This window comes from Streptococcus sp. CCH5-D3 (assembly GCF_001556435.1).
Lineage (GTDB): Bacteria > Bacillota > Bacilli > Lactobacillales > Streptococcaceae > Streptococcus.
The window spans coordinates 57,672-157,404 of the sequence record NZ_LSIW01000133.1 but is presented as its reverse complement, the minus strand read 5'-3'; the positions used below and the strand labels follow the sequence as shown (position 1 = coordinate 157,404).

The following is a 99,733-nucleotide window of genomic DNA, read 5'->3' as shown; positions in this document are numbered from 1 at the left end:
AGAAATAATGATGTTAGGGTCTTTAATTCCGATTAATTCTGTGGTATTCTTAATAGGTCTCATAAGTTCTTCCTAATGGTAGTTTCGTCGCTTTTCATTATAGTTCTTATGGGACTTTTTGTGTATACTCAAAAAGCTCTATAATCTCTATAGTGGTTTTACCCACTACAGAAATTATAGAGCCGTAATCAGATAAGATCAGCTTTGGCTGGTCTTTTTTTAACCATTTGTAGGCTAAAACTCTCCATTAATGATTTCTTGTAGCTTAATTTACGAACTTTTATTCTAAACGTTTCGGACGGGCTAGTTGGGTTTTGTGGCTCTTTAATTTAGGGATGATTGTTGCTATAATTAGTTCAAGCATAGGAGGATGAATCATGATTGGACCTGTGGAAATGGGTGCTTTGTTGAAAAAAATTCGTTTATCAAAGAATTTGACATTGAAAGAACTTGCTAGTGATTATTTATCAGTATCTTTCTTATCAAAATTTGAACGTGGAGAATCTGATATCTCATTATCTAGATTTTTTCTTTTGTTAGATAAATTGGATGTCAGTATTGAAGAGTTCTATGGTATTTTATCTCAAGATAATCCGACTCATACTGAAAAGTTATTAGAAAGTGCTAGTAAGGCTTATTATCAAAACGATAGTTTATCGTTACAGAAGTACGCTGGAGAAGAGCGTCGTAAATTTGAGCTCACACAAGACAAATCATTTCTCTATAACAGTATTATGCTAGAATCTTTTTTGGCAAGTGTTTCAAATAAAGAGGTTGATGAAAATAAGGTAAGGGAATTAACAGACTATCTTTTTAGCATTGAACAATGGGGAAAAAGAGAGTTAATCATATTAGGAAATAGTATGTCGTTTATTTCCACCCAGACACTTAATGTTTTGACCAAGGAGATTGTGTATAGAACTAGACTTTTTGGAAATAGCGACTCAAATCAAAGAATCCGAATTAGTCTTCTTATTAATGCAGCTTATGAATTTTTACGACGTGATGAACTAGATTCAGCGAAATACTATTTAGATTTAGTCAATGATAGTGGAATTCCTGAGGTCCTCTTATATGAAAGACATGAGTTGATATTTGTAATGGGGTCTTACTTGATAAAGTCGGGTGAAGTTGCTGAAGGGAGAAATCTAATTGAGGGGTGTTTAGAAACTCTTAGGACTTTAGGTGCGGAAAAGTTATTGCTTGCTAAGGAATCAGAGTATCAAGAGTTGTTAAATTCCACTATATGACAATTTTATAGAGTGAGTTAAAAAATAGAATAAACTAAGACCATAGTACGACATCACTATGGTTTTTAATTTTCAATGGATATATGGTATTCCAATGTCTTCAATTTATCCAACTGATTATATACCAAGGTGATTTAGATTGTGAGGAAATCTATGAGAACCTATATTCTTAAATACAAGTATGACAATTTAGTTCATATCCTACTGTTAGCACTGAATGCTGCTATTTTCGTGAGTGCCTCGGTAACCTTAGCTTTAATGACGAATCAGCTGGTATCTAAGCGAATCCAATCTTTTTTAGCTCTCTTAGGTCTAGAGGTAGGTCTTTACATTATTTATTTAGTTTTGAATTATATTATTGCGGTACATCAAACAAAATTAATCCAAAAAATGACTTTGTCTATTCGTCAGTCTTATCTTAGTAAAATTATTCACCATTCTTTTAGTGAATTTAGAAAGAGTGATATTGGAGAGCATCTCTCAGTATTAAATAATGATATCCAATTGATTGAATCAAATGGCTTTTCAAGTATTTATACTCTTTGTTCAACAGTATTCACCACTTTGTTTTCAATTATCGCCTTATTAAGTTATGATGTAAGGATTGTTCTGCTAGCCATTTTTTTAACTTTGTGTCTGACTTATCTTCCCAAACCATTTACCAATAAAATGCAGAAATCAATGGAGATATTTTCCAAAGCGAATGAGGAGCTTGTTTCTGGAATAAGCGATCAGTTATATGGATATGCGGATGTTTATTACGCTAGTCGTAAACAGATATTTCTTAGACAAGTGAGGTCCATTGTTGAGAAATATATTGTACAAAAAATTATTTTTACAAAAAGAAAGACTAGCACTGAGACGCTGATGGCTTTATTTTCAGTTATCGCCCAGATGTTGATACTTCTTCTAACTGGCTTGTTAATTATTTTTGGAAATATTACTGTTGGAACCATTACCTCAGTAGGACAGATATCAGGTAATATTTTTAACTCTCTATCCACCATTAATCAGCTGCAAGTGACCATTAAGTCTGTCAATCCTATCTTAAAAAAATTTCACGATTTTCCAGAGGGTCCAAAGACTTGTATAGCGACAATTCAGGATGTTCATTTTGAGAATGTAAGTTATCATTTTGGAGAGAAGGCTATTTTTGAGGGATTCACCCAAACCTTTAAAAAAGGAGGCAAGTATGCTATTACTGGATGCTCAGGTAGTGGGAAGTCAACCCTGCTTAATATATTCCTAGGCAATCTTAAAGATTACGAGGGAACAATCTTGTTTGGAAAATTGGAGTCAAAAGAGATTGATGAGAACTCAATCGTGTCTAAATGTGCCTATGTTGGGAGTCAAACTCATATCTATAATGATACCTTGAGGAACAATCTAACTCTTTGGAATGAAGTTATTACTGATACGCAGATCAAGGAAGTTCTTGAAAGAGTTAATCTTTTATCTTTCTTAAGTCGTATAGATGAGCAAGTAAGCGACGGTAGCTTTTCGGAGGGTCAAAAACAAAGAATAGGCCTGATAAGAGCGTTTTTAAAAGGAAGTTCTGTTGTGATTTTTGATGAAGCCACTGCAAATCTTGACCATAATAATGCTACTCGTATTGAGCACCTTTTATTAAGTGATCCTAATATCACTTATATCACGGTTACCCACCATCTTATAAAGGGAAATGAACCATATTTTGATAAGATTATTCGTTTGGGAGAGGGGACTGAGTAAATGTTTCATATGATAAATGCTTAGGATTTATTTCAATTTTACTAACGGCAGTCAAAGTGCTATAATGTAAGGGATTGTGAATTTAGCAAGCTTTGCTATTTTCAAAAAAGAAAAAACAAATCAGAGATACAAATCTCTTAGAAGAGGTGAATCCCATGGGACGTAAATGGGCTAATATCGTTGCTAAGAAAACTGCTAAAGATGGTGCAAACTCTAAGGTTTACGCTAAGTTTGGTGTCGAAATTTATGTGGCTGCTAAACAAGGTGAACCAGATCCAGAATCAAACTCAGCTTTGAAATTTGTTTTGGAGCGTGCTAAACAAGCGCAAGTGCCAAAACACGTTATTGATAAGGCCATTGATAAGGCTAAAGGTAACACTGATGAAACTTTCGTTGAAGGACGTTATGAAGGTTTTGGACCAAATGGTTCTATGATTATCGTAGATACTTTGACTTCAAACGTTAACCGTACAGCTGCTAACGTACGTACTGCCTTTGGTAAAAACGGTGGTAACATGGGTGCTTCAGGTTCTGTTTCATACATGTTTGATAAAAAAGGTGTTATCGTTTTTGCAGGTGAAGATGCAGACGCAATCTTTGAACAATTGCTTGAAGCAGATGTAGAAGTTGAAGATGTAGAAGCAGAAGATGGTACTATCACTGTTTATACTGAGCCAACAGATCTTCACAAAGCTTTGGAAGCTCTCCGTGCTAACGGACAAGAAGAGTTCCAAGTGACTGAACTTGAAATGATTCCACAAACTGAGGTTACTCTTGAAGGTGAAGACCTTGAAGTTTTCGAAGGACTTATTGATGCGCTTGAAGCAGACGATGATGTTCAAAAGGTATATCACAACGTAGCAGATATGTAATCTCATTCAGCACTTTCCGTCATAAGGAAAGTGTTTTTATGTGGTCTGTCTAAGGATTTGTCTTGCTTGTCCTGACTTAATCTGATATAGTAGTAGCCAAGTGAATTATTGGAGGAATACGAAATATGAATATGATGCTAGTTTTGGCCATTTATGTGGTCGCAATTGTTGCTTATGTGGCTTTCAGCCGTCGTCGCCAAGCAAAGGCCCAGGAAGATCGTTTTGCAGGTCTTGCTAAGGGTGCTGAAGTTGAAACAATTGGTGGTTTGATTGCTGTTGTTGATGAGATTGATAAAGAGAATAACCGTATCGTTTTGGATGCAGAAGGTGTCTTCTTGACCTTTGATTTGAGTCGTTCAATCATGAAAGTGATTACGCCAGCACCAACTACAGAGACAGCAGAAACAACTAAAAAGACAATTATTGAAGAAGATTCAGCAATTGAGTCTTCTGATGAAAACTAAGATGTGTATTTGAGACTAGGTTAAATCCTGGTCTTTTTGCGTTTTCTAATCTTATCGGTATTAAAAGCTGTTCAGAACCCCTGAAAATGTGGTAAAATAAAGGGTAAACTATATTTAGAGGATATTCCATGTTTAAATTTAGAAAAAAATCTCATCAAGAGGTTCTAGTCAATATTCCCAACCATATTGGCATTATTATGGATGGAAATGGCCGTTGGGCTAAAAAACGTCTACAACCACGTGTGATGGGGCATAAGGCTGGGATGGATGCCTTGCAAAAGGTAACTATCGAAGCGTCACAACTTGGAGTTAAGGTATTGACAGTCTATGCCTTCTCAACTGAAAACTGGTCACGCCCACAGGATGAAGTGAAATTCATCATGAATTTGCCAGTTGAATTTTTTAACAAGTATGTACCAGAATTAGATAAAAACAATGTTCGTATTTTAACTATTGGGGATAATAGTCGTCTACCTAAGGAAACCTTAGATGCTCTTGAAAAAGCAGTTGAGCAGACGAAACATAATTCTGGTTTGGTACTCAATTTTGCACTTAACTATGGTGGCCGTGCGGAGATTGTATCTGCAGTTCAAGCGATTGCTAAAGAAGTTGAAGCAGGCAAACTCTCTCTTGAAGCTATTGATGAAGATCTTATTGCTAAGCATTTGATGACAGACAAGTTGCCTTACCTCTATCGTGATCCGGATTTGATTATCCGTACAAGTGGTGAGCTTCGTCTTAGTAATTTCTTGCCTTGGCAATCGGCCTATAGTGAGTTTTACTTCACGGATGTTTTCTGGCCAGACTTTGACCAGAAAGGTTTACGTCAAGCTATCTCTGACTACAATAAACGTCACCGTCGCTTTGGTGGTGTCTAGAAAGGACCTCTCATGCAAGAACGTTTAATTGGTGGGGGTGTGGCAGCAGCCATTTTCCTCCCATTGCTCTTTATCGGTGGTCTTCCTTTCCAACTTTTAGTTGGAGCTATGGCCATGGTTGCGGTGTCTGAGATGCTTCGTATGAAGCACTTGGAGATTTTCTCTATCGAGGGTATTTTATCAATGGTGGCAGCCTTTATCTTGGCTGTTCCGATTGACCAGTATTTTATCAGCCTTCCAACAAATGCTAGTGTGACAGGATTTGCTGTTATTTCATTTTTGATTCTAGCAGGAACTGTCCTTAATAGCGACCACTATTCTTTTGATGATGCAGCTTATCCCATTGCTTCAGCCTTTTATGTTGGTTTTGGTTTCCAAAATCTTATTGCGGCACGTATGGATAGCTGGGAAAAAGTTCTTTTTGCCCTTTTTATTGTTTGGGCAACAGATATTGGTGCCTACCTCTTTGGTCGTCAATTTGGTCAGAACAAGCTATTGTCAAAAGTATCACCAAACAAGACTATTGAAGGTAGTGTCGGTGGTATCTTATCAGCAATCATTGTAGCCCTTATCTTTGGTTTGATCAACCACGGAGTTTATGCTCCTCACAGCTTCTTCTGGTTGCTTATCTGTACTATTCTCTTTAGTATCTTTGGTCAATTTGGTGATTTGGTAGAATCAGCTATTAAACGCCACTTTGGCGTTAAAGACTCAGGCAATCTCATTCCTGGGCATGGTGGTATTTTGGACCGTTGTGATAGCTGGATCTTTGTTTTCCCAATCATGCACTTCCTAGGACTTTTTTAAGAGTGGAGGTGTCTAGATGAAAGCTATTATTACCTTTTTACTGATTTTCTGTGTGATTGTCGTCTTCCATGAGTTTGGTCATTTCTTTTTCGCCAAACGCTCAGGAATTTTGGTTCGTGAATTTGCCATTGGTATGGGACCGAAAATTTTTGCACATACAGGTAAGGATGGTACCGTTTATACTATCCGTATCCTCCCTTTGGGTGGTTATGTCCGTATGGCTGGTTGGGGTGAAGATACAACTGAGATTAAAACAGGTAGCCCTGCCAGTCTAACGATTGGATCAGATGGTAAGGTAAGACGTATCAACCTTTCGGATCGCCAGGTTGACCAGACGGCTTTGCCTATGAACGTCACTGCCTATGATTTGGAAAATAAGTTAACCATTACAGGCCTAGTCCTAGATGAGACCAAGACCTATGAGGTTGACCATGATGCCACTATCGTTGAGGAGGATGGTACAGAACTTCGTATCGCTCCTAAGGATGTCCAATATCAAAATGCTAGCATTTGGGGACGCTTAATTACCAACTTTGCTGGTCCTATGAATAACTTCATTCTTGGGGTGCTTGTCTTTATTATCTTAGCCTTTGTTCAAGGTGGTGTTCAAGACACATCGACCAACCGTATCCAGGTGGCTGATGGTGGTGCTGCTCAGGTAGCAGGCTTGAAAAATGGTGATGCCATCGAGGCCATCAATAAGGACAAGGTTACTGATTGGGACAGCTTGAAGGAAGCATTGACAGAGAATACTCAAAAATTCTCCAAAGTTGACAGCCTTTCTGTGACGGTTAAGAGAAGTAACGGTCAGGAAGAAACGATCTCTGTTAAACCTAAGGAGAGTCAAGGTAGCTACTTTTTGGGTGTTTCTCCTGCCTTAAAAACAGGTCTAAAAGATAAGATTTTTGGTGGTTTCCAAATGGCTTGGGAGGGGGCCTTCAAAATTCTCGTGGCACTTAAAGGGCTTATCACCAACTTTAGTTTGAATAAACTTGGTGGACCAGTTGCCATGTTCCAGATGTCTGCCCAGGCTTCAGAAAGTGGCTTGATTTCCATTCTTAACCTTATGGGGATGCTCTCAATTAACTTGGGAATTTTCAATCTTATCCCAATTCCAGCCCTTGACGGTGGAAAAATTGTTATGAATATTATTGAAGCCATTCGTCGTAAACCACTTAATCAAGAAATTGAAAGCTATATTACACTTGCAGGTGTTGCTATCATGGTTGTTCTTATGATTGCAGTCACTTGGAATGATATTATGCGTGCTTTCTTTTAATTAGAAACAAAGAAACGAAAGGAAGTCTAAGGGACTTGACCCAAGGGCCAGCCTCCTTAGTATGTAAATGATGAAACAAAGTAAAATGTTGATTCCAACACTTCGTGAAATGCCAAGTGATGCTCAAGTTATCAGTCATGCCCTTATGGTACGTGCGGGTTACGTGCGTCAGGTTTCTGCTGGTATTTATGCTTATATGCCATTGGCAAATCGTGCTATCGAGAAATTCAAAACCATCATGCGTGAGGAGTTTGAAAAGATCGGTGCGGTTGAAATGTTGGCGCCAGCGCTTTTGACAGCAGATTTGTGGCGTGAGTCAGGCCGTTATGAAACTTACGGTGAAGACCTCTATAAATTGAAAAACCGTGATAAATCTGACTTTATCCTCGGTCCAACTCACGAAGAAACGTTTACAGCCTTGGTTCGTGATGCGGTTAAATCATACAAACAATTACCACTTAATCTCTACCAAATCCAATCAAAATACCGTGATGAAAAACGTCCTCGTAACGGTCTTCTTCGTACACGTGAATTTATCATGAAGGATGCTTATAGTTTCCACCAAAACTATGAAGATTTGGATGTAACTTATGAAGACTACCGTAAAGCTTACGAGGCTATCTTTACACGTGCTGGCCTTGAATTTAAGGGAATCATCGGTGATGGTGGTGCCATGGGTGGTAAGGATTCTCAAGAATTCATGGCGGTCACTCCTGAGCGTACAGATCTCAACCGTTGGGTAGTTCTTGACAAGTCAATTGCTTCATTGGATGAGATTCCAGAAGATGTCATGGAAGAAATCAAGAAAGAATTGACATCATGGTTGGTATCTGGTGAAGATACAATTGCCTACTCTACAGAGTCAAGCTATGCAGCTAACCTTGAGATGGCAACAAACGCCTACACACCAGCGACTAAGGTTGTGACTCAAGAAGAAGTGGCTCGTGTTGAAACACCAGATTGCAAGTCAATTGATGAAGTTGCTGCTTTCTTGAATGTTCCAGAAGAACAAACCATCAAGACTTTACTTTTCATCGCTGATGATGAACCAGTAGTGGCTCTTCTCGTCGGTAATGATCAGGTTAACGATGTGAAGTTGAAAAACTACCTTGCTGCTGATTTCCTCGAACCAGCTACGGAAGATGAAGCACGTCAAGTCTTTGGTGCTAACTTCGGTTCCCTTGGTCCAGTTAACCTTCCTGAAAATGTTCGTATCGTTGCGGACCGTAAGGTTCAAGATGTGGCTAATGCGGTCGTTGGAGCTAATGAAGATGGTTACCACTTGACAGGGGTTAACCCAGAGCGCGACTTCAAGGCAGAATACGTGGATATTCGTGAAGTTAAAGAGGGTGAAATTTCACCAGATGGTCAAGGTGTCCTTCAGTTTGCGCGTGGTATCGAGATTGGTCATATCTTTAAACTTGGGACACGTTACTCTGAAAGTATGGGTGCTAATGTTCTTGATGAAAATGGCCGTGCTGTTCCAATTATCATGGGATGTTACGGTATCGGTGTTAGCCGTATCTTGTCAGCTGTAATCGAACAACATGCACGTCTCTTTGTTAACAAGACACCAAAAGGTCAGTACCGCTATGCATGGGGAATTAACTTCCCTAAAGAATTGGCTCCGTATGATGTTCACTTGATTACAGTTAACACTAAGGATGAAGAAGCCAATGCTTTGACAGAACGTTTAGAAGCTGCTCTTATGGCTGAAGGCTATGATGTCTTGACAGATGATCGTAATGAGCGTGTTGGTTCTAAATTCTCAGACAGTGACCTCATTGGACTTCCAATCCGTGTGACAGTTGGTAAAAAAGCTAGCGAAGGTGTTGTCGAAGTTAAAATCAAGGCAACTGGTGATACTATTGAAGTTAATGCCGATAACTTGATTGAAACACTTGCTATCTTAACAACAGAACAAGATGCTTAAGATTAAAAAATCTTTTCTTGCTGGAGCAGGAAGAGATTTTTCTTTTGCAGTGACAATGATAAATTGAGAGAAAAGAGAGTAAATTCCAATTTGACAGAATTGTCTAAATAGTGTAAACTTAAAACTATCATAACTACGGAGGCATCACATGCTTAATAAAGCGACCCATTTGGGAAATCTTAAAGCTTTTTATTACTTTAGTTTCTTTAGATAGGACGTTTGTGTTTCAGGATACAAGCGTCAGTCAGTTTGTATCTATGAAGCTAAAGCATTTTGTGATGGATTAGCCGATTAGATGAATAGGTCTAACCGGTGACATAAGCTAGCCTATGCTAGTCAAGATGCAGAAAACCAGTTGGGCCTGTCCTAACTGGTTTTTTCATACCGTGGTCTATTTTTAGTTTTCTTTTGACCTTTAGATGTCTAAAAAATGGTGAATTCTAGCCAACTTTTTATAAGGTCAAAAGGTGATGGTCTTTGGACGACGGACTTTAGGATCTGATGAAGCGATGTAAGGTCTAATTCGTTTTCTTTTGACCCTATCGTCTCGGAAAAAGCATAAAAGAAAATTGGAAATAGATAGAATAAAAAATAGAGGTATACAAGATGAAGAAATTCTTGGTCAGTATGATGGCTATTATCACAGCTGTCCTCTTGGTAGCATGTTCCAATGCTTCTAATAAAGATTTGGTTCACGTCGGTGTGCTCCAATATGTGGAACATCCTTCCTTGTCAGCGACACGTAAAGGGTTCATTGAAGAACTCAAAGAGGAAGGTTATGTTGACGGTAATAACATCAAAATTGATTATCAGAATGCACAAGGGGATCAGTCTAACTTGCAGACGATTTCTCAGTCGCTTATTGAAGATAACGATCTTATGTTGGCTATCGCAACCCCAGCAGCCCAGTCTTTGAGTAGTTTGACAAAGGACAAGCCAATTCTCTTTACAGCTGTCACAGATCCAGTCTCAGCTAAACTGGTTAAGTCTATGGACAATGTTGGAGGAAATGTGACAGGGACAAGTGACATGTCCCCTATCAACAAACAAGTTGAGTTGTTGAAAAAGGTCCTTCCAAACACTAAAAAAGTTGGGATTATGTACACGACCAGCGAGCGTAACTCAGAAGTTCAGGTTGAAGAAGCCAAGAAATACTTCAAGGAAGCTGGTATCGAAACGGTTATCAAGGGGATTTCATCAACCAATGATATCCAAGACACAGCCAAGAGCTTGATGAGTCAGACCGAAGTGATTTTCATCCCAACTGATAATACTATTGTTAGTGCTATTAATACCTTGGTAGATCTTTCTAAAGAGACTAAGGTTCCAGTTGTTGGTAGTGACGCTGGTAGTGTAGAAAAAGGTGTCCTATTCACTTATGGAACCAACTATGAAGCGCTTGGACGTCAAACAGGTAAGTTGGCAGGCCGTGTTCTCCGAGGTGAGAAGGTCAAGGATGTCGATGCCGAGTATCCTAAAACCCTAAATGTTGTGGTTAACCATGACATGGCTAAAGAACTTGGTATTGATGTTTCTAGCATTAGTGACGAGGAATCTAAAGCATCAACACAAGATGACAAACCAATTGCTAAAAAAGATAAGGGTGTCATTAAGCTTAAGGTCAATAAGTCTTCTAAAAAAGGATTTTCAAATGTGGTGCTAACAGCCATTTCTCAGGGGCTTCTCTGGGCTATTATGGCAATTGGGGTCTTCATTACCTTCCGTATTTTGGACCTTGCTGATTTGACAGCTGAGGGGGCCTTCCCTCTTGGTGCTGCTACGACAACTATCATGATTATCCGTGGGATCAACCCAATCTTTGCGACTCTAGGTGGTTTTGTAGCTGGTATGCTTGCTGGAGCTGTGTCTGGCTTTATGCATACGAAAATGAAGATACCAGCACTCTTAACGGGGATTATTACCTTAACAGGGCTCTATTCAGTTAACCTTTTGGTTCTTGGCAGTGCCAATGTCTCTCTTTCAGGCCACAACACGCTGGTGACTATGGTGATGGATCTTGGTCTATCTAAGCTGAATGGTGTGATTCTATTAGGACTGATTTTTGTTAGTCTGGTAGTACTTATGTTGGTTGTTCTCCTTAATACACAGGTTGGACTTGCTCTTCGTGCAACAGGTGATAACCTTGCCATGGGTGAAGCTAATGGTATCAAGGTTGACCGTATGAAGATTCTTGGCTACATGATTTCCAATGGTTTGATTGCCCTATCAGGTGCCCTCCTAGCTCAAAACAATGGCTATGCGGATATGAATATGGGTACTGGTACAATCGTAAATGGCTTGGCTGCAATCATCTTGGCTGAGGTTATCGTCAAGTATCTACCACTTGGCAAACGCCTCTGGTCAATTGTCGTAGGAGCTGTTCTCTACCGTTTGGTCTTGGTTATTATCCTTGCCATGAACGTTGATGCTCAAATGTTGAAATTGGCTTCAGCCATCTTGCTTGCTATCATCCTTTATGTGCCAGAAGTACGACAAAAACTGAAAATCAGACCTAACAAATCCTTGACTCCAGGAGGTGACAAGTAATGGCTTTACTTAGTTTACAACAGATTCATAAAACCTTTGAAAAAGGCACGGTCAATGAAAATCACGTCCTTCGTGGTTTGGATCTCGACATTGAACAGGGAGATTTTATCTCTGTTATTGGGGGAAATGGTGCTGGTAAATCAACCTTGATGAATTCAATTGCTGGTGTTCTTAGCATTGATGAGGGGGATATCTTGTTGGAGGGGCAATCTATTAAGAAAGCATCTGTAGATGAGCGCTCTAAAGACATTAGTCGTGTTTTCCAAGATCCTCGAATGGGGACAGCGACAAACCTTTCTATCGAAGAAAATATGGCGATTGCCTATCGTCGTGGTAAGAAACGTAGCTTCTTTAAAAAGTCTATCACTGAAAGCGAGCGTCAAGTCTTCAAGGAAGCCTTGGTAGATCTTGGTCTTGGTCTTGAGAATCGTATGAAGACTGATGCTAATTTCTTGTCAGGTGGACAACGTCAGGCTTTAACACTTGCTATGGCAACTTTGGTTCGTCCAAAAATCTTGCTTTTGGATGAACACACAGCAGCCCTAGATCCTAAGACAAGCGATATGGTCATGAATCTGACACGTAAGATTGTTGAAGAACAAGAATTGACAACCCTTATGATTACCCATAATATGGAACATGCTATCGAATATGGGAACCGTCTAGTCATGCTCTATCATGGTAAAATCGTCGTCGATGTGCGAGGTGAGGAAAAGAAAAACCTCACAGTTGCAGAACTTATGGACCTCTTCCACAAAAATAGTGGACAAGTCCTCAATGACGATGCCTTGGTGCTCGGTTAATAAACAAAAAAAGAAACTATCCAAAGTTCAGATTTTGGGTAGTTTTTTCTTGACTATTTTTGACCAAGTGCTAAAATAAATATATGGATTAGCACTCATAGTTTATGAGTGCTAAAAATAACGTTTCACACGTTACTAATAACAAATAACATTTGGAGGTAATTGGTATGGCATTGAAACCATTGGGCGATCGTATCGTTGTCCGTTTTGAAGAAACAGAAGAAAAAACAGCTAGTGGCTTTGTATTGGCAGGAGCCAGTCATGAAGCTACAAAAACTGCTGAGGTTTTGGCAGTAGGTGAAGGAATCCGTACTCTTACTGGTGAATTGATTGCACCTAGTGTTGCAGCAGGCGATAAAGTTCTTGTTGAAAATGGTGCAGGTGTCAATGTTAAAGACGGAGATGATTCCGTTTCAATTATCCGTGAAGCAGATATTTTAGCAGTCCTAGCTTAGGTCTATGCTAATCAGAAATAAAGTAAGATAAAGAAGGAGTAACTATGGCAAAAGATATTAAATTTTCATCAGATGCACGCGCAGCAATGGTCCGTGGTGTTGATACTTTGGCTGATACAGTTAAGGTAACGCTTGGTCCTAAAGGTCGTAACGTGGTTTTGGAAAAAGCTTTTGGCTCACCTCTTATCACTAATGATGGTGTGACAATTGCTAAAGAAATTGAACTCGAAGATCACTTTGAAAATATGGGTGCTAAGCTTGTCAGCGAAGTGGCTTCAAAAACGAATGATATTGCCGGTGACGGAACAACTACAGCCACTGTTTTGACACAAGCTATTGTCCGTGAAGGTCTCAAAAATGTAACGGCTGGTGCTAATCCAATCGGTATCCGTCGTGGGATTGAAGCAGCTGTAGCTACAGCTGTGGAAGAGCTTAAAGCCATTGCTCAACCAGTTGCTAATAAGGAAGCTATTGCCCAAGTCGCAGCGGTTTCATCACGTTCTGAAAAAGTTGGTGAATACATTTCAGAAGCTATGGAACGCGTTGGTAATGACGGTGTTATCACTATTGAAGAGTCTCGTGGTATGGAGACTGAACTCGAAGTGGTTGAAGGTATGCAGTTTGACCGTGGTTATCTTTCTCAGTACATGGTTACTGATAATGAAAAAATGGTCGCTGACCTTGAAAATCCATTTATCCTTGTGACTGACAAGAAAATTTCAAATATTCAGGATGTCCTTCCACTCTTGGAAGAAGTGCTTAAGACAAGTCGTCCACTCTTGATCATTGCTGATGATGTGGATGGTGAAGCTCTTCCTACACTTGTTCTTAACAAGATTCGTGGAACTTTCAATGTTGTTGCTGTTAAGGCGCCTGGCTTTGGTGACCGTCGTAAAGCGATGTTGGAAGACATTGCCGTATTGACAGGAGCGACTGTTATTACTGAGGATCTTGGTCTTGAACTTAAGGATGCAACTATGGCAGCACTCGGTCAAGCTTCGAAAGTAACTGTGGATAAAGATAGCACAGTTATCGTTGAAGGTGCAGGAAGCGCAGAAGCAATTGCTAACCGTGTTAACCTTATCAAGTCTCAATTGGAAACAACAACATCTGAGTTTGACCGTGAAAAACTTCAAGAACGTTTGGCTAAATTGTCAGGTGGGGTTGCAGTTGTTAAGGTTGGTGCGGCCACTGAAACAGCCCTTAAAGAAATGAAACTTCGTATCGAAGATGCCCTTAACGCTACTCGTGCCGCTGTTGAAGAAGGTATCGTAGCAGGTGGGGGTACAGCTCTTGTTAACGTCATTGCTAAGGTTGCTGAACTTGATCTTGAAGGTGACGACGCTACAGGACGTAACATTGTCCTCCGTGCCTTGGAAGAACCAGTTCGCCAAATTGCTTATAACGCTGGTTATGAAGGTTCAGTTATCATCGATAAATTGAAGAACAGTCCAGTTGGTACAGGCTTTAACGCTGCTAACGGTGAATGGGTAGATATGGTTGAAGCAGGAATTATTGACCCTGTTAAGGTCACACGTTCTGCCCTCCAAAATGCCGCTTCTGTAGCTAGTCTTATCTTGACAACTGAAGCAGTTGTTGCCAACAAACCTGAACCAGAAACTCCAGCAGCACCAGCTATGGATCCAGGAATGATGGGCTACTAAGAGTTTAAAAAAGCAAAAGAAAAAACCTAGGAAAAGTCGAGAAACTTTTTCTGGGTTTTCTTTTTTTCAATTATTTGTTGTTAATTACTGAAAAGGGTTAAATGTATCAGAACTTCCTTGTTGACCTGCCATTTGCATCATCATTTGTTGTTGTCTAATGCGTTCTGCTTCCTTATTCGTATTGATAGAAACAGCAAGAAGGATGATCCAACCGATGAATGTCCAGCCTAGAAGAAAGGATAGGATAAAGATTGGCCATTTTTTATCTGTTTTATTTAGAAGAGCTGGTAATATAAGAAGTACTACCAAGGGGAAATTAATGATGACGGAGAGAAGAGCCGTGATCAATCCGGCACTAAGATCATCACTGGCAATTCCCAAGAGTATCATTCCAAGAGCCCAGAGGATAGCTGGGATGGAAGCGACGGCTAACATGATGAAGTTTGTTTGGGTTTTCTTGTCTTGTTTCTTCCAAGTATCATTTAGATTTTTGCTTGCTTGTTGGAAAGTTTCACCAGTTTGATTCGCAAATTGGTTAACAGTCTGACTGGCATTTTCTACAACAGGTTTAACTTGTTCCTGGAAGGTCTTTGATTGATTTTCTTGAGCTAGGTTAGTTGCTTGGAAAGTCTCTTCTTCATCTGCTGTAGAGTTAGTGAGTGGCTCTTCAGCAACATCATAGCTGTCAACATTTTTTTCGGCAGTTTCTACCACTTCTGTTGATGGTGCAGATTCTGCTGGTTCAACAACTTCTGAATCTTGCTTAGTTTCTACAGTCTCTTTTTGTGAGACAGTTTCTGTTACTTCGACAGTTTGTTTGGGAGTTTCTCGGACAAACTCGCCTTTCTGAGCTGCTTCAGCCATTTCTTGAATACTTGGATTACGACCATTAACTGCTTGGAAAAAATCGATCCAATCTTGTTGCTTCATGTGTATAACCTCCAGATATCTTGATTAAAAAATGTTGATAATTACAATTATAGCAATAGTGTAAGGGGATCGCAATGGGAGTCTTTACTTTATTTCCTTATAATCTTCTTATCACTAAAGATGGGAAAGAGAAAGAAATAGGTTAGGACATAGACCACTAGAGGATATATCAGTGGATTATAGTCCCAGGCTCCTTGCCAATCTAGGTGTAAGAGTCTAACACTAGCGCGTGTTAGGCCTGTGCTCCAAGCTTTAAGGCCAAATGGTCTTAGGATTAAACTGAGTGGTGTTGGAAGATGCAAAAGGTAGACTCCATAAACTGCCACTAAAACTAAGAGATATAATCTAAAAAAACGCTGGTGGTAGGCCCACAAGCGTGTAAAATAGTTTTTCATTAGCCAATAACTGCAAAGAGTTTTTGAGCGTTTGATTGGCGAGTAGCATCCATGATGAGGAATAAGTCAACAATTGACCAGATACCACATCCACCACACGTCAAAAGTTTACCAACACCGAGACCAATTTGTCCTAACAAAAAGCGGTCAATTCCAAGAGTCCCACCTAGAAGTGAAATAATCAACAACATTGTTGGATCTTGGAAGCTGATTGAGTAAAGCATTGAAAGTTGTTGCTCAGGAAGTGCTTCAAGACGTTGACGGATGTACTGAACTTGTTCTGTTGGGAAATACTTGGCGTTAATGGTTATCCATTGATCGACTGGATTCATAAATTAAATACCCCTCAAATTTTAAATGATATGTAAAGGATAACATATTGTAAAGGGAGATTCAAGGCGGTCAAGGCTTTTGAAGTCAATAAAAGTAACTTATTTGCAAGCTTCCACTGTGTCATAACTAGAGGATCATTAGGATAATCCTTTCGCACTATGCTTGAGAATGAGCCTACTTCTATTATTTGTGATTTCTCAACCCTTGTTCAAAACTGTCTGAGCTCGCCTTAACAGTGATTTTGTCGAGTGTTAAGGGATGGGTGAAACTAAGGGTGTGAGCGTGGAGCATGAGTCGAGATGCGGGGCGGTGGCTATAAAGAGGGTCCCCCAGAATGGCATGCCCATGGTGGGCCAGATGCACACGAATTTGGTGGGTCCGACCGGTTTTTAGTTGACAGTTGACCAGACTAGCTCCTTTGAAGGCTTTGAGGCGCGTGATGGTTGTATAGGCAACCTGCCCTTTTCTAGGATCAACCACTCGTTTTCTACGGTCATGGCGGTCGCGTCCAATCTTGTCTTTGTACACAGTCTCCTTGGTCTGAAATTTACCTTCAGCCAAAGCCCAGTATTGACGCTGAATCTTCTTATCTTCCAAGAGTCTATTGAGAATTGGCAGGATAAACGGATTTTTTGCGAAGAGTACAGCCCCACTAGTTTCCATGTCTAGTCGATGAACGACGTAACAGGTTTGCCCACAATAGGCCGAAACATGGTTAAGTAGAGCAATTTCTGTGGGTTCATTACCATGTGTTTTCATTCCTTCAGGTTTATTGACCACGATGAGATGCTGATCTTCATAGAGAGGTTCTACTAAACTGGCATTTCCCATAGGGATAATTTTTTCAGGGTAGTCCTCTGTATCAAAGGTCAGGCTAATCTTATCACCTTTTTCAACAGGACTCTGCCAATTAATAGTCTCTCCATTGATGAGGACGTGCTTTTTCGTGCGTAGGAAATGACGAATCTTACGAGGAATGAGGAGCTTAGTTTCGAGCAAGTCTTTGACGGTTGTTACAGGATAGGGATTGATAATTTCTACGTGTAAAGTCATGGTTTCATTATATCATGAACGTTTAAAAGAGGACAGAATCTGTAAAAACTTGGTATAATAGGGTTATGACATTTTTTGATAATCTAAAAAACAAACTTTTTAAAGAAGAAAATAGCGGAAAGGGCAAGGATTCCCAGCCTGCTGAAAAATCGAAGAATTTACAAAATAAGATAAAGGGACTCTTTGCTAAGAAACCTGATGAGGTTGAACAAGCCGTTGAAGACTTAGATATGTCTCAGGAAAGTCAAGAGACGTCACGTTATCAACGTTCTAAGCAAAAGAAACCTATTGATACGACCCAACCTTTAGGTAAGGTTCAGGCGTTCTTGAGCAAGTTTACACTTTCGCCAAGAAATCCTATTCGTCGTTTCTGGCGTCGTTATCATATTGGTAAAATTCTCTTTATCTTGGTAGCAGTGCTAGTTCTGACAGTAGGTTCCTACCTTTTCTATATTGCCAAGACGACCAATGTTTCAGATCTTCAAGATGCCTTGAAAGCAACTACGGTTATCTATGACAAAGAAGGCAATCAAGCTGGTTCTTTGTCAGGGCAAAAAGGGACCTATGTGGAGCTGGATGCCATTAGTGATAGCCTGGAGAATGCTGTTATTGCAACTGAGGACCGTACCTTCTATGAAAATAGCGGGGTTAACGTCAAGCGATTCCTCTTGGCCATTGTATCTATGGGACGCTTTGGTGGTGGCTCGACCATTACCCAACAGTTGGCTAAAAATGCCTTCTTAACACAAGAACAGACAGTCACTCGTAAGGCCAAGGAATTCTTCCTCTCTTTGGAATTAACCAAGAAATACAGCAAGCAAGAAATCCTTACCATGTACCTCAATAATGCCTACTTCGGAAATGGGGTTTGGGGTGTTGAAGATGCTAGTCAAAAATACTTCGGGACAAGTGCTGCCAATCTAACCGTTGATGAAGCAGCGACCCTCGCTGGTATGCTTAAGGGACCTGAAATTTACAACCCAATTGATAATATCAAAAATGCGACCAACCGTAGAAACACTGTCCTCGCCAACATGGTTGATGACAAGAAGTTGAGTCAGGCAGACGCCGACAGTGCGGCTGGAGTTGATATGGCTAGTCGTCTGGATGATACCTATCAAGGGACTGGCGATGACTACAAGTATCCGTCTTACTTTGATGCCGTCATTGAAGAAGCTACGAAAACTTATGGCTTGAGTGAGGATGAAATCGTTAAAAATGGCTACAAAATCTACACAGAGATGGATGCCAACTCACAAGCTAACATGCAGCAAACCTACGAAAATACCTATCTCTTCCCTACATCAGAAAGTGATGGTAGTACAGCTCAGTCAGCTAGTGTGGCACTTGATCCAACAACTGGAGCTGTCCGCGGTCTGGTAGGTCGTGTAGGTGGTACCAGTGATACAACCTTCCGTAACTTTAACTATGCAACTCAAGGGAAGCGTAGTCCTGGTTCAACTATCAAACCTTTAGTGGTCTATGCACCAGCTCTGGCTTCAGGATGGAGCATCAATAAGGATCTTCCGAATAAACCAATCGACTATAATGGCTATACCCCAACCAACTACGGTGGTGTTGAGACAGAGGATGTGCCCATGTATCAAGCTTTGGCCAACTCCTACAATATCCCAGCAGTTTACCTCTTTAATCAAATCGGTATTCAAAAAGGGATCAGTTACGGTCAAAAATTCGGTCTCAACTTTGACAATGTTCCAGAAGAACTGGGAATTTCACTTGGTGGTGGTGTGACAGCTAGTCCTCTTCAAATGGCTCAGGCTTATGCGACCTTTGCTAATGGTGGTGAGATGAACACGGCTTATTTCATCACTAAAATTGAAAATGCCAGTGGTGACATTATTGCTACCCATAGTAAGAAGTCTAAACGTGTTATCAGCCAGTCAGTAGCTAACCAGATGACCAGCATGATGCTTGGTACCTTCTCAAATGGTTCTGCTGTGAATGCCAACTACACAGGTTATACTATGGCAGGTAAGACAGGTACTGTTCAGGCTGAATTTAACAAGGATTTGACTAGTGACCAGTGGGTGATTGGTTATACTCCTGATGTGGTTATGACGACCTGGATCGGTTTTGATAAGACTGACGAGAGTCACTACCTAACAGGGGCTAGCTCGGGAACAGCTTCGACGATTTTCAGCTACATCGCTGCGGATGTTTTGCCAAATACACCAGGTACTGAGTTTACCGTTGAAAATGCCTATGCAGCTGATGGTCAAACACTAGACTATACGGCAGATCCAAATGACTCGCGCAATAGCAGTAACAAGTCATGGACAGACAAGGCATCAGACGTTGTGAATGACGTTAAAGATCAGGCAAGCAGCCTTTGGGATAAGATTACAGACTCCTTCTCAGGTCTATTCAGATAGCTTGTCAATTGCATTTAAAAGTGGTAAGATAAAAAGAACGGAGGCGTTATGGCACAGAAAAAAGCAAGCCTAGCGTGTGCTGAATGTGGGAGCCGAAACTACTCAATTAATGTGAGTAGCACTCCCAAACCAACACGACTAGAAGTTAACAAATTTTGTAAACATTGTAAAAAATACACCTTGCATAAGGAAACAAGATAGGAGACACCGTGAGACAAACTGGAAGTATTTTCAAAGTCTTGAAAGACACGACTTGGCCAGACCGTAAACAACGCTGGCATGATTTTATTTCAGTTCTTGAGTATACTGCGTTCTTCACTGTCATCATCTATGCGTTTGATGAATTGTTGAGTCGCGCTATGTCAGCACTGATTAACTTTTTCTAAAGAAAACACAAAAAGAGTGGGAATGCCTGCTCTTTTTTGTTATAATAAATGCAGATAAAAGCGAGAACGAGGGCCACCAGGCTTTTTTATTACGCTTTGAATTAAACCATAGACATTCATTGACATTTAACACTCGCATCTAGAAGATAGCTAGCCAAAGGTGTTTAAATGTCATTTAGAAAAAAGAAAGGAATCCTAAAATGCTAGATTCATTCGACAAGGGCTGGTTCGTCCTTCAAACCTATTCAGGATACGAAAACAAAGTTAAAGAAAACCTTTTGCAACGTGCCCAAACTTATAACATGCTTGAAAATATCTTGCGTGTTGAAATCCCAACTCAAACGGTCAATGTTGAGAAAAACGGTAAAGTTAAAGAAGTGGAAGAAAACCGCTTCCCTGGTTACGTTCTTGTTGAGATGGTAATGACAGACGAAGCCTGGTTCGTTGTCCGTAATACTCCGAACGTTACTGGTTTCGTTGGTTCTCACGGTAACCGTTCTAAACCAACACCACTTTTGGAAGAAGAAATCCGTCAAATCTTGATTTCAATGGGTCAAACCGTTGATGTCTTTGATACTAATATCAAGGTTGGTGACGTGGTTCAAATCATCGATGGTGCCTTTATGGGTCAAGAAGGCCGTGTTGTAGAAATTGAAAACAACAAGGTTAAAATCATGATTAACATGTTTGGTTCTGAAACAGCTGCTGAACTTGAACTTTACCAAATCGCTGAACTTTAAGATAGATAAAAAGAGGTTGGGCTAAGAGACTTCAACCTTGGAAGACTATCTCATTAAACTTGAGGGAGAGGCTAGAAGCTAGATTTCTGAAATTTAGTTCTGTGTCACTCCCTTTTTTCTAACGGATGATGATGAATTACAAACGATTTTACGATAGGATTAGCGCTCCTTTGCGTTCTTACGCTAAGGTTTTAGAAGGGTTGAACAAGCTTATAACTAGGACTTTTTACCTGCTTTTCCCTATATTTCTTATTTGGGTATGGCTAAGGAATGGTTGGTTTGTTCTCTCTACGACAGTGCTTATTATGGGAGGAGGCTTTTTCCTTCTTTCTCTTGGTCGTAGCCTCTATAATCGACCGCGTCCATACCAGACCTGGGCTATTCAACCCCTTATTAAGAAGGACAGTCTGGGTAAGTCCTTTCCCAGTCGGCATGTTTTCTCAGCGACTGTCATTGCTATGTTGGCACTGACGCTTAACCCCTGGCTAGGTGGGGCTATGCTTTTTCTGGCGGGCGCTCTAGCTCTTCTGCGCGTGCTAGGTGGTGTCCACTATCCTAGTGATGTTTTGGCAGGCTATGCCATTGGGATTCTTGTAGGTCTCCTTCTTTATCTTTAGAAAATTTGGGTCTTCTTCGAGAGAGGAAGGCTTTTTTCGTTGAAAAAGGAAAGGCACCTCTAGGGCACCTTTCCTTTTGTTCTAAAATTCGAGTTGGCAATTAAAGGCTGTTCCCACCATTAGATATTAGCTTAGTTTAGGACATGTTCTGTAATGGCTTGAGCGACTCCATGCTCATCATTTGAAGCCGTTACTAAGTTTGCAGTTTCCTTAACCCCTTCAGGTGCATTGCCCATAGCAATTCCTAGGCCAGCTAGAGCTAGCATAGGACTATCGTTGAAGTTATCTCCGATAGTCATGACTTGTTCAAGAGGAAGGTCATAATATTTGGCAAGCTCAAGGAGAGCATGTTCTTTAGAAACATGTTTGGCAGTGACTTCAAGGTAGTTATCTTTAGATAAGTAGAAGGCTGTCTGTGGAAAATCCATGCTTAGGAGTTTTTGGTGGAGGTCCTGGATAACTTCAGGCTCATCAATCAACAATAGCTTGTGGATAGGTGGTTCTGAGTCTGAGACCGTGTCTTGCAGTTCCTTAATGATAGGAGATTCACCCGTAATACTTCCTTCTAGCTGAGACCATTTGTCTAGTTCGTTGGTGATCCAGTCCTTGCCAGAGTAGATATTCACAGAGACACTTGGATAATCTGTGGATAAGTAGTTAAGAAGTTCTTGGATTTCAGCTTTATCCACAGGGTGTTGTATGATAGTACGATCCCCCTCAAGTACTAAGGCACCGTTGTAGCAAGCGATGGGATTGTCATGAAGTCCCAGTTTATGAGCAATTGGTTGCATCCCTAGTGGAGAACGGGCAGAAGCTAAAACAAAGGGAATATTTGCCTTTTCAAGCTCTGGCATTACCTCAATCAGTTGCTCATCCACCTGGTGGTTACTAGTGAGAATAGTGCCATCAATGTCACTGATAATCAAACGAATATTACTCATAATCGCTATCCTTTCCATCGTATAAAATCGTTACTTTATCTTTAAGAGACTCGACCAAATCAGGATCAGGTTCTTTATCTGTAATCCAGTAGTCAAAGTCTTCAATTTTGCTCAAGATATATTTGGAGTGCTTTTCATATTTATCAGATTCAGCAATAAGAATCTTGGTTCTAGCAGCTTGCATGGCCAGTTGTTTGACAGCAACGTCTTCTTCATCTTCATAGCTGACCACTCCTTGACTGAGACTAGCCGCTCCGAAGAAGGCTAAGTCAAACTGTAGATGTTGCAAGAGCTGAGTTTCGTGAAGCGAATAGTAGAAGCGGTTTTTGCTGTAAAATCTTCCTCCCAAGAGATGAAAGTCGATTCCTTCTTTGCCACTTAGGACCAAGGCATTATCCAAAGAGTGGGAGTAGACAGTTACGCTCTTAGTCAATTTTTGTGAAACTTCAAGCATCAAGGTAGAGACATCGAAGAAGAGAAGAGATTGGTCTTTGACAAAGCTAAGCGCTAGGTCTGCCATTTTTTTCTTGTCTTCAGTGAGTCCTTTCTGACGTTCCTGGAAGCCAAGAACAGTGGTATTTTTAACTGGAAGAATGCCACCATGGGTACGCTGAGCCAGATTCCTCTGGCTGAGGCAGTCGAAATCTCTTCTGACGGTATCTTTGGAAACACCCAATGCGTCAACCATTTCCTTGACAGAAAGGCTTCCTCGCTCTTCCAAGAGTGTTAATATTTTCTCTAATCGTTGTTCCTGATACATGTGTCACCTTCTTTCTGATACTAGTATAGCATCTTTTTGCTTTTTTGCAACACAAAAACGCAAAAAAACTTAAAAAGAATGAAAAAGATGCAAAATAGACTTAGGTGAATTTGCCTTTTAAAGTTCCTTTATCATCTTTAAAAATCCTTCAAAAATGCTATAATAGAAGCATTACGAATATTGGAGAGAAACCATGAGTTTTTACAATCATAAAGAAATCGAGCCTAAGTGGCAAAAATACTGGGCTGACAATCACACTTTTGAGACAGGAACAGATGCCTCAAAACCTAAGTTTTATGCGCTTGACATGTTCCCTTATCCATCTGGAGCGGGTCTTCACGTAGGACACCCAGAAGGCTACACAGCGACTGATATCCTTAGCCGTTTCAAACGTGCGCAAGGTTACAATGTCCTTCACCCAATGGGATGGGATGCCTTTGGCTTGCCTGCAGAGCAATACGCTATGGATACAGGAAATGACCCAGCGGAATTCACAGCAGAAAACATTGCCAACTTCAAACGCCAAATCAATGCGCTTGGCTTCTCTTACGACTGGGACCGTGAAGTCAATACTACAGATCCGAACTACTACAAGTGGACGCAATGGATCTTCACCAAGCTTTACGAAAAAGGTTTGGCTTATGAAGCAGAAGTGCCAGTAAACTGGGTTGAAGAATTGGGAACAGCTATCGCCAACGAAGAAGTTCTTCCAGATGGAACATCTGAGCGTGGTGGCTATCCAGTTGTCCGCAAACCAATGCGCCAATGGATGCTCAAAATCACTGCCTATGCTGAGCGCTTGCTCAATGACTTGGATGACCTTGACTGGCCAGAGTCTATCAAGGACATGCAACGCAACTGGATTGGTAAATCAACTGGTGCCAATGTCACTTTCAAAGTAAAAGGTACTGACAAGGAATTCACCGTCTTTACGACTCGTCCAGATACTCTTTTTGGTGCGACCTTCACTGTTTTGGCGCCAGAGCATGACTTGGTAGATGCCATTACAACACCTGAACAAGCTGAGGCTGTAGCTGACTACAAACACCAAGCCAGCCTTAAATCAGACTTGGCTCGTACAGACCTTGCTAAGGAAAAAACAGGGGTTTGGACTGGTGCTTATGCCGTCAACCCTGTCAATGGGAAAGAAATCCCAATCTGGATTGCGGACTATGTTCTTGCTAGCTACGGAACAGGTGCTGTTATGGCTGTACCTGCCCACGATGAGCGTGACTGGGAATTTGCAAAACAGTTTGACCTTCCAATCGTTGAAGTCTTGGAAGGTGGGAACGTTGAAGAGGCTGCTTACACAGAAGATGGCCTTCACGTCAACTCTGACTTCTTGAACGGTCTCAACAAAGAAGAAGCGATTGCTAAAATCGTGGCTTGGTTGGAAGAAAAAGGCTTTGGTCAAGAAAAGATCACTTACCGTCTTCGTGACTGGCTCTTTAGCCGTCAACGTTACTGGGGTGAACCAATCCCAATTATTCATTGGGAAGATGGTACTTCGACAGCTGTTCCAGAAAGTGAACTCCCACTTGTCTTGCCAGTAACCAAGGACATCCGCCCTTCAGGTACTGGTGAAAGCCCATTGGCTAACTTGACAGACTGGCTTGAAGTGACTCGTGAGGATGGTGTCAAAGGTCGTCGTGAGACGAATACGATGCCACAATGGGCAGGTTCAAGCTGGTACTACCTCCGCTATATCGATCCACACAACACAGAGAAATTGGCTGACGAGGACCTTCTCAAACAATGGTTGCCAGTCGATATTTATGTGGGTGGTGCTGAACACGCCGTACTCCACTTGCTTTACGCTCGTTTCTGGCACAAATTCCTCTATGACCTTGGTGTTGTACCTACTAAGGAGCCATTCCAAAAACTCTTCAACCAAGGAATGATCTTGGGAACAAGTTACCGTGATCACCGTGGAGCTCTTGTGGCAACTGACAAGGTTGAAAAACGTGACGGTTCCTTCTTCCATGTGGAAACAGGGGAAGAGTTGGAGCAAGCACCAGCCAAGATGTCTAAATCCCTCAAGAACGTTGTCAACCCAGACGATGTGGTGGAACAATACGGTGCTGATACCCTTCGTGTCTATGAAATGTTCATGGGACCACTCGATGCTTCAATCGCTTGGTCTGAAGAAGGTTTGGAAGGAAGCCGTAAATTCCTAGACCGTGTTTACCGTTTGATTACAAGTAAAGAGATTGTTGCGGAAAACAATGGCGCTCTTGACAAGGTTTATAACGAAACTGTTAAATCTGTTACTGAGCAAATCGAGTCTATGAAATTCAACACAGCCATTGCTCAGCTCATGGTCTTTGTTAATGCTGCCAATAAGGAAGATAAACTCTATGTGGATTACGCCAAAGGCTTTATCCAATTGATTGCCCCATTTGCGCCTCACTTGGCGGAAGAACTCTGGCAAACAGTCGCAGAAACAGGTGAGTCTATCTCTTATGTAGCTTGGCCAACATGGGATGAAAGCAAATTGGTTGAAGACGAAATCGAAATCGTCGTTCAAATCAAAGGTAAAGTCCGTGCCAAACTCATGGTTGCTAAAGACCTTTCACGTGAAGAGTTGCAAGAAGTCGCTCTTGCTAATGAAAAAGTCAAAGCAGAGATTGATGGCAAGGAAATCGTGAAAGTGATTGCGGTACCTAATAAACTCGTTAATATTGTTGTAAAATAAAAATAAATCCTTTGGAGCTTAGCTCTGGAGGATTTTTTTAGGCTCAGCTTGACAAGAAATAGTAGTTTTGTTAATGTTGTTAACAAAAAGAGGGACACTATGAATAAGAAAGAACTGCATAAGTTTAATAATCGTTTTAACAGTTTTGTTTTAGCATTTGAACAGTTGAAAAAAGATCAACATCGGAACAGTATTGATAAATCAATCACTATTAATGAAGTCCATTTGATTGACCTAATAGGTCGGAATCAGCCTGTGAATTTAGTGAAATTATCTGAGTTACTTGAAGTCTCTAGGAGTGCCATTACTCAGAGTGTTAGACGTTTAACCAAGAAAGATCTCGTTTCTTTTGAATTTGCACCAGATAATGAAAAAAATAAATATCTGATATTATCCCAAAAAGGGGTTGACGTTTTTAATATCCATAAAGAGCAGCAAGAACATATTGAGACAGCCATTTTTTCAGTTTTAAGAAACTATAGTGAGGAGGATCTTCAAATGGTTATGAAATTGATGGATGATGTTGAAAAGGTATGGCAAGAATTACCGTGGTAAAAATCACGGTAATTTTAAAACTATATTGTTAATTGTATTAACAAAAAAGAGGAAGATATGAATATAAAAATTGAACTGATCTCAGAGTCTGATTTAGCAGACGAATCTTTTAATATTGTCATCGATGGCTTAAAACCAAGAGAAATATATCGAGTCGAAATGTTTCTATCCGATTATTATTGTATCAATGCTCCCATGCTTTTAGCTCATGATGTTTTATGGAAATCAGCAGCGACTTTTGTATCAGATAAGAATGGTATTATTGATATTTCACAAACTCCATCTTGTTCTGGCTCTTATGAAGATATTGCAACAATGGGGTTATTCTTTAATGCCAAACCTTTGACCAATAGGAAAAAGAAACTTCCAAACTCTCTTTCTAAAATTCCCTTATTAGATCACTTTTTTGTGGAAATCAAAATTATACAAGGTAATACTGTCGTCGCAGAGAGAACTTTCACAAGACATTACATGAGTTCGCAAATTAGTCATCAAGATATTTACGGGAAACATTTTCAAGGGAGACTCTTTTATGATAAAAAGGCAATGAAAGCACCAGCATTGATTATTGTGAGCGGTAGTGAAGGAAGGATTGAAAAGGCACAGAATATAGCTCAGCTTTTATCTTCTAGAGGTTATATTTGCCTAGCAGTTGCCTACTTTGGTTTAGAGGGGTTGCCAAAACATTTGGAACGTATTCCTTTAGAGTGCCTTGTGGAAGCAAAGTATTATCTACGTCAGCATCCTCAAGTAGATAGTGAAAAAATTGGACTCTATGGACGTTCTAAGGGAGCAGAGTTAGTTTTAGCTGAGGAGAGCATTTTTAATGACGTTCAATGTTTGGTACTAAATTCACCCTCTGATGTGGTATATGAAGGGATAAAAGGAAAATGGAACTCTCATACTTCTTCTTGGACGCATTTGCAAAAAGAACTTCCTTATCAAAAGTTTCGACTTAGAGATTATCTGTTCAGCAAACTTTTAAAAAAATCCTTCCCTAAAGATTGCTCTGCTAGGATAGATATTGGTCAAATGTATTCACCAATCTTACTGCTCGGAAGTACTGTTGATGAAATATGGGATGCCTCGTCAGCAATTGATGATATTGTCTCACATTATAAAGGACACCACATTACATTTAAAAAATATCATGAAACAGGTCACATGTTGACAGTGGCTTATCAACCCAATCATCGCTATCGAAAAGATTGGCGTTTACTGATGAAAGAGAGTAAGGATTCTTGGTTGGCTACAATTCATTTTTTTGATAGGCATTTGAAGAAGCGATAACATAAGATTATAAATATGCTATAATAGTCCCAACTAAGATAAAAACACAGTTCTGGTTGGTAGTCCAGACGTAGGCAAGCCTATCAGTAACCTTCCTCCTTGGTTGTCCATTCTTAGGGATAGATTTAAGGAGGTGCTGTCGTGGAAACAATTTCAATTGGATTGACAGTTTATTTTGAAGATGGTTTTTGGCATGGTTTGTTCGAACAAGTGTATCGAGAAACTTATAAAGTTTGTCGTGTGACATTTGGTCAGGAGCCAAAAGATGATGAAATTCTAGAGATTTTACAGACTCAGTTTACTCAGTTATCTTTTAGTCCAGAAGCTATAGTTAAGCAACATGTAAAAATCAAGAATCCTAAACGATTACAGCGAGCTGTGAAGAAACAAGTAAAGCAGAAAGTTTCTTCTAAGTCGAAAGAACTATTGCAGTTGCAGTATGAGGCAAGGAAAAAGATTTCAAAACATCAATCTAGTGTCCAAAAACAATTGTTCAAACAAGAGAAATTTGAACGCAAACAGCAAAAACGAAGAGACAAGCATAAAGGACATTAATGTGTTTCTCTTTATAGAAACAGCTCTTTTCTAAATAGAAAGGAGCTGTTTTACTAGTATTGAAGAATAGATTTCAACTATTTCCTAATCTAGTGACTTATCATCAAAAGTTTTACTGATGATAGTTTCAAATTCTGGACAATACTTACTTGCCTCAAATTCAATGATTTCATATTGAGCAATCTCATTTTGATAGAATGGATCGTGTGTAATGATTTTTTGAACAGCTTCTTTATTTTTAGCTCTCACGAGAATGATACCACCGGTTCTTGGATTTTTCCTTCCAGATGCAATAAAAAGACCTTTTGTATAATACTGATTTAAAAAATCTATGTGTTTTTCTAAGTATTTTTCAACTGCATCAAGGGGCTTAATATAGGTAAGATTTACAATAAACATAAGTGACTCCTTTAAAATGAATGATAAATAGATTATAATACTCTACAAACAAATTGAATAGTAGGCACATTTTTGTAAGGAGAAAAAATGTTAACAAATAAAAACTGGAATTGCAGTATGTCTCGGGTCTTAGATGTGGTTGGTGGGAAATGGAGAATGAATATATTATGGGTTATAAACAAGCATAAGAAAGTTCGTTTCAATCAATTGAGAAGAGAAGTTGAAGGGATTACAACTATCAGTTTGACACGTGGACTAGATGTTTTAATAGAGAACCAATTGGTTGAGAAATATGATTTTGAAACTATGCCACTCCATACAGAATATGGGCTGACAGAAAAAGGCAAGTCACTGATGCCGATTTTAAAGGACTTGAATCAATGGGGAAAAGAATGGCTGCAATAAATTTTCTCCTCATTTTAATCTCTTCCGTATCGCCACTTAGCTCTTCATTTTGACCACTTATCCCCCAAAGCCGTTTTTTAAACGGCTTTTTTGCTAGACTGGTTCTATCAAAAGGAGAGAGAACATGATATTACAAGCTAAAAACATAAGCAAACGGTATGGGAACCACCTTGCTGTTGATAATATTCAATTACAATTTAAAAGAGGGACCTTCAATGCAATTCTAGGACCAAATGGGGCGGGGAAATCAACGACGATTTCCATGTTGATTGGTTTGAAACAGCCAACGAAAGGTGAAATCATCTACGAACCAGGTACTAAAATTGGTGTGGTCTTCCAAACCAGTGTTTTAGATGAGATGCTGACGGTTAGGGAAAATCTGACCATTCGTGCGAAACAGTATAAAGGCTTAAAACCCGATCGTGTGTCTGATCTTATTGATCGGCTAGGCCTATCAGCTTTCCAAAAACAGAAATATGGGACTCTTTCAGGTGGCCAAAAGCGTCGGGTTGACATTGCGCGTGCCCTGCTCTCACAACCAGATATTCTTTTCTTAGACGAACCAACGACAGGTTTAGACATTCAAACCCGGAAGTCTATTTGGGATTTGCTCTATCAATTGCAGAGAGAAGAGGGGATGACCGTTGTACTGACCACGCATTATCTTGACGAAGCAGATGAAGCTGATCAGATTTATATTGTGGACCATGGGAAAGTGATCGCTCAGGGATCGGCATTAGATATTAAGAGCCAGTATGCAAGAAACATCTTGAAGATTCGTTTCAAGGAGATGCAGCAGATAGAAAGTCTTAAAACTTCGGGAATGTCAGTGGAGCGACAGGGACCATTAGAGTATGTTTTTCAACCTGAGAGTGAAAGGCAAGCCATTGATTACCTGGCGCAAGTTGGAGATAGAATAGCCCATTTTGAGTTTCGTCCAGGGACCATGGATGATGCCTTTATTGCACTTACAGGAAGGGAGGTTCGCTAATGATAGCCTTACTAAAGCGAAATTTTCTATTGTACTTCAGGAATCGTTCAGGAGTTTTCTTCTCTCTGTTGGGTGCCTTGATTTCCTTTATTCTTTATATTATTTTTCTTCAAAAAAATCTAACAGATGCTTGGGCTCAGCTCCCCAATAGTGGCCCTTTGTTAAATAATTGGTTGATGAGTGGGACGCTAGCTGTGACAGGGATTACGACGAGTCTGGCTGCCCTAACTCAGTTGGTAAAGGACCGTGAACATCAAGTAGATAAGGATCTTTATTTATCGAATCAAGGGAAGTGGCGGTTACCATTTTCGTATCTAGCGAGTGCAATCATCATTTCTTTTGCCATGCAGGTCCTTATGTATGTGCTGATGTGTGGCTATTTTAGAGAAGTTCCAAAATTATCCATACTACCCGAACTTCTCCTCATTATGCTGCTTAGTAGCGTGCTTTCTAGCTTAGTGAATGCCATTTTTGTTTACTTTTTCCAATCCGTAGACAGTCTTGGAAAGTTTGCGACCATAGTGGGGACAGCTTCTGGTTTTTTGGTAGGAACTTATGTACCTTTGGGCGTTCTACCTGATTTTGCACAACTACTAATGAAATGTACTCCAGCAACTTATATTGCTGCACTTTATCGGCAAGTCCTCATGAAAGAAACATTAAGTGAGACCTTTAAAGGTCAAGATAACCTTCTTCAAGAGTTTCGAGAAAAAATGGGCATTCAGCTCAAGTGGCAAGGTTTGTTGACAAAGGAAAATACTTACCTTATAGTGTTAGGAGGTATTCTTCTAGCAAGTATTCTTTGGATTGTTTTAGTGAAAAGAACTAGCCAGAAAAAATAAGTGAGAGTTGGAATAGGAATGAAACTTCGTTTTGAAGAAAAATCAGATATTTCGGCAAAGGATCCCTGTGTGGTCATCCAAGCAGAGCGATTGTCTGATCAAGCACGAGAGGTAATGGATTATCTCGAACAATTTTCAGTTGTAAATCAAGTGGTGATTCCTATTAAAACGGATGATCATTTGGTTATGGTAAAAATTGATGACATTATCCTAGCTGAGATTGATAAGAATGTGTTAACGATTTATACCGTAAACAATACCTATACGATGAGAGAGACACTGACAAACTTTCAGCATCGCATCAATCGTCGAAGTTTTTTACAGATATCACGTCATGCTGTTATGAATATAGACCATTTGGAGTCCCTATCAGATAGTTTTTCTGGCAATATGATGGCTAAAATGACAGGTGGAGTGAAGTCCAGTGTCAGCCGAAAATATGTCAAATCCTTGATGGATTATTTAGGGGTGTAGGAGGAACCAATGAAACGTTTAATTGCTTATTTTGTATCCGGCGTGAGAACGGGATCGTTCTTTTACCTTGCACTCCTTTTACTTGGTCAATTATTTCCGCAGCTTATCTATCCCAAAGTTAGTGTTGGGAATATTTTAGCCCTCTTTATGATGAGTGGTTTGATGGGAATGCTCTCGTGGATTTTGGAAGAGCTTGACCGCATGTCGTACAGACTTAGAGTAATCTTGCATTTCTTGTTGACGGCGATTGTACTTACACTGACTTGCCTACTATCAGGCTGGTATGAGGCTTTAACGAACCCTGCTATCTGGATTGTTTTCATTTCCGTTTATAGTATTATCTGGCTTTATCTCATTTGGCAAATGCATATGAGAACACAGCGTATTAATCAAGCTTTACTACATCGTCGAAGCCAGAAAAAGAAAGAAAAGTAATAAATTATAGTAAACTTCAAAAATACTCTTTTTCCTCTTGACCCTCACGCCACGTCATAGCCTATACTCTTAATCAGAGAGGAGTTCTAATGAAATCTGTAAAAGAAGTGAGCCAACTATCAGGTGTCAGTGTGCGCACCCTTCATTATTATGACGAAATTGATTTGCTGAAACCATCAGTTGTTGCTGAAAATGGTTGCCGTTACTATAATCGCGATGCGGTTGTCCGTTTGCAGGAAATATTGCTTTACCGTGAGTTAGACTTTCCTCTCAAAAAAATTAAGGAAATCGTAGGTCAACCAGGTTATGACAAAGTTCAAGCGCTTAGGGATCAGATTAAGCTCTTAGAGCTGAAAAAGTCCCGGTTGGAAGCCGTCATAGCTCATGCCAAGGCCTTACAAATGGAGGAAGAAGAAATGTCATTTGAAGCATTTGATCAAAAAGCTGTAGAAGCCTTTCAGGAAGAAGCTCAGGCTAGATGGGGCCAGACAGAAGCTTATCAAGCTTTTGCGGCTAAGGGAGAGGAGTCCTTCCCTGAAGTTACCAAAGAGATGACTGCAATCATGTCTACCTTTGGACAGCTCAAGGAGTCTAATCCTGGTGACAATAGTGTTCAGGAGCAAGTAAAGGTGTTACATGACTATATTAGTCAGCATTTTTATCCATGTGACCAAACGGTATTAGCTGGTCTCGGTCAGATGTATCAAACAGATAATCGCTTTTCTAGTTTTATTGATAAAGTTGGAGGAGCAGGGACTGCCACTTTTCTCGCAGAAGCTATTCGTATTTATTGTCAATAAACTAAAGCCAAAGTCTTAGGGACTTTGGCTTTTTTCATGCCATAGTGACATTTATGTCACTATTTTTATAATCATTTAATGCTTATAATTAATGTATCGTTTTAGAAGGCGATTAGTTAACTGTTTCTGCTATTTTGCTTGAAATTTTCTTGCAGATAATCAGATATAAACTAATTAAATTCTAACTTAAATCAAATTTACGGAGGAAATCATGTCCATTTTAACCATCGACCACATCTCAAAGTACTATAATCTCGACGGTACGAACCAAGAGCGCGCTTTGAACGATGTTACACTTGAGATTGCACCAGGAAAGATTACTGCTATCTACGGTCCATCTGGCTGTGGTAAGACCAGTCTGCTTAGTATTATTAGTGGCTTGGATAGTCAGTATCAAGGAAATCTTTATTTCAAAAATCAAAACATGAGAGATTTTTCAGAGCGTGACTTGACCTATTTTAGAAAGGCTCACATTGGCTTCGTCTTTCAAAATTTCAATCTTATCTCTCATCAATCAGTCCTTGAAAATGTCAAGATGCCTCTTTACGTTAAAAATATGACTGATAAAGAGATGGCCGAGATTGCGGAAAGGGAGCTTAGCCGTCTTGGAATCGGAGACTTTATCAAGAAAAATGTTAAGCAGCTTTCTGGTGGGCAAAAACAACGTGTGGCCATTGCCCGTGCCCTAGTCAATAATCCAGAAATGATTGTGGCTGATGAACCGACAGGTTCTCTTGATTCTCAGTCTCAGGAAAATGTTCTCGACATTTTTAAAGAGCTAGCCGAGGCAGGTAAAACTGTGATTATCGTAACCCATAACCCTGAAGTGGCGGATTATGCGGATGTTGTCATTAAAATGAAGGATGGTGAAGTCGTTGAAACAATCGAAAAATAAGGGGTTGACCCTCAAGAACAAGCTCAAATTGTCATTGAACAACTTTATGGAACGTAAGTGGCGTAATCTTTTGATTGCGACGGCAACTTCCATTGGTTTTATCGGTGTCCTAATTTCCTTTGGTTTGGGAAATGCTATTGTTGGTATGATTAATGACAGTACCGATGGTGGCAACATTCCATCCCAAATTCAGATCAGTCTTAGTGCTAAATCAGCAGCCAGAGGGGTTCTAAATGCGGATGATGAGAAGTTTATTCGTAATCAGATTAAGAGTGATGACATTAAGTATTTGGAGAGTCCCTTTGGAATGAATATGGCAAGTCTTACCCTTGATGGCAAGACCATGGATTTCAGTAAGGACCTTCCTAACTATTCTCAGGTTATCAGTCTTTACAAGAACACAAAAATCTCTACATCTCGCAATGATAAGGATAAAATTTCAGCTGGGAAACCTTTTAAATCTGAAGATGAAAATGGCTTAACCCTTCCGATGAGTTTTGTCAAACGCTACAACCAAGAAACAGGGAAGAAGCTCAAGGCTAAAGACTTTATCGGTAAAGAAATTTCAGCTCAGATTGTTGAAAATACTGCTGAGGGAACTAAAGTAGCGGATATCAAGACTAAGATTGTCCGTATTGTTGATGACAGCGAGGATGCTGAAGAGAGCAATAGCTATATGCCAGCTAAACAATTGGAAGAATTGCTCAAAGAAAATGGCTTTACCAAAACAGTCTCTTACATGCTTTTGGAGCTCAAAGATCCAGCCAAGACTAAGGAAGTCACTAAAAAATTGCAGAAAAACAAGAAGTATCTGGTTCTTTCACAGCAGGCTATTCTAGATGTCATTATTAAATTCATCCGTGTGATTCAGGCCCTCTTGATTATCCTTTCGTCACAAGCTATCCTAGTTTCAGCTGTCATGATTGGAATTATCATCTATATTAACATCATGCAACGCTCAAAAGAGATTGGTGTTATGAAGGCCGTCGGTTACCTTAATCGTGACGTGAAAGCTATCTTTGTTTATGAGGCACTTTGGATTACGGGTATCTCACTAGCTCTTGCCCTCCTTGTATCGCAGGGAATTGGAAGCTTGGCCAACATGATTGTTTCACATCTCTACCCAAGTGTCAGCAAGGTGTTTGACCTAAATCTGCCCTCAATTCTCATCATGTTTGGCTTCTCACTCTTGATGGGCTATGTGTCAGCCTACCTTCCAGCCCGTAAAATCAGTAAAATGGATCCTGTCGAGTCCCTAAGATATGAATAGAAATGAAGAGTAGTCTCCCTAGGCTACTCTTTTTTTGTTAAAACAAGCATTAGAAAATTCAGAAAATCCAAACAATAATTAACTTTCTGAAAAGTGGAGACAATTGCTCAAAAATGCTATAATAGTCAGCATATACAGGCTATTAATAACAAAAAAAGAAGTACCTATTCGATAGGAGGAATTCCATGTATAAAGATGACAGTTTAACCTTGCACACTGACTTGTATCAAATCAATATGATGCAGGTTTACTTTAACCAAGGTATTCACAATAAAAAGGCCGTTTTCGAAGTTTATTTCCGTCAACTTCCGTTTAAAAATGGCTTTGCTGTATTCGCAGGTCTGGAGCGTATTGTCAACTATCTTGAAAATCTGACCTTCTCAGAAACTGATATTGCTTATCTAAAAGATTTAGGTTATCCTGAGGATTTTCTGGACTATCTAGCCAACCTAAAACTCGAGTTGACTATCAATTCGGCCCTTGAGGGTGATTTGGTATTTGCTAATGAACCGATTTTCCAAGTGGAAGGTCCCTTGGCTCAGTGTCAGCTAGTAGAGACTGCCTTGCTAAATATCCTCAATTACCAGATTCTGATTGCTACTAAGGCAGCTCGTATTCGTTCTGTCATTGAGGATGCTCCTCTGTTAGAATTTGGGACACGTCGTGCACAAGAGATGGATGCAGCAATCTGGGGAACGCGTGCAGCCGTGATTGGTGGTGCTGATGCAACGTCAAATGTACGTGCCGGTAAGATTTTTGGCATCCCAGTTTCTGGTACACATGCCCATGCTCTTGTTCAAGCTTATGGTAACGATTATGATGCCTTTAAAGCCTATGCATCTACTCATAAGGACTGTGTATTCCTTGTAGATACCTATGACACCCTTAAGATTGGTGTACCGAATGCTATCCGTGTCGCTAAAGAGCTCGGTGATAAGATTAATTTCTTGGGTGTTCGTCTTGATTCAGGTGACTTGGCTTATCTATCGAAGCAGGTCCGTAAGCAACTGGATGCAGCCGGTTTCCCTGATGCTAAGATCTATGCTTCAAACGACCTAGATGAAAATACTATCCTCAACTTGAAGATGCAGAAGGCCAAGATTGATGTCTGGGGAGTGGGTACTAAGCTTATCACTGCCTATGATCAACCAGCCTTGGGTGCTGTCTACAAGATTGTCTCAATGGAAGATGATCAAGGAGTCATGCATGATACTATCAAGTTGTCCAACAATGCTGAGAAGGTATCGACACCAGGTAAGAAGCAAGTGTGGCGTATTACGAGTCGTGCTAAGGGCAAATCAGAAGGTGACTATATCACTTTCGCAGACACGGATGTTAATGCTCTAGAAGAAATTAATATGTTCCACCCAACATACACCTACATTAATAAGACTGTTCGTGATTTTGATGCAGTGCCACTCTTGGTCCCAATCTACGACAAGGGGCAACTAATCTATGAGTTACCAAGTCTTGATGAAATCAAGGCTTATGCGACTAAGGAATTGGATGAACTTTGGAATGAGTACAAGCGCGTGCTTAACCCTCAAGATTATCCAGTTGACTTGGCTAAAGATGTTTGGGATAACAAGATGACCTTGATTGATAATGTCCGTAAGAAAGCCCATGACTTGTCAGAGTAAAAGGAGAAATTATGACTTTGCAAGAAACTATTATTGCTCAACTAGGGGTGACACCTAACATTGATCCAAAAGAAGAAATTCGAAAATCTGTTGATTTTTTGAAGGCTTATATGCTCAAACATCCTTTCCTTAAGTCTTATGTTTTAGGGATTTCCGGAGGTCAAGATTCTACCTTAGCTGGCCGTCTAGCCCAACTTGCCGTTGAAGAGCTTCGTGCAGAGACAGGGAAAGACTATCAGTTTATTGCCATTCGCTTGCCTTATGGAGTGCAGGCAGACGAGGATGATGCCCAACATGCCCTTGCTTTTATCAAGCCAGATGTGAGTCTTGCGGTTAACATTAAGGAAGCTGTTGATGGTCAGGTTGCTGAACTTGCCAAGGCAGGCGTAACCGTTTCTGACTTTAACAAGGGAAATATTAAGGCCCGTCAACGTATGATTACCCAATACGCGGTTGCTGGTGAAAATAGTGGTGCAGTCATTGGTACGGACCATGCTGCTGAAAATCTTACTGGCTTCTTCACAAAATTTGGCGATGGTGGTGCGGATATTTTGCCGCTCTTTCGTCTAAATAAGCGTCAAGGAGCAGCTCTGCTTGCAGAACTTGGTGCGGACAAGGCCCTTTATGAAAAAGTGCCAACAGCGGACTTGGAAGAGGACAAACCAGGAATTGCTGATGAAGTGGCACTTGGCGTGACCTATCGTGAAATTGATGACTACCTTGAAGGTAAGGAAGTCTCAGCCAAAGCTCAGGAAACTATTGAGACTTGGTGGCGTAAAGGTCAACACAAACGTCACTTGCCAATCACTATTTTTGATGAGTTTTGGAAATAAGAGGAGAAATGAATTATGATCAAAGCTTATATTGATTTTTGGAAACGTGCCTTTGACTTTAGCGGACGTTCGACTCGTCCAGACTACTGGTGGGCTTACTTGGTTAATGTCATTATTATCACTATTCTTACTGTTTTTTGTGTTCTTATTCCTTTCTTCAGTAATGTTGACCTTAGTGATCCAGCTCTGTTGAATAATCAGACTGAACTGCAAAAAATAATTATTACCTATGCTTGGCCACTAATGCTTTTTAGCTTAATTGAACTTATCCCTCAATTGTCTCTACAAATCCGTCGTTTAAGAGATGCAGGCTTTCATCCGGCTTGGGTACTTCTAAGTTATATAGGGCTTGTACCAATCTTGGCTATCTTCTCATTGATTGGAAGCATTGTCCTCCTTATCATGTCTTGTCAACCAACGAAACTAGCACCTGAAACGCAGTTTGATAAAGTTGAATAAGATTGTCGTACCCCTAGGTTTAACCTAGGGTTATTTTTAAATTGAATTTTCAGAAATTAGTGATAAAATAGAGAAGAATAAGGCTTAAAAGGAGGAATCTTATGACTTCACTATCAACAGATTTCACAGATAAACTATTTGCAGACTATGAGGCCAATGCCAAATACAGTGCTATCGAAAATGCTGTAACTCACAATGGCTTGCTCAAATCCATCGAAACACGTCAATCAGAAGTTGAAAACGACCATGTTTTCTCAATTGATTTGACTAAAGATGAGGTGTCTAACCAGAAAGCTTCAGGACGTTGTTGGATGTTTGCGGCACTAAATACTTTCCGTCACAAATTAATCTCAGACTTTAAATTGGAAAGTTTCGAACTTTCTCAAGCTCACACTTTCTTCTGGGACAAGTATGAAAAATCAAACTGGTTCTTGGAACAAATCATTGCTACAGCAGATCAAGAGATTGGCAGTCGTAAGGTTAAATTCCTTTTGGATACCCCTCAACAAGATGGTGGACAATGGGATATGGTCGTATCACTTTTTGAAAAATACGGTGTTGTACCAAAATCAGTTTATCCAGAATCTGTAGCTTCAAGCAATAGTCGTGAGCTTAATCAATACCTCAATAAGCTTCTTCGTCAAGATGCTCAAATCTTGCGTGATTTGATTGCTGGAGGTGCTGATCAAGCTGCTGTTCAGGCCAAGAAGGAAGAACTTCTTCAAGAAATTTTCAATTATCTTGCTATGACTCTTGGTTTACCACCACGTCAGTTTGATTTTGCCTACCGAGATAAGGATGACAACTATCAATCTGAGAAAAATATCACACCACAAGCATTCTTTGAAAAATATGTGGGTCTCAAACTCAGTGACTATGTGTCAGTTATCAACGCTCCAACAGCTGATAAACCTTACGGAAAATCTTATACTGTTGAGATGTTGGGTAATGTTGTAGGTGCACCAAGTGTTCGTTATATCAACCTCCCAATGGACCGTTTCAAAGAGCTTGCTATTGCACAGATGAAGTCTGGAGAAACTGTTTGGTTTGGTTCAGATGTTGGTCAAGTTTCAGACCGTCAAAAAGGTATTCTTGCAACTAATGTTTATGACTTTACAGCTAGCATGGATATTAACTTGACTCAAGATAAGGCAGGACGTTTGGACTACAGTGAATCTCTCATGACTCATGCCATGGTATTGACTGGGGTTGATTTGGATGCCGATGGCAAACCTGTTAAATGGAAGGTTGAAAACTCTTGGGGAGACAAGGTTGGACAAAAAGGTTACTTTGTCGCTTCTGATGCCTGGATGGATGAATACACTTATCAAATCGTTGTCCGCAAAGACTTCCTTACAGCTGAAGAATTAGCAGCCTATGAAGCAGAGCCACAAGTACTTGCCCCTTGGGACCCAATGGGAGCCCTTGCTTCAAAATAAGATAATACATGAAAACACTGGAAATTTTCCAGTGTTTTTTATAGTTTCTTTAAAATTTATCGGTAAAAAAAGAGTTATCCAATCGGATAACCCTTTTTATTTCTTATTCTTCTGCTGTAGTAGTGTTTGAATTTGAATGTTCAGAGCCGTTAGAGGCCGATGTCGATGGATTTGTTGAAGCATCAGGTCCATACTGTTGACTATCTTGTGAACTTGATGAGTCACTGCTTTGGCTGGAGTCCGAACTTGATGATGAGCTAGATGTTCCTAGTGATCCTGTGTAGACATTTGATGTTGAAGAACCAGTAAGGAAGACATAACTACCATTGTTATAAACACCACTAGGCATTTCAAAATCTTCAGAACCCGCACCATACATCTGGTTAAGGTAGCTACTTGTTACACCGTAGATTTGTTTAGCGATATCAAGGTCTGAACCATAAAGTGGTGTTTTACGGTTTTTGTAACCTGTCCAAATCGCCATTGCATACTTAGTATTGTAACCAACGAAAGTTTCATCCGGAACCATAAGGTCAGCATAGACACCACTTTCTTTTTGTACTTTATAGTACTCATCGTCACCGTAGTTAGATGTACCAGTCTTACCAGCATTGATTGTACCAGGAACATAAGCTTCAGTTGCTGTACCACCTGTCAATACTTGTTTCAACATACTTGACATCATGTAGGCTGTTTGCGGTGACATGGCTTCGACACCTTTAGAATCAAATGATTTAGTTGAACCATCTTCAAATTTGATTGATTTAATGTAAGATGGTTTATAGTAAGTACCACCATTTGCAAAGGCTGCATAAGCTGCGGCCATCTTCTCACTTGATGCACCATACTTAGAATCTGATGATGATGTTGAAGATGAGATGGCATTTGAGTAGTACATTTCTGGATACTCGATACCCAAATCCTTCAAGAAGGATTGAGCATATTCCAAACCGGCAGCTTGGAGAGCTTTAACGGCTGTAACGTTACGTGATTGTTGAAGTGCATAAGTTAATGAAATGCTTCCGTAATACTTACGGTCCCAGTTGTAAACTGGTGTTGAAGAACCTGGGAAATTGTAAGGATTATCGTAAACAGTCGTACCAGTGTTTGTATAAACACCTTTTTCAATAGCAGGAGCATAGTCAGTGATTGGTTTCATTGTAGAACCCCAGTCACGGTCTGTTTGAACAGCTTGGTTGGTACCAAGTGCGATGTTTTCGTCTTGGTGACGTGAGCCCAATTGGGCAACGACACGACCATTAGTAACATCAATAATAGTAGAAGCAACTTGGAGACTATCGTTTGGATAGTATACGTAGTCGTTAGTATTATAGACGTTCCAGATATATTTTTGAATATCTGGATTAAGGTTAGTGTAGACGTCGAGACCTGCTGAGTAAATATCAGCGTTGGCATCGGTAGATACCTGTTCAATAACTTGTTTGATGTAGTTATCTAAGTATGGCTCATAGCTAGCTTTCTTCGTAAGTGGAAGAAGGCCATCTGATACATCAGTTGCTTTAGCTTGCTCGTACTCTTCTTTAGAAATATTCTTGTCTTCATACATTTCGTCAAGAACAGTGTTACGACGTTCTTTGGCAGCATCTGGATTAGCATAAGGGTCATATTGTGTTGGTGCTTGTGGAATACCAGCAAGAAGAGCTGCTTGGGCAACAGAGAGGTCGCTCAAGTCCTTACCAAAGTAAGATTTAGCTGCAGTCTTCATACCGTAGTAACCATTACCCATATAAACCTTATTAATATAGAAGGTCAAGATTTCTTGTTTAGTGAATTGACGCTCCATTTGGAGTGACAACCAGATTTCTTGTGACTTACGTTTAAGGGTTTGGTCAGAAGTGTTAGTTGAGAAGTAAGCCAACTTAATCAACTGTTGGTCGAGCGTAGACCCCCCTTGGGTGCTGCTACGACGAAGGTTGTTAACAGCTGCCCCCATGATACGGTAGACGTCAATCCCACGGTGAGTGAAGAAACGTTTATCCTCGATAGAGGTGATGGCATTAACTAGAGTTGTTGGAATTTCATCTGTTGATGCACTCTCACGTTTCTCAGCTCCCAAGTCGGCAACAAGACTACCATTAGCGTCGTAAATCTTACTTGAGTTTGTTGATTGCAGTTTGTTCTCGGTAAGTTTAGGAACACTGCTAACATAGTAGGCAAAGAGGCTACCACCAGCGATGACACAGACTACAAAGAAAGTAAGCAGTCCAATAAATCCGTATTTTGCAATACGCCAGCCCAAACTTTGGTCTGAAGCGGCAGAGCGTTTTCCTTTGCCATAGCGAGAAGAATCTGAACGCTTGACCTTGATGTTTTTAGCACGTTTAGTCAAACCGTTAAGTGATTCTTTAAAGTTGCTGAAATTAAATTTAGCCATTATGTGTTACCACCTAATAATTTTTCAATGATTTCTAAGTAAGGAACTTGAGGATAAGCTGCTTCTGCAATTGCATAGCCTCTTTTTTTGATATAATCAAGAGGCATTGATTTCGTCCCTTTATCAATCTGATAAAAAGCGATTAAGTCTTTGGCAGGCAGAAGGTAGGTTTCCTTAAGCGTCGAGAAGTGAAGTAGCACGAAGCAGATCCCATCTTGACTGATGACCTGAGACATGTGCTCAATTTGATGCGCATGAAAGTTTTTCATAGGCATGGATGTCTTTTGTCGTGTCTCTTTGGCTTCAAAATCAATGTAGTATCCTTTGTAAACGCCGGAGTAGTCGGTAGTAGAAGCTTGTCTAAAGTAAGCTTCTACAATCTTTGCCCGTGAGCGTTTGGGATAATCGACTTTGACAATTTGAACAGGGGTAGGTTTTTTATGAATAACGGCTAAACCACGCGACAAATAGTAATCATTAGTCGCGTTAATAGCAGATTCAAAGCTCATCCCCCGATTGGCAAAGTCAACTCTATTTGATTTTTTAGGACGTACTTGTGCTATCTTACGAGATATCTGATGGGGATAGTTTACCATTTCTTTCCCTTCTTCTTTATAAGATATGCATAAAGACTATTTCATTATACCATAAAATGAATGAGGAAAACAACAAATGACATCACTACTGGTAACTGGCTATAAGAGCTTTGAACTCGGTATTTTTAAAGACAAGGACCCTAAAGTAACCATTATCAAGAAAGCAATCAAACGTGATTTGAAGCGTTTCTTGGATGATGGTGTGGATTGGATGATTTTTACTGGGAACCTCGGTTTTGAATTTTGGGCACTAGAAGTAGCCAAAGAACTTCAAAAAGACTATCCTTTGAAGTTAGCGACCCTCTTCCCTTTTGAAACGCATGGTCAGAATTGGAATGAAGCGAATCAAACAAAACTAGCAGCCTTTAAGCAGGTTGATTTTGTCAAGTATAGCTTTCCCGCTTACCAATCTCCAGCGCAGTTTAAACATTTTAATCAGTTTCTCATTGACAATACAGATCAGGCTTATTTATTTTATGAACCTGAAAATGAAACAAATCTGAAATATTTTTACGGTATGATGTTAGAAGCAAGGGGTTATCCCGTATCTAGACTGACTTTTGATGACCTCAATGAAGTCATGTCGGAATAGGATATAATTGAATTTTAAACTTGCATTTTTATCTTTTTTTCTGTATCATAAAAACATTAGACAGTAAAGTATTAGTAAGTTAGATAAGACAAGTATTGGAGAATAAAAATGGCTAAGATTAATTTAACGCCCAAGAAAATCTACGAACAAGAATTTAAAACAAGCATGCGTGGATACGATAAAAAAGAAGTTGATGAGTTTCTAGACGATGTAATCAAAGATTACGGTGTCTATATTGCTCTAGTTAAGGAATTGCAAGAAGAAAATGCAAAACTGAAGGCTAAGACTTCATCAGCTCCTGCTAGTCGCCCAGCATACGCAAGTGCGACAAGTGAGCCATCACGTGCGAATGCCAATGTTGCTTCGGCTTCAAACTATGATATCTTAAAACGTATCAGTCGTTTGGAGAAAGAGGTCTTTGGAAAACAAATCGTCGAATAAAACTGGTTTGTGCAATTTTTGGATAATCGCATGGTTGCTAGTCTTCCATGAGGAAAGTCCATGCTAGCACTGGCTGTGATGCCAGTAGTGTTTGTGCTAGGTGAATTAATAAGCCTAGGGACTTGATTTTCAAGTTACGGCGAGTGAACTGGCTAAGTCTTTGGATAGGTTTTAGTAGCTCTGAAAGTGCCACAGTGACGGAGTTTTTAGGGAAACCTAAAAAGTGGAACGCGGTAAACCCCTCAAGCTAGCAACCCAAACTTTGGTAGGGGCATGGGATGGCTGGAAACGAACGGACCATCCTGACTGCTTTGCAGTAGACAGATGATTATCGAAGGAAGTGGTACCTAGTCACTTCTGGAACAAAACATGGCTTATAGAAAATTGCATATAGGTGAGGCTGGGACACATGTCTCAGCCTTCTTTTAGCAAGAATTCTCTCTTTTATATTTAAAGAAAAGAGTGGGTAATAAGCTATCGGTTAAGAAAGTTTGTACTCGTAACAATGAGATAAAAGGATGACAATGAAAGAAATATTTACATTAGTAGCAACTGCAGCAGCAGGTCTTGAGGCTGTGGTTGGACGTGAATTGCGTGAGTTAGGTTATGACACGCAGGTTGAAAATGGTAAGGTGCGTTTCCAAGGTGGTGTTCGTGCAATTGCTGAAACTAACCTTTGGTTGAGGGCAGCAGATCGTATCAAGATTGTAGTGGGTGAATTTCCAGCACGTACCTTTGAGGAACTCTTTCAGGGAGTTTTTGCCTTGGACTGGGAAAACTATCTTCCACTAGGTGCAAAGTTTCCGATTTCAAAAGCTAAATGCGTTAAATCAAAGCTTCACAACGAGCCTTCTGTTCAGGCGATTTCAAAAAAAGCCGTCGTTAAGAAACTACAGAAGTATTTCCACCGTCCAGAAGGAGTACCTCTTCAAGAAACGGGTGCAGAATTTAAGATTGAAGTCTCAATTTTAAAGGATAAGGCTACGGTTTTGATTGATACCACTGGTGCTAGTCTCTTTAAGCGTGGTTACCGTACGGATAAAGGTGGGGCACCGATTAAGGAAAATATGGCGGCTGCTATCCTGGAACTTAGTAACTGGTATCCGGATAAACCGTTGATTGACCCGACTTGTGGTTCAGGGACCTTCTGTATTGAGGCTGCAATGATTGGTATGAACATTGCACCAGGATTTAATCGTGATTTTGCCTTTGAAGCCTGGAATTGGGTGGACAAGGATTTGGTACAATCGGTACGCGATGAAGCAGATAGTAAGGCAAATTATGATATTGAACTAGATATTATGGGTTGTGATATTGATGGCCGTATGGTTGAGATCGCAAAAGCCAATGCTCGTGAGGCTGGTCTTGAAGATGTTATTAAATTGAAACAAATGCGTTTACAGGACTTGAAAACAGATAAAATCAATGGTGTCATTATTTCAAACCCTCCTTATGGTGAGCGTTTGTTGGATGACAAGGCTGTGGATATCTTGTATAATGAAATGGGTCAAACTTTTGCGCCACTTAAAACTTGGAGCAAGTTTATCTTGACCAGCGATGAACAATTTGAAAGCAAATACGGTATGAAAGCCGATAAAAAACGTAAGCTTTATAACGGGACACTCCGTGTTGATTTGTATCAATATTTTGGTGAGCGTGTTCGCCGTTCTGAGGCTAGAAAGGTAAATTAAACGTGTCAGAAGATAAAACACAAAATGGCTATGAAGGTAGCCAAGAGCTAGATTTCCAAGATGCCAAGGAAATGACAGTCGGTGAGGCTGTCCGCAAAGAAGCTGAGATTAATGCTGGTGTAACAGAAACAGATAGCATTTTGGATAAGTATATCAAGCAACACCGCGAAGAAGTTGCCTCACAAAAATTTTCAAAGAAAATTGAAGCTGATGGCGACACATCACCTTTGGATGCTTTTATTCAAAAGCAACGTCAGGAGTTTGCGGATTCAGGTTTGATTGGTCAATCAATGGCTAATGAGTCAATCAACTCAACAGTAGCTACTGAAGAAGTAACACCAGTCACATTTGGTTTTGGTGCTACAGATAACAAGGTTGATGAAACTCAATCTCATATTGACAAGCAGTTGCCGAATGCTCCTGTTGAACCTGAGGTTATTGCAGAACCAGAAAGTCAAAGTTCTGAAGTCATCATTACGTCAACGAATGCTGATCGTTTCATCACGTCAGAAACAGAAAAATTTGACCTGGGTGATGCACTAGCAGATTCAGCTACTTCAACTAATCAGCCAGCGCCAGCCTATAACGATGCATTGGTAGATAATATTGATGATAACAATCCTTTGATTGCTAACATCGATGATCCAGAACCACAAAATCCTGTTGTTGCCAATGTTGACGATACTGAGCCGCAAGCTTCAAAACCATTGTTGGATGATGTTGCTATCTCAGACACTATCGATTTGGCGGCTATTGCCTCAACAGTGGCAGGGGTAACTGGAGCAAAAGCTGACGAAGAAAAGACAACACCAAAAGTGTCTATGGCAGTTAATCGCCCATCTGCAGAAGACAGAATCTCTTCAGAGTCTATTTCACCATCGCATAAGAGTGCCTTTGATGGTGATATTCCAGTTTACCGTCGTAAAGGTGTTGTTATCGGTGCTCTAGCAGTTCTTGCTTTAGCTATTATTGGTGGTAGCTATGCTCTTTATAAAGGAACACATAGCCAATCGGCAAAAACAACAAGCACAGCTTCTTCAGCAGTGACGTCAACATCAAGCAAGGACACGGCAGCTGCTGATAATAAGGCCTTCGAAGAAATGTATAAGAATTTCTTCACAGATGATGAGCAAACAAAACTCGCTAATGATCAATTTGGTAAGCTATCAGATTTGGAAAAACTGCTCAAGAAATTGGAGAAAACCAAGTATTATGATGCAGCTAAGAAAAAATATGATAACTTGAAGAAACAAATTGAAGCTGTACAAAAGATTAACAGTCAGTTTGAGTCAGATGCTCTGGTAGATGGTAGCTATAATGCCTCTATCGCTGTTAAATCCGATGCCAACTTTAATAATCTGCCAGAAAGTGTAACAACAACTGGAAATGCGAGTCTTGATAGCACTATCCAAGAAGCGATTAAGGGTGGTAAGACTCAGCTTGAAGAAAAAGCTAAGGCTGCGAGCGCAACATCTGCAGCGACAGCTGCTGATAGCGCCAATACTGCTAGTCCTGCTGCACCTTCAGGTGATAACACGTCTGGAGCAGCTTCTACTGGTGGTGGTGCGGCTGCATCAAATACATCTGGAGCGCAAAATGGAGCAGCTAACTCAGCAGGTTCAACAGGTTCAGCTGGTGCGACTGGAGGAACTACTGGTGGCTCAGCTGCAGCTTCAACAGTTGTAACACGCGGAATCACAAATTATAACCCATCAATCCTTCAACGTGACCGCTCACGTGTGCCTTATAATGCAAACGTAGTAGCAGATACAAGTAACCCAGCTTGGACTTGGGCTGATGGTGTTCTTGATAAGATTATTGAAACATCACACTCACGTGGTTACTTCTCAGGAGATAACTTCATCCTTGAACCAGTTAACATCATCAATGGTAATGGTTACTACAACTTGTACCTTCCAGATGGAACTTACCTCTTCAGTATCAACTGTAAGACAGGTTATTATGTTGGTAATGGTTCAGGTCACTCAGATAAACTTGATTATTAATAATAATCTGCGACACTCCCTAGGGAGTGTTTTTTGTTTTATCTTGGTGAAGGCCTAGTTTATAAGGATTTTGTGCTATAATAGAGGGATAAGATAGGGGTGAATACTATGGCAAAATTGATGCCGGGTAGAGTCCGTAATGAGGGTATTGAACTTTTTGAAAAGGATCTCATTACCATTCATCAGGTCTCAGAAACTCAGTTGGATACAACAGTTGACCAACATCATTTAATTTATGCACTCAATGATTCTGAAATCACGTGTGACTGTGATTATTTCGCTCAAAAAGGCTATTGTCCCCATTTGGCAGCGGTTGAGTATTATCTAAAAAATGATAAAGAAGGCCAGCGTCTCTTGGCAGAACTGGAAGAGGAACAAGAATCCTCTCAAGGCCAAGAGCGAGGTCACTCTTTTGGTGGTTTATTTTTAGAAGGGCTTTCCCTGAATGAAGATGATACCGTTAGATATAGCTTGATGGTAGAGGGAGAGGAATCTACCTTTGGTTCAGAGATTTGGTGGAGTATACGTTTACGTCGCTTACCAGATGAACGTTCTTATGTTATTCGAGATATTCCTGCCTTTCTCAAACTTGTAGAGGCTGAGGGTTATTATCAGATAGGTAAGAACTACTATGAACCCCTATCACTTATTCAATTTGACCAGGCTTCACAAGAATTTTTAGACTTTCTAGGACGGATGATTCCAGATGAAGCCAAGACTAATTTAGATTTTATTTTACCGAATAATGCACGTCACCTTTGTCTCCCTTACGGTTTTTTTGAAGAAGGTTTGAGACGGATGCAAGATTTGGATGGCTTTAGGTTTGAATGGGAAGGAGCCGAATATCGCCAACTTTTGGTCGAGGATTTGACTGCTGATGCTCAGCTCTTCTCGTTTGATATTTGTGTCGAGCCCAAGATGATTGAATTGACTGTCGCTGAGAAGAATAGTCAGGCCTTTTTTAATAATCGTATTCTCTTTTATCAAGGTGTTTTTTATCGTCTGAATCGAAAACAACAAAAACTTTTGGTTGGTTTACGCTCTCTTCCAATCGGAAGCGATTTGAATAAGCATGTCAGCTTTAATCTTGATGAACAAGCCATCTTGGCTGCTAGTCTTTTTGATTTTAGGACTATGGGACCAGTTAAAGCTCCTAAAGCCTTTAATATCAAGGATTTTACACCGAGATTTCACTTTGATCTGAAAGGTGACAGTGAGGTTATACTTACATTAGCCTTTGATTTTGATGGTTTCCTAGTCCATAATCGACAAGAGTTGAGTCATTTAGGATTTACGAGTAACTATCGTCATGAGCAGGCTGTTTTCCGTTTGATGGCTAAGCATGAATTCACCCCTGATTTTCAGTCATCTAAACGATTAATTAGCAGTCAAGAGCTCTATGATTTCTTTACGAATACTCTACCAGAATTTGAAAATACAGGGACGGTTCTGATTGGGCAGGAGTTGCGTGACTTACGGGTTGAACAGAGTCCGCAGGTTCAGGTAGAGCGTCAGGGGAATTTATTAGATATTTCCTTTGATTTTTCAAGTCTTGACGATGAAGATGTGGATCATGCTTTAGCAGCTTTGATGAAAAGTTCGCCCTATTTTATCAATCGTAGTGGTCAGTTGATTGTTTTTGACGAAGCGACGCATCGTATTAGTGAGAGTCTCAAAACTCTAAGAGCTCGATATTCAGGGCAAGGTCACCTAGAACTAAATCAATTGACTGCCTATCAATTAATGGAGGCTCTTTCAGAAAGTGATTCTGTTCGATTTTCAAAAGATTTCCAACTCTTAACGCAACATTTGAGTAAACCAGAGACCTTTGATTTGCCAACTTATAAGGTAGAAGCTGACCTTCGTCCCTATCAGGAAAAGGGTGTTCAGTGGCTATCTATGTTGCATCACTATGGTTTTGGCGGTATCTTGGCCGATGATATGGGGTTGGGGAAAACTTTGCAAACTATTGCCTATCTCTCTGCACATTTAGAAGAAGGACAACGAGTTTTGGTTTTGTCACCATCAAGCCTGATTTACAATTGGCAGGATGAGTTTAAAAAGTTTGCCCCTCAGTTAGATGTAGCGGTTTCTTATGGACTCAAGCCAAAACGTGATGACATCATTGCTGAAGACCACCAGATTATTATTACAAGCTACGCTTCCTTCCGTCAGGATTTTGATGCTTACAAGGCTGGCCAATATGACTATCTCATTCTCGATGAGGCTCAGGTCATGAAGAATACACAGACAAAGATTGCCCAATATCTACGTGATTTTTCTGTTCCACATTGCTTAGCACTATCTGGAACGCCTATTGAAAATCATTTGTTGGAGATTTGGTCTATTTTCCAGATTATTCTACCAGGACTTTTACCAGCTAAAAAAACTTTCCTTAAGTTAACACCTAAGGAAGTGGCTAGGTATATTTCTCCCTTTATTCTAAGACGTAAAAAAGAAGAGGTCCTTCCTGATCTACCAGATTTGATTGAAATCACTCACCAAAGTGAATTGTCAGATGCTCAAAAGGCTATCTATTTAGCACAATTGCAACAGATGCAACAAGGATTAATTTCGGCAAGTGATCAGGAAATCAACCGTCGTAAGGTGGAAATCTTGTCAGGAATTACCCGCTTACGACAAATCTGTGATACCCCAGCTCTCTTTATGGACTATGCGGGAGATAGCGGAAAATTAGATAGCCTTAGAGAGTTGCTTAGCCAAATTAAGGAATCAGACCATCGTGTCCTTATCTTTTCACAATTTCGTGGGATGTTAGATATTACAGAGAGTCTCTTACAAGAATTAGGAATTTCCTCATATAAGCTAACAGGGTCAACGCCATCTGATAGTCGTCAGGAGATGACCAGAGCCTTCAATCAAGGAAGTCGAGATGCCTTTTTGATTTCTCTGAAAGCAGGAGGAGTGGGACTGAATCTAACTGGTGCTGATACGGTTATTCTGATTGACCTTTGGTGGAATCCAGCGGTAGAAATGCAGGCTATTAGTCGTGCTCACCGTATTGGTCAGGAACAAAATGTCGAAGTTTACCGTTTGATTACAAGAGGGACTATCGAAGAGAAAATTCTTGAGCTTCAAGAAGGCAAGAAAAACCTGGTAACAACCGTCTTGGATGGCAATGAAAGCCGTGCCAGCATGACCGTTGAGGATATTAAAGAAATTCTTGGTATTGCAATATCTTAATTTGTTATATTTGATATTGAAATACTAAGAGGTAAAAATGCTACTAGGCAAATCTTTTGAATTAGGCTATAATAGAATATTGCAAGACGTATCTTCCCATTCCCGATTGTTTATATTAAGATACGCATCATCTCGAAAATGAAAGGAAGTCTTTTATGCATCGCCAAAGACGACAATTTCCGCTGATCCCAGACGGGGAACCTTGCTTGCAAGAACCGGTCTCTATGCGCCTATACGAAAATGAAGATTTAATCACAAATATCCGTGGCCCTTACCAAGATAAGGACTACAATGATTTGTTGCCGAACTATGATTTTTTGTCAGCTAAGCCTAGCAATCGTAAGCAGGCTCCAAAACGAGTGGAGACACAAGAGGCTGGCATGACTTATGCTGAGGAAGCCCGTGAAAAGGCTAAGCGTGATGTACGTGAGAAACGACAAAAATTCCTCCGCCAAGAAGTTCAACAAACCAAACATACTAATAGCCGCCAACTGACTGCTAAGCCTAAGGTAGAAGCTAAACCAAGCTTTGAGGCCACTGTTGAGCCAGCTGCTGTAACAACGGATAAAGGACCAGTGACAGCCTCTATCTTGGGAGCTCCTGTAAGTGCTATCAAGCGAACTTTAGCGCCTAATGGGAAGCACTCAAAGATCCATCACTTGGCAAATCGTCTGCAACAAGATTCTTACATCTTGGCAGAAGTGGCTCCAACCTATCAACAGCCTAGTAACCCATCTCGTAAGAACGTCAAGAAAAATAGCTATGACTTCTTGAAACGTAGCCAGGTTTATAATTACCCAGAACGTCAAACTTACCGTGAACACCGAGTTGCTCAAGAATTAAATTTGACGCATTTAGAAGACGCAAACTAATCGCAGTGCGATTGTAAGGAGAAACTATGTCAAAAACTTATCATTTTATTGGAATTAAAGGATCTGGTATGTCAGCTTTGGCTTTGATGCTCCACCAAATGGGACACAAGGTTCAAGGTTCAGATGTGGAAAAATATTACTTCACTCAACGTGGTCTTGAGCAAGCAGGTATTCCTATCCTTCCTTTCGATGAAAAAAACATCACAGAAGATGTTGAATTGATTGCTGGAAATGCCTTTCGTGAAGATAACAACGTTGAAGTTGCTTATGCAATTAAAAATGGCTACAGCTTTAAGCGTTACCACGAGTTCTTGGGTCACTTCATGGATCAATTCACTAGCTTTGGTGTGGCAGGTGCACATGGTAAGACTTCTACAACAGGTCTCTTGTCACATGTTATGAAAAATATCACCGACACGTCATACCTTATCGGTGACGGAACTGGACGAGGTTCTGCTAATGCACAATACTTTGTCTTTGAGTCTGATGAATATGAACGTCATTTCATGCCATACCACCCAGCATACTCAATCATCACTAACATTGACTTTGACCATCCTGATTACTTTACAAGTATCGATGATGTGTTCTCTGCCTTTGATGACTATGCTAAGCAAGTGCAAAAAGGACTCTTTGTTTACGGTGAGGATCCACACCTTCGTAAGATTACAGCCAATGCGCCAATCTATTACTACGGTTTTGAAGAAAATGATGACTTTATGGCAACAGATATTGTGCGTACAACGACAGGGTCTAATTTTAAGGTGAAACATGATGGACAAATCCTTGGAGAATTCCATGTGCCAGCCTATGGTCGTCACAATATTTTGAATGGAACTGCGGTTATTGGGAACCTCTATGTAGCCGGTTTTGACATGGACTTGGTTGCGGAACACCTTAAAACTTTCTCAGGTGTTAAACGCCGTTTCACAGAGAAAATTATCAGTGGTACTGTTGTCATCGATGACTTTGCCCACCATCCAACTGAAATTATTGCAACGCTTGATGCAGCACGTCAAAAGTACCCATCTAAAGAGATTGTTGCTATTTTCCAACCACATACCTTCACACGTACCATCGCCCTTCTTGATGAATTTGCTGAAGCTTTGAACGAAGCAGATGCTGTTTATTTGGCACAAATTTACGGTTCAGCGCGTGAGGTTGACCATGGTGATGTTAAGGTTGAAGATCTTGCCGCTAAGATCAATAAACCTGCCAAAGTGGTTACAGTTGAAAATGTCTCACCTCTCCTTGACCATGACAATGCTGTTTATGTCTTTATGGGAGCTGGAGACATCCAACTTTACGAACGCTCGTTTGAAGAGCTCCTAGCAAGCTTGCAAACACATATGTAATAGATTAAGGGCTGTAGCGATTTCGCTCAGCTCTTTCTCTTAATAGAAAGGAATTTGATATGCTTATTCGACATGCCCGAGAGGATGATTGGGATGATGTTGTTCGTATCGAACAAGAAAATTTTTCGCCTGAAGAGGCTGCAACTCCAGAGGCCATTGCGGAGCGTTTAGAGACGATTTGTGATACCTTTCTAATTGCTGAAATTGATGGCGTTGTAGCTGGCTACATCGAAGGACCTGTGATTGCGGAACGTTACCTCACAGATGACCTGTTCCATAAGGTGGCTCCTAATGCTAGTCAAGGAGGTTTTATTGCAGTTACTAGTTTGTCTATCTCCAAAGATTTTAAAGGGCAAGGTATTGGAACAGCCTTGATTGCAGCGCTTAAAGATCTGGCTATTGCTCAAAAACGCCAAGGTATTAGCTTGACTTGTCATGATTACTTGATTGCCTACTATGAGATGAATGGTTTTACTGATGAGGGAGAATCAGAATCAAATCATGGTGGAAGCTCTTGGTATAATATGGTCTGGGAGAACCCAGAAACCCATTGATTTCAGTGTTACGTTACTGTGACAAAGGACCAATTGATTTGCATTAACTGACTTTTTAAGATATAATGGCGTTTGTTACTATAGAGGAGGTATGCCTTGACGGACAAGTTTAATGAACACTCGGAAGCTTCTGAAGATAGCCTAAGCTTCAAAAATCAGATTCTCCGAGACTTACAAGAAGCGACACGGCTCCGTTCTCTTCGTGAGGAGGAGCATAATAAAAGTGCAACTATGCCCGAGACACCACTTTCAACGTCAGCTGAGAGCGCTACAACTCGTAGTGATTCAGCGTCTAATAAAGTAAGTAACCAAGATTTTAGTTCACATTCTGTTTCACACAGTGCCTTTGCTAAATCTATGACTTCTGAGACAGCCCAAGATTCTCAACAAGATAGTCTTGGCTTGTTTTCAGATTCCCAAGCGGAGTCTTTAGTATCTGATGCTCATTCAAACCTAGCGTCTATTCCTAAAGAGCCAATTGAGGAGGAGACAAAGGTAAATATTCCTCAGGAGACTGAAACGTCGAAACGCCGTTTTAAACGTCCAGTTTGGGAGACTAGTCTTAACGAAGCATCTGAAGAGGAGTATATTCCTGCAGATGTGGCTAAGGAGCTCATTGAAGCTAAGTCTAACGAAGCTATTTATACAGACCCTAAAGAATTGGAGGCCAAATTGACCTCAGAACGTCAAAAAGAAGCATTCTTGCAGGAACATCATGAAACAAGTGACCAAGCGTCGCAAGAAAAGGTTCAATCAGAGCTAGTAGCTGATGGTAATGAGGATGATGAGAGTATTGCTCTAGAACCCTCTGGAAAGCCTAAGAAAAAGAAAGGCAAGAAAGTGAAGAAGAAAAAGTCTTCACCAAAAGATGGTAAACAGGCTGACATTGTCGACGAAGAGCCGATTTCACGTTCTAACCGAAATCACAAACGCAATAAAAATAACCGCCGTGCTGGGAAAATTGCAAGAAATATTATTATCTTCTTGCTTCTTATCTTGTCAGTAGCGACATTCTTTGGTTATCGTTATGTTAGTGATGCTGTTGGCGCAAAAGATGTTAATTCAACTAAGTTTGTTAGTGTTGAAATTCCCGAAAATTCAGGTAGCAGTTATATTGGCCAACTCTTGGAATCAGCTGGTGTTATTAAGTCTGGTAAGGTCTTTAATTACTATACCAAGTTTAAGAACATCTCAAATCTGAAAAGTGGTTATTACAACCTTCAGGCTAGCATGACCATGGATGAAATTATTGAGGCACTTCAGAAAAAAGGAAGTGATAAACCTCAGGAGCCATCTCTTGGTACGGTCTTAGTCAAAGAAGGATATACCATTGATCAAATTTCCAAGGCAGTTGAAGTTAATTCTTCAGCTAAAAAAGGCAAAAAATCATCAACTGGACTTAAGGCGAAAGATTTCTTGAAATTGATGAAGGATGATGCTTTCATTACTAAGATGAAAGCGAAGTATCCAACCTTGTTGGCAAACCTTCCGAATTCTACGGATGCTAAGTATGTCCTAGAGGGTTATCTGTTCCCAGCGACTTATAACATTCATGATGATACGACGGTGGAGTCTTTGGCAGAGGAAATGTTGTCAACGATGGACACCTACCTATCACCTTACTATGCGACGATTTCATCTAGTGGACACAATGTTAATGAGATTTTGACCCTAGCTTCTCTTGTTGAAAAAGAAGGAGCTACAGATGACGACCGTAAAAATATTGCTAGCGTCTTCTATAATCGTCTAAACTCAGACATGGCTCTACAAAGTAATATCGCAGTTCTTTATGCTCTTGGAAAACTTGGTCAGGAAACGACCTTGAAAGAAGATGCAACTATTGACACAAACATTGACTCCCCTTATAATGATTATGTTCATAAGGGGTTGATGCCAGGTCCTGTGGATAGTCCTAGTCTGTCTGCGATTGAAGCGGTTATCAATCCATCATCTACCAAGTACATGTACTTTGTGGCAGATGTAACCACTGGTAATGTCTATTTTGCTGAAAGCTATGAAGAGCATCAGCATAACGTTGAAACTTACATTAACAGCAAACTAAAAGATAAATAGTCTGATTGGCTCATTAAAACCAAGCAAACGAATAGTGATTTTGATGATGCAGCCAACGGCTCAAAAAATAGAAAAGAGAAAAAAATGGCAGAAAAAACATATGTAATGACACAAGCAGAGAAAGAACAACTTGAAGCGGAATTGGAGGAGTACAAACTCGTCCGTCGTCCAGAAGTTGTAGAACGTATTAAGATTGCACGTTCTTATGGTGACCTTTCAGAAAACTCTGAGTATGAAGCAGCCAAAGACGAGCAAGCCTTTGTTGAAGGACAAATTCAGATTCTTGAAACAAAAATTCGTTATGCAGAAATCGTTGATAGTGATGCTGTTGCTAATGACGAGGTTGCAATTGGTAAAACTGTTGTTGTTCAAGAAGTTGGTACAAACGACAAAGATACTTATCATATCGTTGGGGCAGCCGGTGCTGACATCTTCTCAGGTAAGATTTCAAATGAAAGCCCAATTGCTCAAGCTTTGATTGGTAAGAAAGTTGGCGACAAAGTCGCTATCGAATCACCAGCAGGTAGCTACTCTGTAGAAATCCTTAGTGTAGAAAAAACAGCCTAAGTGACTGTTGGCGTTAAAGTGTCTAATATTTGAAACTAGTGGGAGTGAGACAAAGCAGTTGTTCTGTCTCACTCCCTTTTTGGTTGCCGGCGCTAGTAGGAGTTAGGCTAGTCTGAATTAATCTATAAGAAAAGCACTCTTGGCAAATGCCAAGAGTGCTTTGTAGCTTATTTACGATTTTGCTTACCGGCGTTACGATTTTTCTTTGGTTTACTTGCAATTGCTTGAGTATTTTTTGGTGTCACATCTTTACGCTTGATTGGTGTTGTACGAGGTGCTTTTGGAGGGTTCTTTTTGAACTCTTCAGCAACTTTTTCTTTCAAGCGAGGTTTGATGATGTAGTTGGTAATCAACTGTTGGATAATAGAGAAGATACCACCAACGAACCAGTAGAGGATTACGGCTGCAGGTGAGCTAATACCAAAGAAAATCATCATGATTGGCATACTGTACATCGTTGCTGCCATTTGTTTACGTTGCTCCTCAGGAACTTGTTGAATAGACAACCAAGATTGGAAGTAGTAAAGAGCTGCGATGATGATAATCAATGGGAAGTCACGGTGACCAAGGTTAAACCAGAGGAAGTTATCTTGGAGTACACCAGGAGTGTAACGTGCTGCGTAGTAGAGTGCTGAGAAGAACGGGAACTGAATCAATAGAGGAAGACAGCCGACACCACCCATCAAGCTTAGACCGTTTTCACGCTGAGCTTGCATGAGTTCAGACTGGGCAGCCATTTTTTCTTCTTGAGTTTCGGCGTTACGCAAACGTTCGTTGATTGGTTCCAAGATAGGCGCAAGGTACTCACGTTTTGCTGATTGGTAGGCTGCGCTACGAGATTGGTGAAGACCAAGTGGCAAGATAATCAAACGAACAATGATGGTAACAAAGATAATACCAAGACCAAAGCCGAGACCAAGATTATCTGCGAAGTAGGTGATGACGTGGCTCATAGGGCGACCAAGTAGGTTCCAAACCCAACCAGTAGGATTACCAGACTTATCAAGGCTCACACATCCTGATAGGAAGAGAAGCATGCTGGCAGCAAGCCCCATCAGGGCTAGACGTTTTTGATTTTTATTCACAATATCATTCCTTTTGTTTTTTAGTTATACTTGTCTATTTTACCTTTTTTTAAGGAAGAGAACAAGTTAAAAACGGAGCTCCGACCTTAATTAGCCATGCGAAAATCGCTGTAATTAGGGAAGTTAGCCATGGTCACATCGACATAGGTTACTTTAGACCATTTTGAAGGTCCCTTTCGAACTTCTTGAATAAATTTAGCTAACTTAGAAGGGTTATCTGACTGAGCTAGAATTTCAACAGTACCGTCGTCATTATTCCAAACCCGACCGCATATATCTCCAATATCTAGTGCTAGAGCATAGGTTGAATAACGAAAACCAACACCTTGGACTCTTCCTGAGACTAATAATCGTACTTTTTGCATGGTCCATGACCTCCTTTTGAAAGCTCTTTCTTTTAGTATAATCCTTGCTATAAAGTCGGTCAAGTCCAAGATTTATCAGGGGATTTCTGCTATAATGAATGTATGGAAATCATTCAATCAAAGCAAAATGCTAGCATTAAGTCTGCTAGAAAATTATTGCAGCGTAAGCACCGTAAAACTAGCTATCTTTTAGAAGGATGGCATCTTTTTGAGGAAGCAAAGGCAAGCGGTGCCGAGATTCTTCAAGTTTTCGTACTTGAGGAAATGGCTGATCGTGTGGCTAATATGTCTAAGGTTAAGTTGGTTAGTCCAGAGGTGCTTAAGGAACTCTGTGAAACTCAGACACCTCAAGGGATTGTGGTAGAAGTTGCTAAACAATCTCAAGCCTTGCCAAAGTCTCTCTCAGGGAAGTATCTTCTCTTGGAGGATGTTCAGGACCCTGGTAATGTAGGAACAATGATTCGAACAGCAGATGCCGCAGGTTATGACGGAGTCTTTTTGTCAGACAAATCAGCTGATATTTATAATCAGAAGACCTTGCGTTCTATGCAGGGAAGTCATTTCCACCTTCCAATCTATCGTGGACCAATTCTTGACATGGTTGAGGCTTGCAGAAAACAAGGTATACCCGTCTTGGCAACGACTCTTTCCGATGTTTCCGTTGACTATAAAGCAGTTGAGACAGATGGCAATTTTGCCCTAGTGATGGGAAATGAGGGGCAGGGAATTAGTCAGGAAATGGCTGAGTCTGCTGATCAACTCGTACATATTAGCATGCCAGGTCAGGCGGAGAGTCTGAATGTTGCTGTTGCAGCAGGAATTCTCATGTTTAGTCTCTAGGTCTCAAGGATGATTTTAGGAGAAAACAACTGACTTTTAAAGTAATTTTAAGCACTAGTGGTATAATGAAGAAGCATTAGAAACATTAATGAGGTATTATTATGAAACGACCAGAAGATGATAAAGAATTTATGGAAGTTGTGGGACATTTGATTTCTCATCCACGTTTTCAAAAATTGGATGGGATTGTACAACACCATCATTCGACACGTTTAGAACACTCGGTTAATGTTAGTTACACCAGCTATAAGATTGCTAAAAAATTTGGCTGGGATGCCAAGAGTACAGCTCGAGGTGGTCTCTTACATGACTTTTTCTATTATGATTGGCGAGTGACTAAATTTAACAAGAGTCATGCTTGGGTACACCCACGTATTGCTGTTCGTAATGCCAGAAAGCTTGTTAATCTGAACAAAAAAGAAGAGGATATTATTCTCAAGCATATGTGGGGAGCAACGATTGCGCCACCGAAGTATAAGGAATCTTATATTGTTACTATGGTGGATAAGTATTGGGCGGTTAAAGAAGCAGCGACACCCTTACGAAACCGAATCAAAAATCGTAAGTTTTTCCGTCGCAAGACTCTACAAAGCCACCACCAATAATTCATTATTTTTAGGAGATAACTATGGAATCAAATGCAATTTATACGACTAGTGATGCGGGCTTGAACCGCTTTTTCGGAAAGATTTATGGTCTTGTCGGTATGGGAGTGGGGCTTTCAGCAGTCATCTCTTATCTGATGCTCTTTCCTCTTTCGCATCTTTTTGTCAATATTCTCATGAATTATTCTTGGGTTTACATGGCGGCACTCTTTTTAGAGTTTGGTTTGGTCTTTTTGGCTAGCGGTGCTGCAAGAAGGAATACACCTGCGGCTCTACCTTTATTTTTGGTTTATTCTGCTCTGAATGGATTTACACTCAGCTTTATCATCGTACAATATACGCAAGCCATTGTTTTCCAAGCTTTCCTTAGTACTGCCATTGTTTTCTTTATCATGGCACTTATCGGAGTTACCATTAAGCGAGATCTATCAGGCATGGCCAAGTTCCTTATGGCAGCCTTGATTGGGATTATTGTGGCTAGCTTGATTAATATTTTCTTTGCAAGTAGCATGATGAGTTTTGTGATTAGTATTGTATCAATTCTTATTTTCTCAGGTTTAATTGCCTACGATAACCAGATGATTAAGAAGGTTTATTATGGTACCAATGGTCAGGTCACAGACGGATGGGCAGTTTCTATGGCACTTAGTCTTTACTTGGATTTCATTAACTTATTCTTGAATATCTTGCGACTCTTTGCTAGACGTAATTAGTAAAAAAAATCAGCCAGATGGCTGATTTTTTTAATGTCTAATAGTTTTTTGTGAGTGTTCCTTGCTGACCTGTGTAAGCGTAGAAGAGTGGATAGTAATCCCATTTTCCGACATAGCTATCTTTATCTGGGAAAGCCCACTTGTCGTCTTTTTTGGTAAGCTCGACTGAGTAATTATCAAAGATATTTGTTCCTTCAGTCTTTGGTGCTGATGGGTTTACTTCTTTGATTGAATTCGGTAGGTAAGTTTCCATGTAGAATTGTCTTGTCAGTTGGTCGACATTTCCAGCGTTAGCACCATTGCTTTGTAGGTAGTTTTTAAGTTCGTCTGTGAGATTTGGGTGATTAGCACCATAGGCATCGTCTGCAGCTTTCATACTGATAGTTGACATGCTGACATTGAATTCTGCCTTATCTTTAGCGACGATAATGTTGTCAACAGTGTAGCTACCACGTTCACGGTTAGCAGTTTGAACCCAACCAAAAACTTTTGGAACTTCATCACCGGTTGGTTTGATGTTATCAGTTGCATCATAGCTGTATTGAAGGCTATCTGAGAAATATTGGTTAAGTTCGCCCTTAGCTTTGTCCAAGTCGTTAGAAACAAATTTGCTGTAGTCTTTGCTTTCGCCACCTAGAAGAACTGCGTTGAAATAGGCATCAACAGCCTTTTTAACATTGGTAGTTGTTTTACCATCGAAATCTTTTAGGTTAGTAGAAACAGTTTGTCCTTCTGTCTTCTCATCCTTTGATTCAAAATAGAGTTTATAGCTTTCGTCGTTGTTAACTTCGAAAAAGAGTGAGACAGTTTTGTAGTCGTCAGCTTCAAGCTTTCCAAAGTCATCTGTAGCATCCTCTACGTTCTTATTTTTGTTGAAGAGAGTAGGGAGGTCACCCTTGTCGATCTTGCTTGCTGTGACTTTTTTACCATATTTATCTTTGAGGTAGAATTGTTTAGCAGATGTTTTGAGCTCATTTTCCATATCTTCCGAAGTATTCTCGAGTTTGAATGAGACTTCGACTAGGGTTTGGTCATCCTTGAGCTTGAGGTCGCTTCCTGACATATAGACAATATCGTTAACAGAAAGCTTGGCATCAAGTTTTGGCTTGGCACATGCTGAGAGCGTTAAGATGGCTGCTAGAGCAAGAGCCCCAGAGTAAAGATATTTTTTCATAAATAATCCCCCGTTATTTTATTTAGGTTATAGGTCTATTGTATCATGAAATATGCCTTGAGATTATTAGAAAATTGGGTTTCAAGCCTTTTCTTATGCTATAATAGGATTACTATTGTAAAAAAATGGAGAATAAAATGACAAAAACACCTTTTATTGCAGCTGATAAACTTGAACAAATCACTGCAGAATTTCCGACACCTTTCCATCTTTACGATGAAAAAGGTATTCGTGAAACAGCACGTGCAGTTAATGCAGCTTTTTCGTGGAATCCAGGTTTTAAAGAATTCTTTGCTGTAAAGGCCACACCTAATCCAGCAATCCTCAAAATTTTGAAAGAAGAAGGGTGTGGTGTCGATTGTGCGACCGATACAGAGCTTGTCATGAGTAAGAAAATTGGTTTTGATAGTAGCGCGATTAGCTTTACATCTAATGATACACGTGCAGAAGAGTTTGTTTACGCGCGTGATATTAATGCGACAATTAACCTTGATGCTTACGAAGATATCTTTTTCTTGGAAGAGGCTGCAGGGCTTCCTGAAACCCTTTCTTTGCGCTTTAACCCAGGAGGTGTCTTCTCTCTTGGTACTGATATCATGGATCACCCTGAAGAATCAAAATTTGGGATGACTAAGGAACAACTCTTCAAAGGTTATGCCTACCTTAAAGAAAAAGGAGTGAAATCATTCGGTTTGCATGCTTTCCTAGCGTCAAATACAGTAACGAATGAGTATTACCCAACCTTGGCTGCTCAACTCTTTGAATTGGCGGTAGAAATCAAGAATGAACTTGGAGTTAGTCTTGACTTTATCAATTTATCAGGTGGTGTTGGGGTAGACTACACACCGGCTAATAAGCAAAATGACATTGCTGTTATCGGTGAAGGGGTTCATGCTAAATTTGATGAGATCCTTGTTCCGAATGATCTTGGACATATCAGTATTTACACTGAACTTGGACGTTTCATGACAGCACCTCATGGCCTTGTTGTTACTAAGGTTCTTCATATTAAGGACACTTATCGTCGTTACGTTGGTGTAGATGCTTCTGCGGTTAACTTGCTTCGTCCAGCTATGTACGATGCCTACCACCACATCACGAATATGACTAATCCAGATGGTGACATTCAAGTAGTTGATGTGACAGGTTCTCTTTGTGAAAATAATGATAAGTTTGCTAAGAACCGTGAATTGCCAGAAGCTCGTATTGGAGATACCTTGGTTATCCACGACACAGGTGCACATGGTTTCTCAATGGGCTACAACTATAATGGACGTCTTCGTTCTGCAGAAATTCTCTACCAAGAAGATGGAACGGCTCGTATGATCCGCCGTGCAGAGACGATGAATGATTACTTTGCTACTCTTGATGGTTTTGATTTTGACATTTAACAAAAAATAAGCTAGGCCTTAAAGGCCCTAGCTTATTTTACTTTAATGATTACAGCTTCAAGAATGATATCGGCTAACTCCTCAGGGGATTCGACACAGCCTTCTTTGAGCCAGAGTGTTAAAATGGTAACAATAGTGCTAACATAAATTTCCAATGAATATTTGGCAGGAATATGATAGCTTTGTTCCATGAGCTCTGTAACATTTTCGATATCAGAGTTAAGGATGGTCTCGATAATGAATTCACGAATCATCTCATTGATGTTTGGAATGTGTGTCATTAAGGTGAGACAGAGTCTTTGATTTTCCTTAAGATATCCTAGCATTTCAGTAACAACACCCTCTTGGTAGGTCATGTCTTCCTGAAGAATACTTGAAACTTTATCTAAAATCTTTGAGAAGGTTGTTTCAACCAAATCTTCTTTATTTGAATAGTAGTAGTAGAAAGTTGGTCTGCTGAGATTTGCCTTCTTGATGATGTCTGTGATGCTGATTTGTTCGAGTGAACTCTCTTCTAAGAGTTCAATAAATGCGTTGACAATTTTTCGTTCGGAAATAGTTGCTTCCTTGAGCATAAATAAACCCCTTTATATAAACATAATAATAATTCCACAACTTATATAATAACCTATTTTTTTTCTAGAAATCTTACAAGTCCTTTACAGTTGTAAGTGAAAAATACTGAAACTCTCATTTTATCGATATTTTAAACGAAAAAACTTTTTTTCTATACGTTTTTAAGAACCAACGTCTTATTTGTCAGTAGGGTCCATTTTTGCTATAATATAAGGTAAATCAACGTTATAGGAGAATTAAATTTATGAACACCGTCCTTTGGATTATTCTTGTTTTTGTAGCCCTTTTGGGTGGTTTTTATGGAGGTGCATACTTTGCCCGCAAACAAATGGAGAAAGAATTGGCTGAAAATCCTCGTTTGAATGTGGACGCTGTTCGTACCATGATGTCGGCTGCGGGTCAAAAGCCAAATGAAGCAAAAGTGCGTCAAACATATAACCAAATTATCAAACAACAAAAACAAGCACTTGCAGATAGCAAGAAAAAGAAAAAATAATGGTGGGGAGCTGGGACGTGAATCTCAGCTTTTTACATGTAACCTAGGGGATAAGGAGGCAAGATGGATAATCGACCTATAGGATTTTTAGATTCTGGTGTCGGAGGACTGACGGTGGTACGTGAGCTTAAACGTCAGTTGCCTCACGAGTCTATTGTTTATATTGGTGACTCTGCTAGGGCGCCATATGGTCCTAGACCAGCAGAACAAATCAGAGAGTATACCTGGCAGTTGGTTAAATTTCTTCTGACCAAAGATGTAAAAATGATTGTTATTGCTTGTAATACGGCAACAGCAGTAGTTTGGGAGGAAATCAAAGGAGCCTTGGATATCCCAGTGCTAGGTGTGGTTTTGCCTGGTTCTAGTGCTGCCATTAAGTCTAGTCAATCGGGGCATATTGGCGTCATTGGGACTCCTATGACGATTTCCTCTAACATCTATGAACAAAAAATTAAGCATCTGGCACCACAAATGAATGTCTTGAGTTTATCTTGTCCTCGCTTTGCCCCTATTGTTGAATCCAATGAAATTAACTCAAGTGTGGCTAAAAAGATTGTTTATGAGAGCATGGCACCTTTAGTCGGTAAGGTAGATACCTTGGTTTTAGGTTGCACCCATTACCCACTTCTACGTCCTATCATCCAGAATGTTATGGGGCCAAGTGTCAAGCTAATTGATAGCGGAGCTGAAACAGTTCGTGATGTTTCAGTTTTGCTCAATTATTTTGAAATTAATCGTAGCCGTGAAGTCGAAGACAAGACGGAAGAATATTACACCACAGCTAGTGTGCTTGGTTTTAAAGAAATCGCAGAACAATGGCTGGGTGAAGAAGTTGCTGTCCAACATGTCGATTTGGACAAGGAGTTAGAAAATGACTAAATCAATTTTAGAATATAAAGACGAACAAGACTGGTATTTGGCTAGTTTTGGAAGCTACAATCACTTGACTTGTTTTGGTGGTGATGAGGCCTATGAACAATTTGTTGACCTTTTCCAAGCCTTGACTAACGTTTTGGCTGTTAGTGGTTTCCAGTTACATATTGCTAAACATTCTTCAGACCTTCGCTTGGTATCCTTTATTCTGGATTGCTTGAAAGAGGAAACCGGTCGTGACTTAGCTGTTACGCAACATCAAGGGGCCTTGGTAGTTAGTGAAGGAGATAAGCTTGTCTATGTTCATGTGCCTAGAGAAGGTGTCACCTTGAGTGATTTCTTTGGTTCTGATAACAAATCAGATTTTGGTGATGTCCTATTGATTGCGACACGCAATGAAGGAAAAACCAAGGAATTTCGTAAACTATTTGGAAAACTAGGCATTAAGGTAGAGAATCTTAATGATTATCCAGACCTTCCTGAAGTTGCTGAAACAGGTATGACCTTTGAGGAAAATGCACGCTTGAAGGCGGAAACCATTTCAGAATTAACTGGTAAAATGGTCCTCTCAGATGACTCTGGTTTGCAGGTAGATGTTCTTGGAGGTTTACCAGGTGTTTGGTCTGCACGCTTTGCAGACCCTGATGCCACAGATGCTGAAAATAATGCTAAATTATTGCATGAGCTCGCTATGGTGCTTGATGATAGCAAACGTACGGCGAACTTCCATACAACCCTAGTTGTTGCAGCACCTGGACGTGATAGTTTGGTTGTTGATGCCGACTGGAAGGGTTATATTGGCCGAGAACCTAAAGGTGACAATGGTTTTGGTTATGATCCTCTCTTTTTAGTTGGTAATACGGGTAAAACAGCAGCAGAGCTTTCTGCAGAAGAGAAAAATGAACAATCTCACCGTGGACAAGCTGTTAAGAAACTTATGGAGGTCTTCCCAGCATGGCAGAACAAACAATAATCGTAATGAGCGACTCCCATGGGGATCGTGATATTGTAGCAGATATAAAAAATCGTTATCAAGGAAAGGTGGATGCCATTTTCCACAACGGAGATTCGGAGTTAGAATCAAGTGATCCTATTTGGAAAGGTATCTATGTAGTTCGAGGAAACTGTGATTATGATTCAGGTTATCCAGAACGTTTGGTCGTTAAACTTGGAGATGTGATTATTGCACAAACACATGGTCATCTCTATGGCATTAATTTTACCTGGGACAAGTTAGATCTTTGGGCGCAACAAGAGGCCGCTGATATTTGTCTTTATGGCCACTTGCATGCGGCAACAGCTTGGCGAAATGGTAAGACAGTGTTTATCAATCCAGGCTCTGTTTTACAGCCACGTGGGCCTATCCATGAGAAACTTTATGCAAAGGTGATTATAAACGATGCAAAAATTCGTGTGGAATATTACACACGTGACCATGAACTTTATTCAGAACTTACACAGGAATTTGAACGATGATTGCTAAAGAATTTGAAGATTTTTTGTTGGCTCGTTTAGATAATTATTTAATTCCATCAGATCAGGTTGCTATTTTTATTGATAGTCATAACGCTGATCATGTGGTTTTGCTTTTGACGAGTAACGGTTATTCGCGCGTTCCCGTTTTGACTAAGGATAAGCATTATCTTGGGACCATATCTTTGACAGATATTAAGCGTTATCAAGATGAACATAACTTGCAAGAGTGGGAGATGGTTAACCGTGATGTCGGGCCGATGACATCAGATGTCGTGGAAACAGTGGAAGATAATGCTAATCTAAACGAGGTAATGCATAAGCTAGTTGATAATCCTTTCCTTCCTGTGGTTGATAGCCAAGGTATTTTCAAAGGAATTATCACACGAAAATCGATTCTAAAGGCGGTTAATAGCCTCTTACATGACTTTACACATGACTATATCATCATTCCAAAAACAACTGACAACTCAGATTACTGATTTTCTGGCTACTAAGGTCATTTCAGAGAGCTCAAAGCAAGCTTATGCTTATGATCTTAAGCAGTTTACAACTTTGATTTCAGGACAAATTGATCAAACCACTTTAAAGCTCTATGAAAACCAACTCAAGGAATGGAAGCCATCCGTACAAAAACGTAAGCGCTCTGCGGTCAATCAATTTTTGCTATATCTCTATCAAAAGGGTGAATTAGCAAAATTTTTCAAACTATCAGAGATGGTAACGCTACCTTCTCAGGAGGATAAGATGCAGATACTGGATCTTTCGTCGCTTTACGAGGGACGTGAAGGGGCTGGGAAACTGGCCTGTCTGCTGATTCTAGAGTTGGGGCTCTTGCCGTCAGAGATTTTGGAGTTGGACTGGTCCGATATCGACTTGGATTTTGGTGTTGTAACTGTGGCCAAGGGAACGACTAAGCGTGTTCTTAGACTTGAAGCAGATTTGAAACAGTATTTGTTGGCTATTAAAAATGTGAACAGTCAGGGATTGCTTTTGGGTAAGGTCTATACTCGACAATGGCTGTATAAGCAAATCCAGACTTATGTTAGTGACTGTGGCTTATCGAATGTGACTGCTCAAGTCTTGCGTCAGCAATTTATTCTTATACAAATTGAAAAGGGAACGGGCGCCTTTGAACTTGCTCGTTTACTGGGACTAAAAAGTCCAGTGACCTTGGAGAAATACTATAAAATCTAATGGATATTAAGTTAAAAGATTTTGAGGGGCCACTGGATTTGTTGCTCCATCTGGTTTCTAAGTATGAGGTAGATATTTACGATGTCCCCATTGTTGAGGTTATTGAGCAATACTTGGCTTATTTGGCAACCTTGCAAGTCATGAAGCTTGAAGTTGCTGGGGAATATATGCTTATGGCTAGTCAGCTCATGCTGATTAAGAGTCGTAAGCTTCTGCCGACAGTGGTGGAAGCTGAGCCAGAAGCAGATGATCCAGAACTAGAGCTCTTGAGTCAGTTGGAAGAATATGCACGCTTCAAAGCAGCTAGTCAAGAGTTGGCTAAGCAGCATGAAGTGCGAGCTCAGTATTTTTCAAAACCAAAAGTTGAATTAGTTTATGAAGATGTGACGCTGAATCAGGATAAGACCATTCAAGACATTTTCTTGGCTTTTTCAAAAATCATGACTGAAAAGCAAGAAGAAATTCGGCGAAATCACACGACCATTGCGCGTGACGATTATAAAATTGAAGACATGATGCTGATTATTGAGGAAGCATTTGGCTCAAAAAATGAGCTATATCTGGATGAACTTTTCACAGATGCTAAAGATATGAATCAAGTAATCACCCTCTTTTTGGCAACTCTTGAATTGATTAAGGTACATCGCATATCAGTACAACAGGAAACAATTTTTGGCACAATCACACTAAGAAAGGAATGGACGAATGAGTAGTCACTTAGCACGATTAGAAGCTTTACTTTTTGTGGCTGGTGAAGATGGTCTTAGTCTACGTACTATGGCACAGCTTTTGGAAATGCCAGTGACGGGTTTGACTCAGTCTTTGGAGAAATTGCAAGCTAAGTACGAGGCAGATGAGGATTCAGCTCTGTGTTTATTGGAATCATCAAATACCTATAAGTTAGTGACTAAACCAGATTTTGCAAGTCTCCTTCGTGACTATTCTAAAACGCCTATTAACCAGAGTTTATCACGAGCGAGTCTTGAGGTCCTCTCTATAGTTGCGTATAAACAGCCCATTACTCGCGCTGAAGTCGATGACATTAGAGGTGTTAATTCTAGTGGTGCTATTGCTAAACTTCAGGCCTTTGATCTTATTCAAGAGGCTGGTAAAAAGGATGCTGTCGGTCGTCCTAACCTATATGCGACTACTGATTATTTCCTAGACTATATGGGCATTAACAGTTTAGACGAGCTTGTGGCGATTGATCAACTAGAACTTGAAGAGCAAGAAACGAGTCTCTTTAGGGAAGATACTTCAGAGGAGCTTGAGGACTTGGACAATTAAGAGTAAACCTTGTTAAAACTAATCATTAAAAATAAAGAAACATAGCAGAGATGCTAGGTAGAAAGGATACAGCTTAAGCTGTAGAAAAAGAATGCGAATTAATAAATATATTGCCCACGCTGGTGTGGCCAGCCGTCGTAAGGCTGAGGAACTGATTAAAGAGGGTCGTGTGACCCTAAATGGTAAGACCGTTACGGAATTGGCAACAATTGTCAAAAATGGTGATATTGTAGAGGTAAATGGTAGCCCAATTTATAATGAAGAGAAGGTCTATTATCTTCTTAATAAACCACGAGGGGTTATTTCTTCGGTATCTGATGAGAAAAATCGTAAGACGGTGATTGACCTCATGCCCCACGTTAAGGAACGTATCTATCCTGTTGGTCGTCTTGACTGGGATACGACGGGGCTTCTTATTTTGACTAATGATGGTGACTTTACCGATAAGATGATTCACCCACGTAATGAGATTGATAAGGTTTATTTGGCGCGTGTCAAAGGTATTGCGACCAAGGAGAACCTTCGTCCTTTGACTCGTGGTGTTGTCATTGATGGTAAGAAAACAAAACCAGCACGTTACAATATTATCAAAGTAGACCATGAAAAGAACCGTTCAGTTGTTGAATTGACAATTCATGAGGGGCGTAACCACCAGGTTAAGAAAATGTTTGAATCAGTGGGCTTGCTTGTTGATAAGTTGTCACGTACGCGTTTTGGTACCCTTGATTTAACAGGGCTTCGCCCAGGTGAATCACGCCGTCTGAATAAGAAAGAAATCAGTCAGCTTCATAACGCTGCTGTCAATAAGGTTAAATAATGAAAAGATTTCTGATTGCCTTAGTAAGGGCTTATCAGAGATGGATTTCTCCCCTATTTCCACCCTCTTGCCGTTTTCGTCCAACTTGTTCGGTTTATATGATCCAAGCCATAGAAATGCACGGTTTAAAGGGAGTTCTTATGGGAGTTGCCCGTATCTTAAGATGTCACCCTTTATCAGAGACTGGCGATGATCCGGTGCCAGATTATTTTAGTCTAAAACGTAATAAAACTCCTTTGGATAAATGAATCCAAAGGAGTTTTTCTATGCTTAAGTTTTTGACCAAGTTTTTGGCAGGAAGAGGAGTAGTAAAGGATAAATTTCCAAACGTCCTGCAATCATAGCAAATCCCATGATAAGCTTAGACAAAGGACTGAAAATAGCAAAGCTATCACTCGTTCCAAGTAAAGGTCCAATATTGTTAAAGGTTGAAGCAGCAGCGCTTGTCACAATCAAGAGGTCTTGATTATCCAGTGATAAAACAGTGACTAAACTTAGTATAATGAGTACATATACAGCTAAATATTTAAGAACACTGTGTTGAGTTTCTTTATCGAGAACACTTTCATTGATATGAAGTGACAGGATACGATTAGGATAGAGACTAGCCAGGGTCTGATTTCGTGCAATCTTAGCAATAATCATAGCACGGATAATCTTGAAACCACCGGCAGTAGAACCTGCTGATCCCCCGATAAACATCAGGAGGAGTAGGATATACTGAGAAAAGAGTGGCCATTTGGTAATATCCGTTAGACCAAAACCGGTTGTTGTGATGATAGTTGACACTTCGAAAAATGAGTATTTGAAAGAGTCAGCCAAATTGTGGTAAATCCCAAAAATATTGAGGAAAATCAAACCTGTTGAAATAGCCACAATCGCAAAGTAGGTACGTAGTTCTTCATCTTGGAAGAAAAACTTGATTTTGCGAAGGAGGATATAGAAATAAAGGTTGAAGTTAACCCCAAAGAGTAGGGTACCAACAGTAACCACATAGGTAATCAGATCACTGTGGTAGTGGGCGATAGAGTCATTATAGACAGCAAATCCCCCAGTACCTGCGCCCCCCATAGCAGTGATGATACTATCAAAGATTGGCATACCGCAAAGCCAGAGAATAACAGCAAAAATAACAAACATAGTCAGATAGATGATGTAAAGAATCTGAGCTGTATTTTTGAGCTTGGCAACGACTTTACCAAATACTGGACCAGGCACCTCTGCACGCATAACCTCATGGTGACCATTTTTACTGTTGTTCATGATGGCTAGGGCAAAGACTAATACCCCCATCCCTCCAATCAAGTGGGCGAAGCTTCGCCAGAAAAGTAGGGAGTGGGTAAGTACTCCAGTATCTGTGAGAATAGTAGCCCCCGAGGTTGTGAAACCAGAGCTCATCTCGAAAAAGGCATCAATGACACTTGGGATCTGACCAGCAAAGACGAAGGGCAATCCTCCAAAGAAAGACCAGAGCACCCAACAGAGGGCTACAATAAGCATTCCTTCTTTGGTGTAAATATGGTAGTTCTTTGGTTTAAAGAGAGTACCAAGCACCCCGAGAAAGAGGAGAATCCCCATCGTACCTAAGATGCTGGCAAATACTTTAGCATCTTCTTGATAAATAAGAGCGACGATAAGTGGCACAACCAAGAGAGCAGCCTCAATCAGTAGGAGCTTGGCAATAAGAAAACGGACAATAGATCGATTCATGGCAGCTTACCTCTTCAACAAGTCGTAAATGTGAGTTATATTTTGTAAGAGTGTAACAACCACGATTTTATCCCCAATAGCGAGTCTGTCTTCTCCTGTTGGGAAAATAGATTTTCCATTGCGGATAATAGCAGCGATAAGGACACCGTTAGCAAATTCAAGCTCAGAAAGTTTCTTTCCGGCGATTTTGTTATTTTCTTTAATTTGGAATTGCAAGGTTTCGATACGACCATTAGCCACATGGTGAAGGGCATCAAGACTAGAGTCTTTGGCATTAAAACGCCCGCGTACAAAGTGCATTACAGTGTCAACAGCGATACTCTTAGGAGTGACAATTGTTGTTGTCTCACGTGGATCGATAATCTCTAAGAGACTAGTACGGTTAACCTTAGTAATATTCTTGTGAATACCAAGGCTTTCGAGGAACATAGAGGTAATGATATTTTCCTCATCGACTCCGGTTAGGGTAGCTACGGCATCGTAACTGGCTGCACTTTCCTCGAGAAGAAGGTCTTTAGCAGTACCGTCACCTAAGATAACAGAAACTTCAGGGAAGACCTGACTAAAGGTTTGCGCACGGTCCATTTTTTGCTCAATCAATTTGACCTTAATACGATTGTTTTTCAAGATATTGAGCAAGTAGTAGGAGATGCGCCCAGCACCAATCAACAAAAGTTTTTTGATGCTTTTTGGCTTGATGTAACTGTGGAAAAGTGCCATATCAACACGTTTACCAGTGACATAAATCTTATCCCCAATTTGCATGGTAGCATTTCCATCTGGAATGATGAGTTCACCCTGACGGTGAATCGTGCAAACTAGAATATTGCCGAATTTCCTACGGAATTGTTCCATTGTCATACCAGATAATTGGCTATTTTCAGTAACTTTAAATGCCATAAGAATAACGCGTCCATTAGCAAAAGTTTCAACTGATAGGGCGTTTGGAAATTCAACTGTATTGGCAATATAGCGAGCTGTTAAAAGTTCAGGGTTAACTACTAGTGAGAATCCAAGAAAGTTTTTGTCTTTGAAATAAGCATTAGAGTATTCTGGGTTACGTACGCGAACAACAGTTTCTTTGGCACCCATTTGTTTAGCCAGAACTGCTGAAATCATGTTCACTTCATCTTTATCAGTCATCGCGATAAAGACGTCACAGTTGCTAACCTCGGCTTGTTCCAAAATTTTAAAATTAGCCCCATTTCCAGCAAAGCCCATAACATCATAGCGTTTGCTGAGGCGTTTGAGGACCTCTTCCTTTTCTTCAATTAAAATAACATCGTGCTTCTCTTCAACAAGAGAACGACAGAGTGCGGTACCGACTTTACCGGCACCTACGACAATAATACGCATGAGTTACCTCCAAATAATCATTACTATGATACTCTATTTTAGCGGAAAAATCATCCTTTTCAGCTAGCTTTATCAACTATTCCTATTTAAGTGAATAAAGGTGAAATTTTTCTTTAAATAGTATTGACTTTTAGACCAGAAGTGCTAAAATATATTCAAAGATTCGTTATTTTAAATCTAACCTGTCATGATTTAAGCTAATGAACGTCCACAACCATGTCGTCTGCTGAGCTTGACTCCGGGCGACATGGTATTTTTTATGTCTAGGAGAATTGAGATGTCACGTAATCATATTGTCTTGTTTGAACCTCGTATTCCACAAAACACCGGAAATATTGCACGTACCTGTGCAGCGACTAATAGCCCTCTTCATATCATCCGTCCTATGGGCTTTCCAATTGATGACAAGAAAATGAAACGTGCAGGTTTAGACTACTGGGATAAGCTTGACATCACTTATTATGACAATTTGGCAGATTTCATGTCTAAAAATCAAGAGGGGCGTTTGCATTTAGTCACGAAATTTGCGGATAAGACTTATTCAGAAGAGGCCTATGCCGATGGTGAGGACCACTATTTTATGTTTGGTCGTGAGGATACAGGCCTACCTGAAGATTTTATGCGTGAGCATCCTGAAAAAGCTATTCGTATTCCGATGAATGATGAACATGTGCGTAGTCTAAATGTGTCCAATACTGTTTGTATGATTGTTTACGAAGCGCTTCGTCAGCAACAATTTGAGGGGCTAGAGCTGAGTCACCGTTATCAACACGATAAATTAAAATAGATACTTCATTTTGTTTTAAAAGAATAATTATAGTCATTGACTATCAACAGATTAGAAATCCATAATTTGAAAACCTTGTCACCAAGGTTTTTTTATGTTATCCTTAAAAGGTCTTCAGGGCAGGGTGAAACTCCCGACCGGCGGTGATTCTTTGGATAAGTCCGCGAGCGCAAGCTGATGAGGTGTGATTCCTCAACCGACAGTATAGTCTGGATGGAAGAAGACCAGTCTTTTTGCGTAGGCTTTTTTTGGCATGGGCAAATCCATTGGGAACTTCTTTCAAATTGTTAAAATTTGGAGGAATTTTTTTATGACAAACACACGTAAATTGGCTTACATTGCCATTTTATCCGCAGTTTCATTCTTGTTGCTTTATTTTTCATTTCCATTGATTCCAGCAGCAGATTTTTTGAAGGTTGATTTTTCAATCCTTCCTGTTCTTATTGCCTTGGTTATCTTTGATTTTAAGAGTGCCATTGGTGTTCTCTTGCTTCGTTCATTGTTGAAGCTCTTGCTAAACAATGGTGGACCAGGATCAATGATTGGACTTCCTATGAATTTTGTTGCTCTAGGCGTCTTTGTTTGGGGCCTAAGCTATTTTTGGAAGAAAAATCAAACAAGCAAGAATTATATTCTTGGTTCTGTTTTAGGAACTGTTTTGCTTACAGTTGCTATGGTTATTCTTAACTATATTTATGCAGTACCACTCTATGCTAAATTTGCCAACTTTGATATTGCGCAATTTATAGGTCTCTATAAATACCTTTTCGCTATGGTAGTACCTTTCAATTTACTTGAAGGATTAATTTTTGCAGTAGCCTTTGCTTTAATTTATGCTCCACTTAAGTCTATTCTAGTAAAATTATAAATATGAAACACACACACACACATTATATTTATGCTTCTTTTGCCTTATTGTTATTTGTTGCTCTCGGTTATTTGGTTAAGTTCTATCCTGAAGCCTTGACAGGGTTTGATAGCAACATTCAAACTTGGGTTCGAGGAGGCTTACCAGCAGGATTGACACGCTTTTTTAAAACTATTACCATACTTGGGAATACGCCTGTACAGGCTATTATTGCAATCGTAGCAGTCATCTGGCTTTATCTACGTCAGTATAAATCAGAAGCTATCTTTGTGGGAGCTAGTGGGCTTCTCGCTAGTATCTTGATTGTAAGTTTGAAGTATATTTATCAGCGTCAGCGTCCATCAATTACGCATTTAGTGCATGCTAGTGGTTATTCTTTCCCTAGTGGTCATTCTTTGGGAACTTTTATGATTCTTGGAGCAATTGCCATTGTCCTTGCTCAGCGTTTGGAGAAAAAAGAATCTAAAATAGTAGTTTATGCTATTACTGGGCTTCTGATTTTCCTTGTTGGACTTTCGCGTATTTATGTAGGTGTTCATTATCCAACAGATGTTTTAGCTGGCTTTACCTTAGCCTTTGGGTTGCTTAATGCTATTTATCCAACTTATGATCGCATTCGCTTTGAATGGCGATTCCAAAGTAAACAGAAATAAAAAAACATGTAGTTTTAAACTGCATGTTTTTTTGATACAAAGGAAGGTCTTTCCTATATAAAATGTATAAAAATAGCTTATTTTGACTATTGTTCTGTTAAAAATGCATTAACTGTATATTAATTATATTATAATTATGATATAATGTTTTTAAAATTTTGAAATAAAGGAGTGTCTCTTGAACATAAAAGACAGCATTGGACTAAGAATCAAAATTGAGCGTGAACGCCATCAGATGTCACGTGAAGTGCTATGTTTAGATGGTGCGGAATTGACTGTTCGTCAGTTAATTCGCATTGAAAAGGGGGAGTCGCTCCCGTCTTTGGATAAATTATCTTATATTGCAAAACGTCTAGGAAAAAATATTACCGATTTATTGGATCATGATAATATTACTATCCCTGACGAATACTACGAGATGAAGAATCGTCTGATTAAGTTTCCAACGTATAGAAATCCAGAAAGAATAAAGGCTAAACTTGCCTTAATTGAGGAGGTCTATGAGAAATTCTTTGAACTTCTCCCAGAAGAAGAATTGTTAACTCTAGATATTTTGGAAAATATTTTGAGTTTTACTAGTTGGGAAGAGAGTCCTAAAGTTGAGGAGATATATGAAGACTTGTTTGAACAAGTCAAAAGGAAGAGGAAATTCTCAACTAACGATTTATTAGTTATTGACTACTATTTCTTCCATCTTTATGGAAGAAAACAGTATGATAAAAAACTTTTTGAAAGAATCGTAAAGAGAGTATTAAATCAGGAAATTTGGACAGATGATGTCTATAATATTGTTTTGTTTAATGATTTGATGGCTATCGCTGCTTTGAAGATTTTTCACAATTCCTTCTCAGACTTCTTAACAGTTGTGGATAAAGCCTTAGATGTTATAGAAAAATCACAATTCTATAGCTATAAACCTAGTGTTTTTGTTCTCAAAGCCAAATATGAACTTCTTCATAAAGGAAACAAGAAAGAGGCTGCAGAAAATTACGATAAGGCCATAATGTTTGCTTCCGTTTTAGAAGACTCGGTACTAGAAGAAAGTATAAAGGCAGGTAAAGCGGCAGATGGTTTATAGAAATGGTGGTGACATAAATGTCACTACTTTTTTAATGGTTAAATGTTTACTATAGAAACATAAATAACAGTTAAAAGGAGTTTTATTTTGAAAAAACTAAAATTATTTACACTATTCTCACTACTTATCACTATCTTGCCTTATTTTGCAGGTTGTCTTTAATAAGGAGTCACCATGTCAAAATATCCATATATTTCACAGGTTGATCAGCGTGATTGTGGTGTCGCTACCTTGGCCATGATTCTTAAACACTATGGTTCCTCTTATAGTTTAGCTTATTTGCGAGAGTTGGCTCAGACTTCTCGTGAAGGTACTTCTGCGCTTGGTTTGGTGGAAGCGGCCAAGCAGTTGGGTCTTGAAACTCAGGCTATTCGTGCGGATTTAGACTTGTTTAAACAAGAAAACCTATCTTATCCTTTTATTGTACATGTGGTTAAAGAAGGTGGGCTGCAACATTATTATACGGTGTTTGGTCAAATCAAGGGGCAGCTTGTTATTGGTGATCCAGATCCTAGCAAGAAGGTCATTAAAATGCCCTTAGAGGAATTTTCCAAAGAGTGGACGGGAGTTGCTCTCTTTTTTGTTCCAGGAGAAGCCTATACTAAATACAAAGAAGATGTACCTGGACTTCTTTCATTTTTACCAATTTTGTTTCGTCGTAAGGGTTTGATTGCAGTTATTGTCTTGCTGAGTTTTCTAGTGACCCTTGTTAATATTATTGGTTCTTATTATTTGCAAGCTATTATCGACCGCTTGATTCCTCAGGGGGCCTATAATCTTCTGACCATGATTTCGCTAGGCTTATGTATCTCTTATCTTGCTCAACAAGTTTTTACTTTTTTCAAAGATTATCTTCTACATCGATTGGGTAATTACCTGTCCATTGCTGTCATTCTTCCTTATATCAAGCATGTCCTTTCCTTGCCTATTAGTTTCTTTAGTTCACGTCGTACTGGTGAAATCACGTCACGTTTTGGAGATGCTAACACTATTATTGATGCTCTAGCTTCAACGATTTTATCGATTTTCCTAGATGTGACCATTGTGATGACTCTAGCTGTGGCTCTTATTGTACAAAATCAGTCACTTTTTTTGATGACTCTCACGGTAGTTCCTATTTATGTTTTAATCATTGTGGCATTCTATAAGCTTTTTGAAAAGGAAAATTATCAATTGATGGAGGCAAATAGTCAGGTTAATACCGCTGTTATTGATGATTTGCGAGGTATTGAAACCTTAAAATCCTTGAGGGTTGAGGAAAGACGCTATCGGGAAATTGAGGTGAAATTCCATGACTATTTGAAGAAGTCTTTGTCTAAGGCCAAGTGGCAATTAACGCAGGATGGGTTAAAGACAGGGGTTCAGTTAGTTTCTAATGTCTTTATCCTCTGGTATGGGGCACAATTGGTCATGGAAGGGCAACTATCTGCAGGTCAGTTGATTACCTATAATATGTTGTTGAATTATTTTACAACTCCTTTAATTAATATCATCAATCTCCAATCTAAAATTCAGCAAGCCAAAGTCGCCAATAATCGTCTTCAAGAAGTTTATGTTGTGGACAAGGAAGAAAAAGGAAAACTTAGAGAGTTATCTTTTAAACAACTTGCTTTTAAAGGAGTCAGTCACCGTTTTAGTTATCAGCAAGAGACTCTTAGTAAGATTGATTTAACGATTCATAAGGGTGAGAAAATCGCCCTCATGGGTAAAAGTGGATCTGGAAAAACGACCTTAGCTAAAATGTTGTCAGGTTATTATACGAAATCTAGTGGTCGTGTAACCCTAGATAAAGATGCTATTAGCCATGCGGAGTTGCGCCAGTTGGTAACCTATGTTCCACAACAGACCTATGTGTTTACGGGAACCATTTTAGAAAATCTGCTATTAGGATTTGAAGGAGAAGTTGACGAGAAAAAGCTTCTTAAAGTTTGTCAACAAGCTGATATCTTAGAGGATATTCAAAAAATGCCACTAGGCTTTCAGACCCAAGTATCTGAAGACGGTGGTCTATCAGGTGGTCAAAAACAACGCTTGGCTATAGCGAGGGCTCTCTTGTCCAAACAGCCTATCTTGATTTTTGACGAAGCTACCAGTGGTCTCGATAGTGATACTGAAAGCAGGGTCATGGCTAATCTTGCTAAGATTAAACGAACAATGATTTTTATTGCTCACCGCAATAGTGTACGTCAACATGTCAGTCGTGTAGTGACCATGGTGAGTGGCCAGATTGAGTCAGACAGTCCTAATTTCAATCTATTCCAGTTTATTTAAAATAATCTTCCTATTATATATGTAGAAAACTTAAGAAGTCTAAATTTTCACATCTTGCACCTATCTTATTAATATAGTATACTGGTAGCAGACTATTAAGAGGTGTAAACATGTTAGAGGCATATAAAAATTTTTGGTTAGGCTATCTCGATTTTTATGGTCGTACAAAACGACCAGACTATTGGTGGGTTGTCTTGATTAATGGAATTATCGGTAGTTTGATTTTCCTACTGATGGACTTACTTGGAGAAACAAGAGCTGCTGGCTTTACATTGACAGCTTTCATTCTATTTATAGCAGCAACGGCGCTTCCTACAATTTCTATTCAGATTCGTCGTCTGCGTGATGCCAATTTCAATGTTGCTTGGATTGTATTAAAAGCAACTCCATTAACAGTAGCTCTTTGGGTGATGTATGCCTTTCCCACAAGAGATTCAAAATAACTCCAATATAAAAAGAGTGAAACTACTTAATCTAGTTCCACTCTTTTTTCTTATAAAATAAAGCTACCTAAGAGGCTAACCAAGGTGAAGCTGATAGTTGCATAAAATACAGCGAGACGGGTTGCCTGGATAGGCTTATAAAGTCTAATAAGTGTTAGGACACACCAAATAAAGAGTACTGTGACAAACCAACCTGATAGTAAGCGACGTGGCGTTACACCATAGAGTGCTATATAAATGCCAAAGAGTTTCCAGCCGGCGATAAGGGCAAAGAGGCTAGCAAAAGTAAAGAGTAGGGTACTCAACAAACGAAGCCCCTTGTGGGTGAAGAAGTTTTCTTTAGAAAAAATGTAAAGTCCAGCTAGGATTCCCAAGTTAAGGGTAGAGACTCGAACTAATTGCCAGAAGCCCTGAACAGCAATATGTGAGGCTTGATGGGCTGGAATGTTGACTTGGTTGAGAGAAAGGAGTTCTCCCATTTGACTAGTGGCAGTTAATATGAATAGGGCATAAGTAAGGCAGAGGCTTCCGAGTACGATATAAGCTGCTACTTTTGGAAACTGACGGGTTGTTTTAAGACGGCCTTCAAATCGTTTTTGACTTAGTGGCTTTTCTTTTGCCAAATAGGTTGCAATGAGTTGAGCAAAAAGTCCTAGAGTCAGAGGGATACTGGTTATTAAACGAGAGAACAATAATCCGTTATCCTTGAAGGTGATAGTGAAATCAAGTAGAGTAGCGAGTGTCTGGAAGAACTGTTGCCAGAGTTGTCCGAAAGCAGGCAAGACCTGACTAAGCTGACTAGCAGCGAATACAGTCAGTACCAAGGCAATCATGATACTAATGAGAATCATCCATTTGTGGTTCTGAACTGCATGTTTTTCTTCTTCAGAGAGCTCTTGTTTAGGTGCTGTTTTATAGAGTAGTGTCCAGGCTCCGATAAAGAAATATTTCAGTGGGAAGATGCAGCTAGTGTATATGAGGTCTAGCCAAACCATAATTCCCAAACGGTCTTGACTACTTTGTCCAGTACGTGCCATTAAGTAAAGGAGGATACTCGCATGAAGGCAAAGAATCTGAGCGCTCCCCCAGTTGTCGTGCAGACCCCAAAGACTAATTTGTAAACCTTGTAGTAGACTAGTGACCATAAATATTGCCGATTCAAGTCGCATTCCCTTTGCTTTTCCATCTAATAGACGACAGCCCAGTTCAATCGTACTTATCAAGACAACGGTTGCTGGAAAGGCAAAGGAAAAATGGGTCAAGTAAGTGATATATAGGAAGCAGGCCACGAGACAGGCGATAATCAGTCCCTTAATTTTCCAAATGTCTTTTGGTGAAAAATCTTCCAAGAGTTTCTTGGTTTTGGTTTGAAGACTAGTCTTTTCGTCGGAATATTCCTGGGAGACTAGCTGTAAACTAGTAGTATAGTTATTTGTTTCCATCATAATTCTCCTTTTGGATGTTAGTCCAAAAAAGACTTTATCATAAAAAACGTTCGATTTTGTCACCCAACTGTAAAATTACTAAAAATAGGTCTATGGACTTAGGTCTGGAGAATGAGTTGGAAAAATAGGTGAGTAAAAAATATTATGCTCACATTGAATGATAGATTGTACGGGCTATATTGTCAGAAACTTTCAAATGCTAAAGATAGTTTTTTAGAGATTAACTGTTTGTTTATCTGGGATTGAGCAAAGGACTTCTATCGAGAATCACCAAAGGTGATGTCATTTTTTGACACTATATGTTAGATTGCCTACCATCTAAATGTTGCAAAATTTCTGAAAATTCGTTGACATGTGTTTTCAAAGTAGTATGATAATAACATAAAAAAACTTAGGAGGTTCTTATGTTAGGTGTCATCCTACTCTATGTTGGTATGGTTTTGATGAGTAATGGACTCCATCGTTTAGAGGGTATTCCTGATAAATCAAATGTTGTCATGAATATCTTTACGGGTGGTCTGGGTTTGATTCTCAACATTATTGTCATTGCTTACGGAGCTTGTACAGGGCAAGACGCTGAATGGTTTTATGGTAGCGCTACTGGTCTTTTATTTGCTTTCACCTATCTTTACTCAGCGATCAATACGATTTTCGATTTTGATCAACGTTTGTATGGGTGGTTTAGTTTATTTGTGGCAATTAATACGCTACCAGCAGGGATTCTTTGCTTAACATCTGGATACGGTGGTAATGCTTGGTATGGTATTATTTGGTTCTTGTGGGGTATCCTATGGCTAACTGCCTTTATTGAAATTAATCTTAAGAAGAATCTAGGAAAATTTGTCCCTTACCTAGCTATTTTTGAAGGAATTGTAACAGCTTGGATTCCAGGGTTTTTGATGCTTTGGGGCAAGTGGTAAGCATTGATTTAAGGAGGAAAAACGATGCAATTGACAATGCGCGAGCAGGAAAAAATGATGATTAGCCTTGCGGCTATGATTGCTCAACGACGTAAAGACAAAGGAATCAAATTGAATCATCCAGAAGCAGTTGCTTTAATCACTGACTATGTGCTTGAAGGTGCAAGAGAAGGTAAAACTGTTGCCCAACTGATGGATGAAGCTCGCAATCTCTTAACACGTGAAGATGTTATGGAAGGTATTGCAGAAATGATTCCAATGATTCAAGTTGAAGCTACTTTTACGGACAGTACAAAACTGGTTACTGTTCATGATCCTATTCAGTAAGGAGAAGTGTAATGATTCCAGGTGAATACCATGTGGCGAGTGAGCCAATTGATTATAACGGTGGTTACGAAGCCAGTAGTCTTGAAGTAAAAAATGTGGGTGACCGTGCTGCTCAAGTGGGTTCTCACTACCATTTTTATGAAGCAAACGAAGCTGGTCTTCAATTTGATCGTGAAAAGGCGCGAGGCAAACGTCTAGATATTCCAGCAGGTACAGCCATTCGTTTTGAGCCAGGTGAAACGAAAACAGTACAACTTATTGACTTTGGAGGGAAACGTCGTATTTTTGGTTTCAATAACAAGGTCAATGGTTTCTTAGACTAGAAAGAGGACAAATCGATGAGTTTTAAAATGAATCGTGAAGAGTATGCTCAACACTATGGACCAACTGTAGGGGATAGCGTACGTCTTGGAGATACCAATCTTTTTGCAGCCATTGAAAAAGACTTTACTGTTTATGGACAGGAATCTAAGTTCGGTGGCGGTAAAGTTTTGCGTGATGGTATGGGTGTTAGTGCTACGGAAACACGTGACAATCCATCAGTTGTTGATACCATTATTACAGGTGCAACCATTATTGACTATACAGGTATTATTAAAGCAGATATCGGTATTCGTGATGGTAAGATTGTTGCTATTGGTCGCGGTGGTAACCCAGATACAATGGACAATGTGGACTTTGTTGTGGGTGCTAGTACAGAAGCCATTGCTGCAGAAGGTTTGATTGTGACTGCTGGTGGTATTGACCTCCACGTACATTATATTTCTGCTGACCTTCCTGAATTTGGTTTGGATAATGGAATTACGACCCTCTTTGGTGGTGGTACTGGTCCCGCTGACGGTAGTAATGCAACAACATGTACACCAGGTAAATTCCATATTACTCGTATGTTGCAAGCTGTTGATGATATGCCTGCTAACTTTGGTTTTCTTGCCAAAGGTGTTGGTTCTGAGACTGAAGTGGTTGAAGAGCAAATTAAAGCTGGTGCAGCAGGAATTAAGACACACGAGGACTGGGGTGCGACTTACGCAGGAATTGATAATTCCCTTAAAGTTGCAGATAAATACGATGTTTCTTTTGCGGTCCACACCGACTCTTTGAATGAGGGTGGATTTATGGAAAATACTTTGGAATCTTTCCAAGGTCGTACCGTTCATACCTTCCATACCGAAGGTTCTGGTGGTGGGCACGCTCCAGATATTATGGTCTTTGCAGGTAAGGAAAATATTTTGCCATCATCAACTAACCCAACTAACCCATATACTACAAATGCTATTGGTGAGTTGTTAGATATGGTTATGGTTTGTCACCACTTGGATCCAAAAATCCCAGAAGACGTCTCTTTTGCCGAATCACGTGTTCGTAAACAAACTGTGGCTGCAGAAGATGTTCTTCACGATATGGGAGCCCTTAGTATCATGACTTCAGATGCCATGGCAATGGGACGTGTCGGTGAAGTAGCAATGCGTTGTTGGCAACTAGCTGATAAGATGAAGGCTCAGCGTGGTCCACTTGAAGGGGATTCAGAGTTTAACGATAATAACCGTATTAAACGTTACGTGGCTAAATATACAATTAACCCTGCCATCACCAATGGTATTGCAGACTATATCGGTTCTGTAGAAGTTGGTAAATTTGCAGATTTGGTGATCTGGGAACCAGCACAATTTGGTGCAAAACCTAAGTTGGTGCTTAAGGGTGGTATGTTAACTTATGGTGTTATGGGTGACGCTGGTTCAAGTCTTCCAACACCTCAACCACGTATCATGCGTAAATTATATGGTGCTTACGGTCAAGCGGTTCATGAAACAAATCTTACATTTGTCTCTCAATATGCTTATGATCACGGTATCAAAGAAGAAATTGGTTTGAATAAGATTGTTCTTCCTGTTAAGAATACGCGTAACTTGACTAAGCGTGATATGAAGCTTAATGACTACGCTCCAAAAACAATCCGTATTGATCCACAGACCTTTGATGTCTTTATTGATGATGAGTTGGTTACTTGTGAGCCAATCCATACGACATCATTGTCTCAACGTTATTTCTTGTTCTAAGGAAGACGCTATATAAATGAGGCTGGAATTTTTCCTCCAACCTCTTTTGTATTTTACAGCCGTAACGTTTTTAGTACTTTATTAGGTTGCTATATGAGTCTGATGCTAGACTTTTAAAATGTAATAGAAAAGGAAAAAGTATGATTTTTACAAAAGTAGATGCTCTTGTTAAGGATATCGATGTGGACAAATACCATATTGAAACAGTCATTCTTTCGAGTGACGATCTTAACAAAAAAATTATTCGTGTGAAGAGTGATCATGGGAATGAATTTGGTATTCGTCTTGATAAGGGACAAAAATTGCAAAATGGATCTGCCTTTTTTATCGATGATCACCATGTCCTAGCTATTGGTGTTGAGTCACAGGATTTGATTGTCATCTCACCTAAAGATATGGATGAAATGGGAATCACAGCTCACATTCTTGGGAATACTCATAAACCGATTGAGGTGAAAGATGCCAAGATTTATTTAGAGGTTGACCCAGTTGTAGAGCAAGTCTTGACTCAAAAAGAGATTGCCTACACGATTGAAGAAGTGGTCCTTGATAAACCCCTACGCCATGTGAATTTAACTGCCCATGAACATTAATCCCTTTGCTAATGTGTCTTTGCAAGATTATCTTGAAATTGTGCAAATTGTCGATTCAACCTTTCCAATTGGATCATTTAACCACTCATTTGGGATGGAAAATTATCTGCGTGAAGACACTGTAACAGATGATAAAGGTTACGAAGAGTGGCAAGAAGCCTATTTAGCTAGTCAGTTTAAATATGGTGAAGGTCTTGTAATCAAACTGGTTTATGATGCTATGGTTACAGATAACATAGAGCAGGTTTGGCATTATGATAAGGTCTTGACAGTTTCGACGCAAGCACGTGAGACAAGACAGGGGACTAAGATGATTGCTAAACAAATGCTTCGACTCATTCAAAGGCTTCATGCTATTCCGGTATTGGATGACTATCAGTCTAAAATACGTGAGGGTGAGGTTTTCGGCAATCCAGCTATTGTCTTTGCGCTCTATGTGTTTAACAAGGGCTTGGGATGTAATGAAGCCATAGCACTTTATGGCTATAGCGTGATTTCGACGATGGTTCAAAATGCTGTGCGTGCCATTCCCCTTGGACAGTTTGCTGGACAGGAGATTGTTTTACGTAGCTTTTCACAATTAGAAAAAATGACACAAGAAATTCAAGAATTGGATGCGTCCTACCTTGGGGCCAATACGCCTGGTCTTGAATTAGCTCAGATGAAACATGAAACACAGGTATTTCGCCTATTCATGTCCTAAAATATCAACAAGGTTGAGAGGAAAAAACAATGACAAAACGTACTGTAATTATTGGAGTTGGTGGACCTGTTGGTTCAGGTAAAACCCTTTTGCTTGAGCGTCTTACACGACGTATGTCCGACTTAAATTTAGCAGTTATTACTAACGATATCTATACAAAAGAAGATGCCCTTTTCTTGGCTAAAAATTCAAGCTTAGACGAAGACCGTATCATTGGTGTAGAAACTGGTGGATGTCCTCACACTGCGATTCGTGAGGATGCCTCTATGAACTTTGAAGCGATTGAAACCCTTCAAGAGCGCTTTAACCATGATTTGGATGTTATTTTCCTTGAAAGTGGTGGAGACAACTTGGCTGCGACCTTCAGCCCTGATTTGGTTGATTTTACCATTTATATTATTGACGTTGCTCAGGGTGAAAAAATCCCACGTAAGGCTGGTCAAGGGATGATTAAGAGTGATTTGTTCTTGATCAATAAGACTGACCTTGCACCTTATGTTGGAGCCAACCTAGACCGTATGCGTGAAGATACCCTTCATTTCCGTAACGAAGATTCTTTCATTTTCACAAATTTGAATAATGATGACAATGTTAAGGAAGTAGAAGAATGGATTCGTAAGAATTTCCTACTAGAGGACTTGTAAGATGACACAAGCATATGATGGCTTTGTCCATCTTGGATTTTCAAACAGAAATGGTCGTACAATTTCCCACAAGAAATACCAAGAAGGCAACTCTCGAGTGTCAGCGGATAATTCAGATGCCAATGGCGTTACTTACTATTTCCTAATTAATATGGGTGGGGGCTTTGTAGAGGGTGAGCAGTATCAAGTGACCATTGATGTTAATAAAGATGCTCATGCCTTGGTGACAACTCAAACACCTACCTATGTTTACAAGTGTGAGAAAGGACAGTTGACACAACAGAATACGTCTATCACACTTGAAGAAAATAGCTATTTGGAGTACATGGCTGATGAAGTTATTCCCTATTTAAAATCACGCTATTTCCAAACAAGTCGGATTGATATGGATAAGTCTGCCCACTTGATTTATTCAGATGGTGTGACGGCAGGTTGGTCTCACGAGGATTTGCCGTTTCAATACCATTATTTTCGTAATTTGACACAAATTTACCAAGATAATGAGCTTGTTTATAGCGATCAGACTCTCTTAGAGCCTCAGAAACAAGATATGTTTAAACTTGGTTATTTTGAAGGCTGGCGTAATTACAATAGCTTGGTAATGGTGTCCCCAAATATTGACGAGGCTTTTGTTAAGGCTTTGCAGAAGTACTTAGAAGGGCTAAATCTTGAGTCTGATTTTGCCATTTCATCCTTAGATATCTCAGGTTTGGTGTTACGTATCTTAGGAAAAACTGCTGAGGATAATCGTCGCGTCATTTATTCTTGTGCAGACTATTTTAGACAAGAAATACATGGATTAACCCCTTTGAATTTGAGAAAAAATGATATGAGGAGATAAGAAATGCATATTCCTGAAAATTACTTAAGCCCTATGACTTGTGCGGCAATGGGGGCAGTTATGTTGCCTATTTGGTATAAGGCTGTCAAGGAAGTGAAGGTAAAGGTTGACACTGATAAAAAAACGATTCCTATGTTGGGAATCGGGACTTCCTTGTCCTTCCTTATCATGATGTTTAATCTTCCAGCCCCAGGTGGGACGAGTGCCCATGCTGTTGGGGCAGTGCTAATTGCTATATTGTTAGGACCTTGGGCCTCCTGTTTAGCAGTTAGTGTGGCTCTAGCTATGCAGGCTTTGCTATTTGGTGATGGTGGGATTTTGGCCTTTGGTGCGAATGCCTTTTGTATGGCTGTTGTCATGCCATTTGTGGGTTATGCTGTTTATAAACTCTTGAATAAGTGGACAAAGAATAGGATAATTGCTAGCTTTTTTGGAGGTTATATTGGAATTGTAGTTGCGGCTCTGACTGTTGCGGTTTTACTAGGAATTCAACCGATTCTCTTTAAAGATAGCAGTGGTAATCCGCTTTACAATCCATACCCTTTGAGAGTGACGCTTCCAGTAATGGGTTTGACTCACCTGCTTATCGGCTTGGTAGAAGGATTTTTTACAGCCGGTGTTCAAGAATTCATTGAACGTTTGAATATTGATAATACTCAGGAAATAACGACTAAAAAACTACGTCCTTTATTGCTCTTTATCCTAGCCTTAACTATCCTAACGCCACTTGGTTTATTGGCGACGGGAACAGCTTTTGCAGAATGGGATGTCAAAGAGTTGGTAGAAAAATTGTCTCATTACCATGTGGAAGCCCAAGCGCCAAAAGGAATGTTGAATGGTTTTTCATTCAATGCCCTCTTCCCAGATTATAGTATCGCAGGCATCCCAGAAGTTTTGGGTTATATCCTGAGCGCTGCCTCTGCTGTTTTGATTTTCTTCATCCTCTATCGCTTGATTTTCGGTAGAAAGGTTGAAAAATGATTCTTCCAGATTGGATGTCGGAAGAGCGCCCAGTAGTCACTAAAGTCGGTAGAAATAACTTTCTTATCCGGAATCGTCACCATCTGGAAGCTCTTCTTCAAAAGTTTGAAACGCATCCTTTAAAAGTAGCATCAGTCTTTCATCCAACAGCTAAGGTTTTACTTCTCTTTTTCTTACTTGTTTCAGTGGGAATTAGCCGAAATCTCACAGTTTTGTGGATTGTAGCCTTGTTTTTAGGAGCTGGCGTGGCTTTTTTACCGCATTCTGTTTTAGTAAGAACTTTGAAAAAAACTGTAGTGTTGTTGATCTTCCCTTTAGTTCTTTATCTACCGCATCTCTTACTTAGCGGAGGTCAATCGCTCTTTCTTTTTAGACTTCCTTTGATTGCCGTAGCCATTGCTTATTATTCAGAGACAAGTACAATAAGTGAGATGCTAGTGGCATTAAAAGGGTTGCATTTTCCTGATCTTGTTCTGCTCCAGTTAGATATCACCATAAAATATATCGATGTCTTTGGAAAACAATTAATGGATTTGCTCAAAGGGATTGAAGCACGAAGCTTTGGCGGCAACCATCGTTTCCGGATTGGAAGTAATATCTGGGGAATTTTATACCTTAAAGCTATACGCTATGGTGAGGAACTAACTCAAGCCATGGAAGCACGTTGCTTTGTCGGTGAGTATGTCAAGTCATCACAGTCATTCACATGGAAGGACTGGCTGGCCTTGATAGGTCTAGTAGCAGTGATTTTAGGACAGATTCTGTTAGGAGGATGAGATGTTTCAATTGAAACAAGTGGCCTGTGCCTATGAACAAAAAAAGGTCTTTACTGGTCTTGATTTGGAGATTAGACAAGGACAATATGTGATGTTGATGGGGGAAAATGGGACTGGGAAATCAAGTCTTATCAGTTTATTAACTGGCTTCAAGCAGGAAGAATCTGGTCGCATTCTTTTCTTAGGGAAGGACCTCAAAGAATGGCTGAAGGACAAACGTCAAAAACGAGATTTTTATAGTCGCCTCGGAATCCTCTTCCAGGATGTGGATAGTCAGTTATTTAATAGTACTGTCTATGATGAGATTGCTTTTGGTCCTCGCCAGCTAGGTCTAACCGAAGAAAAAGTCTCACAGCGCGTTCAAGACACGCTATCCCTGCTTAAAATTGAAGATTTAAGAGATCGCGTTCCCTATCAACTGTCTGGTGGAGAAAAGAAGAAAGTGGCTTTTGCCAGTATCATGGTAACGAATCCAGATGTGTATATTCTTGATGAACCCTTCAATAATCTTTCTAAAGAATATGAAGAATTTTTTAGGGAACTTCTACATGAGCTTCATTCAGCTGGGAAAACCATTATCATGTCTGCTCATCACTTTAAGCATCTTCATCATGAAAAGGCTGATGTTCTTCTTTTCGAAGATGGTAAGGCTGATTTCTTTCCTGCCCAGGAAGTGCTCAATAACCAGCAAGTAATTGAGCGTTTGTCGCATTATTAATTAGGAATAAGGTAGAAAATCGTTATTGGTTTTCTGCTTTTTTCTTGTCAAACAATTGATATTTTTAGGTGATAGTATTTTCTTATCACCTTGATTATGTTTAAGTATTAGTTAAGCTTAGTGAATTCTGTTACAATAAAAACAATCAATCTCAAAGGAGAATATTATGAAACTTAAAAAAATTCTTGGAATCACGGGTGTAGCCATTGCTTCAGTAGCTTTGCTTGCTGCATGTTCATCTAAATCATCAAAAGAAGCCTCTAAATCTTCAGGTGCTAAAGAAACAATTAACTTTGCCACTGTTGGGACAACAGCACCATTCTCATATGAAGAAAACGGTGAATTGACTGGTTACGATGTGGAAGTGGCTAAAGCAGTCTTCAAAGACTCTGACAAATATGAAGTGAAATTTCAAAAAACAGAATGGTCTTCAGTCTTCACAGGTCTTGACTCAGCTAAATACCAAATGGCTGGGAACAATATCTCTTATTCAGAAGAACGTGACCAAAAATATCTCTTCTCATATCCAATTGGTACCACACCAGCTGTTTTGACTGTTCCAAAAGATAGTAATATTAAGAAATATGATGATATTGCTGGACACTCAACGCAGGTTGTTCAAGGAACATCGACAGCTACTCAATTGACAGAGTTTAATGAGAAACATTCAGACAAGCCAGTTGAACTTAACTACACAAATGAAAATATTACACAAATGTTGACAAGTTTGAATGAAGGTAAGTATGACTTCAAGATCTTTGATGCACCAACTGTTAATGCAATCATCAAAAACAATAAATTGAGCAACTTGAAGACGATTGAGCTTAAATCTGATCAACAACCATACATCTACTTCTTGTTCGCAGATAACCAAAAAGACCTTCAAAAATTTGTAAACAAACGTTTGGAAGAACTCCAAAAAGATGGTACTTTGGCTAAGTTGGCTGAAAAATACCTTGGAAACAAAGATTATATTCCAACTAAAGACGCTTTGAAAGTTCCAAGCAAAAAATAAGAAAGGAGCTGGGAATGAATCTCAGCTTTTTCATATAATTAAAATCTAGGACATGTTATAGTTAAAAACTATAGAGATATACAATTATAAACAATTTGCTACAATTCTTATCCTATGGGATAATAATTTTACACTTAAAACAATTAAAGGGAGTTCGTTATGAAACTTAAAAAAATTCTTGGAATTACAGGATTGGCAGTCGCTTCAACAGTAGCTTTGGCTGCTTGTGGTGCTGGCGGTAACAAATCAGCTAAAGATGATAAAACATTGACAGTTGGTGTCATGACTTTGGATGACACTACTGAGCCATTGTGGGATAAAGTCAAAGAATTGGCTAAAGACAAGGGTGTTACTATCGAGTTGAAAGAGTTCACAGACTACAACCAACCAAATGAAGCCCTTAAAAATGGTGAAATCGACGTTAATGCTTTCCAACACATTTATTTCTTGAACAACTGGAACAAAGAAAATAAGGGTGATGTTGTTGCAGCAGCTGACACACTTCTTAGCCCAATCCACCTTTTCTCAGGAACTGAAAACGGTAAAGCTAAGTATAAGGATGTTAAAGAGCTTCCAGATGGAGCTACTATCTCAGTACCTAATGATGGTACAAACGAAAGCCGTGCTTTGACACTTCTTCAAACAGCTGGTTTGATTAAGTTGGATGTTAAAGATGGTGAATTGGCAACTATCAAGAACATTTCTGAAAATCCAAAGAAATTGGATATTAAAGAAATCGCAGCTGAACAAGCTGCCCAAACTCTTTCATCAGTAGATGCAGCAGTTGTTAACAACTCATACGCACAACAACAAAACGTTGACTATGACACAACTCTCTTCCAAGAAGATCCAAGCCAAGATTTAAAAGATTGGGTCAATATCATTGCAGCTAATAAAGATTGGGAAAAATCAAATAAAGCTGATGCTATCAAGACTTTGATTAAAGCCTACCAAAATGATGAAGTAGCGCAAATCATCTATGATGCATCTAACAAGGTTGACCTTCCAGCATGGAAAGGTGCCCCAACACAAGATCAATTGAAAGCTAATTCAAAGAAATAAGCTAAGGACAGAGGGCGTGTGAGAGCACGCCGTTTTGTCGTGTATGAAGGAGATGATTTGATGGCATTTTCAAGTGAAGAAGAGCAGTTACGAAAATTTCGTAACGATGAAATTGCTCAGCACTATTTTGAAGTTTTGCGGACTTTGATTTCTAAAAAATCTATTTTTGCTCAAAATATTGGTCTCTATGATGTAGCTGCTTACCTTGGTGAGATTTTCTCTGGTGTTGGCGCAGAGGTGATAATTGACGAGACCCATACGGCACCTTTTGTCTTGGCGAAATTCAAGAGTCCAAATCCAGATGCGAAAACAATTATTTTCTATCAACACTATGACACTGTTCCTGCGGACAATGATCAGCCATGGACCGATGAACCTTTCCGTCTGACTGTTCGAAAGGGATATATGTATGGTCGTGGTGTCGATGATGATAAGGGGCATATTACAGCTCGTCTGACAGCCCTTCGGAAATATATTCGAGAAGTTGGTGATCTTCCTGTAAATATTACGTTTATGATGGAAGGTGCTGAAGAATCTGCATCAACAGACCTTGAAAAATATTTAGAAAAATACCGAGATGATCTTCTTCCAGCAGACCTATTGGTTTGGGAGCAAGGGAACCGAAATAGTAAAGGTCAATTGGAAATCACAGGTGGCAACAAGGGGATTATTACCTTTGACTTGTCTGTCGAGAGTGCTGATGTTGATATCCACTCTAAATTTGGTGCAGTGATTGAATCTGCGTCATGGTACTTGCTCAATGCTATCTCAAGCATGAGAGATGATCAGGGACGTATCCTTATCGACGGCATCTATGAAAAGATTGTCCAACCAAACGAACGAGAGATGAATCTTATCGAAACTTATGCTATTGAAAATGCAGACAGTCTTCGTAGGATTTATGGCTTAAAACTACCCATTTTAGAAAGTGACCGCCGAGCGTTCTTAAAAACTTACTATTTTGAGCCTGCTCTTTCTATTGAGGGAATTTCAACAGGTTATCAGGGGCAAGGGGTTAAGACCATCTTACCAGCTCAAGCCAGAGCTAAGATGGAGATGCGTTTGGTCCCTGGCTTGACACCTGAGTACGTTTTGGAGTGTATTAAGGCTCACCTCAAAAAAGAAGGATTTGACCGTATCAAGGTAACCTTCACTCTTGGTGAAGAAAGTTATCGAAGTGATATGTCTGATCCAGCTATTGTCAATGTTATTGAGTTAGCAAAAGGCTTTTATGAAGAAGGTGTCGCTGTCCTTCCAACAGCAGCAGGTACGGGGCCTATGCATATGATTTATCAGGCTTTGGGTGTTCCTATGGCAGCCTTTGGTATAGGGAATGCTAACAGTCGTGACCATGGTGGGGATGAAAATGTTAGTCTAGCAGATTACTACACCCACATTGAACTAATTAAGGAGTTAATTGCAAGTTATGAGTAATGTCATTATTGATTTGAAAAATATTGATATCACCTTTACGCAGAAACGCCGCACTATTCAAGCGGTTAAGGATGTGTCTATCCAGATTGAGAAAGGTGATATTTACGGAATTGTTGGTTATTCAGGGGCTGGTAAATCGACCCTTGTGCGTGTGATCAATCTTTTACAAGTGCCTACAGCTGGTAAAATCACTATCGGTAAAGATGTGACTTTTGCAGATGGTAAGGTCCAGTTGTCGACAAAAGAATTGCGTCAGAAACGTCAAACGATTGGGATGATTTTCCAACACTTTAACCTTATGGCTCAAAAGACGGCTTATGAAAATGTAGCTTTTGCTCTTCGTCATTCTAAACTAAGCAATGAAGAGAAAGACAAAAAAATTCGTGGTCTTTTGGAATTGGTTGATTTGGCTGATCGTGCCGAAAACTATCCTGCACAGTTGTCAGGTGGTCAAAAACAACGTGTAGCGATTGCCCGTGCCTTGGCTAATGATCCTGAAATCTTGATTTCAGATGAGTCTACCTCAGCTCTTGACCCAAAAACAACTAAGCAGATTCTTTCGCTTTTGCAGGATTTGAATAAAAAGCTTGGTTTGACAGTGGTTATGATCACCCACGAAATGCAAATTGTTAAAGACATTTGTAACCGTGTGGCTGTTATGCAAAATGGTCAACTTTTGGAAGAGGGCAGTGTTCTTGATATCTTCTCAAATCCACAAGAAGATTTGACACAAGAATTTATTGAAACTGCTGCAGGGATTGAAGATGCCTTGACTAAGATTAATGCACAACCCTTAGTGAAAAACTTACCAAGCTCAGCCCTTCTCGTTCAACTTAAATATGCTGGTTCTTCAACAGATGAGCCACTCTTGACTGAAATTTTCAAAGATTACGGAGTTTCAAGTAACATCCTTTACGGTAACCTTGAGATTCTAGGTGATACACCTGTTGGTGAATTGGTCGTTGTATTGGATGGTGAGGCAGATAAGGTTCTTGCTGCCCAAAAAGCGATTGAAAATGCAGGTGTCAGCTTGCAAGTACTTAAGAAAGGAGCCCAATAATGGCAGATTGGATTCAACAAAACTTTCCAGATATTTATCGTATTGGTATGCAGGGGGTTAACTCTTGGCCAGACGCCATCTATGCGACTCTCTATATGACGGTTATTTCCTTCATCATTGGGGGGCTTCTTGGTCTTGTTATGGGGCTCTTCTTGGTATTGACAGGTCCTCGTGGAGTCATTGAAAATAAATTTGTTTTCCAAATCTTGGATAAAATCACTTCAATCTTCCGTGCCATTCCTTTCATCATCCTCTTGGCAATTTTGAAAGGCTTCACTTACTTTATCGTGGGGACTAACCTTGGTATGACAGCGGCCTTGGTTCCATTGTCAGCTGCGACTTTCCCATTCTTTGCACGTCAAGTACAGGTGGTACTTGCAGATCTTGACCGTGGCGTTATTGAAGCAGCACAAGCTAGTGGCGCAACACTTTGGGATACGATTAAAGTTTACCTTGGTGAAGGGCTTCCAGAATTGGTTCGTGTATCAACCGTAACTCTGATTTCCCTTGTGGGTGAAACTGCCATGGCCGGTGCTATCGGTGCCGGTGGTCTTGGTTACATCGCTATCTACTATGGATATAACCGTTCTAGTACCTCAGTTACCATTTTGGCAACTTTCTTGATTTTGATTTTGATTTTCCTTATCCAATTCTTGGGTGATTTCTTGACCCGTAAATTGAGTCATAAATAGGATTTGAGAGCCTGTTTGCCACAGGCTTTTTTCATGTCTTGACGATTTCAGATATTTATCATAGTATGGAAGCTATCGAATACTTTATGGTTGAGCTACCCATAAAAAGGAGTTAATGAGTTATGAAACGATTTATTTCAACTTGGAATAGGACCAGTCTAATCAAGCGTATTGCCATTGGTGTGGTAATTGGTGCTGTACTTGGTTTGCTTGTTCCTAAGTTTACGGTTATTGGTCTCTTAGGGGATATGTTTGTTGGTGGCTTGAAGGCAATTGCTCCACTCTTGGTCTTTGCCTTGGTTGCCAATGCCCTTTCTCAAACGCGAGAAGGGCAACAAAGCAACATGAAGACAGTTATTGTTCTTTATCTCTTTGGGACCTTTGCGGCAGCATTGACGGCTGTTATTTCTCACTATATTTTTCCAATTTCTCTGAAGTTGGGAGCAGCGGCAGCGACTAAAGCGACGGCACCTCAAGGTGTGGGAGAAGTCTTTAAAGATTTGTTGCTTAAGATGGTGGATAACCCTGTCAATGCCTTGGCTCAAGCCAACTACATTGGTGTTTTAGTATGGGCGGTTGTCTTTGGTTTCGCCATGCGAACAGCTAGCACTCACACGAAAGATTTGCTACATACCTTGGCAGAAGTGACTTCACAAATCGTTCGTTGGATTATTAACTTGGCGCCATTTGGTATCCTTGGTCTTGTCTTTAATACTATTTCTGAGAATGGTGTTGGTGTTTTGGCGGATTATGGTGTCCTAATCCTTGTTTTAGTAGGAACAATGGCCTTTGTTGCCTTGGTTGTTAATCCTATTATTGCCTTTGTGATGATGGGCAAAAATCCTTTCCCACTGGTTTTCCGTTGTTTGAAAGACTCTGGGATTACAGCCTTCTTTACTCGCTCGTCAGCAGCTAATATTCCTGTTAACCTTCAGCTTTGTAAAGATCTTGGTTTAAATCCTGATACCTATTCAGTTTCTATTCCTTTGGGGTCAACTATTAATATGGCTGGGGCAGCCGTGACAATCAATGTCTTAACTCTTGCTGCAGTAACGACTTTGGGAATTCAGGTCGATTTTGCGACAGCACTCATTCTTAGTGTGGTTTCAGCTATTTCTGCCTGTGGTGCCTCAGGTATTGCTGGAGGATCCCTTCTATTAGTGCCAGTAGCATGTAGCCTCTTTGGTATCTCAAATGATTTGGCCATGCAAGTTGTTGGTGTTGGCTTTATCGTAGGTGTCATCCAAGACTCTTGTGAAACAGCCCTTAACTCTTCAACAGATGTACTTTTTACAGCAGTAGCAGAAAAGAGCCGCTGGAAGAAAGTATAGATAATTGTATAAGGTCGGCCTATTTGGCTGGCTTTTTGATTTTGGAGAAAACATAGTCAAAGACTATAGCTAGCTCAAGAATCTATCATCTTTAAAAAGCCCATAAAATATGGTAAAATAAACCGTTCAAAGAGAAAAGGTGAAACATTTATGACTAATAATTTATTGGTGCTTCAATCAGACTTTGGTTTGGTTGACGGTGCTGTTTCGGCCATGATTGGTGTGGCTCTTCAAGAAGAACCAAGTTTGGGAGTTCATCACCTTACACATGATATTACTCCCTACAACACTTTTGAAGCTTCCTATCGTCTGTTTCAGACTGTCGAGTACTGGCCAAAGGGAACAACCTTTGTTTCGGTAGTTGATCCGGGTGTAGGCTCATCGCGTAAAAGTGTGGTTGCCTTAACAAAGACGGGGCAATATATCGTCACACCAGATAACGGAACACTTTCTTATATCAAGAAGGATGTCGGTATCGTTGCTGTCCGTGAAATTTCAGAAGTTGAGAATCGTCGTAGTAATACGGAGCTGTCTTATACCTTCCATGGTCGTGATGTTTATGCCTATACAGGTGCCAAATTAGCTTCTGGTCATATCAGTTTTGAAGAAGTAGGTCCTGAGTTACCTGTGGACAAAATTCTAGAGCTTCCAGTGGTTGAAACCATCATAGAGGATAATTTGGTTCGTGGGGCGATCGACATTTTGGACGTCCGTTTCGGCTCTCTTTGGACCTCTATCACACGTGATGACTTTTATGCCTTGGAACCAAACTTTGGTGATCGATTCGAGGTGACCATCTTTAACAATGATATGTTGGTCTACCAAAATCAAGTTACCTATGGGAAATCTTTTGCGGATGTTCGTATCGGTCAGCCAATTATTTATATCAATTCCCTTTATCGTGTTGGCTTAGCCATAAACCAGGGGTCTTTTGCCAAGGCCTATAATGTTGGTGTGGGGTCTAACTGGCACATTGAAATCAAACATTTAGGAGATTAAAGTAAGATTATGAAAAATAATTCAATTCGTACAGTAGTTGCGACAGGTATTGGTGCAGCACTCTTTATTATCATTGGTATGTTTGTTAATATTCCTATTTTTGGGAATACCAGCATCCAACTTCAGTATGCTGTTCAAGCACTATTCTCAGTGATTTTTGGGCCTATTACAGGTTTCTTTATGGGCTTTATTGGGCATGCGCTTAAAGATGGTATTCAATACGGAAATATCTCATGGGCTTGGGTGTTTGCAAGTGCCATTACAGGTCTTGTAATTGGTCTATTCAACAAAAAATATGATGTGACAACTGGCAAGTTTTCTTTGATGAGTATGATTTGGTTTAACCTAGCACAAGCATTGGCCCTCCTTATTGCCTATGGTATCGTTACTCCTATTGGTGATAGACTCCAATTCGCACAAGCCTGGTCATATCTTTATGCACAAAGTTTTGTAGCTGGCGTAGCTAACTTTATTACAATTGCAATCGGAGGAACCCTCCTTCTTGCAATCTATGCTGGCTCACGTACACAATCTGGTAGTCTTACCAAAGACTAGCATGAATCATAGGAGAGTGGGACTGTCAGTTTGCTTTGATACCTCCTCTCTTTTTTAGTAGAAACATGGATAAATACATTAGTTTTAATCAGTTTACATTTCAATATGATGCGCAAGCAGAAGCGACGCTTAAAGATATCAGCTTTGATATTGTCAAAGGCGAGAAAGTGCTCATTTTAGGCCCTTCTGGTAGCGGAAAGTCTACCCTGGCTCAGTGTCTCAATGGTATCATACCTAATATTCATAAAGGTCAGGCAAAAGGCCAGGTGAGGATAGATGGTCAGGATATTTTCAAGCAATCTATCTATGATAAGTCACAGTTGGTATCTACGGTATTGCAGGATCCAGATGGTCAGTTTATTGGCCTAACAGTAGCCGAGGATTTGGCTTTTGCCTTGGAGAATGATTGTGCTAATCAAAGTGAGATGAAGGATAAGGTAGCTCTCTGGGCTGAACGTCTAGACTTGACTTCTATTTTGAATCACCGCCCTCAAGACTTATCAGGTGGCCAAAAACAACGAGTTAGTTTGGCTGGAGTCTTGATTGATGAGAGTCCTATTCTTTTATTTGATGAGCCTCTAGCAAATTTAGATCCTAAATCAGGACAGGAAACCATTGACCTCATTGATAAAATCCACAAAGAGGTGGGAGCTACAACAATTATTATTGAGCATCGCCTAGAAGATGTTCTTTATCGTCCTGTTGACCGGATTTTACTGGTCAATGATGGCACCCTCCTCTTTAACGGTAGCCCAGATGAGCTTTTATCAAGTACTCTCTTACTGGAAAATGGAATTCGCGAACCTCTATATGTGACGGTTTTACGTCAGTTGGGATTTGACACAAGAGATGCACAAAATCTTAGTCAATTGGATGCTTTAGACTTATCTGGCCTTGTTCTGCCAGATAGAGTTTTGAAAGATAAAAGAGACAGTTCAAGTGATTCTATTTTGAAGGTTGAGGGGCTTAGCGTTTCCTATGGGGATAATCCAGCGATTATAGAGGATATGTCTTTTAGCTTGAAAAAAGGTGAGCGACTAGCGATTGTCGGTAAAAATGGAGCTGGAAAGTCGACGCTTGCCAAAGCTCTATGCGGTTTTGTCCCTAGTCAAGGGAAATTAACTTACGAGGGTCAGGATATCAGTCAGGATAGCATCGCCGAGCGTTCAGAGCGTATAGGCTTTGTTTTGCAAAATCCTAATCAGATGATTAGCCAAACTATGATTTTTGATGAAGTGGCTCTTGGTTTACGCTTGCGAGGGATTGAAGAAACTGAGGTTGAAGAGCGTGTTCATGAGGTCCTGAAGACTTGTGGTCTCTATAGTTTTCGTAAATGGCCCATTTCTGCGCTTTCCTTTGGTCAGAAAAAGCGTGTGACCATTGCGTCTATCTTGGTCTTGAAACCTGAAATCATTATCTTGGATGAGCCAACAGCTGGTCAAGATTACAAGACTTACACAGATATCATGAATTTCTTGGACAGTCTTCAGAAGCAAGGCCATACCATTGTGATGATTACCCATGACATGCAGCTCATGTTGGAATATAGTGATCGTTGTCTCGTTGTGGTTGAGGGGAAAATCATTGCAGACGATAATCCTGTTACAATTCTTAATCAGAAGGATTTACTTGAGTCAGCTAATCTCAAGCAGACATCTCTTTATACTTTGGGTCAGAAATTGTCAAGTGATCCAGTAGAAGTAACCCAGTATTATATCGAAAAAGGAGGCCCTAATGTCTAATCGTTTAATTGGTTATCAGTCAGGTCAAGGTTTCCTCTATGATTTGTCTGGGGCAAGTAAGATGCTTTTCTTTATCTTGGTTTCAGTTGCTTGTATGGCAACCTATGACCCACGTTTTATTCTAGCAGTAGGCTTACTTTCTATTTATCTCTTTTATTTGGCCAAGATTCGTTGGCGAGATATTTCTTTCGTTGTTAAGATTATTGGATCGATTGCTCTCTTTAATTTACTTATGGTCTACCTTTTCGCACCTGGTTATGGTGAAGAAATTTACGGGGCTAAGAAAGTTCTTATTGAAGGTTGGGGGCGTTTCTATCTAACCAGTCAGGAGCTTTTTTACCTTGCAAATCTATTGCTCAAGTATTTTTCAACGGTCCCTCTTGCCATTCTTTTTCTTATGACCACTCATCCGAGTCAGTTTGCGGCTAGCCTGAATCAAATTGGGGTTCCTTATAAATTTGCCTATTCCGTGAGTTTAACCTTGCGTTATATTCCAGATGTTCAAGAAGAATTCTTTACGATTCGTCAGGCTCAGGAGGCTCGTGGTTTGGATTTGTCGCAAAAGGCGGGATTGGTCAAACGCATTCGCGGGAATCTCCAAATTGTTCTTCCACTAATTTTTTCATCTCTCGAACGAATTGATACCATATCGACAGCCATGGAGTTACGACGATTTGGTCGCTACAAAAAACGTACATGGTATGTTCATAAATCTTTGATGAAACAAGATTACCTTGTCATCCTATCAGCTATCGTTATATTGGGGATTAGTATTGGATTAATTTTCTTCAATCATGGTCGTTTTTATAATCCATGGGGATAATGTTCTTAGCATAGAGAGAATCTGCCATTAAGCATAATAAAAAACGTTCCCGTCTTGTCCAGATGAACGAGATTGGAACGTTTTTTTGTTATTTCAAATAGCCTAAATAATCAAATTTTTCTAGTGTCCGATTGTCGGCGACAACTAGGATGATTCCTTCGTCAGGTAGTTTCTTACTTGGGTCAAAGTGAGTGTTCAACTTGCCATTTTGCTCATCTCTAAAACCAATAACGTTGACGTTATAATTTTGTCTTAGATTTAATGTATGCAAAGACTTTCCAGCCCATTCTTTTGGAATTTTAAGTTCAATTAAAGCCACGTCGTCCTCTAAATGAAAAATATTTGAAATGTTATAACGGAGGATGTTTGAAGCTAATTCTTTTGCTGTGCTACGCTCAGGAGTGATGACCCAGTTGGCCCCCATTCCGTAAAGGACTTCCTCATAATTGTTATTCATAGCTTTAGCAATAATATTTGTAATGCCAAGTTTTTTACATTGCAGGAGCGCCAGTGCAGAAGATTCTAAGTGTTCTCCAGTTGCAATAATGACCGTATCGCAAGTATCAATACCAGCAGAACGTAGAAAGTCAATGTCAGTAATGTCACCAACAGCGGCCTTAGTCACCTGATCAGCAAGGGAATCAATTGTTGTAGAGTTATTATCTAAGGCAATAACGTCTTGTCCAAAAGAGGAGAGTTCGGTTGCAATGGTTTGTCCAAAGATTCCCAAACCGAGGACCCCAATAATTTGTGTTTTCATATAAAATCCTTTCAGAATATTGTCAATGAATAAAATTGTTTAGCCAACTGAAATATCAGTTGGGGCATAAGAGACATGCTTTTCTTTTTTTGTCATCAAGCTCAAGAGAACAGTGATAGGTCCAACACGGCCAATGAACATCAGAGACATGATAACGAGTCGTCCTAGAGTATTTAGATTAGGGGTCAAATCCATTGAAACACCAACGGTAGCAATGGCTGACACACTCTCAAAAAGTAGGCCTAGGGGCGATAGTGTAGGATTAGTCTCCAGCAAAATAACATAGCCGACAAAGAGCATTGTTAGGAAAAAGAGGATAACTGTGAATGCTTGCAAAACAGTCTTATTAGATATAATACGATTTCGAAAAACAACGCTCGAGTTACCAGATAGCTCTGACTTAAAAAGCAGGAACATGATAGTGGCAGTTGTCACCTTGATACCACCCGCAGTTCCTCCAGGACCACCCCCAATAATCATTTGAATCATAAAAAGAAGATTTGTGGAGAAATCGACATTGGTATAGGAAATAGTTGCAAAGCCAGCGGTACGCATGGTTACAGTCTGAAAGAAACTCACCAGAAGTTGTTGCCAGACATTGAGAGTACCGATTGTCTTAGAGTTATCCATTTCCAGTAACCAA

The 99,733-nt window shown here is 39.9% G+C and carries 102 protein-coding genes, 1 other RNA gene and 1 riboswitch (1 of these 104 running past the window's edge); of the genes, 85 read left to right on the top strand and 18 right to left on the bottom strand.

Annotation, left to right across the window (positions count from 1 at the left end; genetic code table 11):
- Positions 1-377 precede the first annotated feature (377 nt).
- From AX662_RS08930 to groL, 12 genes are all read left to right on the top strand, one after another.
- On the top strand, positions 378-1,250 hold the full coding sequence (locus AX662_RS08930) for a helix-turn-helix domain-containing protein (protein WP_037600167.1): 873 nt from the start codon (positions 378-380) through the stop codon (positions 1,248-1,250).
- A 153-nt stretch (positions 1,251-1,403) separates the two neighbouring features.
- A complete protein-coding gene (locus tag AX662_RS08925; RefSeq protein ID WP_022496557.1) occupies positions 1,404-2,981 on the top strand; it encodes an ATP-binding cassette domain-containing protein in 1,578 nt (525 codons plus the stop codon).
- A gap of 155 nt (positions 2,982-3,136) precedes the next feature.
- Entirely contained in the window at positions 3,137-3,853 is a 717-nt protein-coding gene (locus AX662_RS08920; RefSeq protein WP_002883635.1) for a YebC/PmpR family DNA-binding transcriptional regulator, read from the top strand.
- Positions 3,854-3,978: 125 nt separating this feature from the next.
- Positions 3,979-4,317 carry a preprotein translocase subunit YajC gene (locus AX662_RS08915; protein ID WP_022496558.1) on the top strand — a complete coding sequence of 113 codons (339 nt, stop codon included), beginning with the start codon at positions 3,979-3,981 and terminating at the stop codon, positions 4,315-4,317.
- Positions 4,318-4,445: 128 nt separating this feature from the next.
- The gene (locus AX662_RS08910) at positions 4,446-5,195 is read left to right on the top strand and encodes an isoprenyl transferase (protein ID WP_060972221.1); all 750 of its coding nucleotides are present in this window, start codon (positions 4,446-4,448) and stop codon (positions 5,193-5,195) included.
- Between the two features lie 12 nt (positions 5,196-5,207).
- Positions 5,208-6,002 (top strand): phosphatidate cytidylyltransferase, encoded by a 795-nt coding sequence (locus AX662_RS08905; RefSeq protein WP_060972220.1) that lies wholly within the window; start codon positions 5,208-5,210, stop codon positions 6,000-6,002.
- Between the two features lie 16 nt (positions 6,003-6,018).
- The gene (gene rseP, locus AX662_RS08900) at positions 6,019-7,281 is read left to right on the top strand and encodes an RIP metalloprotease RseP (RefSeq protein ID WP_060972219.1); all 1,263 of its coding nucleotides are present in this window, start codon (positions 6,019-6,021) and stop codon (positions 7,279-7,281) included.
- 70 nt (positions 7,282-7,351) lie between these two features.
- Positions 7,352-9,214 carry a proline--tRNA ligase gene (locus AX662_RS08895; RefSeq protein WP_142246465.1) on the top strand — a complete coding sequence of 621 codons (1,863 nt, stop codon included), beginning with the start codon at positions 7,352-7,354 and terminating at the stop codon, positions 9,212-9,214.
- Between the two features lie 606 nt (positions 9,215-9,820).
- Positions 9,821-11,761 carry an ABC transporter substrate binding protein gene (locus tag AX662_RS08890; RefSeq protein WP_060972218.1) on the top strand — a complete coding sequence of 647 codons (1,941 nt, stop codon included), beginning with the start codon at positions 9,821-9,823 and terminating at the stop codon, positions 11,759-11,761.
- Positions 11,761-12,564: an ABC transporter ATP-binding protein gene (locus tag AX662_RS08885; protein ID WP_002883592.1), complete on the top strand. Its 804-nt coding sequence runs from the start codon at positions 11,761-11,763 to the stop codon at positions 12,562-12,564. The genes AX662_RS08890 and AX662_RS08885 overlap by 1 nt, the downstream gene beginning before the upstream one ends.
- A gap of 167 nt (positions 12,565-12,731) precedes the next feature.
- Entirely contained in the window at positions 12,732-13,019 is a 288-nt protein-coding gene (gene groES / locus AX662_RS08880; protein ID WP_002883604.1) for a co-chaperone GroES, read from the top strand.
- A 44-nt stretch (positions 13,020-13,063) separates the two neighbouring features.
- Positions 13,064-14,683, top strand: a complete 1,620-nt coding sequence (gene groL / locus AX662_RS08875; protein ID WP_060972217.1) for a chaperonin GroEL — start codon at positions 13,064-13,066, stop codon at positions 14,681-14,683.
- 84 nt (positions 14,684-14,767) lie between these two features.
- On the opposite strand, the gene AX662_RS08870 is transcribed toward groL, so the two are convergent.
- The 4 genes from AX662_RS08870 to AX662_RS08860 form a co-directional block, all read right to left on the bottom strand.
- Complete coding sequence (locus tag AX662_RS08870; RefSeq protein WP_060972216.1) at positions 14,768-15,613, bottom strand: superinfection immunity protein; 846 nt, start codon at positions 15,611-15,613, stop codon at positions 14,768-14,770.
- 89 nt (positions 15,614-15,702) lie between these two features.
- Positions 15,703-16,008 carry a DUF2752 domain-containing protein gene (locus AX662_RS10445; RefSeq protein ID WP_073685728.1) on the bottom strand — a complete coding sequence of 102 codons (306 nt, stop codon included), beginning with the start codon at positions 16,006-16,008 and terminating at the stop codon, positions 15,703-15,705.
- A complete protein-coding gene (locus tag AX662_RS08865; protein WP_013989998.1) occupies positions 16,008-16,340 on the bottom strand; it encodes a TM2 domain-containing protein in 333 nt (110 codons plus the stop codon). Before AX662_RS08865 ends, AX662_RS10445 begins: the two co-directional genes overlap by 1 nt.
- Before the next feature lie 184 nt (positions 16,341-16,524).
- On the bottom strand, positions 16,525-17,394 hold the full coding sequence (locus AX662_RS08860) for an RluA family pseudouridine synthase (protein WP_060972215.1): 870 nt from the start codon (positions 17,392-17,394) through the stop codon (positions 16,525-16,527).
- A 65-nt stretch (positions 17,395-17,459) separates the two neighbouring features.
- On the opposite strand from AX662_RS08860, the gene pbp2a reads away from it, so the two are divergent.
- The 5 genes from pbp2a to AX662_RS08840 all read left to right on the top strand — a co-directional run bounded on the left by pbp2a (position 17,460) and on the right by AX662_RS08840 (position 21,530).
- Entirely contained in the window at positions 17,460-19,787 is a 2,328-nt protein-coding gene (pbp2a, locus tag AX662_RS08855) for a penicillin-binding protein PBP2A (RefSeq protein ID WP_060972214.1), read from the top strand.
- Positions 19,788-19,835: 48 nt separating this feature from the next.
- Positions 19,836-19,988 (top strand): 50S ribosomal protein L33, encoded by a 153-nt coding sequence (gene rpmG, locus AX662_RS10440; protein ID WP_002886472.1) that lies wholly within the window; start codon positions 19,836-19,838, stop codon positions 19,986-19,988.
- An 8-nt stretch (positions 19,989-19,996) separates the two neighbouring features.
- A complete protein-coding gene (secE, locus tag AX662_RS08850) occupies positions 19,997-20,173 on the top strand; it encodes a preprotein translocase subunit SecE (protein WP_002883656.1) in 177 nt (58 codons plus the stop codon).
- A gap of 200 nt (positions 20,174-20,373) precedes the next feature.
- Positions 20,374-20,913: a transcription termination/antitermination protein NusG gene (gene nusG, locus AX662_RS08845; protein ID WP_002883644.1), complete on the top strand. Its 540-nt coding sequence runs from the start codon at positions 20,374-20,376 to the stop codon at positions 20,911-20,913.
- A 128-nt stretch (positions 20,914-21,041) separates the two neighbouring features.
- Positions 21,042-21,530 carry a phosphatase PAP2 family protein gene (locus AX662_RS08840; protein ID WP_060972213.1) on the top strand — a complete coding sequence of 163 codons (489 nt, stop codon included), beginning with the start codon at positions 21,042-21,044 and terminating at the stop codon, positions 21,528-21,530.
- 131 nt (positions 21,531-21,661) lie between these two features.
- Here AX662_RS08840 and AX662_RS08835 read toward each other — a convergent pair whose 3' ends face one another.
- Positions 21,662-22,471: a Cof-type HAD-IIB family hydrolase gene (locus AX662_RS08835; RefSeq protein WP_060972212.1), complete on the bottom strand. Its 810-nt coding sequence runs from the start codon at positions 22,469-22,471 to the stop codon at positions 21,662-21,664.
- Complete coding sequence (locus AX662_RS08830; RefSeq protein WP_060972211.1) at positions 22,464-23,231, bottom strand: DeoR/GlpR family DNA-binding transcription regulator; 768 nt, start codon at positions 23,229-23,231, stop codon at positions 22,464-22,466. Before AX662_RS08830 ends, AX662_RS08835 begins: the two co-directional genes overlap by 8 nt.
- A gap of 193 nt (positions 23,232-23,424) precedes the next feature.
- On the opposite strand from AX662_RS08830, the gene leuS reads away from it, so the two are divergent.
- The 4 genes from leuS to AX662_RS08810 all read left to right on the top strand — a co-directional run bounded on the left by leuS (position 23,425) and on the right by AX662_RS08810 (position 28,326).
- The gene (gene leuS, locus AX662_RS08825; RefSeq protein WP_060972210.1) at positions 23,425-25,926 is read left to right on the top strand and encodes a leucine--tRNA ligase; all 2,502 of its coding nucleotides are present in this window, start codon (positions 23,425-23,427) and stop codon (positions 25,924-25,926) included.
- A 99-nt stretch (positions 25,927-26,025) separates the two neighbouring features.
- The gene (locus AX662_RS08820) at positions 26,026-26,481 is read left to right on the top strand and encodes a MarR family winged helix-turn-helix transcriptional regulator (RefSeq protein ID WP_045771710.1); all 456 of its coding nucleotides are present in this window, start codon (positions 26,026-26,028) and stop codon (positions 26,479-26,481) included.
- A gap of 57 nt (positions 26,482-26,538) precedes the next feature.
- Positions 26,539-27,771, top strand: coding sequence for an acyl-CoA thioesterase/bile acid-CoA:amino acid N-acyltransferase family protein (locus AX662_RS10785; RefSeq protein WP_060972209.1), 1,233 nt, complete (start codon positions 26,539-26,541; stop codon positions 27,769-27,771).
- Positions 27,772-27,912: 141 nt separating this feature from the next.
- Positions 27,913-28,326: a YjdF family protein gene (locus AX662_RS08810; RefSeq protein WP_060972208.1), complete on the top strand. Its 414-nt coding sequence runs from the start codon at positions 27,913-27,915 to the stop codon at positions 28,324-28,326.
- An 84-nt stretch (positions 28,327-28,410) separates the two neighbouring features.
- On the opposite strand, the gene AX662_RS08805 is transcribed toward AX662_RS08810, so the two are convergent.
- Positions 28,411-28,725 (bottom strand): YciI family protein, encoded by a 315-nt coding sequence (locus AX662_RS08805; protein WP_060972207.1) that lies wholly within the window; start codon positions 28,723-28,725, stop codon positions 28,411-28,413.
- A gap of 87 nt (positions 28,726-28,812) precedes the next feature.
- Between AX662_RS08805 and AX662_RS08800 the strand changes: the two genes are divergently transcribed.
- From AX662_RS08800 to pepC, 12 genes are all read left to right on the top strand, one after another.
- Positions 28,813-29,130, top strand: a complete 318-nt coding sequence (locus tag AX662_RS08800) for a winged helix-turn-helix transcriptional regulator (protein ID WP_060972206.1) — start codon at positions 28,813-28,815, stop codon at positions 29,128-29,130.
- A 124-nt stretch (positions 29,131-29,254) separates the two neighbouring features.
- Positions 29,255-30,121 carry an ABC transporter ATP-binding protein gene (locus tag AX662_RS08795; protein WP_060972205.1) on the top strand — a complete coding sequence of 289 codons (867 nt, stop codon included), beginning with the start codon at positions 29,255-29,257 and terminating at the stop codon, positions 30,119-30,121.
- Entirely contained in the window at positions 30,121-30,963 is an 843-nt protein-coding gene (locus AX662_RS08790; protein WP_060972204.1) for an ABC transporter permease, read from the top strand. Before AX662_RS08795 ends, AX662_RS08790 begins: the two co-directional genes overlap by 1 nt.
- 18 nt (positions 30,964-30,981) lie before the next feature.
- Positions 30,982-31,437: a LytTR family DNA-binding domain-containing protein gene (locus tag AX662_RS08785; RefSeq protein WP_002886486.1), complete on the top strand. Its 456-nt coding sequence runs from the start codon at positions 30,982-30,984 to the stop codon at positions 31,435-31,437.
- 9 nt (positions 31,438-31,446) lie between these two features.
- Positions 31,447-31,872 (top strand): DUF3021 domain-containing protein, encoded by a 426-nt coding sequence (locus AX662_RS08780; protein ID WP_014633849.1) that lies wholly within the window; start codon positions 31,447-31,449, stop codon positions 31,870-31,872.
- An 89-nt stretch (positions 31,873-31,961) separates the two neighbouring features.
- Positions 31,962-32,672, top strand: coding sequence for a MerR family transcriptional regulator (locus tag AX662_RS08775; protein ID WP_060972203.1), 711 nt, complete (start codon positions 31,962-31,964; stop codon positions 32,670-32,672).
- Positions 32,673-32,883: 211 nt separating this feature from the next.
- Positions 32,884-33,567: an ABC transporter ATP-binding protein gene (locus AX662_RS08770; RefSeq protein WP_021143517.1), complete on the top strand. Its 684-nt coding sequence runs from the start codon at positions 32,884-32,886 to the stop codon at positions 33,565-33,567.
- Complete coding sequence (locus AX662_RS08765) at positions 33,536-34,837, top strand: ABC transporter permease (RefSeq protein ID WP_082757404.1); 1,302 nt, start codon at positions 33,536-33,538, stop codon at positions 34,835-34,837. The genes AX662_RS08770 and AX662_RS08765 overlap by 32 nt, the downstream gene beginning before the upstream one ends.
- A gap of 185 nt (positions 34,838-35,022) precedes the next feature.
- Positions 35,023-36,477 carry a nicotinate phosphoribosyltransferase gene (locus tag AX662_RS08760; protein WP_060972202.1) on the top strand — a complete coding sequence of 485 codons (1,455 nt, stop codon included), beginning with the start codon at positions 35,023-35,025 and terminating at the stop codon, positions 36,475-36,477.
- A gap of 11 nt (positions 36,478-36,488) precedes the next feature.
- Positions 36,489-37,310, top strand: a complete 822-nt coding sequence (gene nadE, locus AX662_RS08755) for an ammonia-dependent NAD(+) synthetase (protein ID WP_060972201.1) — start codon at positions 36,489-36,491, stop codon at positions 37,308-37,310.
- 15 nt (positions 37,311-37,325) lie between these two features.
- The gene (locus AX662_RS08750; RefSeq protein WP_049545109.1) at positions 37,326-37,769 is read left to right on the top strand and encodes a DUF805 domain-containing protein; all 444 of its coding nucleotides are present in this window, start codon (positions 37,326-37,328) and stop codon (positions 37,767-37,769) included.
- 101 nt (positions 37,770-37,870) lie between these two features.
- On the top strand, positions 37,871-39,208 hold the full coding sequence (gene pepC / locus AX662_RS08745; RefSeq protein ID WP_049553989.1) for an aminopeptidase C: 1,338 nt from the start codon (positions 37,871-37,873) through the stop codon (positions 39,206-39,208).
- 103 nt (positions 39,209-39,311) lie between these two features.
- Here pepC and pbp1a read toward each other — a convergent pair whose 3' ends face one another.
- Together pbp1a and recU are read right to left on the bottom strand one after the other, a co-directional pair.
- Positions 39,312-41,603: a penicillin-binding protein PBP1A gene (pbp1a, locus tag AX662_RS08740; protein ID WP_060972200.1), complete on the bottom strand. Its 2,292-nt coding sequence runs from the start codon at positions 41,601-41,603 to the stop codon at positions 39,312-39,314.
- Positions 41,603-42,199 (bottom strand): Holliday junction resolvase RecU, encoded by a 597-nt coding sequence (gene recU / locus AX662_RS08735; RefSeq protein WP_002886506.1) that lies wholly within the window; start codon positions 42,197-42,199, stop codon positions 41,603-41,605. Before recU ends, pbp1a begins: the two co-directional genes overlap by 1 nt.
- Before the next feature lie 76 nt (positions 42,200-42,275).
- Between recU and AX662_RS08730 the strand changes: the two genes are divergently transcribed.
- The 11 genes from AX662_RS08730 to greA all read left to right on the top strand — a co-directional run bounded on the left by AX662_RS08730 (position 42,276) and on the right by greA (position 55,554).
- A complete protein-coding gene (locus AX662_RS08730; RefSeq protein WP_060972199.1) occupies positions 42,276-42,791 on the top strand; it encodes a DUF1273 domain-containing protein in 516 nt (171 codons plus the stop codon).
- Positions 42,792-42,899: 108 nt separating this feature from the next.
- Complete coding sequence (gpsB, locus tag AX662_RS08725) at positions 42,900-43,232, top strand: cell division regulator GpsB (RefSeq protein WP_002883687.1); 333 nt, start codon at positions 42,900-42,902, stop codon at positions 43,230-43,232.
- Between the two features lie 14 nt (positions 43,233-43,246).
- An RNA gene (gene rnpB / locus AX662_RS08720) (RNase P RNA component class B) lies at positions 43,247-43,614 on the top strand.
- Positions 43,615-43,756: 142 nt separating this feature from the next.
- A complete protein-coding gene (locus AX662_RS08715; protein WP_060972222.1) occupies positions 43,757-44,923 on the top strand; it encodes a THUMP domain-containing class I SAM-dependent RNA methyltransferase in 1,167 nt (388 codons plus the stop codon).
- Positions 44,924-44,925: 2 nt separating this feature from the next.
- Positions 44,926-46,929 carry a cell division site-positioning protein MapZ family protein gene (locus tag AX662_RS08710; RefSeq protein WP_060972198.1) on the top strand — a complete coding sequence of 668 codons (2,004 nt, stop codon included), beginning with the start codon at positions 44,926-44,928 and terminating at the stop codon, positions 46,927-46,929.
- Positions 46,930-47,037: 108 nt separating this feature from the next.
- Positions 47,038-50,133: a DEAD/DEAH box helicase gene (locus tag AX662_RS08705; RefSeq protein ID WP_060972197.1), complete on the top strand. Its 3,096-nt coding sequence runs from the start codon at positions 47,038-47,040 to the stop codon at positions 50,131-50,133.
- Positions 50,134-50,288: 155 nt separating this feature from the next.
- Complete coding sequence (locus tag AX662_RS08700) at positions 50,289-51,005, top strand: hypothetical protein (RefSeq protein ID WP_014633860.1); 717 nt, start codon at positions 50,289-50,291, stop codon at positions 51,003-51,005.
- Positions 51,006-51,031: 26 nt separating this feature from the next.
- Positions 51,032-52,360 carry a UDP-N-acetylmuramate--L-alanine ligase gene (gene murC / locus AX662_RS08695; protein WP_060972196.1) on the top strand — a complete coding sequence of 443 codons (1,329 nt, stop codon included), beginning with the start codon at positions 51,032-51,034 and terminating at the stop codon, positions 52,358-52,360.
- A gap of 59 nt (positions 52,361-52,419) precedes the next feature.
- Positions 52,420-52,914, top strand: a complete 495-nt coding sequence (locus AX662_RS08690) for a GNAT family N-acetyltransferase (RefSeq protein WP_002883611.1) — start codon at positions 52,420-52,422, stop codon at positions 52,912-52,914.
- A gap of 96 nt (positions 52,915-53,010) precedes the next feature.
- Positions 53,011-54,987, top strand: a complete 1,977-nt coding sequence (gene mltG / locus AX662_RS08685; RefSeq protein ID WP_002883612.1) for an endolytic transglycosylase MltG — start codon at positions 53,011-53,013, stop codon at positions 54,985-54,987.
- Positions 54,988-55,071: 84 nt separating this feature from the next.
- A complete protein-coding gene (gene greA, locus AX662_RS08680; protein ID WP_002883697.1) occupies positions 55,072-55,554 on the top strand; it encodes a transcription elongation factor GreA in 483 nt (160 codons plus the stop codon).
- Between the two features lie 167 nt (positions 55,555-55,721).
- Here the strand turns inward: greA and yidC are convergent, their stop codons facing one another.
- Complete coding sequence (gene yidC, locus AX662_RS08675) at positions 55,722-56,639, bottom strand: membrane protein insertase YidC (RefSeq protein ID WP_002886520.1); 918 nt, start codon at positions 56,637-56,639, stop codon at positions 55,722-55,724.
- An 86-nt stretch (positions 56,640-56,725) separates the two neighbouring features.
- On the bottom strand, positions 56,726-57,004 hold the full coding sequence (locus AX662_RS08670) for an acylphosphatase (protein WP_037597401.1): 279 nt from the start codon (positions 57,002-57,004) through the stop codon (positions 56,726-56,728).
- Positions 57,005-57,106: 102 nt separating this feature from the next.
- Here AX662_RS08670 and AX662_RS08665 point away from each other — a divergent pair, with 102 nt between their 5' ends.
- The 3 genes from AX662_RS08665 (at position 57,107) to AX662_RS08655 (ending at position 59,162) form a co-directional block, all read left to right on the top strand.
- A complete protein-coding gene (locus AX662_RS08665) occupies positions 57,107-57,844 on the top strand; it encodes a TrmH family RNA methyltransferase (protein WP_060972195.1) in 738 nt (245 codons plus the stop codon).
- Positions 57,845-57,945: 101 nt separating this feature from the next.
- Positions 57,946-58,449, top strand: a complete 504-nt coding sequence (locus AX662_RS08660; protein WP_002883682.1) for an HD domain-containing protein — start codon at positions 57,946-57,948, stop codon at positions 58,447-58,449.
- A gap of 23 nt (positions 58,450-58,472) precedes the next feature.
- Positions 58,473-59,162 (top strand): Bax inhibitor-1/YccA family protein, encoded by a 690-nt coding sequence (locus AX662_RS08655; protein ID WP_049545705.1) that lies wholly within the window; start codon positions 58,473-58,475, stop codon positions 59,160-59,162.
- A gap of 37 nt (positions 59,163-59,199) precedes the next feature.
- On the opposite strand, the gene AX662_RS08650 is transcribed toward AX662_RS08655, so the two are convergent.
- Positions 59,200-60,336 carry a DUF5105 domain-containing protein gene (locus AX662_RS08650; RefSeq protein ID WP_060972194.1) on the bottom strand — a complete coding sequence of 379 codons (1,137 nt, stop codon included), beginning with the start codon at positions 60,334-60,336 and terminating at the stop codon, positions 59,200-59,202.
- A 137-nt stretch (positions 60,337-60,473) separates the two neighbouring features.
- On the opposite strand from AX662_RS08650, the gene AX662_RS08645 reads away from it, so the two are divergent.
- The gene (locus AX662_RS08645) at positions 60,474-61,727 is read left to right on the top strand and encodes a diaminopimelate decarboxylase (protein ID WP_037597403.1); all 1,254 of its coding nucleotides are present in this window, start codon (positions 60,474-60,476) and stop codon (positions 61,725-61,727) included.
- 32 nt (positions 61,728-61,759) lie between these two features.
- Here the strand turns inward: AX662_RS08645 and AX662_RS08640 are convergent, their stop codons facing one another.
- On the bottom strand, positions 61,760-62,302 hold the full coding sequence (locus AX662_RS08640) for a TetR/AcrR family transcriptional regulator (protein WP_060972193.1): 543 nt from the start codon (positions 62,300-62,302) through the stop codon (positions 61,760-61,762).
- 245 nt (positions 62,303-62,547) lie between these two features.
- On the opposite strand from AX662_RS08640, the gene AX662_RS08635 reads away from it, so the two are divergent.
- From AX662_RS08635 to yidD, 10 genes are all read left to right on the top strand, one after another.
- Positions 62,548-62,799 carry a YneF family protein gene (locus tag AX662_RS08635; protein WP_002883695.1) on the top strand — a complete coding sequence of 84 codons (252 nt, stop codon included), beginning with the start codon at positions 62,548-62,550 and terminating at the stop codon, positions 62,797-62,799.
- Positions 62,800-62,862: 63 nt separating this feature from the next.
- Positions 62,863-63,678 (top strand): glutamate racemase, encoded by an 816-nt coding sequence (gene racE / locus AX662_RS08630; protein WP_002889898.1) that lies wholly within the window; start codon positions 62,863-62,865, stop codon positions 63,676-63,678.
- Positions 63,671-64,645 carry a nucleoside-triphosphate diphosphatase gene (locus AX662_RS08625; RefSeq protein ID WP_060972192.1) on the top strand — a complete coding sequence of 325 codons (975 nt, stop codon included), beginning with the start codon at positions 63,671-63,673 and terminating at the stop codon, positions 64,643-64,645. Before racE ends, AX662_RS08625 begins: the two co-directional genes overlap by 8 nt.
- Positions 64,627-65,148, top strand: coding sequence for a metallophosphoesterase (locus AX662_RS08620; RefSeq protein ID WP_060972191.1), 522 nt, complete (start codon positions 64,627-64,629; stop codon positions 65,146-65,148). Before AX662_RS08625 ends, AX662_RS08620 begins: the two co-directional genes overlap by 19 nt.
- Positions 65,145-65,627 carry a cyclic-di-AMP-binding protein CbpB gene (gene cbpB / locus AX662_RS08615; protein ID WP_060972190.1) on the top strand — a complete coding sequence of 161 codons (483 nt, stop codon included), beginning with the start codon at positions 65,145-65,147 and terminating at the stop codon, positions 65,625-65,627. Before AX662_RS08620 ends, cbpB begins: the two co-directional genes overlap by 4 nt.
- On the top strand, positions 65,581-66,342 hold the full coding sequence (gene xerD / locus AX662_RS08610) for a site-specific tyrosine recombinase XerD (protein WP_060972189.1): 762 nt from the start codon (positions 65,581-65,583) through the stop codon (positions 66,340-66,342). Before cbpB ends, xerD begins: the two co-directional genes overlap by 47 nt.
- Positions 66,342-67,055: a segregation/condensation protein A gene (locus AX662_RS08605; protein ID WP_060972188.1), complete on the top strand. Its 714-nt coding sequence runs from the start codon at positions 66,342-66,344 to the stop codon at positions 67,053-67,055. The genes xerD and AX662_RS08605 overlap by 1 nt, the downstream gene beginning before the upstream one ends.
- The gene (scpB, locus tag AX662_RS08600; protein WP_060972187.1) at positions 67,048-67,629 is read left to right on the top strand and encodes an SMC-Scp complex subunit ScpB; all 582 of its coding nucleotides are present in this window, start codon (positions 67,048-67,050) and stop codon (positions 67,627-67,629) included. The genes AX662_RS08605 and scpB overlap by 8 nt, the downstream gene beginning before the upstream one ends.
- Before the next feature lie 91 nt (positions 67,630-67,720).
- Positions 67,721-68,446: a pseudouridine synthase gene (locus AX662_RS08595; RefSeq protein ID WP_002883686.1), complete on the top strand. Its 726-nt coding sequence runs from the start codon at positions 67,721-67,723 to the stop codon at positions 68,444-68,446.
- Complete coding sequence (gene yidD / locus AX662_RS08590) at positions 68,446-68,694, top strand: membrane protein insertion efficiency factor YidD (protein WP_002886534.1); 249 nt, start codon at positions 68,446-68,448, stop codon at positions 68,692-68,694. Before AX662_RS08595 ends, yidD begins: the two co-directional genes overlap by 1 nt.
- A gap of 22 nt (positions 68,695-68,716) precedes the next feature.
- On the opposite strand, the gene AX662_RS08585 is transcribed toward yidD, so the two are convergent.
- The gene (locus AX662_RS08585; RefSeq protein ID WP_060972186.1) at positions 68,717-70,156 is read right to left on the bottom strand and encodes a TrkH family potassium uptake protein; all 1,440 of its coding nucleotides are present in this window, start codon (positions 70,154-70,156) and stop codon (positions 68,717-68,719) included.
- A 6-nt stretch (positions 70,157-70,162) separates the two neighbouring features.
- Entirely contained in the window at positions 70,163-71,512 is a 1,350-nt protein-coding gene (gene trkA, locus AX662_RS08580; RefSeq protein ID WP_002889909.1) for a Trk system potassium transporter TrkA, read from the bottom strand.
- 277 nt (positions 71,513-71,789) lie between these two features.
- Between trkA and AX662_RS08575 the strand changes: the two genes are divergently transcribed.
- The 6 genes from AX662_RS08575 (at position 71,790) to AX662_RS08550 (ending at position 77,612) form a co-directional block, all read left to right on the top strand.
- Positions 71,790-72,299 carry a tRNA (cytidine(34)-2'-O)-methyltransferase gene (locus AX662_RS08575; RefSeq protein ID WP_021143543.1) on the top strand — a complete coding sequence of 170 codons (510 nt, stop codon included), beginning with the start codon at positions 71,790-71,792 and terminating at the stop codon, positions 72,297-72,299.
- Between the two features lie 106 nt (positions 72,300-72,405).
- Positions 72,406-72,528, top strand: a riboswitch (FMN riboswitch).
- Positions 72,529-72,609: 81 nt separating this feature from the next.
- Positions 72,610-73,167, top strand: coding sequence for an ECF transporter S component (locus AX662_RS08570; RefSeq protein WP_021143544.1), 558 nt, complete (start codon positions 72,610-72,612; stop codon positions 73,165-73,167).
- Positions 73,168-73,169: 2 nt separating this feature from the next.
- A complete protein-coding gene (locus tag AX662_RS08565) occupies positions 73,170-73,820 on the top strand; it encodes a phosphatase PAP2 family protein (protein ID WP_002889918.1) in 651 nt (216 codons plus the stop codon).
- Between the two features lie 178 nt (positions 73,821-73,998).
- Positions 73,999-74,898 (top strand): helix-turn-helix transcriptional regulator, encoded by a 900-nt coding sequence (locus AX662_RS08560; RefSeq protein ID WP_060972185.1) that lies wholly within the window; start codon positions 73,999-74,001, stop codon positions 74,896-74,898.
- Between the two features lie 174 nt (positions 74,899-75,072).
- Entirely contained in the window at positions 75,073-77,169 is a 2,097-nt protein-coding gene (locus AX662_RS08555) for a peptide cleavage/export ABC transporter (RefSeq protein ID WP_060972184.1), read from the top strand.
- A 110-nt stretch (positions 77,170-77,279) separates the two neighbouring features.
- Positions 77,280-77,612, top strand: a complete 333-nt coding sequence (locus AX662_RS08550; RefSeq protein ID WP_060972183.1) for a DUF805 domain-containing protein — start codon at positions 77,280-77,282, stop codon at positions 77,610-77,612.
- 50 nt (positions 77,613-77,662) lie between these two features.
- Here the strand turns inward: AX662_RS08550 and AX662_RS08545 are convergent, their stop codons facing one another.
- The gene (locus tag AX662_RS08545; RefSeq protein ID WP_060972182.1) at positions 77,663-79,054 is read right to left on the bottom strand and encodes a DUF4153 domain-containing protein; all 1,392 of its coding nucleotides are present in this window, start codon (positions 79,052-79,054) and stop codon (positions 77,663-77,665) included.
- Between the two features lie 407 nt (positions 79,055-79,461).
- Between AX662_RS08545 and AX662_RS08540 the strand changes: the two genes are divergently transcribed.
- From AX662_RS08540 to AX662_RS08440, 21 genes are all read left to right on the top strand, one after another.
- Positions 79,462-79,977, top strand: a complete 516-nt coding sequence (locus tag AX662_RS08540; protein WP_060972181.1) for an AmiS/UreI family transporter — start codon at positions 79,462-79,464, stop codon at positions 79,975-79,977.
- A 24-nt stretch (positions 79,978-80,001) separates the two neighbouring features.
- The gene (locus AX662_RS08535; protein ID WP_002886558.1) at positions 80,002-80,304 is read left to right on the top strand and encodes an urease subunit gamma; all 303 of its coding nucleotides are present in this window, start codon (positions 80,002-80,004) and stop codon (positions 80,302-80,304) included.
- A gap of 11 nt (positions 80,305-80,315) precedes the next feature.
- Positions 80,316-80,627, top strand: a complete 312-nt coding sequence (locus AX662_RS08530) for an urease subunit beta (RefSeq protein ID WP_060972180.1) — start codon at positions 80,316-80,318, stop codon at positions 80,625-80,627.
- Positions 80,628-80,642: 15 nt separating this feature from the next.
- Positions 80,643-82,361, top strand: a complete 1,719-nt coding sequence (ureC, locus tag AX662_RS08525) for an urease subunit alpha (protein ID WP_060972179.1) — start codon at positions 80,643-80,645, stop codon at positions 82,359-82,361.
- Positions 82,362-82,501: 140 nt separating this feature from the next.
- Positions 82,502-82,954 carry an urease accessory protein UreE gene (gene ureE, locus AX662_RS08520; RefSeq protein WP_002949549.1) on the top strand — a complete coding sequence of 151 codons (453 nt, stop codon included), beginning with the start codon at positions 82,502-82,504 and terminating at the stop codon, positions 82,952-82,954.
- Positions 82,944-83,657 (top strand): urease accessory protein UreF, encoded by a 714-nt coding sequence (locus AX662_RS08515; protein WP_060972178.1) that lies wholly within the window; start codon positions 82,944-82,946, stop codon positions 83,655-83,657. The genes ureE and AX662_RS08515 overlap by 11 nt, the downstream gene beginning before the upstream one ends.
- Positions 83,658-83,686: 29 nt before the next feature.
- The gene (gene ureG / locus AX662_RS08510; protein ID WP_002889928.1) at positions 83,687-84,301 is read left to right on the top strand and encodes an urease accessory protein UreG; all 615 of its coding nucleotides are present in this window, start codon (positions 83,687-83,689) and stop codon (positions 84,299-84,301) included.
- Between the two features lies 1 nt (position 84,302).
- A complete protein-coding gene (locus AX662_RS08505; protein WP_060972177.1) occupies positions 84,303-85,142 on the top strand; it encodes an urease accessory protein UreD in 840 nt (279 codons plus the stop codon).
- Positions 85,143-85,145: 3 nt separating this feature from the next.
- The gene (gene cbiM, locus AX662_RS08500; RefSeq protein WP_060972176.1) at positions 85,146-86,123 is read left to right on the top strand and encodes a cobalt transporter CbiM; all 978 of its coding nucleotides are present in this window, start codon (positions 85,146-85,148) and stop codon (positions 86,121-86,123) included.
- Complete coding sequence (locus tag AX662_RS08495; protein WP_013990046.1) at positions 86,120-86,899, top strand: energy-coupling factor transporter transmembrane component T; 780 nt, start codon at positions 86,120-86,122, stop codon at positions 86,897-86,899. Before cbiM ends, AX662_RS08495 begins: the two co-directional genes overlap by 4 nt.
- A 1-nt stretch (position 86,900) precedes the next feature.
- The gene (locus tag AX662_RS08490) at positions 86,901-87,617 is read left to right on the top strand and encodes an energy-coupling factor ABC transporter ATP-binding protein (RefSeq protein ID WP_060972175.1); all 717 of its coding nucleotides are present in this window, start codon (positions 86,901-86,903) and stop codon (positions 87,615-87,617) included.
- 166 nt (positions 87,618-87,783) lie between these two features.
- Positions 87,784-88,632 (top strand): amino acid ABC transporter substrate-binding protein, encoded by an 849-nt coding sequence (locus tag AX662_RS08485; protein WP_060972174.1) that lies wholly within the window; start codon positions 87,784-87,786, stop codon positions 88,630-88,632.
- A gap of 159 nt (positions 88,633-88,791) precedes the next feature.
- A complete protein-coding gene (locus AX662_RS08480) occupies positions 88,792-89,694 on the top strand; it encodes a MetQ/NlpA family ABC transporter substrate-binding protein (RefSeq protein WP_013990049.1) in 903 nt (300 codons plus the stop codon).
- A 60-nt stretch (positions 89,695-89,754) separates the two neighbouring features.
- The gene (locus tag AX662_RS08475) at positions 89,755-91,128 is read left to right on the top strand and encodes a M20/M25/M40 family metallo-hydrolase (RefSeq protein ID WP_060972173.1); all 1,374 of its coding nucleotides are present in this window, start codon (positions 89,755-89,757) and stop codon (positions 91,126-91,128) included.
- A complete protein-coding gene (locus AX662_RS08470; RefSeq protein ID WP_060972172.1) occupies positions 91,121-92,188 on the top strand; it encodes a methionine ABC transporter ATP-binding protein in 1,068 nt (355 codons plus the stop codon). Before AX662_RS08475 ends, AX662_RS08470 begins: the two co-directional genes overlap by 8 nt.
- On the top strand, positions 92,188-92,880 hold the full coding sequence (locus AX662_RS08465; RefSeq protein WP_002883771.1) for a methionine ABC transporter permease: 693 nt from the start codon (positions 92,188-92,190) through the stop codon (positions 92,878-92,880). Before AX662_RS08470 ends, AX662_RS08465 begins: the two co-directional genes overlap by 1 nt.
- A 122-nt stretch (positions 92,881-93,002) precedes the next feature.
- Complete coding sequence (sstT, locus tag AX662_RS08460) at positions 93,003-94,211, top strand: serine/threonine transporter SstT (protein ID WP_060972171.1); 1,209 nt, start codon at positions 93,003-93,005, stop codon at positions 94,209-94,211.
- A 150-nt stretch (positions 94,212-94,361) separates the two neighbouring features.
- A complete protein-coding gene (locus AX662_RS08455) occupies positions 94,362-95,210 on the top strand; it encodes an SAM hydrolase/SAM-dependent halogenase family protein (protein WP_060972170.1) in 849 nt (282 codons plus the stop codon).
- Positions 95,211-95,219: 9 nt separating this feature from the next.
- On the top strand, positions 95,220-95,765 hold the full coding sequence (locus AX662_RS08450; RefSeq protein ID WP_002889953.1) for an ECF-type riboflavin transporter substrate-binding protein: 546 nt from the start codon (positions 95,220-95,222) through the stop codon (positions 95,763-95,765).
- 65 nt (positions 95,766-95,830) lie between these two features.
- Positions 95,831-97,507 carry an ABC transporter ATP-binding protein gene (locus AX662_RS08445; RefSeq protein WP_060972169.1) on the top strand — a complete coding sequence of 559 codons (1,677 nt, stop codon included), beginning with the start codon at positions 95,831-95,833 and terminating at the stop codon, positions 97,505-97,507.
- Positions 97,500-98,330: an energy-coupling factor transporter transmembrane component T family protein gene (locus AX662_RS08440; RefSeq protein WP_060972168.1), complete on the top strand. Its 831-nt coding sequence runs from the start codon at positions 97,500-97,502 to the stop codon at positions 98,328-98,330. The genes AX662_RS08445 and AX662_RS08440 overlap by 8 nt, the downstream gene beginning before the upstream one ends.
- Positions 98,331-98,418: 88 nt before the next feature.
- Here AX662_RS08440 and AX662_RS08435 read toward each other — a convergent pair whose 3' ends face one another.
- Positions 98,419-99,090: a potassium channel family protein gene (locus tag AX662_RS08435; RefSeq protein ID WP_002883759.1), complete on the bottom strand. Its 672-nt coding sequence runs from the start codon at positions 99,088-99,090 to the stop codon at positions 98,419-98,421.
- A gap of 39 nt (positions 99,091-99,129) precedes the next feature.
- On the bottom strand, positions 99,130-99,733 hold the end of the coding sequence (locus AX662_RS08430; protein WP_079119914.1) for a TrkH family potassium uptake protein. 761 nt of this gene lie beyond the right edge of the window; the window shows 604 of its 1,365 coding nt (coding positions 762-1,365); its start codon lies off the right edge, out of view; the stop codon is at positions 99,130-99,132.

Bases quoted from the DNA above. Each gene is read 5' to 3' on its own strand.
- AX662_RS08930 (WP_037600167.1), top strand. From the start codon at position 378: ATGATTGGACCTGTGGAAATGGGTGCTTTGTTGAAAAAAATTCGTTTA.
- AX662_RS08925 (WP_022496557.1), top strand. From the start codon at position 1,404: ATGAGAACCTATATTCTTAAATACAAGTATGACAATTTAGTTCATATC.
- AX662_RS08920 (WP_002883635.1), top strand. From the start codon at position 3,137: ATGGGACGTAAATGGGCTAATATCGTTGCTAAGAAAACTGCTAAAGAT.
- AX662_RS08915 (WP_022496558.1), top strand. From the start codon at position 3,979: ATGAATATGATGCTAGTTTTGGCCATTTATGTGGTCGCAATTGTTGCT.
- AX662_RS08910 (WP_060972221.1), top strand. From the start codon at position 4,446: ATGTTTAAATTTAGAAAAAAATCTCATCAAGAGGTTCTAGTCAATATT.
- AX662_RS08905 (WP_060972220.1), top strand. From the start codon at position 5,208: ATGCAAGAACGTTTAATTGGTGGGGGTGTGGCAGCAGCCATTTTCCTC.
- rseP (WP_060972219.1), top strand. From the start codon at position 6,019: ATGAAAGCTATTATTACCTTTTTACTGATTTTCTGTGTGATTGTCGTC.
- AX662_RS08895 (WP_142246465.1), top strand. From the start codon at position 7,352: ATGAAACAAAGTAAAATGTTGATTCCAACACTTCGTGAAATGCCAAGT.
- AX662_RS08890 (WP_060972218.1), top strand. From the start codon at position 9,821: ATGAAGAAATTCTTGGTCAGTATGATGGCTATTATCACAGCTGTCCTC.
- AX662_RS08885 (WP_002883592.1), top strand. From the start codon at position 11,761: ATGGCTTTACTTAGTTTACAACAGATTCATAAAACCTTTGAAAAAGGC.
- groES (WP_002883604.1), top strand. From the start codon at position 12,732: ATGGCATTGAAACCATTGGGCGATCGTATCGTTGTCCGTTTTGAAGAA.
- groL (WP_060972217.1), top strand. From the start codon at position 13,064: ATGGCAAAAGATATTAAATTTTCATCAGATGCACGCGCAGCAATGGTC.
- AX662_RS08870 (WP_060972216.1), bottom strand. From the start codon at position 15,613: ATGAAGCAACAAGATTGGATCGATTTTTTCCAAGCAGTTAATGGTCGT.
- AX662_RS10445 (WP_073685728.1), bottom strand. From the start codon at position 16,008: ATGAAAAACTATTTTACACGCTTGTGGGCCTACCACCAGCGTTTTTTT.
- AX662_RS08865 (WP_013989998.1), bottom strand. From the start codon at position 16,340: ATGAATCCAGTCGATCAATGGATAACCATTAACGCCAAGTATTTCCCA.
- AX662_RS08860 (WP_060972215.1), bottom strand. From the start codon at position 17,394: ATGACTTTACACGTAGAAATTATCAATCCCTATCCTGTAACAACCGTC.
- pbp2a (WP_060972214.1), top strand. From the start codon at position 17,460: ATGACATTTTTTGATAATCTAAAAAACAAACTTTTTAAAGAAGAAAAT.
- rpmG (WP_002886472.1), top strand. From the start codon at position 19,836: ATGGCACAGAAAAAAGCAAGCCTAGCGTGTGCTGAATGTGGGAGCCGA.
- nusG (WP_002883644.1), top strand. From the start codon at position 20,374: ATGCTAGATTCATTCGACAAGGGCTGGTTCGTCCTTCAAACCTATTCA.
- AX662_RS08840 (WP_060972213.1), top strand. From the start codon at position 21,042: ATGATGAATTACAAACGATTTTACGATAGGATTAGCGCTCCTTTGCGT.
- AX662_RS08835 (WP_060972212.1), bottom strand. From the start codon at position 22,471: ATGAGTAATATTCGTTTGATTATCAGTGACATTGATGGCACTATTCTC.
- AX662_RS08830 (WP_060972211.1), bottom strand. From the start codon at position 23,231: ATGTATCAGGAACAACGATTAGAGAAAATATTAACACTCTTGGAAGAG.
- leuS (WP_060972210.1), top strand. From the start codon at position 23,425: ATGAGTTTTTACAATCATAAAGAAATCGAGCCTAAGTGGCAAAAATAC.
- AX662_RS08820 (WP_045771710.1), top strand. From the start codon at position 26,026: ATGAATAAGAAAGAACTGCATAAGTTTAATAATCGTTTTAACAGTTTT.
- AX662_RS10785 (WP_060972209.1), top strand. From the start codon at position 26,539: ATGAATATAAAAATTGAACTGATCTCAGAGTCTGATTTAGCAGACGAA.
- AX662_RS08805 (WP_060972207.1), bottom strand. From the start codon at position 28,725: ATGTTTATTGTAAATCTTACCTATATTAAGCCCCTTGATGCAGTTGAA.
- AX662_RS08800 (WP_060972206.1), top strand. From the start codon at position 28,813: ATGTTAACAAATAAAAACTGGAATTGCAGTATGTCTCGGGTCTTAGAT.
- AX662_RS08795 (WP_060972205.1), top strand. From the start codon at position 29,255: ATGATATTACAAGCTAAAAACATAAGCAAACGGTATGGGAACCACCTT.
- AX662_RS08790 (WP_060972204.1), top strand. From the start codon at position 30,121: ATGATAGCCTTACTAAAGCGAAATTTTCTATTGTACTTCAGGAATCGT.
- AX662_RS08785 (WP_002886486.1), top strand. From the start codon at position 30,982: ATGAAACTTCGTTTTGAAGAAAAATCAGATATTTCGGCAAAGGATCCC.
- AX662_RS08780 (WP_014633849.1), top strand. From the start codon at position 31,447: ATGAAACGTTTAATTGCTTATTTTGTATCCGGCGTGAGAACGGGATCG.
- AX662_RS08775 (WP_060972203.1), top strand. From the start codon at position 31,962: ATGAAATCTGTAAAAGAAGTGAGCCAACTATCAGGTGTCAGTGTGCGC.
- AX662_RS08770 (WP_021143517.1), top strand. From the start codon at position 32,884: ATGTCCATTTTAACCATCGACCACATCTCAAAGTACTATAATCTCGAC.
- AX662_RS08765 (WP_082757404.1), top strand. From the start codon at position 33,536: ATGGTGAAGTCGTTGAAACAATCGAAAAATAAGGGGTTGACCCTCAAG.
- AX662_RS08760 (WP_060972202.1), top strand. From the start codon at position 35,023: ATGTATAAAGATGACAGTTTAACCTTGCACACTGACTTGTATCAAATC.
- nadE (WP_060972201.1), top strand. From the start codon at position 36,489: ATGACTTTGCAAGAAACTATTATTGCTCAACTAGGGGTGACACCTAAC.
- AX662_RS08750 (WP_049545109.1), top strand. From the start codon at position 37,326: ATGATCAAAGCTTATATTGATTTTTGGAAACGTGCCTTTGACTTTAGC.
- pepC (WP_049553989.1), top strand. From the start codon at position 37,871: ATGACTTCACTATCAACAGATTTCACAGATAAACTATTTGCAGACTAT.
- pbp1a (WP_060972200.1), bottom strand. From the start codon at position 41,603: ATGGCTAAATTTAATTTCAGCAACTTTAAAGAATCACTTAACGGTTTG.
- recU (WP_002886506.1), bottom strand. From the start codon at position 42,199: ATGGTAAACTATCCCCATCAGATATCTCGTAAGATAGCACAAGTACGT.
- AX662_RS08730 (WP_060972199.1), top strand. From the start codon at position 42,276: ATGACATCACTACTGGTAACTGGCTATAAGAGCTTTGAACTCGGTATT.
- gpsB (WP_002883687.1), top strand. From the start codon at position 42,900: ATGGCTAAGATTAATTTAACGCCCAAGAAAATCTACGAACAAGAATTT.
- AX662_RS08715 (WP_060972222.1), top strand. From the start codon at position 43,757: ATGAAAGAAATATTTACATTAGTAGCAACTGCAGCAGCAGGTCTTGAG.
- AX662_RS08705 (WP_060972197.1), top strand. From the start codon at position 47,038: ATGGCAAAATTGATGCCGGGTAGAGTCCGTAATGAGGGTATTGAACTT.
- AX662_RS08700 (WP_014633860.1), top strand. From the start codon at position 50,289: ATGCATCGCCAAAGACGACAATTTCCGCTGATCCCAGACGGGGAACCT.
- murC (WP_060972196.1), top strand. From the start codon at position 51,032: ATGTCAAAAACTTATCATTTTATTGGAATTAAAGGATCTGGTATGTCA.
- AX662_RS08690 (WP_002883611.1), top strand. From the start codon at position 52,420: ATGCTTATTCGACATGCCCGAGAGGATGATTGGGATGATGTTGTTCGT.
- greA (WP_002883697.1), top strand. From the start codon at position 55,072: ATGGCAGAAAAAACATATGTAATGACACAAGCAGAGAAAGAACAACTT.
- AX662_RS08670 (WP_037597401.1), bottom strand. From the start codon at position 57,004: ATGCAAAAAGTACGATTATTAGTCTCAGGAAGAGTCCAAGGTGTTGGT.
- AX662_RS08665 (WP_060972195.1), top strand. From the start codon at position 57,107: ATGGAAATCATTCAATCAAAGCAAAATGCTAGCATTAAGTCTGCTAGA.
- AX662_RS08660 (WP_002883682.1), top strand. From the start codon at position 57,946: ATGAAACGACCAGAAGATGATAAAGAATTTATGGAAGTTGTGGGACAT.
- AX662_RS08655 (WP_049545705.1), top strand. From the start codon at position 58,473: ATGGAATCAAATGCAATTTATACGACTAGTGATGCGGGCTTGAACCGC.
- AX662_RS08650 (WP_060972194.1), bottom strand. From the start codon at position 60,336: ATGAAAAAATATCTTTACTCTGGGGCTCTTGCTCTAGCAGCCATCTTA.
- AX662_RS08645 (WP_037597403.1), top strand. From the start codon at position 60,474: ATGACAAAAACACCTTTTATTGCAGCTGATAAACTTGAACAAATCACT.
- AX662_RS08640 (WP_060972193.1), bottom strand. From the start codon at position 62,302: ATGCTCAAGGAAGCAACTATTTCCGAACGAAAAATTGTCAACGCATTT.
- AX662_RS08635 (WP_002883695.1), top strand. From the start codon at position 62,548: ATGAACACCGTCCTTTGGATTATTCTTGTTTTTGTAGCCCTTTTGGGT.
- racE (WP_002889898.1), top strand. From the start codon at position 62,863: ATGGATAATCGACCTATAGGATTTTTAGATTCTGGTGTCGGAGGACTG.
- AX662_RS08625 (WP_060972192.1), top strand. From the start codon at position 63,671: ATGACTAAATCAATTTTAGAATATAAAGACGAACAAGACTGGTATTTG.
- AX662_RS08620 (WP_060972191.1), top strand. From the start codon at position 64,627: ATGGCAGAACAAACAATAATCGTAATGAGCGACTCCCATGGGGATCGT.
- cbpB (WP_060972190.1), top strand. From the start codon at position 65,145: ATGATTGCTAAAGAATTTGAAGATTTTTTGTTGGCTCGTTTAGATAAT.
- xerD (WP_060972189.1), top strand. From the start codon at position 65,581: ATGACTATATCATCATTCCAAAAACAACTGACAACTCAGATTACTGAT.
- AX662_RS08605 (WP_060972188.1), top strand. From the start codon at position 66,342: ATGGATATTAAGTTAAAAGATTTTGAGGGGCCACTGGATTTGTTGCTC.
- scpB (WP_060972187.1), top strand. From the start codon at position 67,048: ATGAGTAGTCACTTAGCACGATTAGAAGCTTTACTTTTTGTGGCTGGT.
- AX662_RS08595 (WP_002883686.1), top strand. From the start codon at position 67,721: ATGCGAATTAATAAATATATTGCCCACGCTGGTGTGGCCAGCCGTCGT.
- yidD (WP_002886534.1), top strand. From the start codon at position 68,446: ATGAAAAGATTTCTGATTGCCTTAGTAAGGGCTTATCAGAGATGGATT.
- AX662_RS08585 (WP_060972186.1), bottom strand. From the start codon at position 70,156: ATGAATCGATCTATTGTCCGTTTTCTTATTGCCAAGCTCCTACTGATT.
- trkA (WP_002889909.1), bottom strand. From the start codon at position 71,512: ATGCGTATTATTGTCGTAGGTGCCGGTAAAGTCGGTACCGCACTCTGT.
- AX662_RS08575 (WP_021143543.1), top strand. From the start codon at position 71,790: ATGTCACGTAATCATATTGTCTTGTTTGAACCTCGTATTCCACAAAAC.
- AX662_RS08570 (WP_021143544.1), top strand. From the start codon at position 72,610: ATGACAAACACACGTAAATTGGCTTACATTGCCATTTTATCCGCAGTT.
- AX662_RS08565 (WP_002889918.1), top strand. From the start codon at position 73,170: ATGAAACACACACACACACATTATATTTATGCTTCTTTTGCCTTATTG.
- AX662_RS08555 (WP_060972184.1), top strand. From the start codon at position 75,073: ATGTCAAAATATCCATATATTTCACAGGTTGATCAGCGTGATTGTGGT.
- AX662_RS08550 (WP_060972183.1), top strand. From the start codon at position 77,280: ATGTTAGAGGCATATAAAAATTTTTGGTTAGGCTATCTCGATTTTTAT.
- AX662_RS08545 (WP_060972182.1), bottom strand. From the start codon at position 79,054: ATGGAAACAAATAACTATACTACTAGTTTACAGCTAGTCTCCCAGGAA.
- AX662_RS08540 (WP_060972181.1), top strand. From the start codon at position 79,462: ATGTTAGGTGTCATCCTACTCTATGTTGGTATGGTTTTGATGAGTAAT.
- AX662_RS08535 (WP_002886558.1), top strand. From the start codon at position 80,002: ATGCAATTGACAATGCGCGAGCAGGAAAAAATGATGATTAGCCTTGCG.
- AX662_RS08530 (WP_060972180.1), top strand. From the start codon at position 80,316: ATGATTCCAGGTGAATACCATGTGGCGAGTGAGCCAATTGATTATAAC.
- ureC (WP_060972179.1), top strand. From the start codon at position 80,643: ATGAGTTTTAAAATGAATCGTGAAGAGTATGCTCAACACTATGGACCA.
- ureE (WP_002949549.1), top strand. From the start codon at position 82,502: ATGATTTTTACAAAAGTAGATGCTCTTGTTAAGGATATCGATGTGGAC.
- AX662_RS08515 (WP_060972178.1), top strand. From the start codon at position 82,944: ATGAACATTAATCCCTTTGCTAATGTGTCTTTGCAAGATTATCTTGAA.
- ureG (WP_002889928.1), top strand. From the start codon at position 83,687: ATGACAAAACGTACTGTAATTATTGGAGTTGGTGGACCTGTTGGTTCA.
- AX662_RS08505 (WP_060972177.1), top strand. From the start codon at position 84,303: ATGACACAAGCATATGATGGCTTTGTCCATCTTGGATTTTCAAACAGA.
- cbiM (WP_060972176.1), top strand. From the start codon at position 85,146: ATGCATATTCCTGAAAATTACTTAAGCCCTATGACTTGTGCGGCAATG.
- AX662_RS08495 (WP_013990046.1), top strand. From the start codon at position 86,120: ATGATTCTTCCAGATTGGATGTCGGAAGAGCGCCCAGTAGTCACTAAA.
- AX662_RS08490 (WP_060972175.1), top strand. From the start codon at position 86,901: ATGTTTCAATTGAAACAAGTGGCCTGTGCCTATGAACAAAAAAAGGTC.
- AX662_RS08485 (WP_060972174.1), top strand. From the start codon at position 87,784: ATGAAACTTAAAAAAATTCTTGGAATCACGGGTGTAGCCATTGCTTCA.
- AX662_RS08480 (WP_013990049.1), top strand. From the start codon at position 88,792: ATGAAACTTAAAAAAATTCTTGGAATTACAGGATTGGCAGTCGCTTCA.
- AX662_RS08475 (WP_060972173.1), top strand. From the start codon at position 89,755: ATGGCATTTTCAAGTGAAGAAGAGCAGTTACGAAAATTTCGTAACGAT.
- AX662_RS08470 (WP_060972172.1), top strand. From the start codon at position 91,121: ATGAGTAATGTCATTATTGATTTGAAAAATATTGATATCACCTTTACG.
- AX662_RS08465 (WP_002883771.1), top strand. From the start codon at position 92,188: ATGGCAGATTGGATTCAACAAAACTTTCCAGATATTTATCGTATTGGT.
- sstT (WP_060972171.1), top strand. From the start codon at position 93,003: ATGAAACGATTTATTTCAACTTGGAATAGGACCAGTCTAATCAAGCGT.
- AX662_RS08455 (WP_060972170.1), top strand. From the start codon at position 94,362: ATGACTAATAATTTATTGGTGCTTCAATCAGACTTTGGTTTGGTTGAC.
- AX662_RS08450 (WP_002889953.1), top strand. From the start codon at position 95,220: ATGAAAAATAATTCAATTCGTACAGTAGTTGCGACAGGTATTGGTGCA.
- AX662_RS08445 (WP_060972169.1), top strand. From the start codon at position 95,831: ATGGATAAATACATTAGTTTTAATCAGTTTACATTTCAATATGATGCG.
- AX662_RS08440 (WP_060972168.1), top strand. From the start codon at position 97,500: ATGTCTAATCGTTTAATTGGTTATCAGTCAGGTCAAGGTTTCCTCTAT.
- AX662_RS08435 (WP_002883759.1), bottom strand. From the start codon at position 99,090: ATGAAAACACAAATTATTGGGGTCCTCGGTTTGGGAATCTTTGGACAA.